This window comes from Rickettsia endosymbiont of Pantilius tunicatus, assembly GCF_964291875.1.
In the GTDB taxonomy this organism is placed as follows: Bacteria; Pseudomonadota; Alphaproteobacteria; order Rickettsiales; family Rickettsiaceae; genus Rickettsia.
In genome coordinates this window covers 1,035,653-1,150,684 of record NZ_OZ198175.1, presented here as the reverse complement: position 1 = coordinate 1,150,684, position 115,032 = coordinate 1,035,653, and the positions used below count along the sequence as shown (strand labels likewise).

Here is a 115,032-nt window from a genome sequence, read left to right as displayed (position 1 = left end):
ACACCAATAGAACATCTTGTATATATTGATGAAAGTGGTATTGAGATAAATATCTGCAAAGATAGAGGATGGGGCAAAAAAAGCGAAAAACTTATTGGTAAAAAAAGCGGTAAATATTACAACAGAACAAATATCATAGCTGGTTATGTTAATAAAGAGTGTATAGCACCGATGATATTTAATGGAACATGTAATAGACAATTATTTGAAAGTTGGGTTGGAGAATTTTTAATAAAAGAGCTAAAACCTGGACAAGTTGTAGTGATGGATAACGCTGCTTTCCATAAGTCTCAAAGGACCAAAGAACTAATAGAATCAGTAGGTTGTAGGATAATATTCTTACCACCTTACTCCCCTGATCTAAATCCAATAGAGAAATTTTGGGTCAATATGAAGCGATGGATTAAAGCTACAATTACTCAATTTGATCAATTATATAATGCTTTAATTCAATTCTTTAATACGCAAACTTCAACTTAATTTACCATAAATGAAAAACTTATGGCAAAGGCATATTCATACGATTTAAGAATACGAGTAATAAAAAGTTTAACAGATGGTAAAACAATAAAAGAGACTTCTGAGATATACTCTATTAGTAGGAAGACTATAATAGAATGGAAAAAATTAAAGAAACAAACCGGCGATATCAAAGCAAAAAGTGGTTATCATACAGGACATCGTAGAATAATAAGAGACATAGAAGGATTTAAAAAATTTATAGAATTAAATTTTGATAAAACCACCATGGAACTAGCTAACAACTGGAGTCAAAAAGTATCTGCAAGTACGATATCAAGATTGCTTAATAAATTAGGTTATAGTTATAAAAAAACTTTTCTTCATCCCAAAAGAGATGTTGGTCTAAGGAATGAGTTTATATTGAAACTAAAAACTATAGACAAACAAGATTTAGTATTTATCGATGAATCTGGGATAGAAGATAATAGCTGTAGAGAACACGGGTGGAGCATTATCGGTCAAAGATGTTATGGTGAAAGGGTCTATCAACATAAATCACGGATTAGTATGATTGCTGGGGTGTCTGCCAAAGATATTATTGCCCCAATAATATTTGATGGGACATGTAATAAGGACATTTTTGAAACTTATGTACAAGAGATATTGATCAAAGAGTTAAAGCCTGGTCAGATAGTAGTAATGGATAATATTAATTTTCATAAAAGTACAAAAGTGAAAACGTTAATTGAATCTGTTGGTTGCAGTATTTTATTTTTACCAACTTACTCTCCTGATTTAAATCCTATTGAGCATTACTGGTTTAAAATCAAGAACGAAATAAGAAAAACTGTTTCTAATTTTGAGCACTTTTTTGATGCGGTTTACTATGCTCTTGAAAAAGTCACTACCTTATCGCATTAAGCTATACCTTACGATTTCATAGAATTAGAAGAAGAAAAATTTGGAAATAGAGGTATAAAACGAAAATATGAAGAAGATATAGATAAGAATAACAATGATAATGATGAGTATCCCAACAAAAAATTAGTTAAAGATAAAAAAATATATTGTCCTACTAAAATATTACCATTTAATTTAGAGTGTATGGGTGAATCAATATCCAGTTCAGATTCTGAATAAAATCTGAGTTATTTAATATATTGCTATATTCTATTTTAGTTGTGCGAATTTTAATAATGTCCTTTACAGCTTTCGATTATTATAATTTTAGTTTCTTTATTAAAAGAATAAACTAATCTATGCTCTTGATCTATTCTTCGAGACCAAAAACCACTTAACTCATACTTTAAAGGTTCAGGCTTTCCTATACCAATACAAGGTGTCGACATGATACTATCTATTAAAAGATGTATTCGTTTAGTCATTTTTTTATTAGTGTGCTTCCAAAATTCTAACTGTGTTAAAGCTTCATCATACTAAACAACTTTCAAAATTTTTACCTTCTTGTTTTTGTTTTGCTTTTAAAAGTTGTTCTGTAATATCTTCAGCAGGTACACCGCTATCATAATTCATCCACCATTGATCTTCTGCGTTTTCTATTTGTTCAAGATCTTCCTTATTAATCAGTAAAATATAATCTCTAATATTATTGATTATATTAACTTTAAAAAATTCCTGTATTTTTTCTTTGGTCATAGTATGATCTATATTTCCTATAGCTTCAAGCCAAATAGAATGCTGGTGTGTTAAATTACGTAAATAGCCTGCCGTATGTTCTCCATATATAGAATATATTTTATAAATTAAGTTTTTTTGTTGTTGTGTGTAAATATCAAAGTCCATTTCACCAGGAGCAGCAATTGGACCATCTTGTAAATTACCGAACGGTATACGTAATTTCGGTGCTACTGGTCCATGTTTCCATGCTTCAATCTCTTCTTCAAAAAAAGGTTTATTAAATAAAGCGAGATGAATACCTTGAGCAAAATATATTAGCTTTTGAAGTTTTAACTGAGTTATAGTATCTCCTGCTTCTCTATCTACTAGAACTAAGAAATAATTAGCTACATCAAAACAACTAATGGTTTTGTTTATTTGTTTGTTATTCATAATTATAAATAATTATACTTATCTTTTAAGTTTATAACATAACTGTATAATAAATACTACAAATCAAAACAGTTTCTTTAATCCTTTTTGCAGCAGTTTATTAACAGGATCGGTAGGTTGGTTTTGCGGTTGCTCTGTATTATTTTGCTCGTTATTACTACTATCTTCCTTTTTGTTTCTTAAACCCAAAGCATCTTTTATAATATTTTCAGGTTTCTTTTCACCGCTTTTTAGATCTTTGATGACGCTGCTAAATACATTTTTTATTAAATATGTTTGAAGAGCTTCTATATCTAATTTATGTTGTGGATTATTTATAGAACCATAAAATTTAACCCCTAGAGGAGGAAAATTATTTATAGTGACACTTGCACCAACATCCATCATATATTGTGGTAGGTTGATTTGACCATGAGCATTGGCTTTAGCAGGGCTAGCATCTAAATGACATTCAGTTAGTCGTACTGTGCCACGCTCTATATTACCGGTTGCTACTAAATTAGAAAAGGATGTAGTACCGCCACTAAAAGAGCCATTAATAAGGCGTAGCACTCCTTCAGTATTTTTAGCATTATTTATTGCATCCACAATGCGGTTTAAATCAAATCCGCTAATTTGTCCATTACTACTATTTACGTTAAATTGTCCATTTAAATTATTAACATATGTGTAAACACTATTACCAGTAGAATTAAGTTCGGTGGTAAAATTTAATCGTCCATCGGTTATTTTTATTTTACCACTTTGCGGAGTTAAGCTTTTAACATAAGCATTTTTTAAATCAATTTTAATCGCTGCATTTTGATCTTTTCCTGAGCTTACATAACCAGTTGCGTTAAGATCACCACCATAAATATTTGCACTAACTGAAGTAATATTTAACTTACCTCCGGTAATAGCTAATTTTGCTTTAAAATTATTTATTACCAATGAATCATTGGTTAGTTTATCTATATTTGCGGATAGCTGTCCCTCAATTTTATCTAAAAAAGCTAAATCTATAGGATTATTTGACCAAGGGGTGCTACTTTTAGGAGCAGACGCCTGACCTATATTAGTTGCAGCAGGATTAGAACTAGAGGTAGGAGTAGGACTGCCTGAGGTAATTTTTTCTAGGCTAATTAATGGGCTGTATATATTAAGGTTAAAATTAGTTTTTTGAGAAGCTAAATTAACATCGCCTTTAATTGCTATATTAGTATTAAAAGCTGATATTTTATCATTTATATGTAATATATCCTTGGTTTTTTGTACTTCTCCATTTAACTGTAATGTTCCAACACGATTTAGATTATTAACACCAAGCAAAGCCATAAATGACTCAAAATTATTAATTTTTAAATTATGAATAGCAGATATGTCTTGTTTTAGATTCTTCAGCGTTACATCACCAGATAAATTACTATTTCCAGAAATTAAATTGATATTATGTAAAATTAAAGCTTGTGAATTATAAACTACATTGGAAATAAGAGAAATTTTTTGGTTAATAATAGGAGGTAATTTATCAGTTTTTATTTTTAAAGCATTAAGTAAAGGTTTTAGATTATCTACTACTATTTTAATATTACCATTGAAAATATTTGTCTTATCTAAATTAGAGTTAATATCACCAACGATATTACCCGGATTTGCAATAATATTTGCCTTTAAACTACTATGTTCTATATCATAATTTGCGTTTACCAGTAATTCTATATTAGTATAGTTGAGCCTTGCATCTTTTAAATTTAGATTTTTGCTATCCGCAATTATGGATGCTGTTAACTCATAATCATTTTGTAAATCATTTGGCAGCCCTAAAGTTTTAGTATTACCCTTAATATTCGCAAGACCTATAAAAGAATTATTTTCACTATCGATTTTTCCCTCAATTTTAATTTTTTCGTCCGCAATATTGATATTTGCAGTTAATGGAATTACTTTTCCAATTTCTTCAATATTACCATCTACATAAATTTTTTGCTCTAGAGCCTCTAACGCTAAAGTAAAATCTATTGGACCTTTGATGCTTTTAATTTTAGTATCTAAATTAATATTGTTAAATATTTTTTCATTACCATTCTCTCTATATATAATTTTACCATCTGAAATTTTAAAATGATTGATAAGAATAGGAAGTTCTAGCTCGGTTTTGGCATTAGAAACTGTAGGTATAGGAGTATCTTGATTTATTTCAGCTTTATTTTTAGGCGTGGAAAACTCCCAATTTTTTTGTCCATTATTTAAAACTTCAAGATTTATCACTGGCTTTTGTAACTCTACAGATGCTACTTCAATTGCTCCTCTAAAAAGTGGTAGAAGCTTAAGTGAAGCTTTAGCGTTTTCAACAGATACTAAATAAGGATCTTTTGTTTTATCTATTGAGGATAGCTTAACTTCTGGTAAGGATATTGCAGGATTTGGCAATAAAGATAATTTTATATCGCCATTAATAGTTAAATCTCTATTTATCGTTTCTTTGACTTTACTTATTATTATCCCTTTATAATTGTTCAAAGGAATAAAGAAAGGAATAATAATTAACAATAATATTATACTGATAAATATAATAAGTGAGTATTTCAAAGTTTTATTCATATGATTTAACCTTTCTTAAAGCTATATTTAATTAATCGGTATTTCTTTTGCGTCCTGCTCTTTAACCTCTATGCGTGGCAAGGTAATAGTAAGTATACCGTTTTTTAGACTTGAAGAAATATTTTTTTGATCTACATCCTCATATAAAGATATTATATAATTAAAATTCTTATTCATATAATTATTTGAATCATCGGCTTTATTTTCATCTTCAATGTTTCCTTTAACAAACAATTTATTACTATTTATTTTAATTTTGATATGATTTTTATCAAAGCCTGGTACTTCCATAATAATAATATATTGTGTGTCTTTAGTAATAAATTTACTCTTAATACTACTAGATTCATAAAAAGGTAACTTATTTTTAAATAGATTATCAATATTTGTAATCTGATTGTCTAGTAATTCTATTGCTTGATGTAAGGAAGTTGTATGATTAGAGTTATGTTCTTGATTTTGATTTGCTAATGTAGCACTACTAGATAAAATAACAGCTGCTATAGCTGGGATGTAAGCTTTAATTTTCATGATACTAGCCCTCTTATATATTTATTATTCTAAATATATAAATTCATTTTATTAAAATTCAAGTCTTATATTTCCAAAGCTTGTTGAAAGTACGTTGACCAAAATAAAAGCTAATAATACCTGCAAAGATGGTTTGATCGTCAATAGTCCATAATATAGTAAATTAAGTTGAGGTTTGAGTATAGGGATGATATATATAAAGGAAAATGCCAAGATCATATAGTCAAGATTTTAGAAAAAGAGTTATAGGATATGTAGAAAGAGGTAATAGCTGCAATAGCACTGCGATAAGATTTGAAATAGCAGCAAACACAGTAAGGAATTGGTATAAGAGATATAAGTCCGAAGGACATTATTTAGCAAGAAGAATAGGAGGCAAAAAAGGACGGGTAACAAGTCAAGATGTTGAGTTGTACGTGAGTTCTAATCCTAATTTCACATTATTAGAAATGGGTACGTATTTTAATATGAGTTCTGTGGGTGCGTATTATTGGTTAAAGCAACTAGGTTTTAGCTATAAAAAAAAGACTTTTCCTACTTGGAAGCAAGTCAAGAAAAGCGAGATAAGTACCAAGAGGTCATAAAAGATACACCAATAGAACATCTTGTATATATTGATGAAAGTGGTATTGAGATAAATATCTGCAAAGATAGAGGATGGGGCAAAAAAAGCGAAAAACTTATTGGTAAAAAAAGCGGTAAATATTACAACAGAACAAATATCATAGCTGGTTATGTTAATAAAGAGTGTATAGCACCGATGATATTTAATGGAACATGTAATAGACAATTATTTGAAAGTTGGGTTGGAGAATTTTTAATAAAAGAGCTAAAACCTGGACAAGTTGTAGTGATGGATAACGCTGCTTTCCATAAGTCTCAAAGGACCAAAGAACTAATAGAATCAGTAGGTTGTAGGATAATATTCTTACCACCTTACTCCCCTGATCTAAATCCAATAGAGAAATTTTGGGCCAATATGAAGCGATGGATTAAAGCTACAATTACTCAATTTGATCAATTATATAATGCTTTAATTCAATTCTTTAATACGCAAACTTCAACTTAATTTACCATATATCTAAATATTGAACTAATAGAGCAGAGCTTTTTAATGATTTATATTGAACATATTTAACTATTCCGTACATGGCAAAAAAACTATAAGCAGTACCGGTCTTACCGAGCCGTTTAAAGCATCAACCCAACTAACTCCAGATTTATAAGTAGAATAAAGGGCATGCTGTTCTGCCATTTCTTGTGATATTGTAAGTTCGGTAAAAGTTTTAGATTGGTTAAGTTTGTTGTTAGCAATTTGGCGATCTAGAATATCTATCTCATGTCTTTTGTCATTGATATCTTTATATATTTTCAAAATTTCAGGAATTATAGAACTAATAAAACCTGTTATTGCTGCAAGTAAAGTAATCATAAATATACCTCGAATAAACGAAGATTAAGTAAAAGAAAAGGGTGTATGTTAAAATTAATATAGCAGGGTATATATTTTGCACTAAGTGTTCATAATAATTAGTAAAATATTGTTAAATAATAATAAACTTTAATTATTAACTTAAAGTAAGAATATTATGCCTGATTCACCAAGCGAAATAACAAAGGGTTATGTTAATGAAGATGTGTTAGAACGAATAGTTAAAGGAGAACCAACGAAAGAAGATGTGGCTACTTTAAGCAGTAGTTTTGAGAGCAATCCAAAAGAGAGAACAGAGTTTGTTAAGAATTTAGGAGATAATTTAACTCCCAATGCATTACATAAGCTAAACTCTATGGTAATGCAGCAAGCTGATAAATTATCACAAGAAACTGATCCAAATTTTCAATGCCGAATTGCTGAAACTAAAATTTTTCAAGAATTATTGCAGTTAGAAGCAGAAAAAACAGGCATGAAAGCGGAATTTGATAAAGAGGGCAATTTCATACCCCCTAAATTATCTCCTGCTATCGAAGATCATTATGCTACTTTGGCAGATAAAGGAGGATTCTATGATAAGCGTTCCGGTTTATCTTCAGATCCTAAAGAAACTAGGATAGCTAAATCAGTAGGTTTTATGCTTATTGCTCCACTTGCAAGAAATACTGAACATTACAAAAATTTACCTCCTCAAGAACAATATGGCTTAGAAGATAAATTAAGAGATATAAGAGTAAATAAATTAAACGATAAAACTCCTGCCCCGCCTCAACATAAAACTGATAAAGAGATGGGAATTAATGAAACAAAACTTACTGATAAAGAAGCTCAAGAAAAAATCTCTAAAATCAGCAAACCATTTTCTAAACTTTTAACAAATAATATAGTTGATGCTACATTAAAAAATCTAGAAAATGAAAATTTTAAACTAGACGAAGAGCATAAAACTAAGATTACTGGAGCACTTTCTGAGTCTTTACAAAATATTTCTGCTTCGAAATTAGCAGAAAATAAAGAAGAAATAATAAATAATATAACTAAAGACTTGAAAGAAAAGCAGACTATGCTTTCAAAAGCTGCACTTGCTTTGCCTGGCAAATCCTCTTATCATATTTCCACCGAAAATGTTAAAAAGATTGCTAATAATATTGGTGAAAAATATCAAGAAAATAAACCATCTGAAAGTGCTATTACCAAATCTACACCTCCTATTACTTCTAAAAATGAAGAGCAGAGCAATAGTAAAAAGAAAAGTTTTATCAAAGAAAAAGTAGCACATATGAAAGATACTTTTGGTAAAGCAGTAATTGCAACAAAAAATATTAATCAACTTCGTACTACTTTGTCTAAATCTGTAAAGGTGAATAAAGATCAAGATAGAGGAAGATAGTTATATACCTTTAATACTTCAAGATTTGGTAAGCCAAATTGTGAGATTCGTCTTTGCTCACTTAGTTTATCTACGTTCCGCAGACTCACCGCTTATTTGACTTACCAACTTTTGAAGTATTTGCGGTATATATACTGCTAATAAATGAAGAGTTGATAGACGATAGTATCAATTTGAAAAATTGGCTATGGCGTCTTTGTAACAATAGTACCGGACATTTTTAAAAAAATGTTATATTTTTTCAGGTATGGGTAACATTATCCACTATTTTAAATTCGACCAGATGCGGTTTTTGGCAATATAGAAAAAGATAGTAAACGCTACTAAAAACATCATAACTTTAAGTCCCATAGATTTACGATGTTCCATTTCCGGTTCAGCTGCCCATTGTAAAAATACTGCGACATCATGACTCATCTGTTCAATAGTTGCGTTAGTGCCATCCATATAAGTCACCTGTCCATTCATTAGAGGTGGAGGCATTGCTATCTGCCCGCCTGGAAAATACGGATTATAGTGAGCACCATTCATTAGCTTGAAACCTATAGGCGGCTCAGCATAACCGGTAAGTAGCGAATATACATAATTAGCTCCATCATGACGAGCTTTTATTATCAATGATAAATCAGGTGGATGAGCACCGTTATTAGCTGCTCTTGCTGCTTGTTCGTTTGGATAAGGCGATACAAAACGATCAGAGGGAATAGCAGGGCGGTCAAACATCTCACCATCATCATTCGGACCATCTTTTACTGTATAATTTTTAGCAATTTCTTTGATCTCTTCTTCAGAAAAGCCGATATCCTTAAGATTACGATAATATAGATTGCTTAAGCTATGGCAGACGCTACATACTTCTTTATAAACCTGAAAACCTCTTTGTGCGGCTTCACGATCAACACTACCACGCAATCCTTCAAAGTGCCATTTCATCTTTTTGGGATGTAACGCTTCCTCATTGGCTAGACTTAAAGCAGAAATTAATAGTATGATTATAGAGATAAATAATTTAGTTTTCATAGTGTTTTTTTGACCGTCATTGCGAGGAAAAATTGAAAATTTTGACGAAGCAATCTCAGGAGTTTATTATTGTTTTATGAGATTGTTGTATCAAGGTTTTATCTTTTATTCCAACAATATTTTTATTTATAGAATAATTTCATTATATAAATCATCCCAGTTTGTATTTATTTGTTCTATTAATTTAATCTTTTTATTTCTTGAACCAGCCTTAATTTGTTTTTCTTTATTTATTGCTGAATCCATAGTTTGATGAAGCTCATAAAATATTAATATTTTACAATTATATTTTTACTAAAACCTTTAATGTTTTCGTTTTTATGTTGGTATATTCTTTTTATAAGATTAGAGGTTACACCGGTATAAAGTATATCATTTTTTTTATTAGTAGTTATATATACAGCTGGTTGTTTCACAAATTTGTATAATACAAAAACGTCATGAGCTATACTTTCTGAGATTGCCACGCCACTTTCAGTGGCTCGTAATGACTTTTATATTTCAATAACGGTTCTAAAACTCCTCCGGTAGTGGTAGTGGCTTTTCGTATTTACCTATTAATGGCAAGGCTACTAAAAAATGGAAGAAGTAATAGCATGCAGCAAATCTACTTATAGTAATATAAGGCTCTTCTGCCGGCTGTCCGCCTAGATAACCGAGCAATAAGCAATCTGCCATAAATATCCAAAAAGCAATGCGATATATTGGTCTATAGTTGGCACTTCTTACCTTTGAAGTATCTAGCCAAGGTAATAAAAACAACACGAATATGCTGCCAAACATTAGTAGTACACCACCAAGCTTGGACGGCACAGCACGTAATATTGCATAAAATGGTAGAAAATACCATTCAGGAACAATATGAGCAGGTGTAACTAATGGATTTGCAGGAATGTAATTGTCCGGATGACCTAAATAATTCGGCTCATAAAAAATAAAATAGGCAAATATTATGAAATAAACTCCGAAACCAACAAAATCCTTAATCGTATAATAAGGATGAAATGGAATCGTATCTTTAGGACCTTTAACATCAATACCTTTCGGATTATTTGAACCATGTTGATGCAATGCTACTAAATGAAGCATCACAAGAGCAACGATAATAAACGGCAATAAATAATGTAGTGAAAAGAATCTGTTTAACGTTGGGTTATCTACCGAAAAACCACCCCATAACCATGTAACTATAGACTTGCCTACAAGCGGAATAGCTGAGAATAGATTAGTAATAACTGTTGCACCCCAGTAGCTCATTTGTCCCCAAGGTAGTACGTAACCCATAAAAGCCGTTGCCATCATAGTTAGGAAAATGATTATACCGATATGCCACAGTAATTCCCTCGGTGCTTTGTACGAGCCATAATATAGTCCTCTTGCTATGTGTAAATATACGGCTGCAAAAAACATTGAGGCACCAACAGCATGAGTATAACGCAGTAACCAGCCATAATTAACGTTACGCATGATTTTTTCAACGCTATCAAAAGCATGATCAACGTGCGGCGTATAATGCATTGCAAGTATAATACCAGTAATTATTTGAATTACTAACGCAATACCGGCAATAGAGCCTAAATTCCATAAATAGCTAAGGTTTTTTGGAGTTTGATAATGGCTAAAATGCTTTAGAAAAGAGAAGACCGGAAGACGGTAGTCTATCCACTCTATAATAGCATTAGTCTTTCCAGTTTTTGGGGTAATGTTGTCGCTCATAGATAATTACCCGATTCTAATTTTTTTGTCGCTAATAAAAGTGTAGGGCGGTACTGCTAAATTTAAAGGTGCAGGACCTCTTCTTACTCTACCTGATGAATCATATTGTGAACCATGGCACGGGCAGAACCAGCCATCATAATCACCTTGATTTGCAAGGGGTACGCAACCTAAATGCGTGCAGATACCAATTGTTACTAACCAATTATCGTGCCCAGCTTTTACACGTGCTTGATCTTCTTCAGGGTCGATTAGCTCTGACATTTTTACAGCCCTTGCTTCAGCAATTTTATCCGGAGTGCGATTGGTAATGAATACCGGCTTTCCTTGCCATTTAACTGTAACTGTTTGACCTATCGCAATATTTGATAGATCAACTTCGATTGATGATAAAGCAAGAACATCGGCTGAAGGGTTTAGAGAATCAATAAGAGACCAAAGCGTACATGCAGCTCCAACCGCTGCAACGCTACTAGCCGTTAGGACCATAAAATCACGACGAGAGGTTTGTTTTGTATTGTTAGTAGTATCTTCAGTATCTGACATATTTAGTTTGTATTCGTATTATTACTGTTGTCATAAGGATTTACTATTGGAGTATGCGGTTCGGGAACAGTGCCATCACCTTCGCCACCATCTTCAGGCTTTTTAATAAGCTTTTCTACACCTTGCTGTAATTCTTTTTCTCCTGTACCTTCTTTAACCTCATATTTTCCTGGATCACCTAAGCAATTCCAAAAGTTAACTAAATGATCCCAGTCAGGACCAAGTTTTACAGTACAATTTTGAGCAATAGCTTTACTAGTGTCTAATATCTCAACTGTTGTTCTGCTAAAATAGTCTATAAAGCCGATTTTCTCAAGCCCTTTTACTACATAAAATAATACTATTAATGATGCAACAGCTATCATTATATACCATTTAGTAATAATGCCCCATAAAAAAACGCCCATAGGGTTAGCTGCAACTAACCTTCGTAAAGCTTGCCACATATTATTTTCTCAAAAAAATTTATTATCTTATCTTATACTATTATACTATTAAAAATAAAGAAAATAATCATATTATGCTGTAAATATTTCTGATTAAATATGAACTTAAGACAAATGAAATAGGTAAGATTAATAAATTAATACCTGTCATAATGAAAATTAATTGTAAATTATTATCTTGTAGCACTAACCCTGTCATTATAATACTGGGAATTAGCAAAGGCATAATAAATATGCCGATAAAATTAGCATTAACCCTAAAATAGCTTTGCATACTACCCGATAACACTACTAAGCTACTTGATAAAATTAATACAAGCCAGACGCTGATAAAGAAAAATATTATTTCTAGTAAGGTTTGGCTGAAAAAAACATAAATAATAGGTAATGTTAAAATTATCCCTATCGTACTACTTATAAATATCGCAAAAAATTTAGCCAGTACTATTTTAGTTGGATTAACTACAGATAACATTAATTCTAAGCTTCCATCTTCTAAATCTGACTTAAATATAATAGAAGAAAAACCAATCAATGAAATTAACAAACAAATTACAGAAAAAATTAAGCCAAATTTCTTGATATCTTCATGGCTGTTGATTAAAGTAGTGCTAATAATACAAAATAGAAAAAATATCATCAGATATTTAATCATATTATTAATACGATTCTGCACGATAAATTCACGTTTGATTAGTAAAAACAAGCTATTCACAATTGTTAAATGAGTTGTAAATTGAGTACATAATAGCAGAAACTGTTAAACCTATGCCTATCTCTACAGCAAATATTCCTATATGTTGAGCAGTTAGCCTATCGTTAATAAAGTTTGCTAGAGAATAATAGTTTAAGTAATTGTCATTAAAAAATATTGATATTACACCGGTAAATCCGTATATCATAACACCTAAAGCAGCAATGGTTATTAATGTATTTACTGAAAAATATCGATTTAACTTTTGACTACCATATACTAAATCATAAGCAATAAGAGAAGAGGCAAATATAACGCCCGCTTGAAATCCGCCACCAGGTGATGCTTCCCCATTAAGCTGAATATACAAGCTATATAAAATTATATAAGGTACTATAAAAATAGAGATGTTTTTTATTATTTTGTATTCTTTAAGTAAAACTGTCATCCCGTGAGCCCGCCACGGGATCTTGTGTTGTATATTATGTTCTATAGCATCTTCTTTTTTTTCCGATGAAAATACTAATAACACAGAAATTCCAGCAATTAAAATTACGCTAGTTTCGCCTAAGGTATCATACCCTCGATAACTAGCTAAAATAGCTGCTACAAAAGATGGTATTCCAATATCCTTACTAGTGTTTTCTACATAATATTTAGTTAGATGTGTGTGAAGTAGGGCATGTTCATCACCATAATTTGTTAGTTCAATCCCCATGTAAGTAAGAGTTACTACAAATAATAAACATACAAAGCTTGCTGGAATAATTCTAGTTCTTTGGATTATTTGTAAGTTAGAGGGTAATTTGCGTAATAAATTTAAATATACGCAGGTTGATAGGCACGCTCCAAGGGCTGCTTCAGTCATCGCAACATCTGGTGCATCCATAAGTAAATAAGATACACCAATTAATAAGCTAAATGCTGAGCTAGGCATTACTGCTTCCAATAAATCTTTAGCTAAAATGATTTTAATCGAAATGATAACAAGTAAAAAAACAATAAGATTAAGTAAGTAATTGCTTAGATCAAAATTTAAATGCATAAACATTGTTTTACTTTTTCCTAAATTCCTGCTTTCGCAAGGATAGCATTGAAAGTAGTGATCCTTTACCAAGAGCGTGAGTTGCTACCGGATTTAATAAGAAAATTAATAGAGCAGCTAGAAGCAGCTTAAGGCAATTAAAAAAGTTTCCTGTAAAGCATGCAAAACCTATTAAGCAAATTGGTACTCCAAAGCTTTCAATAACACTTGCGGCGTGTAGTTTTGTATAAAAATCAGGAAAACGAAAAAAACCGATAATACCTGAAAATATGGCAAACAGCCCAATAATTACTAATAATATACCGATGTAAGATAATATCATATTTTTATTTTAAGCAGGAGAACATAGCGTTGTTATATGAGTTGAAAAATATATTATGTCATTCCTGTGTAGGTATTGTTGCGTGGTTCTGATGTTATTCCGTTGATCGCAGGAATCCAGCATAAAGCAAGATAACCTACGCTTTTAATTTTAAAAATTTGCTGTATTTATGCTTTTTTTCTGGATTCCTGCGATCAACGGAATAACATATAAGACATTTTTCGATCCACGAGGGCAAACTTCTAAATGTGGATTATATCATCAATAAAAATCGGTATATATATCAAGTACTTCACCTACCTTTATTAATACGTGTTCTGTAGCTTGATCATAACGTCCCTCATCTATTAGCCATTGATTATATGCAAGGACAGTATCTTTCCAGTTTGCACCTTTTCCTCCGCATTCGTTTTTAGATATACTCTACAATGTGTCGCCTTGTTTGACTGTATATAATTTATGACCTTTAGCAAGTATATGATCTTTTTGTCCTGGTTTTGGCATAATATTTTACCTCCAACTTATTAATTATTATAATACAGTAAAATCATTATAAATTAGTGTCAAGCTGTAATATTTATTGTTTTGGTAATATAATTATTGCATCAGATACGGGACGCTGAATATGTTCTCCTAACCCTTCGTCTTCATCGCCTGTCACCTTATTAACAACTTTTCCGTTCATGAATAAAGTTGAAGAGCCGCCACCATCTAAGTTGATGGCGGATTCACAACCAAGGCTTATCATATAATCTGCAAGTTCTGCTTTAGTTAGACCTACTGTTTGATCATTAACAAACTGTTTTTCTAAAATTTTTAAAGCATCATCAAGTGTTAGTTTTTCAATATTTATACCTTTTTCTTTCCTAAGAATTGATCTAACCTGTACTAATTTAAGTCCTTTATATGTTGCTTATAAATATGTTCGGCAACAACTATAACTATGACACCATCGGTCCGTATTCCAATAGCAGTACGAGCATGGGAACCTTCCTTATTATCAATTTTATCCACCACAGATTTGCTAGCTTGAACCAACATAGGAATACCAGTTACCATAGAAGCAGTTTTGCTAAAAGTCATAGGTTTTTCGTCTTTGTCCAAAAATTCTAGATTTAGTTTTACGCTATCACCTGTTTTTATTGATGGTAATGCTATGCTGCTTGGAAAAGATAGCACAAAACCTTTTGAGGGTATGAGATTGTCACCATGTTTGCTTATTCCTGTTACTACAAAATTTTCATCAATCAATATTTCTTTATTAGTGTAAGGAGTAAGAGTAGTAGAAGCCCAAACATCATTATACAAAGTAACATCTTTAGGATTAGAAAAATAATTAACTTGATTTGGAATAATAAGCTTATCACCTATCTTAACTGAAATTTTTGCTGAGTTTTTAGTAATTTGAATATTGTCTTGATCTAAAATTAACAAACTTTGCATTTGCTTTCTAAGGCTAAACAACTTGCCGTCAACCATTAAAGTAAGACTTGGTCTGCCATCATCACTCCCTGCAATCTCAAAAAAGCCTGCGTTAATAGCAGCAATAGCATTCGTACGCAGGGCTATTTCTTCTACTGTTTCTCTACCTATAACCTGATTGTGAGCTTTAACTAACTTTAAATCAAAACGTTTAGGATCAATAGTTAATATATGAATAACATGTTTATCTTGTTCAGAAAATCTATAATTAAACCCTGAATCTTGATTAGCATAAGTTTGAAAATTGAGTAACATTAGAGCTAGTAGGGAGAGTAATGATTTATTCATATAATTTTGTTTTATTGTTATATCGTGGCTTGTACCTAGTTTGTTACATGGCTTTGATGTCATTCCCGTGCGGGCATTGCCCGCGTAGGCGGGAATCCAGAAAAAATTAAATAAATACAATAAATATTTTAAAACTAAAAGCTTAGGTTATCTTGCTTTATGCTGGATTCCTGCTTTTAGCTAGGAATGACATACAGGACATTTTTCGAACCATGCAATACCACCAGTTTTTTTTCCGCAATAACGTTGAAATTAAATTACTTCTCTCTGAATGCCTTAAATGCTGTGTCAATTACAGGATCAAGGAGATATCTAAGCAATGTTCTAGTTCCAGTAACGATCTGTACTTCGGCTTGCATACCTGGATGTAATTCCAAATTTTTTATTTTAGCAATTCTATTAAATTCATCCATATCAATCTCTACTCTAGCAATATAGTAGTTATCTTGCTGACCAGGATGTTGTCTTTCATCTTGAACAATATCCGGTGATATACTGACTACTTTACCGGTAAATGTTGGGGTAGTACGTGATTTAAAAGCACTAAAGCGTATTTTTGCAACCAGTCCTTCATGTACTGAATCTATATTTTTTTGTGATACTTTTGCTTCTATAATTAATGGATCGTTAGTAGGTGAAATTTCCATAATAGTCTGTCCATGACCTATATAACCACCAATTGTATGATGTTTTAGATTATTAATTATACCATCAACAGGCGATTTGATTACTATCCGATTAAGTGAATCAGTTAAAGAGTTATATTTTTCTCTTAAGCTTGCTGCCTGTACTTGGGCTTCACGAAGTTCGGTTAAAGTTCTTTCAGTATATTTATTTTGTTGAGTTATAATACTAATTTGAGCTTCAGTAATAGAATGGTGCGTTCCTGCTATTTCCGTGTCAGTCGTCGCAACGTCACTTTTTGCACTAGCAACTTTTGCTTCTTGTTCTAATAAAGCAGCTTTCTGTACAAAACCCTTTTCTTTTAAAGTTTTTAAAGCTTTTAAGCGATCTTGATAAACCTCGGCTGTTTTAGTTGCAGCAACTTTTTTTGCTTCTAAGCCTTCAACTCTCTTTTCAAGTTGAGAAATACGTTGTTGCAATGCATCTTTTTCTGAATTAAATACTTCTTTTCTTGATCTAAATAAATTTTCCTGGGTGTGCATTATTTTAGCGACTTCCGGTAAATTAATATCTTGCATTAAAAAATCAGAAAATTCTATTTGTTCTAAATTATCACGCTCAGCAATTAAACGATTTTCAGTAGCTAAAGCAGTGCGATATTGACTTAAAGTGCTCTCATGGTCACTTTTTATTCTGGTTTCTTCAAGTTCTATTAGCTTATCACCTGCTTTAACTTTATCGCCTTGTTTCACGTAAATAGCTTTGATTATTCCGCCCTCATGATGTTGAATTGTCTTCTTATTTGTGCTTGGCATTAATATTCCAACTGCAACAGCTCCACTATCAAGTGGTGCGACAGCCATCCAAACACCACCGATTAATACTAAGAAAATAATAACATAAATACCAAAAAGGATAGGTGATCTTGCTGTTTGTGCAACATCATTACGATCTTTATCGGCTTTTTTGGTGACAAAATTAACAAACCTATCAAGCTTTAAAAGTAAAAATTCTATTGCGTGTGAGGTCTTTTTTAGCGCCCCATTGATTAAAGCTTTACGTTTAGAGCTTTGACCTTTAAGGCTTAGTGAATTTTCTCTCAAGGACAGTAATTGCTTTAACTGTTCCGGCGTAATTTGAGGTTTATTGTTTTTTAAGTCCTGCATAATATTCAATCATTATTATTTTTTGTCATTGTGAAGAGCTTAGGGCATTGCCCGCATGGTTCGATAAACATCCTCGATGTCATTCCCGCATAGGCGGGAATCCAGAAAAAATATCATAAATACAATAAATTTTTAAAACTAAAACTCGATTTTATCTTGCTTTATGCTAGGATTCCCGACTATGCGGGAATGACATCAGAGCCATACTTTAATTTTCACTATACGCTCCTTTTAGTCGTGTAGCTCACGACGATTTTGCACTATTTATTATTAATATGAATTGTGCCGCCTTTTAAAGTTTTAAAGTGGTTTTGAATTTCATCTGGTGTTCCATGAACTGCAACAGCTCCATCCTGTAATATTAATATTTTATCAACAACTGATAATACAGAAGGTCTATGTGAAATTACAACGACTGATATTCCTTTTAGTTTTGCTTGCTTTAAAGCACTCGCAAGTGCTACTTCTCCTGCTTCATCTAAATTAGCATTAGGCTCATCTAAAATTACTAGTTTTGGATCACCATAAAACGCTCTAGCAAGTCCTATACGTTGTTTTTGTCCGCCTGATAAATTAGAGCCAGCAGGACCTATATCTGAATCATAACCGTCAGGAAATCTTAATATCATTTCATGAGCACCGGCTAGCTTAGCTGCTTCGATAACTTTTTGTGGATTAGCATTTTCTTCCATTCTAGCAATATTTTGCTTGATGCTACCACTGAAAAGCTCTATTCCTTGAGGCAAATAACCGACATGTCTGCCAAAATCTTCTCTATTCCAACGATAAATTTCAGCCTCATCTAAACGTACTGAGCCTGAGGATTCTCGCCATACACCAACTATGATTTTAGCTAAAGTTGACTTTCCGGTTGCTGATGGTCCAATAATTGCTAAAATTTCACCTGGTTGTACCGCAAAACTTACACCTTTTAAAATATATTTTGGTGTAGGTGGTTGTGGCATATATTTTGGAATAGGGTGAGCATAATAAATATTTTCTACAGTTAAATGTCCCTCAACATTTGGAATCGGCATTGCTTCGTCACGAGAAGCATAAGTATTAAATAGGTTGTTAATATTTTTGAATGATTTAATAGCTCCGCTCATGCTTTTCCATAACTCAATAGCATTATCAAAAGGAGCAAGTGCTCTACCAACTATAATAGAGCTCATAATCATATTACCAGGAGTCATTGACGCACCATGAGTTTCTACAACAAGATAAGCACCAACGCCAGTAACTGCCATTTGCATTATGTTACGGATAAATCTTGAAAAGTTAGAAATAACGCCATTACGATAGCTAGCAGTTGATTGCTTATCAAGTGCTGCTAAGTTAAATTTATGCCAGTTTTTTGTGACATTTTTCATCATCCCCATTGCTTCGACTACTTCGGCATTTCTATTAGCAATGTCGGCTTGCGTCATACCTTTAATTGAGAATTCTGTAGCTTCACCTAAGGTTTTGTTAGTAGCCGCCGCATTAAAAAAAGCAGTTGAAACTATCACAATTGCACCAAAGACCGTAATAAAACCGATATATGGATGAATCGAGAAAATAACAGCAATATAGATCAAACTCCAAGGTGCATCAAATAAGGTATTAATTCCGGTACTTGTTAGAAATGTTTTAACGGATTGAAAATCACGTAATAGCTGGCTAGATCCCATATTTGCACGTGTTGCTGCTGCTGAAATCGAGGAAGCAAAAATCACCGGTGCTACTGTTCTATCAAGCCATTCCCCCACTTTTATAAGAGTAAAAGAACGAGCAATTTGCAGTAAGCCGTAAACAAAGTAAATGTAAGCAATTATTATCGACAGATATAATAAGGTGTATAAATTACCACTACCAAGTACTCTATCTAAAACTTGCAAAGAATAAAGGGGGGTAATTAGCATTAGTAAATTAATTACAAAGGCAAACCAAAAAACTATCCAGAAAGCTGTTCGGCACTCTCCAAGTGCTATCATCAAAGGATTTTTTTTATTTAAGGCAGTGTTTTTATTATCCATATTAATTATTTTATAAATAATTTAATTAATTCTTCAGCAATTTGAACGCTATTTAAAGCAGCTCCTTTACGTAAATTATCACATGTAATCCATAAATTTATGGCATTTTCTTTACTCGCATCATCTCTAATACGTGAGACATATACAGCGTCTTCGCCCACTACTTCAATAGGTGAAATATAAGCAGCATCTTTAGTTTGTGAAATTGTAATAACCCCGTCTGCATCTTCTAGTATTTCCTCAACTTCTTTAGCATCCACTTTACTACTAAATTCTATATTAACGGATATAGAATGACCAACAAATACAGGTACTCGTACAGAAGTTACGCTAACTTTAAGATGATCACCAATGATTTTTTGTAGTTCTAAAGCAATTTTTGACTCTTCGCTTGTATAACCATCTTTATTTAAATCGCCTATGTGAGGAAATAGATTGAATGCAATTTGTTTTGGAAATATATTGGGATCTTTCTCTTCATAGATATATTTAGATTTTGTTTGATCGTAAAGTTCATCCATTCCTGCTTTACCTGCTCCGGATACTGATTGATAAGTAGATATTACAACTCTTTTTATCCTTATTTCATTATCTAATGGTTTAAGTACAACTGCAAGAGGAATTGCAATGCAGTTGGGATTCGATATAATATTTTTAACAGCAAAGTCTTTAAGTGTTGATAAATTAGCCTCAGGTACAATTAAAGGAATATCTTCGCTTAGCCTAAAAAAAGAAGATTTATCGATAACAACACAATTTTTAGCTATAGCACTTGGTATAAATTTTTTTGATACTTCTGAACCTGCTGAAAAAAGTGCAATATCTATTTCTTCAAAATCTAAATCATCTAAGCTGCTTGTTTGTAATACTTGTTCGCCAAAACTAACTTTTTTTCCAATAGAATTATTTGAGGCAACAGCATAGATTTTACTAATAGGAAAATTACGTTCTGCTAAAATATTTAAGGTTTCACGACCGACATTTCCAGTAGCACCGATAACAGCAATATTATATTTCTTAGTCATTTTTACTTAATTAATCCAATAAGTTTTTCACCACCAATAATATGAAAATGGAAATGAAAAATAGTTTGTCCGGACTTCTCGCCTTTATTAGTGATTAAGCGATACCCATCTTTATCTAGACCTGCTTTATTTGCTATATCAGAAATCTTAGCAAAAAAATGCTTTATTTCTTCCACTGAAGCTTTAGAAATAAAATCGGCGTAATCAATATATTCATTTTTAGGTATAACAATAATATGTACTGGTGCGACAGGTGCTATATCTTTAAATGCTAAAACCTGCTCGTCTTCATAAATTACTTCTGCCGGTAAATTTTTATTGATAATCTTTGCAAAAATATTTTCTTTATTGTACATAACTATTACGCTCCAAAAATTTTAATTCAGCTTCTACTTGTGAACCAGCAATTACTATATCTTTAAGCGTATAATCATTTCTTTTTAAATGATTTTCTCTAATATCAGCAGCAAAAAAACCAAATATTAACATAACAATTAGCTTTAATGCAAGCGTTAACTCCGATATGTTAATTGTCATTGCTACTATGTTTATTGCTATAGCTATAATAACAGGTAACCACATTTTATGGTATAGTGCCCAGAATACACTTAAAAGAGCTGCTGTCCATGAAAAACTTTCTTTAATGACAATAAAATTATTATTTTTTTGTGTAGGGTTAATGTATATTGCGTATATATTCATTATTTAAATCTTGAAAATTCACAGGAAAATGAATAATTATAACTATACTCGATGAACTTGAAAAATTGGCTACGTCGTCTCAATAAGATCTGCGGTGCTCACGTATTAAGTATATGCTCCGCTCCTTGACTTATAAACTCCTTGCTCTTTTCCAAGTTGATCTTCGTATACTAGTCTAAGTAATAATGAATATATTACTTAATCAGCAAATTAATATCAATAAATTTTACATTATGTCAGATAATTTAGCCTTACATGGCACTACAATACTTTGTTTAAAAAAGAACGAAGAAATAATTATAGCAGCAGATGGACAAGTTTCACACGGCAATACAGTATTAAAATCTACTGCTCGAAAATTACGAACTATAGCAAATAATAAAATTATTGCAGGTTTTGCTGGTTCTACTGCTGACGGGCTTGCTTTATTTGAAAAGCTAGAAGTAAAAATAGAGCAACATAAGCATAATTTGCTTAGAAGTGCAGTTGAGCTTGCAAAAGATTGGCGTAGCGACAAATATTTACGTCGTTTAGAAGCAATGATGATTGTTGCTGATCGTAATCATATATTAATTTTAACTGGTAACGGTGATGTTGTTGAACCAGAAAATAATGTTGCCGCAATAGGCTCAGGTGGTCTGTTTGCCTTATCGGCAGCACGTGCTTTAATGTCTTACGATAATCCTCTAACTGCTGAAGAAATTGCTTTAAAATCTATGAATATAGCAGCAGATCTTTGTGTATTTTCTAACCATAATATTATAACGGAAAAAGTTGTATGAAATCTACTAAAACTACTAATAATAAAAAAGACCCTATGGGGCTTACCCCATCCCAAATAGTTAACGAGCTTAACAGATTTATCGTAGGTCAAGAAAAGGCTAAAAAAGCCGTTGCTATTGCTCTTAGAAATCGTGGTCGTCGTAAAAGAGTAGAGGGAAACTTACGTAATGAAATAGTACCAAAAAATATCTTAATGATAGGTTCAACAGGAGTCGGTAAAACAGAAATTGCAAGAAGACTTGCTAAACTTACTAATTCTCCTTTTTATAAAATAGAAGCAACAAAATTTACCGAAGTTGGCTATGTAGGGCGTGATGTAGAATCAATAATTCGTGATTTAGTAGAAATAGCTGTCAATACTCAAAAAACGATAGCTAAAACAGAAGTAGATATTAATGCACGTGAGAAAGCAATCGAGAGAGTACTAGATAGTCTAGTAGGTAAGACTTCAAGTAACGAGACGAGAGAAAAGTTTCAAGAAAAAATCTTAAGTGGCGAGCTTGATGATACAGAAATCGAAATTAATGTAGCTGATACAGCACCTGTAGGCGGAGGTAGCTTTGAAATACCTGGCATGCCTGGAGCATCTATGGGAGTGCTTAATCTTGGTGATATGATAGGAAGAGCTTTTGGGACGACTAAAACTAAGACAAAAAAAATGTTAGTTAAAGAAGCGATGAGTATAATTTTATCAGAAGAGTCTGAAAAATTAATCGATCAGGAAAAAATTATCCAGCAGGCAATTAATCTAGTTGAAAATGATGGGATAGTATTCATTGATGAAATTGATAAGATTGCCTCAGTAGCTAATTCTGGAGCAAAAAATTCTGAAATAAGTAGAGAGGGCGTGCAGAGGGATTTACTACCTTTGATTGAGGGAACAACAGTTAACACAAAATATGGTCCTGTTAAAACCGATCACATATTATTTATTGCTTCAGGAGCTTTTCACATTGCAAAACCATCAGATTTATTACCTGAATTGCAAGGAAGATTACCTATTAGGGTAGAGCTGAATTCATTAACTAAAGAAGATATGATCAAGATATTACTTGAGCCTGAAACTAGTTTAATAAAGCAATATTCGGCTTTAATAGGTACTGAAAAGGTAGAACTTGAATTTACGAATTCCGCTATAGAGAAAATTGCAGATTACGCTACTACAGTTAATTTAGAAATCGAGGATATAGGAGCAAGAAGATTGCATACTATACTTGAAAATTTACTTGAAGATATAAGCTTTAGAGCTAGTGAAATGCAAGGTGAAAAAATATCTATAGATGATAAATTTGTAGAAAATCAATTGTCAAAAATACTAACTAATCTTGACTTAGCAAAGTTTGTTCTGTAGTATGCTTTTCCAATTAAAAGTAGTACTCATAAAAAATGATAATTCATATAGCAAGTCTTACATTCAACGGGATTGATATCACTGATGTTGATGTGCAGGTACAAATATCTCCAGGTATACCTGCCTTTACCATAGTAGGGCTTGCTGACAAAAACTATTGCTGAGTCAAAAGAGCGAGTTAAAGCAGCTTTATCTTCTATAGGGCTTGCATTACCCACCAAAAAAATCTTAATAAATTTAGCTCCAGCAGATTTAGTAAAAGAAGGTAGCCATTTCGACCTTGCAATTGCTTGTGCAATACTTACTTCTATGAATATTCTACCGGAAACTGAAATAGCGGAATATTTAATAATAGGCGAATTATCATTAGACGGTTCAATATTGCCGGTAAACGGTGCATTACCTGCGGCAATTGGTGCTACCTCAAGAAGTAAAGGTCTAATCTGTTCAAATAAAAATGCTTCTGAAGTTGCTTGGTCAGGTAATGATAACATACTTGTAGCAGGTAATTTAATTGAACTAGTAAATCATTTTAAGGGCTCACAAGTTCTAACTCCTCCAGAAGCTATCATCCAAGATGAACCGGTAAATTATCCTGATTTTAAAGATGTAAGAGGACAGAATATAGCTAAAAGAGCTTTAGAAATTGCTGCATCAGGTGGTCATAATTTATTAATGTTTGGTCCTCCTGGTACGTAAATCAAGGCTTGCAAGCTGCCTGCCTGGGATATTGCCTAAAATGTCTGTGAAAGAGATTTTAGAATGTAGCATGGTAACAAGTATTGCTGGAAAGTTTTTGGATGGTAAGTTTACTAGGACAAGACCATTTAGAACTCCTCATCATTCATGCTCACTCGCTGCTATGGTTGGGGGAGGGGTTGGAAAAAAAGTAAAACCAGGGGAAATTACACTTGCTCATAACGGAGTATTATTTCTAGATGAACTGCCTGAATTCCCTGGGCATGTTATTGAATCTTTAAGGCAACCTATCGAAAATGGTGAGATACTAATTTCAAGATCAAATGCTCATATAAAATATCCAGCAAATTTTCAGCTAATAGCAGCCATGAACCCTTGTAAATGTGGTTATTTGGGTGATCCGTACAAAGAATGTGTTAAAGCTCCAAAATGTAGTGATGATTATAAAATGAAAATTTCTGGTCCTATTATGGATAGATTTGATCTGCATATAGAAGTACCTAATATTAATATTTATAGTTATGATTTAACAAATGAGAGTTCTGAAGAAAAATCAGAAGATATTGCTAAAAGAATAGAAAAAGTACGCATAATCCAAGAAAGAAGATATGATGGATATAATATTAAAACAAATAATAGATTGGATGGTCAGTTATTGATAGATTATGCAATGCCCGTAGATGAGGGTAAAGATTTACTAAATGAAGCTGCAAGTAAGTTTCGTTTATCAATGCGTGCTTACAACCGAATTCTTAGAGTAGCACGTACTATAGCTGATCTTGAAGATGAGGACAAGGTCTTAAAGCTGCATATTGCTGAAGCTTTAAGCTATCGTAAAATGGAGTATTGATAAATGCATAACTGGAATTTTTATGCAGTTTATGGTATGATAATAGATAATATGGAAGGTAATAATTAACATGTCTGAAATTAATCCTCGTGTAGATTTAGCATTTAAAAAAATCTTTGGAGTAGAAGAGAACAAAGATTTACTAATATCGCTTGTTAATTCAATAGTAGGCAAGGAAGATCAAATTGTAGAGGTAACACTACTTAATCCGTACAATCCGAAAAATTTTAAAGCAGATAAACTTTCTGTACTTGATATTAAAGCACAAAGTGAAAGCGGTAAAATGTTTAACGTTGAAATACAAGTAACGGATGAAGCGGATTATGATCAAAGAGCCTTATATTATTGGGCAAAAATGTATACGCAGCAATTAAAAGAGGGGGACGATTACGCAAAGTTAAATAAAACGATAGGTATTCATATTCTTAATTTTACAAGTATTAGGGATACAGATAAATATCATAATATTTTTAATTTACATGAAAAAGACACCGGCTTAAAATATTTTTATGATATAGAATTACACACGATAGAGCTCAATAAGTTTGCCAAGGGTGCTAAAGAAGACATATCGGATATAGTAGAAAAAGTTAAAAATGCTTTAGATATGTGGCTAGCTTTTTTAACACGTCATGATTTGCTTAATAAGGATAACCTTCCTAAAAAGTTAGATAATAAAGATTTAAAAAAAGCGTTAACAGTACTTGAGATAATAAACTTTACTAAAGAAAAAAGAGAAGAGTATGAAGACCGCTTAAAATGGCTTAGAATTGAAACTAATACTCTTAAAAAAGCTGAAGCTAGAGGTGAAGCTAGAAGAAATATTGAGATAGCAAAGAACTTAACTACTTGATGGTGTAAATATAAATACAATAATGAGAGCTACAGGGTTAATTATAGAGGAAATTGAAAAGCTAAAACAGAGATTGAGAAACTTAAGAAATAATTTAGAACTTTTAAATAAAATGAAAAAAATTTACTTCATAGCAGGTGAGGCATCGGGAGATTTTATCGGTGGTCGTATAATTCAGAATCTAAAAAATGATCAAGAATTAAAGATTATTGGAATAGGAGGACGAAATATGGAAGAAGCTGGCAATTTTGAAACCTTGTTTCCGATATCTGAAATAAATTTTATGGGTTTCTTTGAAGTAATACCGCATATTTTCAAGATAAAAAAATTAATTAATAAAACAGTTGAAGATATAATAAATAATAAACCTAATATATTAATTACTATTGACTCGCCTGGTTTTACTTACCGCGTGGCAGCTAAGGTAAGAGAGCGTTTGCCAGCACTTAAGATGATTCATATTGTTGCACCATCAGTTTGGGCTTATAAAGAGGGCAGGGCAGCAAAATATGCAAAAATCTATAATTGTTTATTTGCTCTACTACCTTTTGAGCCACCATATTTTACTAAAGTTGGGCTTGATTGTAGGTATATAGGTCACCCAATAATGGAGCAGGAGTTTTATAGTGATAAGGCAGCTTTGCAACAAGAGCTTGAAATAGATGAGGATACAAAAGTTTTATGCGTTACTCTTGGAAGTAGAAAAGTGGAAATCTTAAGGCATCTACCAATTTTTATCCCTGCTATTGAAAAAGTTTATGATAACCATAAAAACCTTATGGTGATATTTCCGCTTGCAAATCCTGATCATGAAAGAATAATAAAGCCTTTTTTAGAAAAGGTTAGGTTTGATTATATATTCTCATATGAAAGATTAAAAAGCTATGCTGTCTCTGACTTAGCATTAGCCAAATCAGGTACTAATACTTTAGAGATAGCAGCTTCCGGTACTCCTATGATTGTAGCGTACAAAGTTAATGTTTTTAGTTTTATTATTATTAGGTTATTAATAAAAATCAAATATGTTACTTTGATTAATATAATAGGGAATAGAGAAATAATTCCGGAATTTATTCAATTTAATTGTGAAGCTAATCTTATTAGTGGTAAATTAAAAGAGTTATTGTTAACTTCTCAGGAAGTTGATAAGCAAATAATGGAAAGTCACAAGATTTTACAAGAGTTAGGGTTTAAATCAAACATATATCCATCTTATTTAGCTACAAAAATTATTAGACAAGAATTCTTAAAATAAATTTGTTAAAAGAGAAAGGTTTTTGCTTGAACCGCTCCAAAGCATTTTTTGTGTCATAAAAAACATTAATACTAATATAACAATAAAATATATTTCTATACTTTTTTGCATAGTATTAATCTGTTTCATTAAAGCTTTTAAATCATGCGAAATTTTCTTTTGTTCTTCAATAGTGTCAGAACGCATTGTCATTAAGAAACCTGAAATGCTTCCTAATTTATTATGCAAAGATTTTAGCTTATCGCTTTCGTTATTTTTTGGATCGTTGTCTTGATCTTGTGTCATATTATATAATGCCTCTTATTAAGATCAGTATATATATAGCTTCAAGCAATAAAGTTGATACATCAAATTTAGCGGGTCTCGATTGTGCTCACGTATTTAGTATACGCTCTGCAATCTCGCTCGCAAATTTAATGTCTGAACTTCATTGCTTTTTGCTATACCTTTGATATTTCAAAGGTTGGTAAGTCAAATTTGGAGGTTCATAATTTCTAAAATAGAGTGATATCTACTATAATCTTTTAATATAATCCAAATATTTCAGTGCTAAATTTTTAAAACTCTTGATCTATTTTATAAGAAGCATATAATTATTAGCAAATATATGATCTTAACCAAACTTTAAGTTATTTCTACTACATGTTATTTTGAATGTCAAGAAAAAACCATATTTCATGGTAATATTATTATTTTCTAAGTTTTATAAAAAATGTTAAAAAATATATTAAAAATCAAATTTTTTTTAGCCATACTATCTTTAATTACATTTATTACCATATTAAATTTTGGTGTATTTTATATTTTTGTACCGGGTAATTTAGCTCAAACTAAGACAATAATTATCGAGCCTAAATTATCTATAAACCAAATAGTTACAAAACTTTACTCTAATAAAGTAATAAAATATCCGGAAGTTTTTAAAATAATTGCTAAAATTTACTCCATAAAAAATCCTCTTAAAAGTGGTGAGTATATTTTCACGCATAATATATCGCCGTTGCAAACTTTAAGAGTTTTAGCAAGCGGCAAGTCTGTAATACATAAAATAATAGTGCCTGAGGGTACTGTAGTTCAGGAAGTTGTAAAAAAAATTAATGAAGAAAAACGTTTAATGGGGGAAATAAAAGGAATAATACCTGAAGGATATCTAATGCCATCAACCTATTTCTTTTCATACGGAGATCAAAAAGAACGAATAATAGACCAAATGAGAAATCTAATGTCTAATAACTTAGATAAAGTGATGTTAAATCTTTCACCTGATTCTCCATTAAAAACTAGACTTGATATATTAACGCTTGCGTCTATAGTAGAAAAAGAAGCGGGTTCTGATGCAGAAAAACCTATCATTGCCACAGTGTTCATTAATCGTTTAAAAAAGAATATGAAGCTGCAAGCTGATCCTACTACTATATATGCTTTAACGGAAGGGAAGTTTAAGCTAGCAAGAGCTTTAACTAAAAAAGATTTATTGCAAGAATTGCCATATAATACTTATTATATTAAAGGTTTGCCGCCAGGACCAATTTCCTGTCCCTCATTAAAATCTCTAGAAGCAGTGGTAAAACCTGCTAAAACAGATGCATTATTTTTTGTAGTTGATGGAAAAGGTGGGCATAATTTTTCTAATAACCTTAATGATCATAATAGATTTGTTGAGATGTATAGGAAGAGTTTAGTAAAAACCCCTATAATTGACCCTGAAAAACCAAAAGAAAATTATGAATAATAGTGAATTTAGTAAAATAGCTGAGACAGTAATTGCACATATAGCAGATAGGATTGAAGAACAAAATCAAGACATAGATGTAGACCTACAAAGTGATATATTAAATATCGATACAGCTGACGGCACATATGTAATAAATAAACAAAGTGCAGCTAAGGAAATTTGGTTATCATCTCCTGTTAGCGGACCTTACCATTTTTTCTATGAGCAAGGGAAATGGAAGAATAAAACCGGACTAGAGTTGATGAGTATTTTAACTGACGAGCTTGGAATTAATTTTTAAAGAGTTAGCTAGATTTACATAAACTTAAATCCTTGTCAATAACATCAGAATCTATATTTAAACAATCAAGTATAGAGTGGAAAACGTAATCGTGGCTAATTTCATTATTGGCATAATTTTTAATTGATGTTACTGATTCAGGATGTTTTTGCTTGAATTCATCTGACATCCAGACTAGAAAGGGTACGGTTGTTTGTTCTGCAATTAGTGGTCCGCCATGACCATAATAGCCGTTTTCCCCTAATGATTCGCCATGATCAGAGACATATAATAGAAATGCATTTTTATCTTTTAGCAAATCTATTAAATTAGACAAAAAAAATCGGTGTATAAAATAGAATTATCGTAGCTATTAACAAGTGCTAGCTGCTCGCAGTTACTTGCATCAGACTTAATTTTACCACTGCAAATAGGAGTAAATTGCTCAAATTCTTTAGGGTATCTTGCGGTGTAATTCCAATGGCTACCGGATGTATGAACTACTATAAATTGTTTATTTGAATTTGAAATTATTTCTTGTACAAAAGGAAGCATTTTTCCATCATGATCATTTAGGGAAAATAAAGCAGAGCCCCCAGGTACTATGGTAAAATTAACGTCATTATAAATAGTGCCTAAGTCAAAATTTGCAAAATTTCTCATTAAAGTTTGTGTACCGATCCAAGTAGTATTAAATCCTAAACTAGTTAAAACTGCTAAAAAACTATTTTCAAATTTATTATTTTCAATTTGATTTGCCGGATAACGGGAAAGCAGAGACGGTACGGAAATATAAGTTAAGTTTGATGCGGATTTAGCTTTAAAGGAAGTAAGATTTTTAATATTTTTTAATCGGGGTGTTGTATCACGCATATAACCATTAATACCGAAACGATCAAATCTTGCTGATTCTCCTATAACTAAAACGCCAATAATATCTGCATCGGAATTATCCACGAAATTATACTGCTTACTAATGTCTATTTGAGCATGATTTTTACCTCCTAGGTTTCCAGCAAAATTAAGATAAGTATTATGTAAATATTGAACAGGAAAGTAGTTTTTTAATATTTTAAAGGATGGAGTAATAACATTATATAAAAAGATAAGTAAGCAAGCTGCTGATAATAGTTTTGTGATGAAAGATTTAGTATCAGAAGTGGCAAAAGATTTGAGAGTATAAAGACAAGCAAATAAGCTAAAAATTATCCATATTATTAATTTAATACTTATAAGTTCATAAACTTCGTTTAAATCTGTTGAAAAAAAACTACCAATTACTTGTTTAGTAGGAGTTACCTTAAAGAAATAAATATAATAGCTAGCTATTGCAGAAGTGATAAATAAAAAGCATGAACCAAATTTTAACGCTAATCTATGTACGCTAAGACCAAAAAATGCTATAAAAGAAAATATATAAATATAGCAAAAATCTTTTGATAGTTCTAATATTCCTCTAAAGATTGTTGCTTTATAATAATCAAATTTATAAATTAATATTGCGCTATTGAATAATAAGCAGTAAATAAAGGCTAAAATTGCCGATAATTTAATTAATTTGATATCTAAATGTTTTTGAATATTTTTTAGCATATAATAAAATAATTATATAAATTTTGTACACACAACCTATCATGATCATAAATAATCTTCAAGAATTTTATCGGCTTTTATTACCAAATGCACCTCTTATCTCTATTGATTACGGCAGCAAAAAAATAGGCATTGCTATATCTAATCAAGAACGTAATATAGCCATGCCATTGAATATTATCACTGAAGCAAATAAAAAAGCAATCATAGCTTCTTTACTTGAGAAAATTGAACAATATAAAGCTTGTGGTATTGTAATAGGCTTGCCAATTGACATGAGCGGAATACAGACGGAGCAAACAGCTATAGTGATAAAATTTGCTGAAGAATTGACAAAATCTATAAATTTACCTATATATCTACAAGACGAACGACTCACTACAAAAGCCGCAAACAATTTTCTAAAATCATTTGGTATTAAACGAAAAGAACGTAATAATAATGATGATGCAGTAGCAGCTAGTATGATCTTAGAGACAGTCCTTAATTCTATTAACAAACTTTAGGTTCGAGTCCTCTAGGGCTTGCCATAGAGGACTATTTTTGAATTGGAACAAGAAAACCCTACCAGATCAAGGAATAAGTGGGTGTGAAAAACGTTTTTATATTAAATTTAAAAAATGTTTCCAAGTCGAACCTTTAAATAGCTTATTATATTAGGGTTTTAAGTATAGCTTATTCCGTAAATGTAAGAATGGTATAAAGCAGAGGACTATTTGCTAACCTAGAAAATGTGAATTTATTTTTGGAACAATTAATATTAATATGTAAATAATTTTTATGGAAGATTTAAACAGCTGGAAAGAAAAATATGAAGTTTGTGAATATGCTAAAAAACTTCTTGATAAAATTGAGGATTTAAACGCCAAAGTAAAAAACCCTATAGATATTGATGAAATTAAAAAAGGTATTTATTACGCTCGTAAATATCATGGTCTTCAAATGCGTCAATCAGGTGATCCGTACTATTCCCACCCTATTGAGGTAACTATAATGCTTGCAGAGTTTGTAGCGTATAATGCTCCAAAGCTTTACAACGCTATCATGTTACAAGCAGCATTGCTTCATGATACTATTGAAGATATGGAACTTACTGAAGAAATAATTACTGACAGCCTGTCTTGAAAAGATATAAGAAATAATTTATATTGTCAAAAAATAATAAAGTAGGAATATGTATCCCAGTGATATAGTGGAAGAAGAAAGGATACATTTAGCTCCATTTGTTGGTCCTTGCAAGATAGGACGGTCACGTAAACATAATATAAGAGATATAATTAATGGCATTCGTTACGTAATGAGGAGTAGTTGTCAGTGACGATTATTACCTAAAGATTTTCCCCCATGGCAAACAGTATATGACTATTATTTACGTTGGCGTAAGAATGGTAGATGGTAAGAAATACATGATAGATTAGTCCAAAAAGTAAGGGAGAAAGAAAGTAAGAAATCCACTCCTACTGTAGGGATTATAGATAGTCAGTCTGTTAAGACTACCCAAAAAGGGGAGCTAGAGGATATGATGCAGGCAAGAAGATTAAGGGTAGGAAACGCCATATAGTTACAGATACACTTGGTTTAGTATTATCATGTGAAGTACATTCAGCAGGTATACAAGACAGAGATGGTACTAAAAATGTAATAATCAAGGCAAAAGCAAAATATCCTAGTATTATCAAATTTTTTGCAGATAGTGGTTATGCTGGAGCATTACAAATTTGGTGTTTTTTAACTGTAAGAGCATTACTGACAATTTCTCGTAAAATTGTTGATCAAGTGGGGTTTAAAGTGATTCCCAAGCGTTGGATAGTTGAACGTACTTTTGGCTGGCTCAATAATTTTCGTCGTATGAGTAAAGACTATGAGCATAACTATAAAACTTCTGAACATATTATTTATATCAATATGATTACACTTATGCTTAAAAAATTGACTAAACCTTAATTTCAAGACAGGCTCTGAGATTTTTGGTGCAGAAGTTGCAAAGCATGTAGAAGGTCTAACCAGAGTTAAACCTAGTGGAAAAATAAGTACCGAAGAAAGTCTTAATTTACTAATTAAACAAAAAAGATATGATACTGTACTTATAAAACTATTTGATCGTATTCATAATATACAAACCTTAGAATCTAAGACCCCTGAAAAAGCCTATAAGATAATTAACGAAACGCTAAGAAAATTTTTAGTTTCTGCTATACATTTAGAATGTTACGAGATTGAAGAAAAGTTTAGTAACATATGTTATAAATTTCTAAATGATAGTAAACTTTATGATGAAAATCATAATTTATAAATAACCAGCTTTCTTTTCCAATTCCTGAAAATGATTAAGACCAAACATACAAGTCACAAGTAATGGTACCATAACAATAAATAACCCATACTGACCAAAATATTTAGTTAGATATATAATTCCAAATGAAGTAATTACATACATTAAAGCTCTAGAAATAGCATATATCATGCTGCTATAGGTAAAACGTTTAAAAACTGGAAAATGTCTAAAGAATATAGAAACAGCGGGAACAGTATCAAAAGAGCATGATATTATGCATATTTGAATTAAAAGAAGTTGTATAGGTGTGGTTATATTTCCTAAAAGATATGGGGAAGATAAAATAAATATAAATAATAATACTAATTTTACTCTAAGAATTTTTAAAGGATATATTTTATAACTTAAGAAACATATTAAAGATAAAGTAGCCAAATGAAACATTGAGATAATAAAATTATGATGAATTACCTGAGAAGCACTATATCCAAATGAATTCTTTAATACTTCACCGCAGGTAATATAAGTGTAATAGAAACATATAGACCAAGCACAACTCATTATAAAGAAATATATTGTTGTCTTTCTACTAGGTTTTTGATTAAAAATTTCATCATGTTTTAGTTCTTTTGTGTCTAATTGATCTTTTCATATCTTCGTAAAAGTCTAGCACTTGCATTTACAAAGTCGGGTGTTTCTCTAAGCTTGGTTCTAGCATAACCACCTATGACTGCGATAGCTGCACCTATCCAAAAAGCAATACGCCAATTTAATCCATGTGTAGTAACTAAAGAAGCTACAGCAAGTGCTGCTGTGGTTCCGATTACTGATGCTACAGCAATAAAAGAAACTAAAGGATATTGAACAGGTGGCTTTGTAATTTCAGTTAAATATAACTCTGCACCTACTATTTCACCTACGGATGCCATACCTTGAACTGCACGGCAAACTGTGATTAACACAGCAGCAAAATAACCTATTTGCTCGTAGGTAGGAGCGTTAGCCATCACTACACATGATAAAGCCATTAAGGTAGTTGTCATAATAACTGTGGACTTCCTACCTAATTTATCACCAATTCTTCCGAAGATATATGCTCCTAATGGTCTGAATATAAAAGTAGAGCAAAAGGTAAAAGCAGAGAGAAGAGAAGTAACGCTAGTCTCATATTTAGGGAAAAATAGTTCATTTAATAATACTGCTAAATGAACATATAACATTAAGTCAAAATATTCTAAAAAGGTGGCAGTAGATAAAATACCAGCAGCTTCTTTTGCTCTCTGGTTAAAGTTGTTTGTTCTTTTGCGTAACCTAGCATAATTTTCCTACAAAATAAATTGTAAAAAAGCTATACTTGTTTTACATAAAAGTCAATAAAGAATGTTAGTTAAGTGTTAAAAAAGTTAAATATGAATTTAAAGCTCTTTTATCTAAATCTATATCTTCTATTTCGCCGCTTTTGCGGTTTTTAAGTTCGACAATATTATTTGCAGCTTTTTTAGGACCAATTATTATTTGGTAAGGTGAGCCGATAAGATCATGTGTTGCAAACTTACTACCAGCTCTTGCGTCAGTATCATCGTATAACACGTCAATATTTTGAGCAAGTAGCTCATTATATATTCTTTCTGCAAGTTCTATACATTTGCTATCATGGATATTTAAGTTGATTAATGAAATTTTAAAAGGTGCAACAGCGATAGACCATATAATACCTTTTGCATCGCTATTTGCTTCTATGATAGCTGCAACTAGCCTTGAGATACCTATGCCGTATGAACTCATCTCTACAGGTGTTAATTTGCCATGCTCATCATTAATAAGAGCATTCATATTAACAGAATATTTTGTGCCAATATAGAAAATATGCCCAACTTCTATACCTTTGCTGCTAGTTATTTCTTCATCAGAAGATAATTTACTTGCATCGTGCTTCTCTTCAGCAGCTGCATACCAGCTTTTTATTTCTTCAATATCAATATCAGTATTATCCCTTAAAGTTTTAAATCTTTTGTCATAATAAATAGTGCTTTCACCGGTTTCGGCAATAATATGAAACTCATGGCTTAAATTTCCGCCTATCGGACCATTATCAGCAATAACTGGAATAGCAAATACACCTAAATCTCTGAAAGTGTTAATATAAGCTTTATACATTTGGTTATAGGTCTTAACCGCACTTTCTTCATCGATATCAAAAGAATAGGCATCTTTCATGAGAAATTCTCGACCTCTCATAACACCGAAGCGTGGTCTAATTTCATCACGAAACTTCCATTGAATATGGTAAAGATTTTTTGGCAAATCCTTATATGATTTAATATTATTACGGAAAATATCCGTAACCATATCTTCGTTAGTTGGACCAAATAACAAAGTATTATCGTGACGATCCTGAAATTTTAGCATTTCTTTGCCGTAATTATCAAAGCGTCCGGATTCTACCCATAAATGAGCCGGTTGAATGCAAGGCATTAGGACTTCTAGGCAATCTGCTTTATCCATATTTAAGCGTACAATATTCTCAATATTTTTAAGCACTTTTAAGCCGAGTGGTAACCAGCTATAAATACCAGCAGCTTGTTGCCTAATCATTCCACTTCTAAGCATTAGCTTATGAGAAGTTATTTGGGCTTCACTTGGGTCTTCTTTTAAAACAGGTAGGAAATATTTGGATAGTAACATATTATTTTTTCGAAGTAAGGTTTAAGAATTCATGACGATATTTTTGCTGTTCGGCAAATATTCCTGTATAGTGCATAGTGTTCATGATGCTGTTATCTTGCATTACACCACGCATTGACATACAGCTATGTAAAGCTGATATTTTAACTGCAACACCAAGTGTTTTTAAATTTTCCTGCACGCTTTCAGCTATTTGTACTGTCATTTTTTCTTGAATTTGTAATCTCTTAGCAAAAGCGTTTACTATTCGTGCAAGCTTACTTATACCAACAATACAATTATCCGGAATATAAGCTATATGTACTGTACCGCTAAAAGGTAACATATGATGTTCACAAAAAGAGGTAAATTTTATGCCCTCTAATGAGATAAAATCTTGAAAATTACCGGTATCACTAAATTTTGTTTCTAATATTTCCTCAATATTTTTGCTATATCCTGAAAATATTTCTTCATAACTTTTGATTACTCTATCCGGAGTTTTAAATAATCCTTCACGATTGGGATCCTCACCGATAAATCTTAGTAATGTTCTTACTGCCTCTTTTGCTTCTTCTTTTGTCGGTTTTTTAATCGTCATAATTTTGTTTATTTTTCAAAAAGATTGTTTTACCACAAATATAAACAAACATCAAGCCACCTACTATAGCAATAAGCCCGCCGCCGCCCATCATACCCATTAATAGCTTAGCAGATAGCGGCATTACAGTATTGGGGTCTTTACGCATAACGCCGTAACCGCCAGCAAAAGCAAGCCCTAATATATGCAAAATCTGCCCGAATGTTAGGAGGTAGAGTGTGGTTGTCATTGTCACCCCGTGTGCGGTTATTAATGTCATCCCGCGGCTTGACCGCGGGATCTTGTACCGCAGATTGTGTTCTAAGATACCGCGATCAAGTCGCAAGATGACAGATTGATAACAATACCCCATACAAGCAATACTTATTCCTACGATAGAACCATGATAATGTGCAGGGATCACTACATTTATGCCTGATATATTCATGGCTATCAAACCGCCGAGTAGGAATAGACTAATAGAGCAGAGGAGGGTGGATTTGATGATATCGTCATTGCGAGGAAATTGCATAGCAATTGACGAAGCAATCTCAGCAAACATTCTGAGATTGCCACGCTCCTTATAGTCGCTCGCAATGACGCTACAGTGACATAACGATTCAACTACTATACCACCCACACATAATCCAGGTGCTATGCCGCCTAGATATTTCATATGGTTTGTATAAAATTCTTTAAAGTTACCATCAATAATATCGTAAGAGATATGCCCCCAGATAATAAGAGTGCTGAAAACAAAATTTAAATACAGCAAAAACAGATAGAATTTTTGGAATTTTGATTCTTTGCCTATTAGCTTTTCAAATAACATAATCCAGATAAACATTGCTATTTGAGTATAAATAAATTGCAATAAATGACCGCCACTCCAAAAAAGTAATTCATAATAAAATTCTATCTCAATAGGTATGATTTGGATAACATTTTGTAAATCATTATAAGAACACCAAAAACAAACCCAAGTTAATATGAACATTATTATAGTCGATAGAATAGTAAAATTAACTAAACCACTCCAATTTGCCCAATCAAATAAATATAGAATATTTAAAGCGTATAATAGCAAAGTAATACCGAATAAGCTAAGACCTAAGACAAATATTATATTCTCAAGCATCGGTATATAATTATTCATAACCGGATTATGTCCAGCTATAGGGGAAATGGCTATAAGGATGGTAGCAAAGAAAGTGAGTTTAGGGTAGAGGTGGAACGTGTCATTGCGAGCGACTAAAAGGAGCGTGGCAATCTCAGGATGTTTTACAAGATTGCCACGTCGCTTTGCTCCTCGCAATGACGATTCGCTACCCCAAACACTAGCCGTAATAGATAGTAGCCAAATTAATACCGATAAATCAACATGGATAATTAACGCAGATTTGAAAATATGAGGATTTGGGGAAAAGCTAGCAAGTTGCGGTGTACGAAGAACTACCAAAACAATCGAATATAAACCAGCAAAACCTAACGATATTATACTAAGCTTAAGCCAAGCTAAGGTTAAATTATTGCTTTGTAAACTAGTATAATTGGAATTCATGATAGAATAATAATTAATTAAAATTTATTGCTTGTAAAAGATGAAAATTATACTTTATAAGTTATAAGATAAACAACTTTCCTAATCAAAAAAGTATATCTATGTTCAATTTTTTACAATCGAATTAAGAGTTATTTTTAATATCAATCTATACATTTTTAATCATATTAACAATAAGACATTTTATTAAAAATAAATATCTAATAATTTTGTATCATGCGGTCACATTTTTAACATTTTTTGTTATGTCTATTGGTTGAGGAAGTGTAGAAAATGACGCATATAAGCGATATGAACAGTTTGTTTTGTTAGAGCAGAATAAGCAATTAGAAGATGCTAAAAAATCCTGATCAATTTGATTCAATGTTTCAAATTGATCTTATGCAGTTCAAAGATTCAGTTGAATTTAAAAAATATCTACTAGATATAGATAATTCCGTAGATAAAAGTGAAGCTATGATGGTAGGATGGATTTTCGCATTTTTATATGAAATTTCTAAAATTTTTGCTTTCTTATTTGTTTTGATTCGCCAGAAAATTATACGAATTAAACAACTTTTTAAGTAGATATGTTAGGTGGCACGGTTAAATATTCTTCTTTCCATAACTCATTATAAAGGATAGGATCAATATTGCCGCCTGATATTAGTACAAGCAGTTTTTTAGGAGTTGTTTGTGTTTTTAACCAGTTTACTACCGAAATCATATTTATACTACTTGATGGTTCGCATATTACTTTCAGCAAATGAGTAAGCCAAGCCGTCCAATAATATATCTCGTATTCTTCAGCTAAATAGAAATGATCGAGCTTTTTTAAATATTCAAAAGTACGTGCCGAAACACTAAGAGTTTTAAGACCATCAGCGATGGTATTAGGCGAATCCTTAAACCTAAATATTTCATTATTTTTAACAGATAAATAAGCATCATTAGCCGATAGCGGTTCTGAGCCTATCAATAAACTTGTCGGTGATATTAGTTCCTTGGCAAGGTAAGATCCTGAAATTAATCCACCACCGCCGCAAGAGGCAAAAATAGCATCAGGGCTAAATCCTAATTGCTGTAATGCTTCATAGCATAGGGTACCTGCTCCTGCTATTGTAGAATCGCTATCTGATGGGTGCATATAATAAAAGTCTTGCATTTCATCTAGCTTTGCTTTTTTTTCTGCCTCTTGCCGAGTATCGGTATATATAACTTCCCCACCATAATGAATTACTGCTTGTTGCTTTACATGAGAAGTATTTAATGGCAAATAAATTCTTGCTTTAATACCAAGCAACTTACCTGCATAAGCAAGCCCGATTCCATGATTACCTGTGCTATAGCCAACTATTTTTTCAGGTAGTTTTCCTTGTTCTTTTAATTCTAATAAATGATTTAATACACCTCTAACTTTAAATGCTCCGGTTTTTTGCAGTGATTCAACCTTAAAAAAAACCTCATGTCCCAGCATTTCGTTTAAGCTTTCAGAATGAACCATTGGAGTTAAATGCAGATATTGTTTAATCCTATTATGTGCAGTTGCTACATTTTTGGGATTTTGAAGTAATAAATTCATAAATAATAATTAATAATGGTAGCTTGAAATCGTCTTAATACTATATTATATAGTTAATAACCGTCAAATTTCAAAGGTTTTAATTGATGAATAAAAAATCACTGCCATTAATGGCACTGCGAGATATAGTAGTATTTCCTGGTGTAATTGCTCCTGTATTTGTAGGCAGGCAAAAATCCCTGCATGCTCTCTCTAATACTACACTTTCTGAAGAAGATAATAGCAAGTACATTTTAGTAACATTACAGAAAAAATTTGATCAAGAAAATCCAAATAAAAACGAGCTTTACGATGTTGGCATACTTGCTAAGGTTATTCAGATAGTAAAATTACCTAACACTACTGCAAAAATATTAGTAGAAGCAATAGCAAGAGTAAAGATAAGCAATATTAAAGGTGATGAAGCATTTGAAGCAAATTATGAAATTATTCCTGATGAAGAGATATTTGATGCTAATAATATGCGGTCATTAGTTGATAATGCTGTGCAGTTATTTGCTAAATATGCAGGTAATGATAAAAAAATCAATGCAGAAATTATTGAAACTATAAATAAAGAAATAAGTGAGACTACTAATTTTATAAATATTATAAATATTTTAGCTTCACATTTGATTACCTCACTTGAAGAAAAACAACGATTACTTGAGGAAACAAGTCCTTTTAAGCGTATTAGTACAATCATTAACATTCTTACATCCAATATAGTTAATTCAGAAACCGAACAAGCTTTGCAGCAAAGGGTGAAGAAGCAAATAGAGAAGACCCAGCGTGATTATTATTTGCATGAGCAGATGAAAGCAATTCAGAAAGAACTTGATGAAGATAAATCAGATCTTGCTGAATTTGACAAAAAAATTAAAGCTGCAAAACTATCGAAAGAAGCTAGAGAAAAAGCCGAAGCTGAGCTTAAAAAACTCCGCACTATGAACCAGATGTCAGCAGAATCCGGAGTAACACGTAATTATCTTGAGACGTTGCTTAGTTTGCCTTGGGGTAAATATGATAATAGTAAAATCGATATTAACCAAGCTGAGAAAATTCTAAATCGTGATCATTTTGGCTTAGAAAAAGTTAAAGAGCGAATAATAGAATATTTAGCAGTATTACAGCGTTCCAATAAAATTAGAGGTCCTATATTATGTTTAATCGGTCCTCCTGGCGTTGGTAAAACATCTTTAATAAAATCTATTGCCGAGGGAATGGGTAGAAAGTATACCAAATTTGCCCTAGGTGGTGTTCGAGATGAGGCTGAAATTAGAGGGCATAGAAAAACTTATCTTGGCTCAATGCCTGGTAAAATCCTTACTCAGCTTAAGAAAGTTAAAACAAGTAACCCTGTTATGTTACTTGATGAAATAGATAAAATGGGTTCAGATTTTAGAGGTGATCCTGCATCAGCATTGCTTGAGGTGTTAGATCCTGAACAGAATAGCCATTTTGTCGATCACTATCTAGAAGTAGAATATGATTTATCAGATGTAATATTTATAGCAACTGCTAACTCTATTGATAATCTACCTCGACCATTGTTTGATAGGATGGAAATTATAAATATTTCTGGTTATGTAGAAGAAGAAAAAATCCAAATAGCCAAGGAGTACTTAGTTCCCAAGCAATTCAAAATGCACAAAATCAAAAAAGATGAAATTAGCATATTCGATGATGCTATTTTAGATTTAATTAGATATTATACTAAAGAGTCAGGTGTAAGGTCATTAGAGCGTGAAATAGGAGCATTAACCAGAAAGGCTTTAAAGCAAATTTTGGCCGATAAAAAAGTTAAGCATATTTCTGTAGATAGCAATAATTTAGAAGAGTTTTTAGGGGCTAGAAAATATAATTTTGGTCTTGCAGAAAAAAACGATCAAATAGGTAGCACTACAGGGCTTGCTTATACGGAGGTAGGAGGAGAGCTTTTAACTATTGAAGCTTTATCATTCCCAGGAAAAGGTGAAATCAAAACTACCGGAAAACTTGGCGATGTAATGAAAGAATCAGCAATGGCTGCATATAGTTGCTTTAGAAGAAGAGCGGCTGATTTTGGCTTAAAATATGAAGATTATAAAGATTTTGATATTCATATCCATGTTCCTGCTGGTGCTATTCCAAAAGATGGACCTTCTGCTGGTTGTGCTTTGTTTACCACCATTGTTTCGTTGATGACTAAAATACCGGTACGCCGCACTGTCGCTATGACTGGTGAGGTAACTTTACGAGGGAATGTATTGCCGATTGGCGGTCTTAAAGAAAAGCTGCTAGCCGCAAGTAGGGGAGGGATTAAAACCGTATTAATTCCGGAAGAAAACGTCAAGGATTTAAAAGACATACCACCAAATATAAAAAGTAGTCTAGAAATTATCCCTGTCTCAAATATTGATCAGGTACTAGAGCATGCTTTAACAAAAAAAACCTAGTAAACGCAAATAGCGGGTTATGCAATAATTCGCTATCCGCATTACTATAATTTTTGAGCTTCTAATAATAAAAATATATTAGATTTTTTTATTATATCTAGCTCTCTATTTGTAAAAGCTTGTAGACTAATTTCATCTAAAAATAAATTATGTTTTCTAATATTATTAAAACCCACTTGTTTCATTAATTGTTTTATGGTTTCAAAATTTCTTTGATAGGAGGTTACGATGCAATTTTTTGTAATTTCTATTTGTATTGAGGAACCATCGCTATACTTATTATTGCTAACTAAAGTTTTTACAGGAAGCTTCAATATATCAAAGACTTCTGGGTAAAATGAAGCACTTAAAATATCTAAAGTACATATTATAATTCTTCCTTGTTGCTTTAGACATTTATAACAATTATCAATAAATATTTTTAGCTTATCGAGAGTTTTCACGTATAATATTACAAATACAGTATAAACAATATCATATTTATTTTCTCCTATAATTAAAGGAGCGGTGGTGTCAGAAAAATCTATGATAAAATATTCTATATTATCGTTGTTGATAGTATTTTTACATAATTGTATTTGATGCTTGGAAATATCACACCCTATTAATTTTGAAGGATTATCTTTTAAAAGGATTTTTAAATATCTACCAAATCCACAACCTACATCTAATACGGTTTTGTTTTTTATATTTCCTATAAGATTTATAATATGAGGATTGATAATATAATTGTTATTCCTAAACTTAGCAGTTTTTTTTAAGATTCATTAATATTTTTTAATTTCCAACTTTCCATTATAAATAATTTTGAGTTTAGCTAAATATGTTATTAATAATATTATTATCGATATATTGACCTCTAGAATTTTCTTTTAAAAATTCTTCATTGAGAAAATTTTTTATTGAATTTACATAAGGTAATAATATGTTGTTAATATCAATAGTTTCTTTTAAGTTGTTAAGTAATGTTTGTACTACTAACTGCTGTATTTTAGGGTGTAACATCTCTATTTGAGGAGCGAAAGTATAATTTTTCATTAATTGAGTTGTTGCTTGAATAACTCCACCAAGTAATAATCCACGAGTAAGCTGAATATATTTAAATGGCACAGACTTACCAGAATTATCAAAATTTATAGGGTATCCCCCTTTTAATATTTTAATATATCCTTCTTTTATTGGACACTCAATTTCTCTTAAAGTATTTAAGTTCTTATAAGGATAATTCTTTTGTATATATTTTAATAAAGAATTAAATTCGGTATCTTGTGATGAGCAGCTTATCAAATATTTAATACCAGATAGTTTATGCAAATCAAGCGATGTAGTAATGTCTGTACCTGTACAACCAAAAATAAAATTTGCTTTTTGAAACAATAGTTGTATATCATTAGTAGTTTCAATAAAATCAAGAGGTGGTATTTTATGTATGTTTTTATCGTATACTACTATGCGTTGATTAGTTGATAATAGTTCCTGAATAATACTACTTCCTATTACTCCACAACCTACTATTCCGTATATAATATTTTTAGAATTTAATGGAATAATTTTTTTTAATTTTTCTATAACTATTTTAGTAATCATTGGTGATTCTAAAAATTGTTTTGCACAAGAATAAGCGACGTTAATAAGGTTAAAAATATTGTTTTTAACTTGAGAAATACCTGATGATGTTTGCTCTATAGTATAAATTTTATAATTATTACTTAAATATTTAGGGATATTCGTTATACAATGTCCTCCATCATCAAGAACAATTATATACGGAGTCCTCAAATTAGTACTAATTTTATCCCACATATTTTTTATATCATAATTAAAATGATCTTTAAAACATCCGAGTTGTTGTGGGTATGAACTAGCGTGATATACTACACCCATTTGAATAATTCGTTCTTCTACTTTAGAACATGTATAGTAAATTAAGTTGAGGTTTGAGTATAGGGATGATATATATAAAGGAAAATGCCAAGATCATATAGTCAAGATTTTAGAAAAAGAGTTATAGGATATGTAGAAAGAGGTAATAGCTGCAATAGCACTGCGATAAGATTTGAAATAGCAGCAAACACAGTAAGGAATTGGTATAAGAGATATAAGTCCGAAGGACATTATTTAGCAAGAAGAATAGGAGGCAAAAAAGGACGGGTAACAAGTCAAGATGTTGAGTTGTACGTGAGTTCTAATCCTAATTTCACATTATTAGAAATGGGTACGTATTTTAATATGAGTTCTGTGGGTGCGTATTATTGGTTAAAGCAACTAGGTTTTAGCTATAAAAAAAAGACTTTTCCTACTTGGAAGCAAGTCAAGAAAAGCGAGATAAGTACCAAGAGGTCATAAAAGATACACCAATAGAACATCTTGTATATATTGATGAAAGTGGTATTGAGATAAATATCTGCAAAGATAGAGGATGGGGCAAAAAAAGCGAAAAACTTATTGGTAAAAAAAGCGGTAAATATTACAACAGAACAAATATCATAGCTGGTTATGTTAATAAAGAGTGTATAGCACCGATGATATTTAATGGAACATGTAATAGACAATTATTTGAAAGTTGGGTTGGAGAATTTTTAATAAAAGAGCTAAAACCTGGACAAGTTGTAGTGATGGATAACGCTGCTTTCCATAAGTCTCAAAGGACCAAAGAACTAATAGAATCAGTAGGTTGTAGGATAATATTCTTACCACCTTACTCCCCTGATCTAAATCCAATAGAGAAATTTTGGGCCAATATGAAGCGATGGATTAAAGCTACAATTACTCAATTTGATCAATTATATAATGCTTTAATTCAATTCTTTAATACGCAAACTTCAACTTAATTTACCATATCTATATAAAAATTATTTGCCATATTTATAGCTTTATTAAAAAATGCTAGTGCTTTTTTAGGTTGTTCATTTTCAAAAATAAGCCCTAATCCTAAGTAAGGAATAGGATAATATAGCTTAATGCGATAAGATAGTGACTTAGAGTATGAGTTAGATTATACTAAATGAAAAACTTATGGCAAAGGCATATTCATACGATTTAAGAATACGAGTAATAAAAAGTTTAACAGATGGTAAAACAATAAAAGAGACTTCTGAGATATACTCTATTAGTAGGAAGACTATAATAGAATGGAAAAAATTAAAGAAACAAACCGGCGATATCAAAGCAAAAAGTGGTTATCATACAGGACATCGTAGAATAATAAGAGACATAGAGGGATTTAAAAAATTTATAGAATTAAATTTTGATAAAACCACCATGGAACTAGCTAACAACTGGAGTCAAAAAGTATCTGCAAGTACGATATCAAGATTGCTTAATAAATTAGGTTATAGTTATAAAAAAAACTTTTCTTCATCCCAAAAGAGATGTTGGTCTAAGGAATGAGTTTATATTGAAACTAAAAACTATAGACAAACAAGATTTAGTATTTATCGATGAATCTGGGATAGAAGATAATAGCTGTAGAGAACACGGGTGGAGCATTATCGGTCAAAGATGTTATGGTGAAAGGGTCTATCAATATAAATCACGGATTAGTATGATTGCTGGGGTGTCTGCCAAAGATATTATTGCCCCAATAATATTTGATGGGACATGTAATAAGGACATTTTTGAAACTTATGTACAAGAGATATTGATCAAAGAGTTAAAGCCTGGTCAGATAGTAGTAATGGATAATATTAATTTTCATAAAAGTACAAAAGTGAAAACGTTAATTGAATCTGTTGGTTGCAGTATTTTATTTTTACCAACTTACTCTCCTGATTTAAATCCTATTGAGCATTACTGGTTTAAAATCAAGAACGAAATAAGAAAAACTGTTTCTAATTTTGAGCACTTTTTTGATGCGGTTTACTATGCTCTTAAAAAAGTCACTACCTTATCGCATTAAGCTATACGCAAACAAATGTTATTTTTTCTAAATTAAAGTTATGATAGGCACGAACTTTTTCTATTATAGCTTGTAATGTAGGTAAAACATATTTATTCATGATATCCTAATACATCCTTTAAAAAAACTAGATGAAGCACAAAATACCCTATTATCTGTATAATCATTATTACACTTTAAAAATCTAGGATCAGTTTCTGGTATTATACTACTAGAAACAATTTGCTGGAACTCGTCATTTTGAGAATGAAAATACTCAAATTGTATATTTTCTAAATCAGCATTTAATCTATTTTTTCGATCATAAATTACCTCCATTAAAATATTTAATAAACTTTTAATATTTCTTTGATCTTCTATTATACTAGGAGGATTATTACAATGGGAGGAGCTATTAGATATAGTAGGAACGCTAAGGGAGTAATATAGTTTACCACCTTTGATAAACTTCGCTGGTTGCATTATATTGGGAATATAATTTTTTAAATTATAATCTTTTATATATACTTGCTGAATTAAGTTTTTTGGTAGAGCCGTATCATCTATTGAAGGTACAAATGCTACTCCCAGCCCTTGAGTAATTGAAATTAAATGTTTAACAGTATCAATTATATATGTTCTAGGTTTGATATTACGTTTATTAATTGCACGTGTAAATAATAACCATAATTTACTATATCCACTAAACTCTTTTAATAATTGTAATTGTTCCCAGCACTTGTTAACTAAATACTTATAAAGTTCAATATACGCTATGTTATTTTGGTGTTCAAACCATTCTTTTGAAAATACTAAAATTGTAGTTTCCCAAGTATTTTGTTTATTGCTATTATTAATATTGCAAAATATTGACCAATGTTGATCATTAAATTCTTTGGGTACACAGTCATTTATATTAAATTTTTTATAAATCCTGCGATAACTTATTACATTAGAAACACTTGGTAGCATAAATACGGAACGTGCACCAGCTGATACATTCCAAATAGTCTTATGTACTATAGAAGTTTGTGTAAGTGAACACATTAACTCAAATAAACCAAATAATTCACCTGTTTCAAGAAAATTAAGTGGTATTATTCTTTGTTCTTCTTGGACAAAAACTTCACAAGAGTTATTAATAATACAAGCTAAAGGAAGAGAAGAATAGGCTAAACTTTGTTTTAAAGATTCAGGAACTCTTGTATCATTTATAGAAATCGTTTTGCTATCCAAAGTTGGGAGATAAAATTCTCCTTCGTGAATAATTGATAACCCATATGCATATTTTAATTTATATACAGGATATTTATTAAACTTATTAATATGATCACATTTTTTAGTTAATTCTGGGTTAACCTTATACAACTCTTCTCTGACGTCAGCCCAAGTTAATTTCTCTAAATTTAATCTAATATTTTCATTACTTGCACAGGAACTTGTAATCATTATTAATTATTTTTAAATTTTAAATAACTAATTTGTTACTTATAGTTAAATATTAGTATAAAAGTCAATAGAAATATTATATTTTTAAACTATTATAGCGTCACTAAGTTAAATTAATGACGCTAAAAATATTCATCTATAAATTAGACAAAAACGATTTTATACCATTTCAATAACGGTACTATCATAACCTAATAAAGCCGATTCATTATTTAGAACTGTATGATCATTAGATGAAATTACTATATTTGTAAGTTCAAGCTCATCCACTAAATCATTAAGCCTATTGCAAACTTCCCGAGCTGCATCTGGTATATTAGAAGTTTCAATTTTTTGACCAATTTCTTCATAAATACCAGTAACAGGTCTATTAGATGTAGGTATGTCATAATGCAATTCTGTAGACGTATTACTTTCTTCTAACGTTGGTAGTAAAAGAGAAGTGCTTTCTTTATCTTCTTGTCTGTTAAAGGCACTAATCCTAATTCCCGCTGCTTGAAAATCTTCACGCATACTAAATGTTGGGTTTAGTAAATTAGAAGCACTTTCTATATCTTCTTCGTGGGAGCTAAGCTCTAATTCTGTATTAGCAGTGTTCTTTGGAGTGCTTTTTGAGCTTTTAAAATATCTATACCCTGTATAAATAGCAATAGTAGCGGCTGCGGCTGCTCCTACTCCTATTAATTTAATTATATCATTATTAGGATCTTCTGCTGGAGTAGTGCTATCCCAAACAGGTGTTTCTGTTGTAGTAGGTATGGTGGTATTACCCCAAACAGGTGTTTCTGTTGTAAGAGTAGTAGTATTAAAAGATCCAATATTATTACCAACGGTAGAACAAAATTTGTTCACTAAGGCAGTAGGATTCCATCGTATTGGATTACATGGCATTTCTTTAAATGAACTAATTATGGCACCGTCAAGTTAAGAGAGATGTAAATTAAGTATTGAGCAAATGCATGGAATAATTTATAGAATAGCAGTAACCATTTATCTCTAAATTTCACCATTATGCGTATTACTCAAGCTCCGAAGAGACATCGTTTTCCAGCAAGCATCATTAGCCATGCAGTATGGTTATATCATCGTTTTAATAGTAGCTACCGAGATGTTCAAGAACAGATGGCATATCGAGGTATTATTTTGAGTCATGAGACAGTAAGATTTTGGTGCAATAAATTTGCAGTTTATTTTCAAGATGTTATCAGAAGGAGAGAGCGGAAGCCAACTGATAAATGGCATTTAGATAAAATGAACATTAAGATTAAAGGTGAAGTATTCATACTATGGAGGGCTGTTGACTCTGAGGGACATGAATTAGAAGTATTGCTACAGAAGCGACGCAACAAGAAATCAGCTATTCGCTTTTTATTAAGATTATTGGGCAATTACCCAGCTCCAAGAGTAATTGTTACTGATAAGCTCAAGAGTTACATTAAACTGATTAAGCTTATGTGTCCTAGGACTAAACATCGAACTAATAAGAGATTAAATAATCGCGTTGAGAATGCACATCAACCAACTAGGCGAAAAGAGAAGATATTGATTAAATTTAAGCATCCTAATGCAGCACAATGTACATTATCACTGATGGGAAAAGTTAGAAATATATTTGCCGTAAATGTTGGAAGATATACTAAAACAGCACCTTACCAAAGAATTGCATTTGCATCCGCTAAATCCATTTGGGATGAAGCTACTCAAAGACTTCTTGCTGCCTGAAATCTAAAAATATTACTCTTTTTGACACTATGTTACTTAACTTGACGATGCCATCAAATATTCAAATTTTGCCGGATCGCAAAGTTGTATTAGTTTATCTTTCATATTGATTTAATTCTCTTTTTAAATATTAATTGAAGTAATTTTGATAGTTAAATTAGAAAAATAATTGAACTATCTTTACAAAATTCGTTTAAAGATATAAATCATATCTCTTACTTAGCTTTGCTAATAGCACCTGTGTGCTTTGGTTGTAGTTGTAAGATACAGCTTCAATCAATAAGGTTAATACTAGCATCTCTTGGAAGGCTTTTTCTGTAACTTCAAAATGTAAAATATGTAACATTCATAAAATGGATAAGATTAAAAATTAGGGGGAAAAATAGGGAGGAAAAATAAGGGGATATTTTAGATGATAAAAAATCTTATAATTTGCAGTCAAAAAGAATAAACTCTACTCACTATACATTAAAACCATGTAAAGCAATCCTTGAAAGAAATAAATTATATCTCTATAATCAATATAATCATTAAATTTAAGGCTATATAATCGTGACTGATAACAATTCTTCTAATTTAGTACCGGTAAATATCGAAGATGAGATGAAAGTATCTTATCTTGACTATGCTATGAGCGTCATAGTAAGTAGGGCAATACCGGATGTCCGAGATGGTTTAAAGCCGGTACATCGTCGTATCATCTACTCAATGCATGAAGCTGGCAACCACGCAAACAGAGCTTACAGAAAATCCGCTAGAATAGTTGGTGATGTGATGGGTAAATACCATCCACACGGTGATAGTGCTATTTACGATTCGTTAGTGCGTATGGCTCAAGATTTTTCGTTGCGTTTACCGCTTGTTGATGGACAGGGTAATTTTGGCTCATTGGATGGTGATGCTGCGGCGGCAATGAGGTATACCGAATCACGTATGGCTAAAGTAGCCCATAAACTGATTGAGGATATTGATAAAGAAACTGTCAGCTTCAACCCAAACTATGATGGTTCTGAGGAAGAGCCTTCAGTGCTACCTTCTATGTTCCCGAACTTACTAGTAAATGGAAGTGGTGGTATTGCGGTTGGTATGGCAACTAATATTCCGCCTCATAATCTTGGCGAGGTTATTGATGCTTGTTGTTTATATGTAGATAATAACGATATAGAAATTTTAGATCTGTTAGAAATTGTTAAAGGTCCTGATTTCCCTACAAGCGGCATCATTTTAGGTGTTAATGGTATTAAATCAGCATATTTAACAGGTAGGGGGAGCATCGCTATAAGAGGGCGTGCTGAAATCGAGAATTTAGGCAACGGGCGTCAGGCAATCATAATTACCGAAATACCTTATATGGTAAATAAAGCAAGGCTTGTTGAAAAGATTGCTGAAATGGTTAAGGAAAAGCGTATTGAGGATATAAGCGATTTACGTGATGAGTCGAATAAAAACGGCATAAGAATTTATATTGAGCTAAAGAAAGATATTGTCGCTGAAGTTGTATTAAACCAGATATATGCTTGTACGCAGCTTCAAACTAGCTTTGGTGTAATTATGCTAGCCCTAAAAGATGGCTTGCCTAAGGTAATGAATCTGAAAGAAGTAATAGCCGCTTTCGTTAGCTTCAGGGAAGTAGTTATCACTAACCGCACTATATATTTACTTAATAAAGCAAGAGATAAGGCTCATCTTTTATTAGGTTTAACTATTGCCGTTAGCAATATTGACGAAATAATCCGTATTATAAAAGCTGCAAGTGATCCAAATGCTGCTAAACAAGAATTAATGGCACGCGAGTGGGATGCGTTAAATATTTTGCCGCTTGTGAAGTTAGTTGATGATAAGGCAATGTTGAATGAAGAGGGTAAATGTAGCTTTACCGAAGCCCAAGCAAAAGCAATTTTAGAGATGAGATTGCAACGCTTAACCGCCATGGAAAAGAATAAGTTAGAAGAAGATTTAAAGAGCCTTGCCACTGAGATTACGGAGTATTTAAATATTTTAGGTTCACGTGAGCGATTACTTGAAATTTTAAAAGAAGAGCTAATTAAAGTTAAAGAAGAATTTGCAACCCCTCGTCTTACCTCGATTGAATTTGGGGAGTTTGATCAAGATATCGAAGATTTAATCCAGCGTGAAGAAATGGTAGTAACTGTAACGCTTGGTGGTTATATAAAGCGTGTACCTCTAAGTAGTTATAGAGCTCAAAAACGAGGCGGTAAGGGTAGGTCAGGGCTTTCAATGCGTGATGAGGATATTACCACGCAAGTTTTTGTTGGTAGCACTCATACTCCAATGTTATTTTTCTCAAATATTGGGCAGGTTTATAGCTTAAAACTATATAAATTGCCGCTAAGTAATCCGCAAGGAAAAGGTAGACCGATGGTTAATATATTACCGCTTAAAGGTGATGAGTATATAACCAATATCATGCCGTTACCTGAAAACCAAGATGAATGGGATAATCTAAATATCATGTTCGCAACTGCTAAAGGTAATATTAGAAGAAGCGATTTATTAGATTTCAAAAAGATTCAGTCAAATGGTAAGATAGCAATTAGGCTTGATGAAGATGATAAGTTAATTGATGTAAAACCTTGTAAAGAAGACGAGCATATTTTACTAGCAACTAAATCTGGTAAAGCTTTAAGATTCCCTGTTGAGTCGCTGCGTGTGATTAAGAGCCGTACTTCCGATGGGGTACGTGGTATGAGACTTGCACAAGACGATTCGGTGATTTCCATGACTGTCTTAAGAGGTATTAAAGCTACCCGTGAAGAGCGAGACACTTATTTATCGGTATCATGGGAAAAGAGACTCGAGATTGCTAAAGGCGAGGAGTTTAATTCTGAAGAGTTAGGCGTAGATTTAACTGCTGAATCTGTTTTAGAGATGGCAAATTCCGAAGAGTTTATTTTAACAGTAACCGAAAATGGCTTTGGTAAAAGAAGCTCAGCTTATGGATATAGGATTACTGACCGTGGTGGTAGTGGTATTATCAATATGGATATTAATGACAAAACCGGTTTAGTAGTTGGTGTTATGCCTGTTAAAATGGATGACGAGTTAATGCTTATCACTAATAGCGGTAAATTAATCCGCTGTAAACTTGAAACAGTACGTATTACAGGGCGTAACACTAGCGGTGTTACTTTATTTAGGTTAGATGACGGGGAAAAAGTCGTATCAGTATCTCTAATTGCCGAAAGTTCTGATGATAATGAAGAAGAGGATAGTGAGATTGAAGAAGAAATTCTAGAGGCAACAGAAGAGGTATAATTAATTAAAGAGCTTATCCTAAAATATATATAAATTTTAGGATAGAGCTTTAGAACACATAATGATTGTGTTCGAGAAGTCAAGAGAATATTTTATATTGGTTTTGCCAAGGTCGTTTGTTTTTAACAATGTTATTGACAATTATTACTATTTTTCTCATTACTGCAGTAAGAGCTAATTTTTTAGCTTTTCCCTTTTCTACAAGTCTTTTATAAAAAGGTTTAACTGCGGGATTACATCTTACAGATGTAACAGCAGCCATATATAATGCCGCCCGTACCGTTTTCCTACCACCTTTAGTTTTTGCTTTAAATCTTGTTTTACCGCTTTCCTTACAGTGAGGTGCTACTCCTACTAAAGAAGCAATTTGTTTACAATTTAAATTACCAAGCTCTGGCAACTCTGTAATTAAGGTTATTGCTATAATCGAGCCAATATCCGGGATAGTAATAAGTAAATTATATATTTCTTTATAACTTTCTATATTTAAAATATGATATAATATAAGCTTTTCCACTTCTTCTTTTTGATCATTAAGTAAATTAATAACACTATTTATACTATTAATTATTTTTTGATTAGTAACTCTACGTAAGCGATTGCGTTCAGATACTATCATAGTAATTAGTTGGTTACGTCTAGCTGTAAGCTCTTTTAATTCTTTTTCTATTTCATTCGCCACTTTTCTAGATTCAGGATTCATTTTTTCTGCAAATAATGCTAACATTTGTGCATCAATAGTATCGGTTTTGGTAAACTTACCTCTCATAGTTCTAAACGCTGATGTAAAATAAGGATTAACTACTGAGACTAAATATCCAACTTTTTGTAAAGTATTTGCTGCTTCATATTCAAGTCTTCCGGTAGCTTCAATTACAATTTTAGCAATATTATAATCCGCTATATATTCGACTAGCTCATTAATTCCTTTTTGGTTGTTATCAAAAACTTTATATTTATTCAACGGGTGTAACCATATATCTAAAGTATCCTCAGATACATCTATACCTATAAAAATATTCTTTGTCATGTTTTCTCTCCTGTTCTATGTACGAGCTAAGGGGTTATTCACGATCAACCATTAAGATCAAGTGAATAACCCCTTGCTCTATTGATTGTTCGGAACCAAAGGAAGTAAGGAGTAACATATCGGGGCACGGTTCATTAATTATAATTATATTAATAACCTGACCACCATCGTTACCTCCTTACAATATCTAAAACTATGCATCATTTTAGATACTTATTAAATACATAAACCACCAACGTTATGCTCTTTGGTGGTTAATTTGAGTAATTTAAACTTTGTACACAGAACCATTAACCGGTATGGTACGGCATATTTTATAAAGTTTGATATAAGTAAATTTAGGCTGTGGATATTTATCTTGAAATTTATCTTGTCTGAAATTTTATAAAATATGCTTTAATTTTATTTGGAATTAAATAACCTTATCTAAGGTGAAGCCTGCTTTTTACCTTAGATGTTCATTATTACCTAAAGCTTTTTGAAAAAGAAGCACATATACAGCGAATACTTCAAAAGTTGGTAAGTCAAATAAGCGGTGAGTCTGCGGAACGTAGATGAACTACGTGAGCAAAGACGAATCCCGAAATTTGGCTTGCCAAATCTTGAAGTATTAAAGGTATACATCAATAAAACTAATTATTTTCTCATCTTAAACAGTTCATATTAGAAATTTTCGCAAAGCCTAGAAGTATAATCCTTAAATATTGGATTTATTCGGAATATACTTATGATAAGCTGAAATATCGTTGCTTATTTGCGACTCACTATTATGGATATTTAGTTCAGAAAATGATATAATAAAAAAAATTAAATAGAATAATAAAAGAGATATGTACAAGGTTAACCCTAGAGTAGATTTAGCGTTTAAAAAAAATCTTCGGAGTGGAAGAGAATAAGGATTTATTGATATCGCTTATTAATTCGATAGTTAGTGAAAAAGATCAAATTGTAGAAGTAACGCTACTTAATCCATATAATCCAAAGAATTTTGCAGCAGATAAGTTATCTATTCTTGATGTCAAAGCTAAAAGTGAAAGCGGTAAAATGTTTAATATCGAAATACAGGTGACCGACGAAGCTGACTATGATAAAAGAGCCTTATATTATTGGTCTAAATTATATGCAGAACAATTAAAAGCCGGTGATGACTATTCGAAGCTAAATAAAACAATAGGTATTCATATACTAAATTTTACTAGTATTCCGAATACTGAAAACTATCATAGTGCCTTTGAGTTAAGAGATAGAGTACCCGGTTTAGTATATTTTGAAGATATAGAGTTGCATACAATAGAGCTAAATAAATTTACTAATGCTTCTGAAGAGTTAGCAGATATAGTAAAAAAAGTAAAAGACTCTCTTGATATATGGCTAGCTTTTTTAACTCGCCATGATTTATTAAACAAAGATAAGCTACCAAAAAAAACTAGATAATAAAGTTTTAAAGAAAGCCTTAATGGTACTTGAGGTTATGAATTTTAATGAGGAAGAGCAAAAAGCTTATGAGGATAGCTTAAAATGGCTTATGATCGAAGCTAATACTATTAAAAAAGCTAAAGAGGAAAGTAAGGCTGAAAGAAGTATAGAAATAGCAAAGAAAATGCTTATCGCTAATGAATCGACAGACAAAATTTTAGAATATACCGAGTTATCTTTGGAAGAAATAGAAAAACTGAAAAAAGAAATAGAAGAGTCCAACAAATAAGTGGTATTTAAAAGTATGAATTTTAACGAGGAGGAAGAGCGAAACACTTATGAAGATCGCTTAAAGTGGCTTATGATCGAGGCTAATACCTTAAAAAAAAAGCAGAAATGAAAAAAGCTGCTGAGATAGCAAAAGAAATGCTAATATATAATGAACCTATAGAAAAAATAATTAAGTATACTAAACTTTCAACAGAAGAAATAGAAAAACTGAAAAGAGAAATAGAGGAGTCCAACAAATAAAAAAGTTCTAATAAAGAACAAATCATTTATGAAGATTGTTTTAGACCAGAAATTTAGAACGGATTATTTAAACCAAGTTTTCCATATGTTTCTGAATTATCTATAACTTTTATTCCTTGTTTGATTAGGCGTAATATGTAATACATTCCTGCACCAAAAACAATAGCATATACTACTACAAAAGCCATTAAGGAAATAAATACATATTTGCCTAGCACCGGCGATGCCATATCGGCAGTTCTTAGAATATTATAGACAATATAAGGTTGTCTGCCTACTTCAGTAACAAACCAACCGGCTAGTACTGCAATAAAGCCTGATGGTGACATTAACATATACCAATATTGAAACCATTTAGCATTATATAATCTTTTCTTTAAATAAAGATATAATCCAGCGATTCCTGTAAATACCATTAAGAAACCAATCCCAACCATAATACGGAAGCTATAAAATACTGTAGCAACCGGTGGACGTTCATCTTTTGACCACTCTTTTAGTCCCTTTATTTCACCGTTCAAACTATGAGTTAAGATTAAGCTACTAGCATATGGTATTTGCACAGCATATTTTGTTTTTTCCTCTTCTTTATCCGGAAAGCCAATAATATTTAAAGCTGCTCCTTTTTCTGTATCCCAAATTCCTTCCATAGCTGAAACTTTAACAGGCTGATATTTAAGAGTATTTAAGCCATGCTGATCCCCAATAAATACTTGAACAGGAGCAACAAATAATGCCATTAATACTGCCATAAAAAGCATAATTTTAGCATGTTCTTTATATCGGTTATTTAACAAATAAAAGCTCCCTACGCCGCCAATAACAAACGAAGTGGTTAGATAAGCTGCCGTAAGCATGTGAAAAAAACGATACGGGAAAGAGGGATTAAAGATAATTTCAAGCCAATTTAAAGGATAAAAAAGCCCGTCACTCTTAATTTCAAAGCCGGTAGGTGTGTGCATCCAGCTAATAGCTGAAAGTATCCAAAAAGCTGAGATAACAGTACCGATAGCAACTATTAAAGTAGAAATAAAATGTACTTTTTTGCTGACTTTATTAAAGCCAAATAACATGATGCCAAGAAAGGAGGATTCTAAAAAGAAAGCGGTAAAAACTTCAAAGCCGAGTAATGGACCAAGTACGTTGCCTACCTTATAAGAAAAATTCGACCAATTAGTACCAAATTGATACGACATTACAACGCCAGAAACTACCCCCATACCGAAAGTAACTGCAAAAATCTTTACCCAGAATTTATATATTTCCTGATAAACAGTTTTTCCTGTTTTTAACCATAAACCTTCAATGACTGCCAAAAAGCTTGCAAGACCTATAGTAAATGCCGGAAATATGATATGAAAGCTTATGGTAAAAGCAAACTGAATTCTTGATAATAATACTTGATCAAATTCCATATATTACAAAACCATAATTAAAAATTTCTGTATTTGATTTAATTATCCACCTTTGCTATTATCAAATTCTATCTGATTAGTTTTAACAAATTTTCCTTTTTCGGAGTTCCAATTATAATGAACATTTACTATTCTTACTTCTGTAACATTAACATCACCGTTTGGCAATTGCGTAACATCATATCCTTTACGGATAGAATCAGTAATTAACAGACTTGCTTGGCAAATATATTTTACATCGAAGAATGGAGAATTATCATCTTTCATGTCTTCTTGTTCTTCTAAAAAATTATTAGATAATTCTTTCTCTTGCATTTCTAATGATTTTGAGTTTATTTTCTGATTTTTGTAACACTATTTAAAGCAAGAAGCAAGACTTTTCAATATATTTAATAGTTTTAGGTATATTTTTACAAAAAAATTAAGTTAAATACACTGATTTTTTAAAATATGAGGTAACATTATAGTGATAAAATATCCTTGTATCTTAATATTGTCTTTAATTAAAAACTATAAGACTCTGAAGTAGAAGGCTAGTATACTGAGAATATCCTGAGGACTTATGATCCTGTAGCGTAGATAAGTAACTAGCCTTTAATACTCACAAAAGATCGGACGGTGTCCTAGGTCTTAAAAGTTATTTTAATGAACCTGTATATACAAGGTTGATCTTTGAGTATTCTATTTAATTTTTACTATAAAGGGTATTTTATGAATAGTATAATTTTAGGCATAGATATTTCTAAAGAAACATTTGATGTAGCTTTACTAATTAATAACAAAGTTAAGAATAAAAAATTTAATAATAATTTACAAGGATTTTACGGAGTAAGTGAGTGGCTAAAAACTAAACAGGTTTATACCGCACACGCTTGTATGGAGGCTACAAATACTTATGGATTAAAGCTTGCTGAGTATCTTTATAAAAATAATTTTAAAGTTAGTGTTGTAAATCCAGCTCGTGTAAAAGGCTTCTCTATCAGTAAACTTTACCGTGTTAAAACTGATAAAGCAGACAGTGAACTGATTGCATATTTTTGTCAAACGATACAGCCTGAACTTTGGCAACCTACAGCTTTTCATATACAAGAACTACAACAATTAGTAAATCGTTTAGATGCTTTAATTTCTATCAAAAACCAAGAAACTAATAGGCTAGAAGGGTTATTTGATATAGTTACAACTAATATTAAATCTCATATAAAATTTTTGAATAAACAGATAAAAGAAATAGAAAAGCTTATATCTAACCATATAAAGAAACATACAGACTTATCTGATAAAGGTAAGCTTCTTGTTTCAATTCCAGGAATAGGAGAAAAAACAGTAGCTGTAATACTTGCTTTTTTATCAGATATTGAAAATTTTAAATCAGTAAAACAAGTAGTAGCTTTTGTCGGTCTTAATCCACAACAACGCCAATCAGGTACTTCTGTACATGGAACTAGCAGGATCTCAAAAACAGGAAACGCAGATTTGCGTAAAGCTTTTTATATGCCTGCTATAGTGTCTCTTAAATTTAATCCAATTGTTACAGAATTTGCCAAGCGTTTAGGTAGTTTAGGAAAACCCAAGATGGTTATTGTTATAGCCGCTATGCGTAAGTTAATTCATATTATTTATGGAGTACTCAAAAATAAAACTCTTTTCAATGAAATTAATTAAAATACAGATAAAAAGATGTTGACACTTAAGACGGTATCTACTTTATCCAAATCGACGCTTAGTTTAGGTATTTATTTTTTAAAATTCGATAAAGTTAAAATTCTCTTATTAACTGCTAGTTGTATCATATTTGGTATGATTCCGGCAGTTGATAGTATATTACTGCAAAAGATTATCGATTTAATTGAGTCATTCAGTGACGATAATGCACATAATCTTTTATCTTCAATGATTTATTGGGCAGTGTTTTATGCTCTTTGGTGGGAGGGGATTAATATCGCTTACCGCTCATACGATTATTTATATCTAAAAACCATGCCTGTTATTAAAGGAAAAATATTAAACGAACTTTATAATTATACTCAATATCACAGCCATAAATTCTTTCAAGACAATCTAGCAGGGCATATTAGCAATAGAATTACCGAAACTGCTAGATCATTTGAAATGATCATTTCAATATTTGGTGAAAAAATTCTCCGTAAACTAGCAATTATTGCTTTTGCATTAGTTGCTTTATATTCAGTACATTATATTTTTGCCACCATATTTATTATATGGATTACAGTTTTCTTAGGGCTTAGCGTTTTATTTTCAGGTAACATTAATAGATATTCGCTAAATTATGCACGAAGCCAATCGCTTGTTGCTGGTAGTATTGTTGATGCAATTAGCAATATTAATGCGGTCAGGATGTTTACCTCTCATAAATTCGAGCGTCAACATTTAGAAACAAGGGTAGAGAATGCTGTAGCTGATGAGCAAACTATGCAATTTTTTATGTTCAAACTACGTTACGCTCTTGGCACTTCTTGCTCTATAATGATTTTTGTCATGATTTATTACCTGTCAACCCTACGTAGCGAGCTAGCTATAACCATAGGTGATTGTGTGCTAGTATTAACATTATGCATAAACGTATCGGATAATATTTGGGATTTAACCCAAGAAATCGGTGATATGTTTGAGCAAGTAGGAGCTTTTAACCAAGGTCTATCGTTGATGGGACCGCATATTATAACTGACATAGAAAATGCATCTCCTTTAGATATAAAAGACGGCATCATTGAATTTAGAAATGTTACCTTTAATTATCATCACAATAATAATTTGTTTCATAATAAATCAGTATTAATTCCAAGTAAGCAAAAAGTAGGATTAGTTGGTTTTTCTGGCTCAGGTAAAACTACATTTATCAGCTTAATTACTAGATTACATGATATAGAAGAAGGAATGATTTTAATTGATGGTCAAAATATTAAAAATGTGACGCAAGATTCTTTAAGAAAAGCTATTAGCCTTATCCCACAAGAGCCGATACTTTTCCATCGTACCATTTTGGAAAATATTAGATATGGTCGTAAAGAAGCGTCACTTGTAGAAGTAATTGAAGCAGCAAAAGCTGCCCACATACATGATGTGATCAGTAAGTTGCCAGAAGAGTACGATACTATGTGTGGTGAGCGAGGAAATAATCTTTCGGGTGGTCAGCGTCAGAGAATTATTATAGCAAGAGCTATTTTAAAAAACGCACCTATCCTAATTCTTGATGAAGCAACAAGTAGCCTAGATAGCGAAACAGAAAGCTTAATCCAAGAATCAATGGAATATTTAATGCAAAATAAAACTGTGATAGTTATCGCTCATAGGTTATCAACTCTGCTTAATATGGATAGGATTTTAGTTTTTGATAAAGGTAGTATTACTGAAGATGGTAGCCACGCAGAGCTGCTAAAAAATAGTAAGCTTTACCAAAAATTATGGAATTCACAAGTGAAAGGCTTAATAGCCTAAATTTATGGGTAATGAATTTTTATTTGATATTAAAGAGATTTGTAATACTAAAAATGTACTTTCACAAAATAATATAAAAAAGTTTAGAAAAGATTTTCTGAAGTTTAGTCCAAATGAAATAAGTGAGAAATTTTCATCTATACCACTTGTAAGTGCGGCTATAGAAACAATAGCATGTTTATTTAAACAGCTAGATAATAAAAAAGCTATAGAAGTTAAACAATTTCTAATACAGCAATTAATTTATAGTTATCCATATAAAAATTATAAAGATCATAAATTATTAGCTCCTTATAAAATAATAGAAAAACCTAATTTTATTGAATATACGTTAAATGGTGAACCTGTAGCAGGAACACAGAATAAAGTAATTAGTAAAAAAACTGAAACACTAATAACTAAGATTCAACTAATGAGTTTTTGCTTTTCAATGCAGTATATTAAATAGAAGCGATGAAGAAGTAACAAAAGAGATATTTAAATATATAATTACAGCAATAAGCTTATATTTTAGGAATCCTAATGAAAATTATTTAAAATGTGCTAAATATCTATTACCTGTCATAAAACTTATTGAACCGAAACCCCAACTTTTAATTATACAAGGATTAATACCGTATATAAAATCTAGCTTGGATTTATCAGATGAATTTGCTGATTTGTTAACAGAGAATAAAAATCTTGAAGCTGCAAAGACTTTACTTGAAGCATCTATTTGGTCATTAGATACTAAAACTGATGATAAAACTTTAGCTCAATGGTATAATAGAGTAGGTCGTATTTATAAAGAAACTGAAGACTATAAAATATCAACAAAATTTCATAAATGTGCTTTCAAGCTTATACCGAATCATGAATCAATAATCTTTAGTTTATGGTCTAATTATAGAATACAGGGTAAATTTAGCAAAGCCCAGAATTTAGTAGCAAAAGTTCAACAGATAAATATAAAATACTTAATGGAGATGCTAACTAATCCGTATGAGATTACTTATAAAAGTGAAAAATTCATCTCAATTAAGCTAGATAATTTATCTTCTTTCTGTAAAACACTTTACGATGGCTGTGAGTACATGGCTTGTTATAATAAAATTCCAAATAAACAGGTAATTACTAAGAAGCAACAATTAAAATTAACAGAAAAACTTGAACATATTATTGATTCTTCAAATGATACATTGTTAGCGTTCTCGCTTGCTGTATGTACTAAGCAATATAAAATATCTTCTAATCTTTTACCCACTATACCTCAGCATATAATAAATTTATATTTAAAGCTTCGTAGTTATATAGAGCCAAATTATACATTACCTGAGAATAATAGTCTTAATCCAGCCGAAAAGGTAGAAATCTTTAATGGAATTAATACTAGATTAATAGCCGATAACAGAGAGCTAGTTCCTGAAAAAGCTGAAAAGATTTTCCAAAATATTGATAATGCTTTGCAAAATGATCCTGATAATGAAAGCACTTTAGAGATAGGAGTAGTTACTGCCTTATTAAATACTAATAAAGAAAAATTACAAAAATATGCAGATAAATTAAGCCAGGAAAAACGAGAAGAAATTATTACAAATTATTCTAGAGATGGTAAACAAACAGAAAATTTAGAACAATTATTTAATGGGCATGATGCAAAGAAAATTCATGAATATTATCAAATAAAAAAGAAATATGAACTTAATTTAATTGTTCAAAAAATTACCAGTTTTAATAAAAATTCTTGGAATATACCCATAGAAGGTAAAATTGAAATTGATAATGAAGTAGGGGAGGGTAAAGCTGTATTATTGGGTAAGTATCGAGGATTAGATTGCTATGGTACAATTTCCAAAAAAATTCATACCATATTTAAAAATGAAATTACTTATTTTGTTGCTGCTTTAAAAAAAGGGATAATACATCATAAATTTGGAGTAAACGGAGTTAAGATTATTTGTAGAAGTCAAGATTTGATCTTACAGACACTATAAAAATTATATCTGAATATCTGATAAATTATGACTGTCAGATGAGTATTCAAGATATAAGATTTCATTGTTCTTTTCAATAGCTAATTTCTTACTATCCTTAAAAGTTTGCATAGGCGTTTTACCATAACAATATTTTCCTGAATGTGGTCGCTCATTATTGAAATGCTCTAACCAAATATCAAGATCTAATTGTAAATCATCAAGATCAGTGTAGATCCTTTTCCGCATAGCTGTATCAAAGAATTCTTGTGTCATAGTTTTATTAAAACGTTCACACATACCATTTGTTTGAGGAGAATATGCTTTAGTAATAGTATGTTCTATACCTTCGATACTTAGAAATAATTCAAAAGCATGATGCTCTATATTTCCCTTATATTCTGACCCGCGATCTGTCAGAATACGAAGTATTGGTATGCCTTGAGTTTCATACCATGGTAACACGCGGTCATTAAGCATATCAGCAGCAGTTAAAGCTGTTTTATCAGTATATAGTTTAGCATCAGCTACTCTGCTATAGCTATCAATAAATACCTGAGAATAAACCTTACCTATACCCTTAAAATTTCCTACATAATATGTATCTTGGCATCCTAGATAACCTGGATGCTGTGTCTCAATCTCGCCATGGGCTTCTTTTTCGCTACGTCGTTTCTCTAGTACTTGTAACTGAGATTCAGTAAGTACAATACCATCCTGAGCCATCCTTGCTTCTAATGCTTTAAGCCTTTTATTGATATTGTTTAAATCATTACGTAACCAAATTGATCTCACTCCTCCAGGTGATACAAGTATACCGCTCTTCTTAAGCTCATTTGATACTCTTAGCTGACCATATGCTGGATATTCTATTGCCATATCCATTACTGCCTTCTCTATCACTGGATCAACTCTATTGGCTATTATTGGCTTTCTTCGACTAATTTCATACAACGCTTCTTCACCACCAGTTTCATACAGTTCTTTAAATCTGTAATAACTATCTCTGCTATAGCCCATCGCTTTACATGCTGATGATATGTTACCAAGACTCTTAGTGAGTTCTAGTAATCCTAATTTTGGCTTTATTATTTTTTGATTTAAGTTCATTTCTTATCTCCATTTAATAATTAATTTATTTTACTAAATGTAAGATAAAATCTCAACTATTACAGATTATTGGTAAAAATATTTTTGAAGCTAAATGGAGCTGTGAAAAGCGTTTGTTTACTAATAAATTATATTTTAGTGACCAAGGAATTTTAATAATTTTTGATGAATATTGTAATCATGAGGAAGTAAAAAAATTTATTCTTGGTCATCAATTAGAATTTTGTAATGTGGATTGATGATCTATTGGTGTCATTCTTACTTAAGGCTTGCTCCGTATAGATCAGTTTTAATTTGGTATCTACGTAACAAAATCACTAAAACCCGCTTAGGCTATTAGGACCAATAATAGCAGATGTAGAGTTAGTACTAAATATTCGGTCTGCTGTTTGTATAATATCTTCGGCTTTTATATTCATAATAATTTCCATTATCTCTTCAGGTGAAATATATTTACCGAAAACAGCATAATTTTTGCCTATTTCTTCCGATTTATAGGCTACTTTTTCCTGAGCCATTTGTAAATTACTACGGATTTGGGTTCTAGCTCTTTCTATCTCTTCTTGCTTTACCTGCTCTGTCATTCTCTTTATTTCGTCCTTCAGCTCTGCGGCTAATAGCTCTAATTTGTCATGTGCGGTACTCGCATAAATAGTAAATACTCCGCTATCAAAATATGGACTATTATAACTACCTACTGCATATGCAAGCCCTAATTTTTCACGAATATGCTGGAATAATCTTGAAGACATCCCACCACCAAATATTATAGCAAGTAGCTGTGTTTGGTAAAGCTTTGCTAAATCAATGTAAGATGTTCCTTCAAAACCTACTATTAAAGTGGTTTGCTCTAAATCTTTATTTATAAAGCTATGACCACCTATATATTTTGCAGGCGAAAAATTACTTTTCTCTCCTTGTTTTAAAGAAGAAAATAACTTCTCAGCTTCTTTTACTATTTTATCGTGATCAACATTACCTGCAATCGATAAATAAAAATTCTCAGCATTATAATGCTTACCTGTAAAGTTTAAGAAATGATCCCTATTAAAAGTCTCAAGCGTTTTGCTTGTTCCAAGTATCGGTTTACCAAGTGGTTGGTCTTTAAACACACTATTATAAAACTTCTCATATACTAAATCATCAGGATTATCTTGAGCATGTGCTATTTCTTGCAAAATTACCTGATACTCTTTTGCTATTTCTTCTTCAGCAAAAGCAGAATTTTGCACTATGTCAGCAATTATTGCTAATGCTTTATTACAATTTTCAGATAACACTCTTGAATAATATACTGTCTTTTCATGACCAGTATAAGCATTAAAATGCCCCCCTATAGAGTCAAACTCTTCAGCTATTTGTTTTGCTGTTCTGGTTTTAGTGCCTTTAAAAGCCATATGTTCAAGAAAATGAGATATTCCTTCTTCTTCTAGATTTTCATAACGGCTACCAACTTTGGCTATCAAATTTATTGCTACCGAATTAACATAAGGCATATTATATGTTAAAATCGTTAAGCCGTTTTTTAATTTACTAACGTTAAAATTTTCTTTCATAATTACTTTTTTATTTTCCAAATCGTCATTGTGAGGAGAAACTGCAAGTTTTGTACGTGCACAATCTCGGGATGATTAACGAGATTGCTTTGTCGCTTTGCTCCTCGCAATGACATTTTTTGACTCTCTCAACTTCGCAAGTCGCAAAAATCTTGCAAAAGCAAAAATCATTGAATCTACAAAACCATCAAAGCCAAATACAAAATATCTTCTAATAAAAAATGCTTTGAAAAACCACCATATCATTTCGGTTGCTATCCGAATATTTGATGGATTTTTACCTTGTTTAATCAAATCCTTTGCTTGCTCACCGGAATAAAAATTTGCTTTAGCTACTAACTGCTCAATTGAAGTACCTGAATAGTGATAAGCAGCTTCATTTAATGTATAGATTTTATTTGCAAAATCAACATCCTTGTTAAATACTACCGAATCATGAGTGGTACTATTCATAGTATTTGCAAAACTAGCAAAATTTTTATTATACAATCTGGTGCATTTATTATAAGGAGCAAAAATTCTAGGGCGTATATCATTACGATGCATTATTAAAAGCTTTATTTGATAAGCCAAATAACGATCTTGATTTTGAGAGGCAAAAATATATTCTATTTCGTCTTGCAGCTCTTTAGAAAGTTCTTCATCAGCATCAATATTAAGAATCCAATCATTTTTACATATAGTTTCAGCAAAAGATTTCTGCCCTACATAACCAAGCCATGGCTTGACTACTACCTTAGCTCCTAAATTTTCAGCGATTGCTACAGTCTCATCAGTACTTTCACTATCTACTACTATTACCTCATCAGCAATATTTTTTACGCTATTTATAGCCCGCTCTATCCTTGCAGCTTCATTTTTAGTAATGATAAAAGCTGAGATTTTAGTCATAATACTTACACCATCATTGTGAGGAAATTACGTCAGTAATTGACGAAGCAAAGAAGTATAAATAATCTTTTCATATAAATCTATCCATTCTTGATTTATTTCTTCAATAAGTTCCAACTTTCTTTTTCTTGAACCGCCTTTTATACTTGTTTTATTTGAAAATTGGCTACGTCGTCCTATAAGTACTGTGGTGCTCACGTATTAAGTATATGCTCCGCTCCTCGTCTTATGAACTCCTTGCTCTTTTCCAAATAAAACTTCGTCTATCCAATTCTTCATTTATTAGTAGTATATTTGCTTTTCCCTTGTGATTGCTGATATCATAGTGTCATGTAACTAAAACACCAGCATTTTACAATCATACTTTTTAGAGAATCCTTTTAAAAGTTCATTTTTATGCTCATATATACGTTTAGTAAGATTAGAAGTTACTCCAACATACCAAAGTACCATTTCTTTTGTTAGTAATAATGTATACTACTGGTTGTTTCATAATAATGTCATTGTGAGCAAAAAGGAGTGTAGAAACAGAAAAATAATAAAAAAAAATGCTAAAAATTAGCATTTTTTATACTTCCTTGCTTTGTCAATTACTGGCGTAATTTCCTCGCGATGACGAACATATTTAAACCAGCTCGTGCTATTTTTTTAGCATCTTTCTGTGCTTGTTTAGTGTAACGAATTATATACATTTATAAAAAATTACCAATCTAGTTTATCGCTACACTTTTCTATTGGTTCTTTTCGCCCTTCAACTATAGACTTATGCATATTTGGAATAGAATAGTAAGTACAAAGTTTCTTCCATATTACGATAATCTTCTTCTGAAATTAATACTTCCATTATGTTTTCCTATTAAAAATCTAGTTAGCTTTAATAGCATCACTACTCAAAATAAATTTCTTTATCTTTTCAAAAGCGGTGTTTTCTATTTGTCTAATACGTTCTTTAGAAATATTATATTCACTACTCAAAACATCTAGGGTTTTAGGGGTATCTTGTAATTTACGTTCTGTTAAAATACGTAATTCTCTGGCGTTTAAAACTTTCATAGCACTAGACAATAAAGCTCTCTTATGAGTCATATCTTCTTTGTTAATGGCTATAGTTTCAGGGCTTGGACGTGTTTCAGGCAATAGTTCTATCAATTCGCCTGAGCTTGCATCGTCATTATTTATAGTATTATTTAACGATAAATCAGAACCAGAAAGTCTTATATTCATATCAGAAACTTCGCTAACTGAAACGCCTAGCTCATCAGCGATTTGAACAAAATCATCACTTGTAATAGCTCTTGAATATAAATTAGTGATTTTATTTTTAATTTTACTAAGGCTGAAAAATAATTTTTTCTGTGCAGTAGTCGTACCCATCTTTACTAATGACCAAGATTTTAATATATATTCTTGGATAGCGGCTTTAATCCACCACATAGCATATGTTGATAAACGAAAACCAAGTTCAGGGTTAAATTTTTTCACTGCCTGCATTAGCCCTATATTACCTTCTGATACTAGTTCAGTAACAGGAAGACCGTAAGTTCTATAACCAGTTGCAATTTTTGCAACTAACTTAAGATGGCTAGTTACTAGCTTATGTGCAGCTTGCAGATCATTCTGCTCTAAATAAGATTTAGCCAGTAAAAATTCTTCTTCTTGTGTTAGCGAAGGGATTTTGTTAATTTTCTGTAAGTAGCTGTAAAAGCCTGATTCACTAGAGATTGCTAATGCATTACTAATATTGGTCATTATTAACCTCGCATATTTTTTTATTTATAATATCATATATATGTTCTAAAATAAACTATTTCTAGAGTATTTTTAAATAAAATCAAATAATGTCTAAAAAATCTAATAAAAGCTTAGCGTTTTCCTTGTTAGGACTAATAGTTAGTATGGTACTACTTAGCTTTGCTGCCGTACCGCTTTATAACTTATTTTGTAAAGTTACGGGATATGGCGGTACTACTAACAGAGAAACAGCAACTATTTACTCTAAAGTCAAAGGAACCAGACCTATAATTATTGAGTTTGATGCTAATGTCGATAAAAATCTCCCTTGGCGTTTTATTCCAAGACAGCAGCGAGTCCAGATTGTTCCAGGACAAAACACCTTAGTTTTTTATGAAACAGAAAATTTAAGTAATAACGATATTATAGGAACTTCAATTTATAATGTTACTCCTAATAAAGCAGGAAAATATTTTGTAAAAATTCATTGTTTTTGTTTCGAAGAACAATTATTAAAAGCCGGTGAAAAAGTTTTAATGCCAGTCACGTTTTATATAGATAAGGATTTCGAAAACGATCCTGAAATAAGAGATGTAAAAGTACTTACTTTATCTTATAGCTTTTTCAAAGTACGTGATGTGAAAAAATGAGAAACTATCGAAATATAAAATTTATTAATTGATTAATTTTAATTAAAAATGATAAAATCTAAGAAAATTTGATAATTTAATAAAGCAATTATTTTTATGATAGTACAAAAAAGTTATATTGATAATAGTGGTAGACTTGCAATTCCTATAAAAGTCAGGAAAAAGTTAAAACTCAAAATAGGTGATGAAGTAACAATAAAATATAATGATTCAGAATTAATAGTATCAACTTTTTATTCAAATATAGAAAAAGCACGAAATATATTAGATAAATATAAACATGTTGACTTAAACAAAGAATTAAAACTTATGAGAAAAGAAGATGCAGCAAAAGAATAAAATATTGTTAAAATCAGAACATATTTTACTTGATACTTCCGCAGTAGTTGCACTTTTAAAAAAAGAGAAAAGTTATAAATATCATTCCGTCGATTATTCCTTTTTCAAAAGAGATTGCAGTAGAAGCGGATAAATTAATGAGTTATACTAAGCAATATGGTTTATCTTTAGGTGATAGAGCTTGCATTGCTACCGGTATATACCATAACATTGCTATATATACTACTGATAAAATATGGGCAGAATTAAAAATTAAAAATGCTAATATTAGATTGATTCGTTAATAAAAGTTTTCAATAATCCATTTACGTAATTTAACTATTGGTGAAGTATTTACAAGAGCAGTAGACGGTAATGCTTTACCATTAGTATTAAAGTTAATTATTGGATCTATACCATATATACTATACCAGGCTTTTAATGGCGAACTATTTGAGTTTTTACGATGAAACCAACTTAAAAATGGCGCAGTCTCTTCATATTCTATTACTTTAACCGATTGCGGATTTTGGTTATATACAAGGCTAAGTACTGACTGATCTGAGTGATGCCATTTATATTCATCATAATTAGGATGAATATTATAATCTTTACCTGAAAGGACTCTAATATCCTCACAACTTTTTAGCCATTTTCCAATAAAAGAGCGAGCAAGCTCAGTATTCCGCACTACAATAACCGCACTCCAAATATGATCATCATTTCTACATTCTTCAGTAAGGCAATTCATCAAAGCAAAACTTTCACCTTTTACAAAACTGCCATTCTTACGATCACGATCATGCACTAGTAATACATCATTAGTACCTAGCAGATTAGTCAGATTGCTAATATGTTGTTTAATAACAAAAGCTGAATCCAAATATACTATAATAGCTCCCTCCGGAGCATTTTTCATTGTTTCAAGTATGATATAAGGCTTCCATAACCATAAACCTGCCCCTGCTTTTTCACTAAAAATTTCTTGATGTTTTTCTATAAATGTCTCATCAATATGTTTTTTCTTATAATTAAATATAAAATCTATGCCCTTATTAATAGCATAATGACTTGTTGCATTCTGATTACGATAAATATGTTCTGTACCATCAGCATAAGAAACTAAATAAATAGGTTCTTTTATAGAATTTTGAATTGATAGATCTACTTTCTACATCGATAAATCATTTATAAAACCTTGACGGGCATATTCTAAAATAACCAGCACCAAATAAATAAATATTAATATAGCAACTGTTTTACATAAAGTTTTAAGGGGTTTTTTATATTGCAACGACATATTATTAGCTTTTAATTTGAATTAAAGTTTAGTATAATGGTTTTCTAGTTTTTATGCTAATCATTGCTTATTTTCCAATCAGATTCGAAAGAACAATTTACTATATCATCATTTATTCTAACTGTTCCTTTTAAGAAACCAAAATAACTTCTTTTAATTCTTTTAAAATATTTTTTAAACATCTGCACATTAGTATTTATTCAGTCATGTATAATAATAGCAGAAAAAAAGTAACATTAAAATTTAAAATTTTTTATAAATAATTGGTTGTAATTTACCGTAAATCGAGTATAATTTGCTGTTTGTTTAGAAGTTTTTATGATTAACTCAAACGATAGACAATCTACTTTAGTCGTTGCGATGTCCGGAGGCGTTGATAGTTCAGTGGTTGCTGGAGTGTTGTGCGAGCAAGGCTATAAAGTAATAGGTATTACCCTGCAATTATATGATCATGGTATGGCTACGGCTAAGAAAAATGCTTGCTGTGCAGGTCAGGATATTTATGATGCTAAAATGGTAGCAAATAAGCTTGGCATACCTCATTATGTGCTTGATTATGAAAGTAAATTTAAAGAATCGGTAATAGATAATTTTGTTGATAGCTATTTGAGAGGTGAGACGCCACTGCCATGCGTACAATGCAACAAATCAGTAAAATTTAGAGACCTAATCAAAACTGCTAAAGAACTTGGAGCTGATAAACTTGTTACAGGTCATTACGTACGAAAAATAAATGGTGATAATGGTCCAGAACTTCATATGGGACTTGACCCTTTAAAAGATCAAAGTTATTTTTTATTTGCAACTACCAAAGAGCAGCTTGAATATTTAGATTTCCCGCTTGGAGACCTTACTAAAGATGAAACAAGAAAACTTGCTAGTAAATTTGGGCTTGAGGTGGCAGATAAGCCTGACAGTCAAGATATTTGCTTTGTACCTGATGGAAATTATAAGAACGTAATAAATAAAATACGTCCGAATAGCAGCGAAAGCGGTAAAATTCTGCATATAAATGGTTTTGAGTTAGGAACTCACAGCGGCATAATTAACTATACTATAGGACAACGTCGTGGTCTTGGAATATCTTACCACGAGCCCTTATATGTGATAAAAATTGATCCTAGTAGTAATATAGTATATGTAGGTCCAGAATCTGCGTTAAATGTGCAGGAATTTGTAATTAAAGACTTGAATTGGCTAGCCGATAGTCTAAAGGATGGCGAGAAGCTGGAAGTAAGCGTAAAAGTCCGCTCAACAAGACCCCCTCGTTTAGCTGAAATAAGTAAGCTTGAGGGTGATAGAATGAAAGTAAAGTTTCTGTCCGAGGAAAAAGCCGTTGCCCCTGGGCAAGCATGTGTTATTTATGACGGCACGAGAGTACTTGGCGGCGGCTGGATTACTAGGGATATAAATTGTCATCCCGTGGCTTGTCCACGGGGTGACATTAAGTATGATACATAATTCATAAAAAATAAGCTCACTAAAAACAGGAGAAATAAATGAGTTTTTTAAGAAAAAAAAGCTTTGAATCAGTCAAAGAAATAGGTAGCTCGAGTGGTCTTAGTAAGACTCTTGGAGCATTTGACTTAATACTACTTGGACTCGGTGCAATGATCGGTACAGGTGTATTTGTTGTTACCGGAATAATTGCTGCTAAATTTTCCGGTCCGGCTGTTATGGTATCTTATGCGATTGCAGGTATTACCTGTATTTTTGTAGCTCTTGTATACACTGAACTTGCGGCAATGCTTCCAACATCCGGAAGTATTTATACTTATTCTTATGTTGCATTCGGTGAGGTATTTGCTTGGATGATAGGCAGTGTTATAATATTAGAGCTAGGTGTTGCTGCTGGAATAGTTGCAGCCGGTTGGTCTGGTTACGTACAAGGGATATTAGAAGCCGGCGGAATCCACTTGCCAAAAGTTTTAACCACAGTGCCGACAAATGGCGGTATAGTAAATTTACCTGCATTCTTAATTTCGGTATTTATTGGGTTTATTTTATTTTTAGGTACTAAAGACAGTAAAAAATTAAATGCTATTTTAGTATTTGTTAAAATGGCTGCGATATTCGTCTTTATAGTTGCTGCTGCTCCACATTTTGATGCAACTAACTGGAGCAATTTTATGCCGTTCGGTTTTAGTAACGTCTTAGTCGGTGCATCTATTTTATTCTTAGCCTTTACAGGATTTGGAACAATTGCAACTGCTGCTGAAGAGTGTAAAAACCCAAAGCGTGATATAATGATTGGTATTATCGGCTCGCTTGTTCTAACTACTATAGTGTATGTTGCAATGGCAGGGCTTGTTACCGGTATTGCACCTTTTGATCAGTTAAACAACGATCAACCGCTTGCTTATGCTTTAACTATCAATAACAGTAAGATCGGTTCAGCTATAGTTGCAACTGGTGCTGTATGCGGTATGATGACGGTGCTGATGATGAATATTTATGGTACTTCTCGTATTTTTTATGCTATTGCACGTGACGGATTACTACCGAAAAGTTTTGCAAAATTGCATCCTAAATATGATAGCCCATATATTACAATTATAATATTTGCATCTTTAGCTGCTATTCTTGGAGGATTTTGTTCGACAGAGTTATTAACTCAATTAACTTCAATGGGAGCAATTATTGATTATATAACAGTTGCAATAATAGTATTATTATTTAGAACAAGGTTGCCTAATGCTCAAAGACCATTTAAATGTCCTTTAGTATATATTATTGCTCCGTTTATTTTAATAGTATGCTTTTATTTATTGTTCATTCAAATGTATGATGGTGAGTTTAATTTACTTACAGCAGGACGTGCTTTATTAATTTGGTTTGTTACGATATTTGCTTTATATATAGTCAGATCATTTTTTATGAAGAAAGAAATATAGCTTCAATTATTAGGATATATACATCAAATTTTAAGAGACTCGCTTATGCTCTCGTACTAAATGTACGCTCCGCAAGCTCGCTCTAAAATTTAAAGTCTATATCCTAATACTTTTCGCTATATAATATAATTAATAAAATAGCATTAAATAAATCAAAATGACCGAAAAACTCCAGCCACTTCGAGGAATGAAAGATCTTTTGCCGGATGATTATAAAGTTCATGATTATATAATCAATAAAGCAAAAGAGGTTGGAGCATTATACGGCTACAAGCAAATGAGTGTGCCAATACTCGAATATACCAAAGTTTTCAACCGCTCGATGGGTGAAAGCTCTGACGTAATTAGCAAAGAAATCTACAGCTTTTTAGACAAAAGCGATGAATCTGTAGCTTTACGTCCTGAATTTACAGCAGGGGTTGTAAGAGCTTTTATCTCAAACGGCTTACAACATAAACTACCCCTCAAATTATTTTCTACTGGTCCTGTTTTTCGTTATGATAGACCGCAAGCAGGGCGTCAAAGACAATTTCACCAGCTAAATTATGAATATTTAGGAGCTAAAGGGGCTATTTCTGATGCTGAAACTTTAAAGCTAGCGGCAGATATACTTGAAAGTTTAGAGGTTTTAGCCGATACTACTTTAGAGTTAAACTCTCTTGGTTGCAGTCAGTCCCGCACTACTTATCAGCAAAAATTAGTAGAATATCTAAACAACTTTAAGGATGAGTTATCAGAAGATAGCAAAATAAGGCTAACTAAAAACCCGATGCGGATTCTTGATTCTAAAAGTGAAATCGATCAAAAAATAGTAGCTAACGCCCCTGTTTTATCAGAGTATTATACTGATGAGTCAAAAGAATATTTTGAAGAGTTATTAAAATATCTTGATATTTTAGGCGTGAAATACGCCATAAATGCACGCCTAGTTAGGGGGCTTGATTATTATTGCCATACTGCTTTTGAATTCACAACTACAAAGCTAGGAAGCCAATCCACTATTCTTGCCGGCGGGCGTTATGATGGGCTTAGCCGCATTATGGGCAATAACGATGAAGTACCGGCAATAGGTTTTGCAGCAGGAATTGAGAGAATAGCCTTGATGCGGGAATATAATATAAACTCGGTAACTCCAATATTTGTATTGCCAATAGGCGAGAATAATATTTCGTATTCTTTAAAAATAGCCGATCAATTACGTTTACATAATATACCTGCGTTGATAGAAATAAGCGGTAAAATGGCAAAAAGAATGCAAAGAGCCTTAAATGATAATACCAAATTTATTGTCTTTATCGGTGACGAAGAACAAGCAAGTAAAAATCTCAAAATCAAAGATTTAGAAAAACAAGAAGAGTATATATTGGACTTTTCGAAAGCAATTGAGTTGCTAAAAAAGTCTTAGACTTCTTTTATATATTATTGTACAAAGGGGTTTTGTTGTATGGTTCGAAAAATATCCACAATGTCATTCTTAGCATAGGCGGGGATTCAGAAGCCTTTAAATGTCATACCGTGGCTTGGGAACTAGATCCAGAAAAATAATAAAAAATACTAATTTATAGCAATTTTTAACTAGATTGTTTTATCAAAACTTGTAGTTTTTCCTCGCAATGACGCTAAATAAATTTTAAAAAATAATATATGAAAAAAAAACTATATGAAGGTTCAAGTAAAACCCTATATACTTCTGAAGAAGAGTTTTTGCTTGTAATGGCTTTTTCTGATAAAGCTACTTTAGAAAATGGTGAAATTATTGATGTATCAGGCAAAGGAGTGCTTAATAATAATATATCTTCTTTTGTAATGAATAAGCTTGAAATGATTGGTATTGAAAATCATTTTATTGAAAAGCTAAATATGAGAGAGCAGTTAATTCAATATGTTGAGATGTTTCCTCTGCAAGTAGTCGTATCTTCTGTTGCGTGCGGTAGGTTTGTAAAAGAATTTGGTATGGATGAAGGCTTTGTATTTGATAAGCCAATAATTGACTTTAAAGTAAAAAGTCGTGAATTTAAATATCCGATAGTTAATGAACATCAAATATTAAATTTTGGTTGGTTAACTAAAGATGAAATTAATACAGTTAAGAAGCAAGCTTTGCGTATATATGATTTTCTAAGCGGTTTGTTCATCGGCATTGGTATTCGGCTTGTTGAATGTAGCCTTGAATTCGGGCGAGTATTTACCGGTGAGGAATCTTTGGTAATGTTAACTGATGAAATTAGTCCTGATACTTGTAAATTATGGCATATTAATAGTAATGAAAGACTAGGATTTGAATTGCTAGAAAAAGACCCAGCTAAAGCTTATGAATCATATAAATTAATAGCTGATCGTTTAAAAGAAAAATAAGTTAGAATAAAAAATGATAAATATTTCTTTCCCTGATGGGAGTGCAAAGCAGTTTGAAAAAAATATTACAGCGTTTGAGATAGCTGAGTCTATTTCAACATCGCTTGCTAAAGCAGCAATGATTGCTGAAGTAAATGGCGATCTTAAGGATTTAAGTACTCAAATCGATAATGATTGCCGCTTACGTATTTTAACTGCTAAAGATCCTGAATGTCTTGAAGTTATAAGGCACGATGCTGCACATTTAACAGCGGAAGCAGTAAAGGAGTTATTCCCTGAAACGCAAGTAACAATCGGTCCTGCTATCGAGAATGGTTATTATTATGATTTTGCAAGAAGTAAACCTTTTACCACTGATGATTTAGCAGTTATAGAAGCTAAAATGCATGAGCTTGCTAAAAAAAATGAAAAAGTAACAAGAGAGTTATGGGATAGAGAAAAGGCTGTAGAATTTTTTAAATTGATAGGTGAGCATTATAAAGCTGAAATTACCGCCTCAATTCCGTCAAATGAGCCTATAAGCTTATATAGGCAAGGTAATTTTATTGATTTATGCCGAGGTCCGCACGCTCCATCTACCGGCTTTGTTAAACATTTCAAACTAATGAAAGTTGCGGGAGCTTATTGGCGTGGTGATAGCCGAAATGAAGTATTGCAGCGTATATATGGTACGGCTTGGGCTACTAAAGAGCAGCTAGATAGCTATTTATTCATGCTTGAAGAAGCTGAAAAGCGTGACCATAGAAAATTAGGAAAAGAACTTGATTTGTTCCATTTTCAGGAAGAAGCTCAAGGAATGGTATTTTGGCATGATAAGGGTTGGAGTATATATAATACTATTGAGCAATATATCAGAAGAAAGATTCGTAAAAACGGTTATATTGAAGTTAAGACTCCTGTTTTAGTTGATAAAAGTCTTTGGGAGCTTTCTGGACATTGGGAAAAGTTCCGTGATGATATGTTCGCTTTAGAAACGGACGACAAGACGCTTGCTTTAAAGCCGATGAACTGCCCTTGTCACGTACAGATTTTCAAGCAAGGTATCAAAAGTTATCGTGATTTGCCGCTTCGTATGTCTGAGTTCGGCTTGTGCCATCGTAATGAGGCATCCGGTGCTTTACATGGTTTGATGAGAGTACGGAGTTTAGTGCAAGATGATGCACATATATTTTGTGCTGAGGAACAAATTACCGAGGAAACAGTTAGCTTTTGTAAATTACTAACAGAGGTTTATAAGGATTTCGGTTTTACTGATATAAAGGTAAAATTCTCTGATCGTCCTGACGTTAGAGCTGGTAGCGATGAGACTTGGGATAAGGCTGAAAATGCTTTAAAAGAGGCAGTAGAGAAAGCAGGTTATAGCTATACATTAAACCCGGGTGAGGGGGCATTTTATGGTCCTAAGCTTGAATTTGTGTTAACAGATGCAATAGGGCGTCAATGGCAATGCGGAACTCTGCAAATGGATTTTGTTTTGCCTGAGCGTTTAGATGCTAGCTATGTTGCAGCAAGCGGTGAGAAAAAAAGACCTGTAATGTTACATAGAGCAATACTTGGCTCGCTTGAACGTTTTATTGGGATATTAATCGAAGAATATGCAGGACGTTTTCCTTTGTGGCTTGCTCCTGTGCAGGTTGCAATTGCTACCATTACAAGCGATTTAAACGATTATGCTTTAGAGGTGCAGAAAGCTTTAATTGAAAGTGGAGTGCGAGTCGATATTAATATATCACCGGATAAAATTAATTATAAAATCCGTGAGTTTTCTAACCAAAAAGTACCGATGATTGCAGTAATCGGAAAACAAGAAAAAGAGAATAAACAAGTAACTATTCGAAAACTTGGAGCTACCGAGCAGGAAGTATTATCGGTTGAGCAGTTGATAGCACTCGTTAAGGAAGAAAATGAAAAATATCTTTAGAGGATTAATGATATGAAGATAAAAATAATAATTTTTTTAACTATTATAAGTATAATTTCCTTACCTGTTATTGCAAAAAATAATCAAGAAAATAATAATTTAATTCTGGGTAAAAAATATTTTCATGGGTTTGAAGTTTCCAAAGATTATAAAAAAGCATATGAACTATTTGATGCTGCTGGAAAAGAAAGAGAGCCTTTAGGTTATTTATATATGGGTTACATGCATCTTGTAGGATTAGACGTAGAGCATACTCATGAAAAATCAAATTATTATTTTGAATTAGCAGCAAAACAAGGATTAGTTGAAGGAGAGTATCAATTAGCAATTAATAAAAAAAGCAGAATTAATATTATTGTCGTTATCAGGTGGGGAAGAATATTCTAAAATATTAAAAGAGATGAATAAATTTTTTTAGATGCAGCCAATAAAGGACATTTATATGCTCAGATTGAAGTAGCTAATTTATATTTTTATGGTGAGATAACAGACAAAAATCCTGTAAAAAAATAGTATTATATCTAAAGTCAGCTATAGCTCAAAGTAAGAAAGTGGGATACGCAATTGCTGGAGCTATAGCGAGTGATGAGGGTAATAGTGAGGAAATGAAATATTATTTAGATACAGCAGCTAATGAAGGATCGGTAGTTGCATCAACTATTTTATCAAAAAATTATATTTGTGGAACGAATGTTGAAAAAGACAATAATATTGCTATCAAATATAAAGAATTAGCAATAAAAAATGGTGCTGATGAAAGAGATTTAAAAGAAATTATTAAAATGCTAGAAGAAGGGTGTACTAAACCTTATGAAGATAAATTATTTGGTTATTCGGCTAAAAGTGAAGTAGTTGACTATTTTAGTCGTCATCGTTTTGATTTTGGAATAATATACGATTCTTTAATAAATTATAAATTTAAAAATTAATTATAAATTAAGAGCAATTATTCAATTCAATAAATGCAATATATATTTCCTTTTAATAATTCTTCAAAGTATCACCCTGAGGAATTTATTGTTTCTGAGTCTAATGCTCTAGCTTATAATGCTGTACAAAACTGGCAAAATAGTTTTGGAGTTAATCCTTATAAATTTACTTTACTAATAAAAGGTCCTGCCTCTTCAGGTAAAACTTATCTAACCAAAATATGGCAAAATTTAAGCAATGCTTACATCATTAAAGATATTTTTTTTGATGACAAAATTTTAGCAAATCATAATGCTTTCATTATTGAGGATATAGAAAATTGGCAGGAAACGGCACTGCTTCATCTATTTAACCTTATTAACGAAAAACAAAAATATCTTTTACTTACATCTAATAATAAAGGCAAAAACTTTATTTTACCTGATCTATCATCACGTATTAATTCTGTATTAAACGTTATACTTTATCCTCCTGATGATGAATTAATTAAAATTTTAATATTTAAACATTTTGCTATATCTTCTGTGACAATATCACAAATAGTAATAGATTTTTTATTAGTGAATTTGCCTAGAGAATATAACAAAATTTTAGAAATATTGGAGTATATCAATAACTTTGCACTAACTTCTAAGAGAAAAATAACTATTCCATTAGTTAAAGAAGCTTTAAGCTTTGTAAATATTTCTTATTAATTCTTTAACTTTTCTGTTGACTTACATATAAAAAATATAACCCTTTTTGCAGTTTATTTTTTATAAGGAAGTTATGTTGGGATATCAAAAAGAGCAAAGAACTTTAACTAAAAATCAAAAACAAGCAATAAGTTTACTATCCATAGGAACTTTCTTAGAATATTTTGATTTGATGCTATAGTAAATTAAGTTGAGGTTTGAGTATAGGGATGATATATATAAAGGAAAATGCCAAGATCATATAGTCAAGATTTTAGAAAAAGAGTTATAGGATATGTAGAAAGAGGTAATAGCTGCAATAGCACTGCGATAAGATTTGAAATAGCAGCAAACACAGTAAGGAATTGGTATAAGAGATATAAGTCCGAAGGACATTATTTAGCAAGAAGAATAGGAGGCAAAAAAGGACGGGTAACAAGTCAAGATGTTGAGTTGTACGTGAGTTCTAATCCTAATTTCACATTATTAGAAATGGGTACGTATTTTAATATGAGTTCTGTGGGTGCGTATTATTGGTTAAAGCAACTAGGTTTTAGCTATAAAAAAAAGACTTTTCCTACTTGGAAGCAAGTCAAGAAAAGCGAGATAAGTACCAAGAGGTCATAATAAGATACACCAATAGAACATCTTGTATATATTGATGAAAGTGGTATTGAGATAAATATCTGCAAAGATAGAGGATGGGGCAAAAAAAGCGAAAAACTTATTGGTAAAAAAAGCGGTAAATATTACAACAGAACAAATATCATAGCTGGTTATGTTAATAAAGAGTGTATAGCACCGATGATATTTAATGGAACATGTAATAGACAATTATTTGAAAGTTGGGTTGGAGAATTTTTAATAAAAGAGCTAAAACCTGGACAAGTTGTAGTGATGGATAACGCTGCTTTCCATAAGTCTCAAAGGACCAAAGAACTAATAGAATCAGTAGGTTGTAGGATAATATTCTTACCACCTTACTCCCCTGATCTAAATCCAATAGAGAAATTTTGGGTCAATATGAAGCGATGGATTAAAGCTACAATTACTCAATTTGATCAATTATATAATGCTTTAATTCAATTCTTTAATACGCAAACTTCAACTTAATTTACCATATATGTTCATATGGCTGTGCTACTTAATACAATATTTTTCTCTCCTAATAATCCTTATTCAGTAAAAGTATTGACTAACGAATATTAGAATTCCCTATGACGAATATTAAAATTACCTATTTTTGAGTAAAAAATATTGTCTAGTGTATTATATTATTATCCTCCAATTTTATAGTTAATTTTTTTTCTTTTGCTGTAGCGATTCTATAACTTTCAGTATTCAGTTCAAGAATTGAAGAATGGTGAACCAATCTGTCAATGGCTGCTGATGTAGTCATTTCGTCTTTAAAAATGGAATTCCATTTTGCAAAAACTAAATTGCTAGTAATTAATACACTACGCATCTCATAACGTTCAGCTAATAAGGTAAATAAAACATCAGTTTCCTCACGATTATATGGTACATATGATATATCATCAATTATCAATATTTCAAAATAATCGAATTTTTTAATAATTTGCTTAAGTTTTAAACTAAGCTTTGCTTCTAGTAATTGTTGAACCAAATTAGCTGCTGTTGTATATAATACACGCCTACCGGCAAGACACCACTCACGTGCTAAACCTATACTAAGATGACTTTTGCCAGTACCAGGATTACCAAAAATAAGTATATTTTCATAGCGATCCATAAATTCTCCTTGTGCAAGATATTGGATCTTAGTTGACGATAATCCTGGGATACGCTTAATATCAAAGTTGCTTAATAACTTATCTCGAGAGAGTTTTGCTTGCTTTAGCAATCTGGCGATACGTTGCTGATGTCTATGTTCTAACTCACGTATGGCTAACTCTTGTAGATAATCTATATATGTTTTCTTTTCTTGCTCAAAGCTTTCTGCAACTGATTTATAGCATGATGCAAAAGTAGGTAAACAAAGGTTCTTGAGTAAATTATTTAGCGGTTGCGGAGTTATTATCTTTTTACTCATGCGACCTCCATTGTTTTAAAGCAATGTAATTGATCATATTCGGACAGTACTGGTTGATTAATTTTTACTGAACAAACAGTTTTAGTCTGACTATTTAGTAAATCTGTAATATGATCAATTATTGGTTCAATCTTCTCTTCTACTAGCATTTCTAATGCAGCAACTACATTCAATTCTCCATACATTTTTGCTAATTGTAATATTTTAAGATATATTTTATGCCCCTTATATGGATATATAGATATCAGCTGGTCATATACCTGACGAAATATAGCACGTGGAAATAAAGCTTCATAATATTGATATTGGGCAAATGCTCCAGGTTTACGTACTAAACTATCAATGATATGTCTATAATCAATAACATAGCCATTGCTGATTCTAAACATTTTTTGTAAACATTTGTTACCATAGTAAAGCTCTATTTCTTCAGAATAAATATAAGCTTTTAAAGTATAACCTATTAAGCGACTAGGCACAGAATAAGCTACAGATAAAATACTAACTGTACTGCTTGGGTTAACACGTACTGATAATATTGTAGGTGCATTCCATTTCCTGATTGGTAACTCTTTTAAATAAACTAATTCTTCAGCTAATTTTTCTTTTCTACAGCTATTGCGCTTTTCTTTAATTTGTGTAAGGAATAATTCATAAGCTTTTAAATCAACAAAATTACGTGATCCACGTAATAGCAAATGTTGATTCACTGCTTGCTTAAATGTATCATGACTTTTTTCAACAGAACCATTTTCATGACTGACACCGGGATTATTTCGCGATGGTGCAACATCGTAATAACCAAGCAATTCTTGCCATTTTTCTGTAAATTGTCTACTATTACCACATTGCTTGGTAGCTGCACTTAAATTATCTGTACGATGCTCTGGTAAAACTCCACCTAACTCCCATACAGCTTTTTCAAACCCTGATGCTAATGTATCAAAACTTTCACTATGGCATATGCTGAAAGTTTCCCAACATGAATAAGGCAATATAAAATGAAATAGTAAATGAGAATATGGTTTCCCATCAATACAAATACCTAATTGATTCATATTGGTCCAATCAGACTGGCTTTGTTTGCCAGGAAGAATATTTTGTAAAAAGATGACTGGCTTATCCTTACCATGTTCAGCTCTCCATTGTTTCAACCTTTTCTGCAAACAGCGTAATTGCTTTCCATTATAATTTCCATGATACTTTTCTGTCAAATATGCTAATATGGTAGTTGCTTGCAACTCCGGTGCTGATCCTAGCATTGATTCTATTTCATCCCAGTGCTTAACAAATGGATCCTTACGTGTCCTATATTTACGTACTGTTCGTAATTCGCTTGGATACTTATTAACACCTAAATATTTACGTGCTGTTTTTACACTCATACCTGCTTTTGCAGCAGAAATTATCTGATTATATTTTTTGATCTTTTGCATTAAAATACCTACTTGTTTATTTGTACATGTCATCAGTAATTCTCGAATAATAAATAAATCTTAAAAAGAAATTTTTATTCGATATTACTGTCCATAGTTACTTCTTTTTTATAGGTAATTTTAATGTTCGTTGAGGGTATTTCTAATATTCGTTAGTCAAGATTATCCGCTTTTGCTTATTGTTCAACATTTGTATTTAGACCGTTTGGAGCTTTATTATTCGGCTGGATTGGGGATAATATCGGACGTAAACCGACAATTATAATTACAACCATAATGATGGCATGTACTTGTATAGGTATGGTTATCCTACCTTCTTATGAGGAAATAGGTTTTACTGCAACAGTGTTTATTACGCTTCTTAGAGGGTTGCAAGGTATATCTTCTGCTACGGAAGTTACAGGGGCTGAACTTTATATTACAGAGATGGTAAAGCCTCCAGTGCAGTATCCTGCTGTAGCGTTAATTACCCTCTTTGGAACTCTAGGGGTATTATGGTAAATTAAGTTGAAGTTTGCGTATTAAAGAATTGAATTAAAGCATTATATAATTGATCAAATTGAGTAATTTTAGCTTTAATCCATCGCTTCATATTGGCCCAAAATTTCTCTATTGGATTTAGATCAGGGGAGTAAGGTGGTAAGAATATTATCCTACAACCTACTGATTCTATTAGTTCTTTGGTCCTTTGAGACTTATGGAAAGCAGCGTTATCCATCACTACAACTTGTCCAGGTTTTAGCTCTTTTATTAAAAATTCTCCAACCCAACTTTCAAATAATTGTCTATTACATGTTCCATTAAATATCATCGGTGCTATACACTCTTTATTAACATAACCAGCTATGATATTTGTTCTGTTGTAATATTTACCGCTTTTTTTACCAATAAGTTTTTCGCTTTTTTTGCCCCATCCTCTATCTTTGCAGATATTTATCTCAATACCACTTTCATCAATATATACAAGATGTTCTATTGGTGTATCTTATTATGACCTCTTGGTACTTATCTCGCTTTTCTTGACTTGCTTCCAAGTAGGAAAAGTCTTTTTTTTATAGCTAAAACCTAGTTGCTTTAACCAATAATACGCACCCACAGAACTCATATTAAAATACGTACCCATTTCTAATAATGTGAAATTAGGATTAGAACTCACGTACAACTCAACATCTTGACTTGTTACCCGTCCTTTTTTGCCTCCTATTCTTCTTGCTAAATAATGTCCTTCGGACTTATATCTCTTATACCAATTCCTTACTGTGTTTGCTGCTATTTCAAATCTTATCGCAGTGCTATTGCAGCTATTACCTCTTTCTACATATCCTATAACTCTTTTTCTAAAATCTTGACTATATGATCTTGGCATTTTCCTTTATATATATCATCCCTATACTCAAACCTCAACTTAATTTACTATAGTTGCACTTGGAGTTGCTACTATTGTGACTTCCGGAAATTTAAATTGGCGTTATGCTTTCTTGTTCGAAGCATTAGTTGCAATTACCGGTACTATGGCACGTACAACACTTAAAGAAACGCCTGATTTTATTGATGCTAAGCGAAGAATAAAATTAAGCTTAGAAAAAACCGGTTTAGATTTAAAGCAAATTAATAATAATGATATTATAAAACAAAAAACAAATTTAAAAACTTTCTTTTCATATTTCGCAATACAATGTACTTGGTCCGTATGGTCATATTTTGGATATATTGGAATATTAATTATTATGGTATAGCTTAATGCGATAAGGTAGTGACTTTTTTAAGAGCATAGTAAACCGCATCAAAAAAGTGCTCAAAATTAGAAACAGTTTTTCTTATTTCGTTCTTGATTTTAAACCAGTAATGCTCAATAGGATTTAAATCAGGAGAGTAAGTTGGTAAAAATAAAATACTGCAACCAACAGATTCAATTAACGTTTTCACTTTTGTACTTTTATGAAAATTAATATTATCCATTACTACTATCTGACCAGGCTTTAACTCTTTGATCAATATCTCTTGTACATAAGTTTCAAAAATGTCCTTATTACATGTCCCATCAAATATTATTGGGGCAATAATATCTTTGGCAGACACCCCAGCAATCATACTAATCCGTGATTTATGTTGATAGACCCTTTCACCATAACATCTTTGACCGATAATGCTCCACCCGTGTTCTCTACAGCTATTATCTTCTATCCCAGATTCATCGATAAATACTAAATCTTGTTTGTCTATAGTTTTTAGTTTCAATATAAACTCATTCCTTAGACCAACATCTCTTTTGGGATGAAGAAAAGTTTTTTTTATAACTATAACCTAATTTATTAAGCAATCTTGATATCGTACTTGCAGATACTTTTTGACTCCAGTTGTTAGCTAGTTCCATGGTGGTTTTATCAAAATTTAATTCTATAAATTTTTTAAATCCCTCTATGTCTCTTATTATTCTACGATGTCCTGTATGATAACCACTTTTTGCTTTGATATCGCCGGTTTGTTTCTTTAATTTTTTCCATTCTATTATAGTCTTCCTACTAATAGAGTATATCTCAGAAGTCTCTTTTATTGTTTTACCATCTGTTAAACTTTTTATTACTCGTATTCTTAAATCGTATGAATATGCCTTTGCCATAAGTTTTTCATTTAGTATAATCTAACTCATACTCTAAGTCACTATCTTATCGCATTAAGCTATACCTGTGACGATATTCTATTATTTAGGATTACGCCATTTCGAAAAATTAGAAAAACAGGTTAATCAATTTATTTAAATTACTATAGTTTCGCCAACTAAACCTAACTCTGCAAGTTTATCTTCTAAATCTGATGATAAAATATTTGGTTTTATAGGATCGGTTAAAGTTTAAATCCTGTTAAGATCAATAATTTTATCATCATTATTTTCATAGTTTTCAGTAAATAAAGAATCGCCAAACATAAAATGCCTATAACTAATTATTAACCAAAAGCTAATATATTAAATAACCTAAAATTTCAAGAAAATAAAAATTGTTTTTTTTAATTATATTCTCACTTTAAAAACTATTAATATTTCTTAATTATTTTTATTTAATTTATTTTATATTTCAAGTCAATTAATTAAAATCCCTTGACTTAGGTTAATTCCTATAATATCCTATAATTTACCATTAAATCCCAAGATAACCCAAATAATACCAATGAATATATTTTTATCGAAATTTATCAATAATAATATTGATAAAAAGGGTAGGGTATCAGTGCCGGCAAATTACCGAGCGGTATTAGGGAAAGAAGCATTTAATGGGATAATTGCTTATCCATCTATCAGAAATAATTGTATAGAAGCTTGTGGTATCTCGCATATTGAGAAGCTAAGACAGATGATTGAGTCGCTTGATCCGTACTCTGAAGAGCGAGACGCTTTTGAAACTATAATATTTGGTGAAGCTGTACAGCTTTCATTTGATGGAGAGGGTAGAGTGATATTGCCTGCATCTTTAATGCAGCATGCGGGGATTGAAGAACAAGTATGTTTTGTAGGTAAAGGAGTAATTTTTGAGATTTGGCAACCACAGAATTTCAAAGATTATTTAGCTTCTGCTCAAAAACTTGCTCATGAGAAACGTTTAACTTTAAGGAATACGAATTGATGCAACAGCCTCATATACCCGTAATGTTAAACGAGATGCTAAGGTTTTTAGCACCAAAAGCTGGTGAATCCTATTTAGATTGTACGTTTGGAGCGGGTGGATATAGTAAAGCAATATTAGAAAATTGTGACTGTTATGTTACAGCTTTGGATCGTGACCCAAATGTCATTAAGAAAGCAGAAGAGATAAAACATAATTATAAAGATAGATTTGATTTTGTAGAAACAAATTTTGGTAATTGTTTTGCAAAGCTTGAATCAAAAAAATTTGATGGCATAGTGCTTGATTTAGGCGTTTCTTCTATGCAACTTGATATGCCAGATCGTGGATTTTCGTTTTTACATGAAGGACCTTTAGATATGCGTATGAGCGGGCAGGGGCTTAGTGCTGAAGAATTTATAAATACCGCAGAAGAGAAAGAGATTGCAGATATAATTTATAAATATGGCGATGAGACTTTTTCTAGAAGAATTGCTAAGAAAATTGTAGAAGCAAGAAAAACAACAAGAATTGATAGTACTGGAAAATTAGCTGATATAGTGCGTAGCTGTATAGGTTTTAGAAAAGGTAAAATTGATCCTGCAACTAAGTCTTTTCAAGCCATCAGGATTTACATAAATAACGAACTTGGAGAGCTTGAGCAGTTCTTAGCGAATGTAAAAAATATACTAAAAAAAGATGGTCATTTAGTTGTTGTTTCGTTTCATTCGTTAGAAGACAGAATAGTTAAGAATTTTTTTAAAGAAAATTCAGAAAAGCCGGTAGCAAGGTCAAAATATGCTAAAGAGGATGTTATATTGAACCCAGATAAATGGCTTAAAATTATTACTAATAAAGCAGAAATACCATCAGATAAAGAGATATCTTTAAATGTAAGGGCAAGATCAGCAAAGCTAAGAGCAGCAAAGAAAATATAATTATGAGTATTAAGAAATTTCATTATTTAGTATTGCCAGTGATAATTGTAGTAGTTTGCAGCTTGTTTACTATTAAGGAACGAGTCTCAACTCTTGATTACCAATTAAGTAGTGTTTTAAAACAAATAAATAGCGAAAATAATAATATTCATATTTTGAAAGCAGAAAAAGCTTATCTCATCTCGCCAGCAAGGTTAAAAAATCTTGCAACTGCTTATTTACAATTACAAACGGTAAAACCTTGTCAAATGGTAAGAGATCCGTTATCACCGATTACTGCCTCAAATATTAAATTTGATCATGATATTAATATTTTTAAAAGCAATAGTAAGTGGAGACATAAAAAAATTACAAATAATAAATATATACAGACAGTTTCAAGTAGAGAGAAGTAAGTGTCATATGTCATTCCCGCGTAGGCGGGAATCCAGAAAAAAGCTTAAATACAGTAAGTTTTTAATACTAAAAGTTCGATTTATCTCGCTTTATGCTGGATTCCCGCCTACGCGGGAATGACATTAATCTGCTTGAAACAAAACAAATTAATATGAAACAGATTTTAGAAAAGTGGAAACCTGATATTAAGAGTTTAATATTCTGGAATGTTTGTAGTAAAAATACAAGAATCCGATTATTTATAGTTATTGGTGCTTTTTCTTTTCTTTTCTGTACTTTATCTTACAGACTCGTAATAGTTGCTACTAATGTTTATGATAAAAATCTCCACGCTCTAAAAAAGAATAGCCAGTTTAGAAAAGAAATAGTCGATCGTAACGATAATTTGCTTGCTGTAAACTTACCATCTGCGTCATTATTCGCCAATCCGCAAATAGTAATTGATCCCGAAACTTCCGTAAAAAAAATAGCTGACATTCTGCCTGATATCTACAAGGCTAAGCTACTTGCTGATCTTAAATCCAATAAAAGTTTTGTATGGGTTAAAAGAGATTTATTGCCTAGTCAGCAAGAGAGAATAATGAGTCTTGGTTTGCTGGGTTTTGATTTTGAAGAAGAACAAAAGCGTATTTACACATTTTCTAATTTATCATCTCATATCGTGGGTTATGTTGGTAGGGATATGGGGGGGCTTAGTGGACTCGAACTTGCTTATGATAAATATTTAACTAATTCCGATCTTGATTTAAACAAGCCAGGAAAACAGAAAGAGCCACTTAAATTATCGATTGATATTAGGTTGCAAAGTATCTTAAGCGAAGAAATCGACAAGACTTTAAAGCAATTTAGTGCTATAGGAGCGGTGGGTATTATTGCAAATCCTAATAATGGTGAGATTCTAGCGTTAGTTAGTAAGCCGGATTTTGATCCTCATTATCCAAGCATTGCAAAGCCTCAGCAGCTTTTTAATATGGCAAGCCTTGGAATTTATGAAATAGGTTCGGTGTTTAAGTCTTTGACTATGGCGGTCGGTTTTGATACTGGTGCGATAAATATGAATGATGCTTATGATATAAGCTATATGAAAGTCGGCGGGTTTCAGATTAAGGATTATACTCCAAAGCAAGGGTGGCATAGTGTACCGGATATTTTTCTGTATTCTTCAAATATTGGTGTAAGTCAGATTATGCTTGAAATAGGTAAAAATAATTTTAGGAAATATTTAAAGAAATTAGGTTTGCTAGATCAAGTGCAAATAGAATTACCGGAACGTGGTACTCCTCTTTTCCCTTCAGAAAAAAGATGGAACGAACTAACTAGTGCTACTATGTCTTATGGTTATGGCATTTCAATTAGTCCTTTACATTTTGTCAGGGCAATGCTACCTGTTGTAAATGGTGGTATTTTATATGATCTTACTTTGTTAAAAAGAAATGATGAAAAGGTTGAAGGGACAAGAGTATTTAGCGAAAATACTTCAAAGCAAATGAGGCAGTTATTTAGAACTGTGGTAAAAGACGGGACAGGTAAAAGGGCAGAGGTAAAAGGATATTTGATTGGTGGAAAAACCGGTACTGCTGAAAAATTATCAAGCAATGCTGGTAAAAAGAAATATCTTAAAAATAGCCGTACTACTTCATTTTTGGGATTACTACCAGCCTCAAAGCCTGAATATGTTATCTATATTATGATTGATGAGCCAAAACCGACTAAAGAAACATTTGGCTTTGCAACAGCTGGTTGGACTGCTGCACCTACTGCCGGAAGAGTACTTGAACGCATGATATCACTGTACGGCTTAGAGCCAATAGAGCAAATAGGGGAGGTGGTGGAGTAAGTTTTTGTTATCGTCATTGCAAGGGGGTATTGCCCGCATGGATCGAAAAACACCCTTAATGTCATTCCCGCGTAGGCATTGTTTATTACTGGATTCCTGCGATCAACGGAATGACATAATGACGGGAAAACTGAAATCGAGTCTAATAAACATTTTTTTAGAGGTTTATATTTATGCAAAATCAAAATCCCGATTATAGCCCTGTTATTGAAGAACTTAAAAAATCTTATAAGAACTATATATAGCCAAAGATGCGTTAATAGAGGTCGGCACACTTACTGTAACTGTTGGGGCTCTGGGGTTATTGCTATTTTTTGGACCTGCGGTATCAGGATCATTAATGTTTTGTTCCGTTTTGGCTGTAGGGAAAGCTAAAGAGGCGTATAAAAAAGAATTATTAAATGCTCTTTCTATAGGTGAGCTAGGCGATGTTACGGAAATCGAGAAATATTATAAGCAGCTTCCTAAAAAATTACGAGAAGATTGGGTGGATGATAATATTTTCCCTAAGTTAGCTAACCATCTGAAAGAGAAGTTTTTCGTGGATAAAATATTTCGTATTGATGAGAACCCTAATCCGATTTGTCAAGTAGAATTACAAGATTTTAATCAGGAAATAGATAATGAGTGGGTTGATATATCAGGAGATAGCAAAAATGTAGCATTTTTACAATGATTTTTAAAATTACTCTAGTAAAATAGTTGAAAAAAGTTTTTTAGTTGTTAACTTTTTAAATTTAAATTGCTAATATCAGTTAAATATTTTAGACATAGCATTATTTTAAGGTAAGACAATGGCAGATGATGAGGATAATAAGAAAGATGTATAGCTTAATGCGATAAGATAGTGACTTAGAGTATGAGTTAGATTATACTAAATGAAAAACTTATGGCAAAGGCATATTCATACGATTTAAGAATACGAGTAATAAAAAGTTTAACAGATGGTAAAACAATAAAAGAGACTTCTGAGATATACTCTATTAGTAGGAAGACTATAATAGAATGGAAAAAATTAAAGAAACAAACCGGCGATATCAAAGCAAAAAGTGGTTATCATACAGGACATCGTAGAATAATAAGAGACATAGAGGGATTTAAAAAATTTATAGAATTAAATTTTGATAAAACCACCATGGAACTAGCTAACAACTGGAGTCAAAAAGTATCTGCAAGTACGATATCAAGATTGCTTAATAAATTAGGTTATAGTTATAAAAAAAACTTTTCTTCATCCCAAAAGAGATGTTGGTCTAAGGAATGAGTTTATATTGAAACTAAAAACTATAGACAAACAAGATTTAGTATTTATCGATGAATCTGGGATAGAAGATAATAGCTGTAGAGAACACGGGTGGAGCATTATCGGTCAAAGATGTTATGGTGAAAGGGTCTATCAATATAAATCACGGATTAGTATGATTGCTGGGGTGTCTGCCAAAGATATTATTGCCCCAATAATATTTGATGGGACATGTAATAAGGACATTTTTGAAACTTATGTACAAGAGATATTGATCAAAGAGTTAAAGCCTGGTCAGATAGTAGTAATGGATAATATTAATTTTCATAAAAGTACAAAAGTGAAAACGTTAATTGAATCTGTTGGTTGCAGTATTTTATTTTTACCAACTTACTCTCCTGATTTAAATCCTATTGAGCATTACTGGTTTAAAATCAAGAACGAAATAAGAAAAACTGTTTCTAATTTTGAGCACTTTTTTGATGCGGTTTACTATGCTCTTAAAAAAGTCACTACCTTATCGCATTAAGCTATACCAATTAATGATCAAAGTGGTACTAATATTTACTTATCAAATAAATACGCTAGAAAAGCTAATTTAAAAGAAATTTTAGCAGATTATGAGGAACGTAGAAAGTGCGAAGTGCATGAATTATATAAAACAAATGCAATTTTAAAACAAGTGTCAGATGATGGAAATAAAGACGTAGCTTGGGATTTATTTTTAAATCTTACCATAGGAGTGAAAGAAACAGCTTTTTATTTAGCCCAAAGTTTAATATATGGTTATGGGATAAAGCAAGATGAGTTTTTAATTTACTTAACCATGGCTATTGGAGTCAAACTAGGCGATAAAGAAACAATAAAACTTATCGGTCAAGAAGTTATATCACCTGAGATACAGAAATTAGCAGCTAAATGTATTGAAAGAATAAAATTCCACGAAGCAGAAGTAAAAAATAGAGAATTGAAGTGGGATGAGATAATGGCTCGTGGTAAAGATTTTGATAATTTAATTAAAAAAGAGTCTGGGCATTCTTATTATGATTCGATCCCAAATGAAGGGACAGAAATGAAGAAATGGTCAGTTTTTGTTGAGCCAGTAAGTGATAGCACGCCAGACCTAAATATAGCAGAGCCTTATAAAGCCTCAGATGCGAATAATTTTTTTGTTGAGAGTTATAGTAACAACCCACCATCTGCTCCTAAAAGAGCAGAGAGTAAACAAGAAGCTACAGGGTTAAAATCTTTTTTTAAGGGTATGTTTAGTAAAGCCCCTGAAGCCTCCACTGCTCCCAAAGCTACTTTTGTTCCGGTTGTTGCTCCTAAAGTTACATCCTCAAATATTTCGTATAGAGATATTTTACTTAGAGATCAAGAACATCCTGAAATTGCGTTAAAATTACAAGAAGCAACAATAAATACTAATTTAACAATTAGGGTGAATGGTCAACATATATTCGAAGTTAAGCAATATAGAGCTGTTAAAATTCCTGATGCTTTAGAAAATATTAAAACACCTACCATAAAATTTGTTTTTTCTTATTTAAACGGTATAAAATTAAATGATGAGTTTGCAACACATCCAAAGGGCACAGCACATCTAAAGCTTGATTATAATGCTAATGGTAGATTAGAAAAATTAACCTTACCAAATCCACCAATTTATTTTAAGGATAAGCCTGGTTATCCTGCATTTTGTATCTTTAAAAAGATTATGTGCAGTTTACCGGTAGATAGTGGACAACTTGGTCATTTAATGCAAATAGCACCTAAAGTAGAATTATTAGGCTAAAATAAAATATTATTCTGTATCTGTGTTATTTTTGCATAGGCGTTGCCTGCGTGGATCATTCTCCCCTGTAATCCCGTGAATAAATCACGGGATTACAGGGGAGAATGATCCACGCAGGGATGACAATAAAGCGTGGTTCAACCCATGCAAAAAGACCTAAAAATACATATTTGATAATTTTTTATATTTTTTTGAAAAAATAGCTTGCAATCTTTTTTATTATAGTGCAGTATAATAACATATCTTGTCATAGCTCCCAAAGTGCATTAAGCTCACACTTTGCTATATAAATTTTAACCTCCGGTAAAATTTTCTATTGACTTTTATATAAAAAGGTATAAGTTTTTTACAATCCAATTTTTTGTAAAGGATTTATGCTAGGTTATAAAAAAGAGCAAGTTAGTTTAACTCGCAATCAAAAAGAAGCCATAGGCTTATTATCTATAGGCACATTTCTCGAATATTTCGACCTCATGCTATATGTTCATATGGCAGTACTTCTTAATGATTTATTTTTTCCTGAGCTGATACACGAGTAGCAACTTTTTATTCTGCTACTGCATTCTGCTCAACATATGTATTTAGACCTATCGGGGCTTTAATATTTGGCTGGATAGGAGATACTATAGGGCGTAAAGCCACGGTTATTATTACGACTTTTTTAATGTCGCTGTGTTGTCTTGTAATGGCTAATTTAAAAACTTATGCTGAAATTGGCATTACTGCAACCGTTGTGATTACGATTTGCCGAATTGCTCAAGGTATGTCTTCTATGGGAGAATTAGTAGGTGCACAACTCTACTTAACTGAGTTAGTTAAAATTCCTCAACGTTATTGGGTGGTAGCCTCACTTACTATTTTTACAACTTTAGGGGCAACTGCTGCATTAGGAATCGGAACACTTGTTACTTCTTTTGGTTTTGATTGGCGTATTGCGTTTTGGTTTGGTGCAGCTATTGCTGTAGTAGGAGCTGTTGCAAGAACTAATCTTAGAGCCTGTCTTGAAAAGATATAAGAAATAATTTATATTGTCAAAAAATAATAAAGTAGGAATATGTATCCCAGTGATATAGTGGAAGAAGAAAGGATACATTTAGCTCCATTTGTTGGTCCTTGCAAGATAGGACGGTCACGTAAACATAATATAAGAGATATAATTAATGGCATTCGTTACGTAATGAGGAGTGGTTGTCAGTGGTGATTATTACCTAAAGATTTTCCCCCATGGCAAACAGTATATGACTATTATTTACGTTGGCGTAAGAATGGTAGATGGCAAGAAATACATGATAGATTAGTCCAAAAAGTAAGGGAGAAAGAAAGTAAGAAATCCACTCCTACTGTAGGGATTATAGATAGTCAGTCTGTTAAGACTACCCAAAAAGGGGAGCTAGAGGATATGATGCAGGCAAGAAGATTAAGGGTAGGAAACGCCATATAGTTACAGATACACTTGGTTTAGTATTATCATGTGAAGTGCATTCAGCAGGTATACAAGACAGAGATGGTGCTAAAAATGTAATAATCAAGGCAAAAGCAAAATATCCTAGTATTATCAAATTTTTTGCAGATAGTGGTTATGCTGGAGCATTACAAATTTGGTGTTTTTTAACTGTAAGAGCATTACTGACAATTTCTCGTAAAATTGTTGATCAAGTGGGGTTTAAAGTGATTCCCAAGCGTTGGATAGTTGAACGTACTTTTGGCTGGCTCAATAATTTTCGTCGTATGAGTAAAGACTATGAGCATAACTATAAAACTTCAGAACATATTATTTATATCAATATGATTACACTTATGCTTAAAAAATTGACTAAACCTTAATTTCAAGACAGGCTCTTAGAGAAACGCCCGATTTTGTTAATGCAAAAAAACGAATAAAAGAAACTGTAGAGCGAGCAGGTATAGATAGTGATCGTCTAAAATCAAGTCCTATTTGGAAAGAAAAAGTTAATAAAACTACAGCCTTTACTTTATTTTTTCTACAATGTGGAGCACCTTTATGGTTTTATGTCGCTTATGTTTATTGCGGTAATTTATTAAAAAGCTCCTTTGGCTATAGTGCTGCTCAAGTAATTCATCAAAATTTTATTGTTTGTGCTACGGAATTAGTAAGTATATTCATTGTTACTTATTTAACTTATAAAGTTCATCCTTTAAAAATTCTTAAAGTAAGATTAATAATATTTTCTGTAGTAGCTCTTGCTTCTCCTATTATATTAAATAATATCTCTAACGCTACTGAATTACTTTTATTCCAACTGTTTATTGTGGTATTTGCTCCTACAACTTTTCCGGCAAGTGGAGTATTTTACTCAAGATTCCCAGTATTAAAACGCTTTACATATAATATTTATATATGCTATATCCAGAGCATTAATGTTTGCTGCTTCGTCTTTTGGAACAATCTATTTGATAGATTATTTTAATCATTGGGGATTATTATTCTTTATAGTTCCAATTCTAATCGGTTATGCATTTGGAGTAAGACATTTTAAAAAGTTAGAGATGGAAGCTGGAAGCTATCATTAGAAAATGTTACTTTTTTTTCAAATTCAATATCAGAAACTCGTAGACATAATGCTGTAAATTCTTGTTCTAGTTTGTAATCTATGTTAGCTGCAACAAGTAAAAAACTAACTAGGCTCTCCTCTATAATTTTTTTAGCTTTCTCGGGTGATTTAGCTCCTAAGGTTTGTACATTATGGATACGATCGAATAATTTTATTAAAGCTGTATCATATCGTTTTTGTTTAACTAATATGTTCAGACTTTCTTCAGCGGTAATTTTTCCATAAGGTTTAATACGGGTTAAGCCTTCAACGTGGCTTGCTACTTCTTCCCCGAAGATTTCAGTAATCATTTCTTCGGTTAATTTTGTATCTTCAATAGTATCGTGAAGTAGTGCTGCTTGCATAATTACAGCTGTATAAAGCTTAGGTGCTTCAGCGGCTGTAAACTCTGCCACCATAATAGCTACTTCAATCGGATGAGAATAATACGGATCGCCTGACTTACGCATTTGTGAGCCATGATATTTACGGGCGTAATATATTGCTTTCCTCACTTCTTCAAGATTTATCTGGTTTGCTACTTTTGCGTTTAAATATTTGAGTTTATCGAGAAGTTTTTTAGCATAAATGCATTCTTCAAACTTTTCTTTCCAACGGCTTAAATCTTCCATAAAGTTACTTATAAATTTATATAAATACATTCTTGTACCAGCTTATAATCAAAGTGAAAAGTAAAAAATTACAATAATGAATATTTTTTAAACTTTATGTTGCAAAATTTAGCCATTATTAAACTTTAACCCCCAGTAAAATTTCTTATTGACTTTTGGTAAAAAAAGTATAAAAGTTTCAACACTTAAAATTACTTTTTTATAAACAAATAAGATTTACGTTAACGTTTGTTAAAGTCATATAATTAGTAAGGAAATTAAGCTCTTTCTTGATTGGTTGATTAAAATTATTTGACATTAAATATAAGTTACATTGACAACTAAAATAAAGGAAAAGCAATAAAAAAATTATTATTATTTATAATATCTATTATCCCTTATAAATAATATAGTTGCACCAGTCAGCTATTTTATAAATCATGTACAGCAATTAAATCAAATAAAAACTAATCTAGAAAAATACAGGCAAACAAGTATTGTAGGCATCAGCGGGATGGGTAAAACCCAGCTAGCTAGAATGTATGCTTACGGAAATAAAGATAATTATAATTTAATCTGGTTTATTGATTGCAATTTAAATATTAACGATGAACTTTTAAAACTAGCAAAAGCTATTAACAAAGCCGAAGAAAAAACTGTAATTGCAGAAGAGGTGGCTAATGTAAAAAAAGAGTTGATGGAATATCTAGGGCAGAATGATAAATGGTTGTTAGTATTTGATAATTTAAAAGTAGGTGAGAATAAAAAAATACAAGATTTTATTAACTGGGAGCATAACGGCAATATTATATTTTGCTCACAAGATAGCGATATGATGCCTTATATAGTAAAAGCTGTACCATTTAAAAAGCAAGAAACTGTTGAACTTGCGAATAATATTTTATTGGACAAAGATAATAATTTAGTAGAGTTTTTGGTACAAGAATTTAAAGGTTATCCGGTATTGATAGTACAGGGAGCACAAATATTAAATAATGTTCCAGGATTAGATAAAGAAAAGTATAAACATCAAATACAAAAATCTAACGATAAAATAGATTATAATATATAACTGGTAATTAATTGTCATTGCTAAAATAAAAGGGACCAGTAAATTGCACGAAAAAGGGACCAGAGAAGTTGGTGTGACCTAATAAGGTTAATGTGCAATATTCACTAGATAATTAAGCAAGTAAATATCTAGTGATACAATGATAAGAATAAATATGTATACAACAATTATCACCCTTTATAAACAAGGCAATAGTCAAAGGAATATTGCCAAACTAACAAGAACAGACCGCAAAACAGTACGAAAAATAATAAACCGCTATGTAGAGGCTGGTACAGAATCCCCAGCAATCTATGAACGATCTTCAGTTTTGGATTTTTGGCACGAAAAAATAATTGAGTTATTAGAAAAAAATCTAAGTTACATAAGAATTTTTGAGGAGTTAAAAAATCAAGGTTATACAAGCAGTTATACTTCTTTGACCCGTTATATCAAAAAATATAAAATTAAGGATAACAGTTGCATTCGTTTTCATACTTTAGCAGGAGAGGAAGCACAAGTAGATTTTGGTGACATAGGCTTACAGTATAATTCTAAGGGGCGTAGAGTTAAAGCATATGTATTTAATATGCGTTTAAGCTATAGTCGCCTTGATTATTATGAAGTAGTGTTTGATCAAAGTTGTCAAACATGGATTCAATGTCATATCAATGCATTTAATTATTTTGCTGGTAGTCCAAAAGTAATAAAACTTGATAATCTTAAAGCTGGAGTGGTAGATGCCAATTTTTATGAGCCAGTATATCAGAAGGAATATAAGTGCTTAGCCGATCATTATGGAATTTTACTTTCTCCTTGTCGAGTTTATCAACCGCAAGAAAAAGGCAAAGTTGAGTCGGGAATAAAATACGTTAAAAATAATTTTTTTGCTGGTCGTAAATTTGATAGATATGAAGAATTAACACATGGTCTTGCAAATTGGTTAAATAAGGTCAATAGCCGAATACATGGTACTACTAAGAGAATACCTAGAGAACTGTTTGAGCAAGAGGAAAGAAGTAGTTTAATTCCTTTACCATTAGAAACTTTTGATTTGTCATCTTGGCATAATCGAAAAGTAGCAAAAGATTGTCATATTACCATAGATAATAATTATTACTCTGTACCAGCAAAATATATATACAGTGATGTAATGGTACAATTGTCCCCAAAACTTGTTCAAATATTTTCTATACAAAATGATTTAATAGCAAGACATGTTAGAACAGAGGGCAAGGGGATATTTACCACTAATCCGTCTCATTATGCCAAACACAAACGTCTATGCCCAGGTTTTATAGAATATAGTGAACATTATCAACAACAAATGCAGCAGATAGGGAATAATTGCAGTTTATTATTAGAATCATTACAACAAACAAGAGTGAATGATTGGCAACGTTGTGCCAGAGGCATCATTTCTTTACGTAAGGTTTACAATGATGACTTAATAGATAAAGCCTGTCATAGAGCACTACATTATGGTATAAGTTCTTACTCTAAAATTAAGAATATTTTAAATAGTAATGCAGTAAACTTACCATTACCAGAGTTTGGAGGTAATAATGCAGAACTTATTTAATGACCTACGAAGCTTTAGATTATCAGGTATAGTCAATAGTTTAAATGAAAGGATTATTTATGCTCAAAATAATAAACTAGGATTTAAAGAATTTCTATCACTATTATGTGAAGATGAAAAATCTAACCGTAAGGATAATAATTACCGTCGCCGTAAAAGTGCTGCTAAATTACCGGTAACTAAAAATTTAGAAGACTTTGATTTTAATTTCCAACCAAGTGTTGATGCCAAAGTAATAAGTGATTTATCAACTTGTGATTATATTAATACTAAGGGAAATGTAATATTCATAGGTGATTCAGGAACTGGGAAAACTCATCTTGCCATTGGGCTAGCATTAAAAGCTTTAACACGAGAATACTCTGTATATTTTACTACGGTATCGGATATGCTTTATAATTTACATATTGCAAGAGCAGATAATAGTTATCACAAAAAGGTTAAATTACTCCTATCGTTTGATTTATTAATTCTTGATGAGCTCGGGTTTAAGCAATTGCCAAAACATTCAGTAGAAGACTTTTTTAATATTATTGCTAAACGATATGAAAATAAATCTACCATTATTACCACAAACAAGGATTTTGAAAAATGGAATGAAATATTTGCTGATGAAGTATTAACTCATGCAATTATTGATCGAGTGGTACATCATGCTCATATACTAAACATAAAAGGTAAAAGTTATCGTATTAATAACTATAAATCTGGAGGTAATATGGCATAAAAATTTTTAAATATAGTGGTCCCTTTTTGACGTAATTTACTGGTCCCTTTCTAATTGACAATGACATTAATCAATTAAGCCCTAGTGCTAAACAGCTTCTGAGTAAAATAGCATTACTCAATAATCAAAGTTTTTCCAAAGGTTTTCTTTGGTATTATTACTAATAATGCAAATAATTTAGATGATGATATTTTTGAGCTATCAAAATTTGCTTTAATATCAAATATAGATGCTAGTGAGGATAATCCTGTTTTCGAAATGCATGATGTTATTACACAGAAAATATTAGAAAAAAATAGTGCAAATAATAGTAAATATTTAGAAGAGGCAGTTACAAAATTTATTTGTAGAAGTCAAGATTTGATCTTACAGACACTATAAAAATTATATCTGAATATCTGATAAATTATGACTGTCAGATGAGTATTCAAGATATAAGATTTCATTGTTCTTTTCAATAGCTAATTTCTTACTATCCTTAAAAGTTTGCATAGGCGTTTTACCATAACAATATTTTCCTGAATGTGGTCGCTCATTATTGAAATGCTCTAACCAAATATCAAGATCTAATTGTAAATCATCAAGATCAGTGTAGATCTTTTTCCGCATAGTTGTATCAAAGAATTCTTGTGTCATAGTTTTATTAAAACGTTCACACATACCATTTGTTTGAGGAGAATATGCTTTAGTAATAGTATGTTCTATACCTTCGATACTTAGAAATAATTCAAAAGCATGATGCTCTATATTTCCCTTATATTCTGACCCGCGATCTGTCAGAATACGAAGTATTGTATGCCTTGAGTTTCATACCATGGTAACACGCGGTCATTAAGCATATCAGCAGCAGTTAAAGCTGTTTTATCAGTATATAGTTTAGCATCAGCTACTCTGCTATAGCTATCAATAAATACCTGAGAATAAACCTTACCTATACCCTTAAAATTTCCTACATAATATGTATCTTGGCATCCTAGATAACCTGGATGCTGTGTCTCAATCTCGCCATGGGCTTCTTTTTCGCTACGTCGTTTCTCTAGTACTTGTAACTGAGATTCAGTAAGTACAATACCATCCTGAGCCATCCTTGCTTCTAATGCTTTAAGCCTTTTATTGATATTGTTTAAATCATTACGTAACCAAATTGATCTCACTCCTCCAGGTGATACAAGTATACCGCTCTTCTTAAGCTCATTTGATACTCTTAGCTGACCATATGCTGGATATTCTATTGCCATATCCATTACTGCCTTCTCTATCGCTGGATCAACTCTATTGGCTATTATTGGCTTTCTTCGACTAATTTCATACAACGCTTCTTCACCACCAGTTTCATACAGTTCTTTAAATCTGTAATAACTATCTCTGCTATAGCCCATCGCTTTACATGCTGATGATATGCTACCAAGACTCTTAGCGAGTTCTAGTAATCCTAATTTTGGCTTTATTATTTTTTGATTTAAGTTCATTTCTTATCTCCATTTAATAATTAATTTATTTTACTAAATGTAAGATAAAATCTCAACTATTACAATTTATTAATGGTACACCACAAGGTGGAGTAAAAGCGTTTATGTATAGAAACGCTAAAACAGTGCCAGAAAATATTGAGATAATGACTCAAAATGCTGAAAAATATAATATAGGTACTTATAAATTATTAGAGTTGAAACTAAAACAAATAGTGCAGTGTGATAATTCTTATGATCTAGTAGGTGGAAAAATATTAGTCGATTGGTTTGATAAAAACGATATAGATGGAAAATATAAATTATGGTTAATGAATAATGAATAAAAGCGAGTATATGCCGAATATTTAAACTTAATAGGAGCATATTACTTAAAATATCCTAATTATCAGAGATCTATAGAATATTTGACCAAAGCTAATAAAGTATTTGAAGACGTTAAAGGATAAGAAGAAATGAAAGCTAATGTAGTATTTGGTTTAACACTTGTATATGTTTCAATAGGAAATATTGAGGAAGCACAAAAAAACATACAAATTTTAAAACAGCAGCTAGATAAAAAGTTGGAAGATAATTCTGATAAAACAATGTTATATGGTGCTAAAGCAAAATTACTTTTTATAGAAGGAAAATATCTTGAAGCATTAGAGCAGATTAATTTATCTATTCAGACTGCTATCTCCGGGGGATTATCTCCAGATGCTTTATTTCTCACTGGTAATTATTTAACTAAAGCTGAAGTATTAAGTAAACTAGGGCAATATCAAGAGGCTCTTAATCAAGTAGAGCAGGTATATAACATGCAAAAGCGTGTAGGAAAAGAAACGAATGTAATATTTGGTAGAATATTTACTCAAAAAGCAATAGCATTATTCGGTTTAGGTGAAAAAGACAAAGCTTTAGAATATGCAAATAAGGCACTAGAGATTTTTAAGAACAATGATAAAAACTTTATGAGTAGAAGAATGCCCGATGTATTCAACCCTATAATAGCTATTACATGCACAATAAGAGGGGATATATTATTTGCGGATGGTAAACTTGAGGAAGCTTTAGATAGCTATATGGATGCACGAGGTATATATTTTAATGTTTATAGAAGAAATTATAAGAATGTAGCACAAGTAAGCGAAGTAAATCTTAAAGGAGCAAAGGTTGCGTGTAAAAGAAAAGACACGCTTAACTATAAATTTTTTGCTAAACCACAAATTATAGATTTTGGAGCGGAGCATCCCGACTCAATAGAAATGCTTGAATATTGTAAAACTTACGGTATGGGTTTAATTAGTAATAAAGCTTATATAGATAAATCTAGAAAATAGGGAGATTAAAAAGAGGGGATATTTTGTTCCCCTTATACTTTGTAGAAAATTTAAATTGTTTCAGCTGTAACTTCAGCTGTTTTACCAGTCAGCTCAAGTTCTGGTATTTCGATTTCATCAATTAACTGTTCAGTTAATTTCTCAACTGTAGAATTATTATTATAATTTTTAGCAGCCTGTAAAATAAGTTTTGTTAAATCAGTGCTATCTTTTGTTTCTGGGTGTGCTCTTATGATAGACAAAGGCGTAATCTGATCATATACAGTATTTCTAATATTAGGATCAGCTCCATTTTCTAAAAGAAATTGAGCTATCTCATACAATTTCAGTGTACAGGAATAATATAGAAGAGTGCAATGATCTCCATCTTTCATATTAATATCAAACCCTTTATTAAGAGCTTGTTTAATAAGAGCTTTAAACTCATTTGTTTGCTCTAAAGTTTTAACATTAAAAAGTGCTTCACACAAATTTTTTAAATATCCAGAATCAGGTGTACGAAATTTTATATAAGTTGGATGCATATAATTTTTAATTTTATTATTAATGAGTTTATTAATAGTTGAGTTAATATTAATTGTCAAATTAATATTTTAAAGGTTTTTTAATAAAATCAATCTGCAATTAATTGTTATGAGTTGGTTGTTTTAATACTAATACAAAATAGCAAGGTATTATATTTTGCTTTCTATCACTATGCATACTTGTTTTATTTGAAAAATTGGCTACGTCGACTTTGTAAATCCTCAGATGCTCACGTACTTTTGTACGCTCCGCTCCTCGGCTTACAGCCTTCTTGCTCTTTTCCAAATAAAACTTCGTCTACCAACTCTTCGTTTATACGAGATATATTAGGTAAACAAAACTTTACAAAAAATTAAAAATAGTTCTTAACTCATTAAAAAATTAATTAGAGTTAATAAATTATGATAAATCAAGAAAGTTCTAGGACTATACCAAATAACCCTAAAATTATTACTTTTCCTGATAATAAACCTATTCTTCTTAATAGTAATAATTTAAAGCTGCACGAACAAAGGCTAAAGAAAGCAGAATTTGATCCTGATAATTTACATGATTCTATTAACTTCATAAAAAATATTAAAGGTTCGGTAGAAATTATTGATTACTTAATTAATTATGCATCTAAAAAAAATGCTATAACATTTATACAAGATGTTATAATAACATTATTTAATAATTATAAGTATGAAGAATTTAAAGATAATAGATTACTTAATAAGTATGAAATTACAAAATTATCTGAAAAAGTCTTTGAATATAAAATAGGCAAAAAACTATACAGATGTTCACTTAAGGCTAAAGAAAATAATAATTTAGAGTTTAAGGAAAGCACATTTTTTAAAATAAAAGCTATGTGTCTTGCTATAAATGTTGCTATAAAAAGTAATCATAAACAGACAGCTGAAGAATTAATAAAAGAACTGTTAAAAACTGCTGATGTAACCTTAACCTTATTTTCAAGAAGTAACTATGATAAATATGAAAATTCTGCAGCGACTATTTTAGGGTTTATATCTTTGCTAGAGCCAGAAGCACAAATTCATGCTTCTAGAATATTAGAAAAGCACATTCAACAAAATTTTTGTGGATTATCAAACTTTTCTAACAGTTTACTATCACAAGGATGTTTTGATGAAGCAATAGAATTATTGGAAAGTAAGTTAGTAAATATAGATAATGAAGATTTAGCAAATAAAAATGTAGATATAGGTAATTGTTATTATAACCTTGGATTAGCATATTACAAAAAAGCGGATTATCAATCTGCAAAAAAATATTATTTACACACTTTAAAATATTTACCAAATGATCTAGATACAACACTAGATCTTTATAAGATTCATACAAAACTTAATGAAATAGAAAATGCAAAAAATTATATAAATAATTTGGAATCTAAAGACATAAAAATCTTATTAGAGATAGCCCTTGATCTTCCTAATATTTCCGCCTCAAAGTTAAAATTAATTAATAAAGCAGTAGTACCTCCGGTTTTACATTTTCTAATTCAAAATCTAGAATATATAGCTAAATTTAATGAAAATAAGTTTTCTAGTGCTGATAAAATCAAAGTGTTTAAAAAACTTCTTAGTAATTGTAGCGATGATATATTATTGCTTTCAACGGCACTTTATACTCGACAATATAATTTTGCAAAAGAGATTATACCAAAAATTCCTAAGGAAGAATCATTACAAAATAAATCTTTATGCCGATTAAAAGCTTTATTAGGATTATGGGGAAATAGTGAAGATATACAAATTGTTATTGATAAAAATAATCTAGCAGGAAGCGAAGCTACGGATATTATTAATATCTCTAATACTGTTTTAATTGCTAGCGGGGATTCTGCCTCTGTACCGCAAAAGGTAGAAAACGCTTTAAAATATGACTATAAAAACGAAAATACTTTAGAAATTGGTATAGCAGCTGCCTTATTAAATAATAATCAAGACAAAGCTAAAGAATATGCTAATCAATTAAATGAAGAAAAGCAGCAAGAAATTTTTGCAAATTATTCTCAAGACAATAAAGCTGAAAATATAGAAGAGCTTATTGAGCAATATGATGCAAAAGAAATACATGCGTATTATCAACGCATAAAGCAGCAAAAAATTCTTGAAATTAGTCAAAAAATTACTAATGACAAAATTATTGGTAGTTGGAATATCGAAGGACAAAGAATTACAACTAATGATGTTACTTTTGTAGGTAAATATAAAGGGCTTAATTGCTTTGCAAAAATTAAAGAGGAAATTTTAAATAAATTAGATAATAACCTTATTGATTCTTTTACTAACGCCATATCAAAAGGTATTACATATTGTCAAACAAGCATTAATGGTATTAAGTTCTTACAAAATAAAGTTGTGGAAAACGGTGATATGCGTTTATTTACAAATATAATTTATAAAAATTCTCAAGAAGAACTATTAATAGATTTTGACAATTATGGTAATCATAGCGAGGTGGAAAGATTTGCTAATGATTATAAATTAGAAATAATTGGAAACGTAGAAACATTGTAATTTTGACTGTACTTAAATTAATTGACTTTTTTGGGGAGTTAAGTATAAATTTTAACTGAAGCAGTTAGAAACTGCTTTGGGGTGTCGAAACTTCTTGTTACATGGTGGGTATCTACCATTAAATGATACCATCCTCGGCTTTATTAAGGTCGGGGGGGGGCAATAGTTATGTCCAGGGTTTAAGGTGCATACCTTAAACCTAAAGGCTATTGTAAACTGTTGTAACGGTTTTCTTACCTCCCGATGATTGTGTTCGAGAAGTCAAGAGAATATTTTATATTGGTTTTGCCAAGGTCGTTTGTTTTTAACAATGTTATTGACAATTATTACTATTTTTCTCATTACTGCAGTAAGAGCTAATTTTTTAGCTTTTCCCTTTTCTACAAGTCTTTTATAAAAAGGTTTAACTGCGGGATTACATCTTACAGATGTAACAGCAGCCATATATAATGCCGCCCGTACCGTTTTCCTACCACCTTTAGTTTTTGCTTTAAATCTTGTTTTACCGCTTTCCTTACAGTGAGGTGCTACTCCTACTAAAGAAGCAATTTGTTTACAATTTAAATTACCAAGCTCTGGCAACTCTGTAATTAAGGTTATTGCTATAATCGAGCCAATATCCGGGATAGTAATAAGTAAATTATATATTTCTTTATAACTTTCTATATTTAAAATATGATATAATATAAGCTTTTCCACTTCTTCTTTTTGATCATTAAGTAAATTAATAACACTATTTATACTATTAATTATTTTTTGATTAGTAACTCTACGTAAGCGATTGCGTTCAGATACTATCATAGTAATTAGTTGGTTACGTCTAGCTGTAAGCTCTTTTAATTCTTTTTCTATTTCATTCGCCACTTTTCTAGATTCAGGATTCATTTTTTCTGCAAATAATGCTAACATTTGTGCATCAATAGTATCGGTTTTGGTAAACTTACCTCTCATAGTTCTAAACGCTGATGTAAAATAAGGATTAACTACTGAGACTAAATATCCAACTTTTTGTAAAGTATTTGCTGCTTCATATTCAAGTCTTCCGGTAGCTTCAATTACAATTTTAGCAATATTATAATCCGCTATATATTCGACTAGCTCATTAATTCCTTTTTGGTTGTTATCAAAAACTTTATATTTATTCAACGGGTGTAACCATATATCTAAAGTATCCTCAGATACATCTATACCTATAAAAATATTCTTTGTCATGTTTTCTCTCCTGTTCTATGTACGAGCTAAGGGGTTATTCACGATCAACCATTAAGATCAAGTGAATAACCCCTTGCTCTATTGATTGTTCGGAACCAAAGGAAGTAAGGAGTAACATATCGGGGCACGGTTCATTAATTATAATTATATTAATAACCTGACCACCATCGTTACCTCCTTACAATATCTAAAACTATGCATCATTTTAGATACTTATTAAATACATAAACCACCAACGTTATGCTCTTTGGTGGTTTTAATTAATCGGGAGGCATCAAATGTCAAATCAAAATAAAAAAACCATTCACAATATTAATTTAGACTTCATTGAAAGAGAAGTAAATATTCTAAAAGATGAAGTTGCACATTTATTAGAAAGCCCCATAACAGATAAAGATATTGAAAGAATAGAACAACGCTTAGAGGAATTAGAAAAAATGTTTTACAATTTGAACTGACGCTAGTTAGTAAGACATAAGGGTTTTGCTTGCGTGGATCAATTTTTCCTTTGTCATTCCGCGAGCTTGTAGCAGGATGAAAGAGGAAAAATCGATCCACGCAATGAATTCTTAAAAAAAACAGTTTAAATTTTGTTTGCAGAGTCTATATGCATATCCATTAAATATTCTGCTAAGTGCTTTTGTACTTCTTCCGACTTACCTTTTAAAGCACATTGATATACTTCTTGTATAATAGAAGTAATTTTATGCATAGAAAAATCAATATTTTTATCGGAAATAACATTTGTAGTAAGGCTTACAACTTCACCAAATAATTTTATTTGTTTGGGCTTTAAAATATCAATTTGAACCTCTTTATCATCAGAAATTAAAGATTCTACCTTTACATTTAAAGCATTTGCTAATTGTTTAATAGTATAAATGCCAGGATTTTTAGAGCTACCAAATATTATACTATTAACAGTGTTTCTACTTAATCCTGTTAAATTTTCAATATCTTTAGCACTCATTTTTCTTTGAGTCATTAACTCATTAATTTTAGTTTTTAAATTTGACATAAAATAAAATTACTGCTTGTTTTTAATATTAAGTATGTTGTTTATATTTAAAGTAAAAATATAAACAAATTTCTTTACATTTCTACAAAATAATATAATCTAAGCTGTATAAATTTAATAACTATAAAAAAACCAGTAAATATTTCACTTATTAAAATAGATATATTTATTGGTTTAATATAAATCATAATATTGTTACGAGCATACTAAAATGCTTTAAAAAAAGCAAGAATATACCTAGATATACCTTAGGTATAGAGATATCTAGTTTCAAAACAATTCAGATTTTACTCACATATCTTATAGCTTTTATTTGAACAATATTCTTAACAATTTATGCCTTGGGTTAATTTAAGTTCTTAACCCAGGGTACCAAATAAAATCAGGAGAATATTTTATGAATAGCATAGAAACAAGAATATTAGATTATGGAAGAAAAATAGATATGAATCTACAAAATATTTCTGAGCAAATAAATCAAATACAGAAATTAATAGGTGAGATTCCTTTAGATGCAAGGTTAGTTAAAGAATATGACGATGAAGATGAGTTTGATGATGGAGTATGGATAGAATTTCCTTTTAGAGAAACAACATAAAATTTATAATTTCCAGCTCAATATAGATAGACTGGTTGCTTTAAAAGTGGTAAAGTATAAATTCCTATAAGTAAATAAGATATAAATTATGATGTGGTTGTTAATAGCTCTTTGTTTAACCGGCTTAGTTTTGATTGTAGGAGTAGTATCGATGGCTATTGGTGGAAAATTTGATAGAAAATTTAGCTCAAAGCTTATGACTATGAGAGTTTTTTTTCAGGCAGTTGCTGTATTATTATTATTTGTAATATATTTTTATAAAGTTAATTTATAAACTGCCTGAAAAATTCTATAATTATTACTCGTTTTCTTCCATCTCTTCCCTTATTTCTCTCCATTTTTCTAGAATTTCTTCCAGCGTTTCCCCTTTAACCTCTACTTCATGATCTTCAAAATCTGTTAAAGATGTAACCATTTCTTTTAGTACGGCTAGTTTCATATTTGGGCTATAGTCATCGCTGTAATTATCTTCAAGATGTTCGGCAATTTCTTCAATATCACGCCAATGCATTAGTGTGTTCCTCTTTAGTTGTCATGTAAGCTTATTTATTTAACATGTTATCTGATATTTGCCATTATTTTTTAATAAATATTATTAACTTAATAAATTATTGTAGGCAAGTGAGTTTATTATGCAACTATATACTCTTCTGCTTTGAAGAATTGGCTCTGCAAAACTTCAGAGAACTCGCATGCTCACCTATTGAGTACAGGATGTGCGTGCTCGTCCCTTGTTTTACATTCCAATTCTCCAAATCATTTAAGTATACTATACTTAAATACATTACAAAGCTTATGTTAGTTTGCATTCTTTACATTTTAGGGGTTTTATGGTATAATAGTTAAAAAGAAAAAACTCAAAAATATGTCAATACTGCCTATCGTTACAGCACCTGATGAAAGGTTAAAACAAAAATCTCAAGCCGTTCCAGAGGTCAACGACCACATTCGAAAATTCATGGATGATATGGTTGAAACTATGTATCACGAAGATGGTGGAGGGCTTGCTGCCGTACAGGTTGGAGTGCTAAAACGTATCATGGTAATTGATATAAAAGATCATGATCCGATTAAGAGACCAAAAGATTTCTATCCGTTATTTATAGTAAATCCTGAAATAATAGAAAAATCAGAAGAGCTTGTTATAGCTAACGAAGGATGTATTTCAGTACCGCAGCAGCGTTATGAGATAGCAAGATCAGAGTCTATAAAAATCAGATATTTAGATTATCATAATAAGCTGCAAGAGCTTGAAGCTAATGATTGGCTTGCAAGAGTAATTCAACATGAGTATGATCATTTAGAAGGAAAGCTAATGATCGATTATTTAAGTAGCATGAAACGCGATATAGCTCTTCGTAAGCTTAAGAAACTCAAAAAAAATATAGTGTGAAGATAATAGACTTCTTGAATAACGCAGCTAATAAAGAGGAATTTGCAGGAAACACGGCACGCAGCACCGCAGCGTACACTTTAGTACGTGAGGATGCGAGTACCGGATTGACGCCCAAATTACCTTTAAAAGCAAGTTATGCAAAACGTCTGATTTTTATGGGGACACCAGAGTTTGCCGTCCCTGCTCTTACGAAACTTATAGATTCTAATCATCAAGTAACAGCTGTTTTTACGCAATCACCTAAAGCTAAGGGTAGGGGGCTTAGTGAAACTAAATCTCCCATACATCAATTAGCTGATGAAGCTCAAATTCCTGTATACACTCCTGCAACGCTTCGAAATGAAGAAGCTACAAATCTAATTAATAGTATTGATGCTGATATAATAGTTGTTATTGCATATGGTTTTATTATACCGCAAAATATTTTAGATGCTAAGAAATATGGTTGCCTTAATATTCATCCGTCTGATTTACCTCGTCATAGAGGAGCGGCTCCTTTGCAGCGTACTATTATAGAGGGTGATAAAACAAGCAGCGTATGTATTATACAGATGGATGCAGGGCTTGATACGGGTGATATATTGATGAAAGAGGATTTTGACTTACCTGAGAAAATCACGCTGCAAGAGCTTCATGATAAATGTGCTAATTTGGGTGCAGAACTCTTAATTAAAACGCTTGCAAATATCGATAAGATGGTGCCGAAACCTCAGTCTAATGAGGGTGTTACTTACGCTCGTAAATTAAATAAAGAAGAGGGTAAAGTTAATTGGCAAGATTCTGCCTATGCTATTAATTGCAAAGTCAGGGGGATGAATCCATGGCCAGGAGTATATTTCAAATATAATGATAAAATGATCAAAATTCTTGAGGCAGAATATTCAAATGAATATCATAATTTTATTCCTGGAACAATTATTAACAAAAATTTAGAAATAGCTTGCGGGAAAGGAATATTAATGATAAAAAAACTTCAACAAGAGGGTAAAAAAGTCTTGAACACTGAAGAATTTTTAAGAGGAATTAAACCCCCTGTCATTAATAAAGTACAATAACAAAAATGTTAAATTTTACAAAATATTTTATACCCATAGTTTTTTATTTTTTCTATGCTAGCAATATTTATGCAATAAATAATAACCATCAATTCATTGCAGTCGAATCATTAGAATCTTCTAATATAAAAATCAAAAAATTACTCGAAGAAAAGAATACTAGTCAGTTTATTTTAGAGTTACCAAACGGCGTAGTAATTAATGAAGGTGGAATTTTAACTGAAGAAGGTTATATTCTGCAAGATACTCAAACAAGCACAGGTGATCAACATCGTTTAGTAAATAAGAAACGAGATATTAACGAAGAAAATCCATTATATTTTAAAGGAAAGCTAGCAGTAATTTCATCTCCTGGCTCTGAAAATTGGTATCATTGGCTACTGCAAGTTTTGCCTAGATTAATTATATTAAAAGAATCAAACTTTGAGTATGATCGTATTTATGTTAATAATTTAAAATATCAGTGGCAAATTAAATCACTAGAAGATTGGTTTTAAAGTAATATATTTAGAGCTACTTTCCCCTCATGAGCAAGCTCAAATTTTTAACAAAGCGAAAATAATAATCGGAATACACGGCTCAGGGTTTGCCAATCTTATTTTTGCAACTCCTAAATGTAAAATCGTGGAAATTGATCACGGCACAAATCCTCCGAGAAGCTTTTATAAAAGAATGGCAAATTATATGTCATGCGATTATTATCCTTATTACGTAGATCGAACAACTGAAGAACATTTAGAAGATGATATAAAAATAGATATCAATAAATTTATGAAATTTTTTAATGATTTAAATAAATAAAAAATTGAAATCTAATTCCTAAAATCGTTGTTTAATAAGTAAGACTCACTGTAAGTTTTGACATTTTCTTAAAAAGCTATTATAATCAACTAGTTAATTATATGACCAGTTCAATTACGGCTTTTGATGCCAAAACTCATTTTTCTAAGCTATTAAATAGAGTAATTAAAGGTGAAGAGGTTTTAATTACTAAAAGAGGAAAAATTACTGCAAAGATTGTTCCGGTAAATGCTACACATGACGTAGAAGCTGCAATTATAGCTGCTAATAGAATTAAAAACTTGCTCAAGAGATTAATTTACAGCCTTCAGAGTTTGAAGAATGGAATTTTTATAGAAAGATAGGTAGAAAATAGCATGGCTTCGTTTGTTTTGGATGCTTCCGTAACTCTTTCGTGGTTCATGCCTAATGAGACAAAGCAATATAAATTATTGGATAAAGCGACAACTGAAGGTGCTATTGTACCGATTATTTGGGGACTCGAAATAAGTAATTCCTTACTATATGCAGAAAGAAGAGGCGTATTGATGTATCTCAACGTCAAAGTACAATTTATTTATTAAAAGAGATAGGTATTAAAGTTGATCGAACAAGTTTAGAACATATTTGGTCTGAAACAATGGATTTAGCAGAGCGACATTGCTTAACTATTTATGATGCTAGTTATTTAGAGTTAGCATTACGTTATGATTTACCTCTAGCAACTCTTGATAAAGCCTTAAAATTAGCAAGTCAACAGGAAAAAAATTATTACACTTTAAATCAGTTTCTAAAATCGTTGTTTAATAAGTAAGCCTCGCTATTCATTTCGTTTAGCCTTGAGATAGTACGTTTGAATTCTTCAGCTCTAGCTGATCCCTGATATATTTTATTGGGGTTATCTTCTAAACTCATAAAGAGTAGAATTTTATAAAAATAGGCATTATCAATAAAGTTGATAAACCTAACTGCTAAATTAGTATTATCAGGTGCTATAATTTGGATATTCTGCACAATAATAATATTAAATTTCTGGCAAATATTGACGTAATCAATATAGCTAAGATTTCTTGTAAATAGTTCATTAAAATCAGTGATTAATATTCTTTTATGAACTTTTTGAAAGGATATTTCTCTCCCTAAAACTTCAATAGTTTGCGGAATGAAATTATTATCACTAATATCTGCAATAATTTTTTGGAACCTACCTTGATTTTTAGATGTTAGGGGATAAATGATCCTATCGCCTTTGACATTCAAAGCTTTATCAAATCTGTAATCATGATTATTATCAAGATATTTAACATAAAATTCGTTATTTATTTTATCGATAAACGGCAAAAATGAATTTCTTTGCAGTCCATCTTTGTATAAATTATTAGGCTGCGAGTTAGAAGTTATAAAAATAAAAACATTTTGCTTTATTAGCTCATCAAATAATCTACCGATTATCATTGCATCGGTGATGTCTTTAATCTCAAATTCATCTATCCCAAGTACTCTAGTTTTTTTAGCATAATCTTTAGCAATTTTGGGTACGATATCTTTTTGATTTTCCAGTTGTAATTTATGCATTGTTTTATGAATATCCTGCATAAAATTTTGATAATGAATAATTATTTTTGGCACGTTAAGCTTTTCGAAAAAAGAATTCATTAGCATAGTTTTACCTGTGCCAACCGGACCAAACAAATAAATTCCGCTTTTAAGGTTATTTTTGTTAAAGAATTTAAATAAGCTCTTAGGTTTATTAAGCTCTATTGCTATTTGGCTTAATTCTTCTAATAAAATAGATTGTTTTATGTCTAATGTTATGGTCACTTATATAAAAAAAATTTAAGTAGCTAATGGTCTTGATTAATGAGGATAATGGTACGTAATGCGTTGCTCACATGGATTGCTTTTTCCCGTCATTGCAAGAAGAAACTGAAAGTTTCGACAAAGCAATCCAGTAAAATGTATAGCATTTTTTATTATTTTCTGGATACGTAATATGAATTTCCCATGATATAAATTAGACTCAAGCAAGGCTTTTGTCAAGTTTTGTTATATTAGTTTTAAGTGAAGTGTATTTTTTTAATTCTTTTCTATAAGTAAGTTATGACTGAATTTTGCAACATAAAGTTTAAAAAATATTTATTATTATAACTTTTAACTTTGAATATAAGCTGCTACAAAAATTGTTTCAACTAACTAAAAATAAACTTTTATGGAAGATTTAAGCTCTTGGAAAGAAAGGTTTGAAGAATGCATTTATGCTAAAAAACTTCTCGATAAACTTCACTATTTAAATACTAAAGTGGTAAATCCAATAAATTTAGAAGAAATCAAAAAAGGAATATATTACGCCCGTAAATACCATGGTATCCAAATGCGTAAATCAGGTGACTAACGAATATTAGAATTCCCTATGACGAATATTAAAATTACCTATTTTTGAGTAAAAAATATTGTCTAGTGTATTATATTATTATCCTCCAATTTTATAGTTAATTTTTTTTCTTTTGCTGTAGCGATTCTATAACTTTCAGTATTCAGTTCAAGAATTGAAGAATGGTGAACCAATCTGTCAATGGCTGCTGATGTAGTCATTTCGTCTTTAAAAATGGAATTCCATTTTGCAAAAACTAAATTGCTAGTAATTAATACACTACGCATCTCATAACGTTCAGCTAATAAGGTAAATAAAACATCAGTTTCCTCACGATTATATGGTACATATGATATATCATCAATTATCAATATTTCAAAATAATCGAATTTTTTAATAATTTGCTTAAGTTTTAAACTAAGCTTTGCTTCTAGTAATTGTTGAACCAAATTAGCTGCTGTTGTATATAATACACGCCTACCGGCAAGACACCACTCACGTGCTAAACCTATACTAAGATGACTTTTGCCAGTACCAGGATTACCAAAAATAAGTATATTTTCATAGCGATCCATAAATTCTCCTTGTGCAAGATATTGGATCTTAGTTGACGATAATCCTGGGATACGCTTAATATCAAAGTTGCTTAATAACTTATCTCGAGAGAGTTTTGCTTGCTTTAGCAATCTGGCGATACGTTGCTGATGTCTATGTTCTAACTCACGTATGGCTAACTCTTGTAGATAATCTATATATGTTTTCTTTTCTTGCTCAAAGCTTTCTGCAACTGATTTATAGCATGATGCAAAAGTAGGTAAACAAAGGTTCTTGAGTAAATTATTTAGCGGTTGCGGAGTTATTATCTTTTTACTCATGCGACCTCCATTGTTTTAAAGCAATGTAATTGATCATATTCGGACAGTACTGGTTGATTAATTTTTACTGAACAAACAGTTTTAGTCTGACTATTTAGTAAATCTGTAATATGATCAATTATTGGTTCAATCTTCTCTTCTACTAGCATTTCTAATGCAGCAACTACATTCAATTCTCCATACATTTTTGCTAATTGTAATATTTTAAGATATATTTTATGCCCCTTATATGGATATATAGATATCAGCTGGTCATATACCTGACGAAATATAGCACGTGGAAATAAAGCTTCATAATATTGATATTGGGCAAATGCTCCAGGTTTACGTACTAAACTATCAATGATATGTCTATAATCAATAACATAGCCATTGCTGATTCTAAACATTTTTTGTAAACATTTGTTACCATAGTAAAGCTCTATTTCTTCAGAATAAATATAAGCTTTTAAAGTATAACCTATTAAGCGACTAGGCACAGAATAAGCTACAGATAAAATACTAACTGTACTGCTTGGGTTAACACGTACTGATAATATTGTAGGTGCATTCCATTTCCTGATTGGTAACTCTTTTAAATAAACTAATTCTTCAGCTAATTTTTCTTTTCTACAGCTATTGCGCTTTTCTTTAATTTGTGTAAGGAATAATTCATAAGCTTTTAAATCAACAAAATTACGTGATCCACGTAATAGCAAATGTTGATTCACTGCTTGCTTAAATGTATCATGACTTTTTTCAACAGAACCATTTTCATGACTGACACCGGGATTATTTCGCGATGGTGCAACATCGTAATAACCAAGCAATTCTTGCCATTTTTCTGTAAATTGTCTACTATTACCACATTGCTTGGTAGCTGCACTTAAATTATCTGTACGATGCTCTGGTAAAACTCCACCTAACTCCCATACAGCTTTTTCAAACCCTGATGCTAATGTATCAAAACTTTCACTATGGCATATGCTGAAAGTTTCCCAACATGAATAAGGCAATATAAAATGAAATAGTAAATGAGAATATGGTTTCCCATCAATACAAATACCTAATTGATTCATATTGGTCCAATCAGACTGGCTTTGTTTGCCAGGAAGAATATTTTGTAAAAAGATGACTGGCTTATCCTTACCATGTTCAGCTCTCCATTGTTTCAACCTTTTCTGCAAACAGCGTAATTGCTTTCCATTATAATTTCCATGATACTTTTCTGTCAAATATGCTAATATGGTAGTTGCTTGCAACTCCGGTGCTGATCCTAGCATTGATTCTATTTCATCCCAGTGCTTAACAAATGGATCCTTACGTGTCCTATATTTACGTACTGTTCGTAATTCGCTTGGATACTTATTAACACCTAAATATTTACGTGCTGTTTTTACACTCATACCTGCTTTTGCAGCAGAAATTATCTGATTATATTTTTTGATCTTTTGCATTAAAATACCTACTTGTTTATTTGTACATGTCATCAGTAATTCTCGAATAATAAATAAATCTTAAAAAGAAATTTTTATTCGATATTACTGTCCATAGTTACTTCTTTTTTATAGGTAATTTTAATGTTCGTTGAGGGTATTTCTAATATTCGTTAGTCATCAGGCGATCCGTACT

General features: G+C 31.4%; 122 protein-coding genes and 13 pseudogenes (1 of these 135 running past the window's edge). 79 read left to right on the top strand and 56 right to left on the bottom strand.

The features are described 5' to 3' along the window. Both ACICQC_RS06705 and ACICQC_RS06700 read left to right on the top strand, forming a co-directional pair. Nucleotides 1–480 carry the 3' portion of an IS630 family transposase gene (locus ACICQC_RS06705; protein WP_395476458.1) on the top strand. Its footprint begins 51 nt before the window's first position, so 480 of the gene's 531 nt are visible here — the last part of the coding sequence; its start codon lies beyond the left edge, outside the window; it ends in the stop codon at nt 478–480. A gap of 21 nt (nt 481–501) precedes the next feature. After that, nucleotides 502–1,383 carry an IS630 family transposase gene (locus ACICQC_RS06700; RefSeq protein WP_395476242.1) on the top strand — a complete coding sequence of 294 codons (882 nt, stop codon included), beginning with the start codon at nt 502–504 and terminating at the stop codon, nt 1,381–1,383. 269 nt (nt 1,384–1,652) lie between these two features. On the opposite strand, the pseudogene ACICQC_RS06695 reads toward ACICQC_RS06700, so the two are convergent. The 4 genes and pseudogenes from ACICQC_RS06695 to ACICQC_RS06680 form a co-directional block, all read right to left on the bottom strand. Beyond that, nucleotides 1,653–1,895 (bottom strand): annotated as a pseudogene (locus ACICQC_RS06695) (Txe/YoeB family addiction module toxin); the annotation flags it as partial. Further along, a complete protein-coding gene (locus tag ACICQC_RS06690; RefSeq protein ID WP_395476457.1) occupies nt 1,894–2,532 on the bottom strand; it encodes a Panacea domain-containing protein in 639 nt (212 codons plus the stop codon). The pseudogene ACICQC_RS06695 and the gene ACICQC_RS06690, both read right to left, overlap by 2 nt. Before the next feature lie 63 nt (nt 2,533–2,595). After that, the gene (locus ACICQC_RS06685; RefSeq protein ID WP_395476456.1) at nt 2,596–5,112 is read right to left on the bottom strand and encodes an AsmA family protein; all 2,517 of its coding nucleotides are present in this window, start codon (nt 5,110–5,112) and stop codon (nt 2,596–2,598) included. Nucleotides 5,113–5,139: 27 nt separating this feature from the next. Beyond that, nucleotides 5,140–5,643: an Hsp20/alpha crystallin family protein gene (locus ACICQC_RS06680; protein WP_395476455.1), complete on the bottom strand. Its 504-nt coding sequence runs from the start codon at nt 5,641–5,643 to the stop codon at nt 5,140–5,142. Between the two features lie 206 nt (nt 5,644–5,849). Here ACICQC_RS06680 and ACICQC_RS06675 point away from each other — a divergent pair, with 206 nt between their 5' ends. Both ACICQC_RS06675 and ACICQC_RS06670 read left to right on the top strand, forming a co-directional pair. Further along, on the top strand, nt 5,850–6,227 hold the full coding sequence (locus ACICQC_RS06675) for an IS630 transposase-related protein (RefSeq protein WP_395476240.1): 378 nt from the start codon (nt 5,850–5,852) through the stop codon (nt 6,225–6,227). Next, the gene (locus ACICQC_RS06670) at nt 6,182–6,712 is read left to right on the top strand and encodes an IS630 family transposase (RefSeq protein ID WP_395476342.1); all 531 of its coding nucleotides are present in this window, start codon (nt 6,182–6,184) and stop codon (nt 6,710–6,712) included. The genes ACICQC_RS06675 and ACICQC_RS06670 overlap by 46 nt, the downstream gene beginning before the upstream one ends. A 69-nt stretch (nt 6,713–6,781) precedes the next feature. Here ACICQC_RS06670 and ACICQC_RS06665 read toward each other — a convergent pair whose 3' ends face one another. After that, nucleotides 6,782–7,075, bottom strand: a complete 294-nt coding sequence (locus tag ACICQC_RS06665; RefSeq protein ID WP_395476454.1) for a hypothetical protein — start codon at nt 7,073–7,075, stop codon at nt 6,782–6,784. A gap of 157 nt (nt 7,076–7,232) precedes the next feature. Here ACICQC_RS06665 and ACICQC_RS06660 point away from each other — a divergent pair, with 157 nt between their 5' ends. After that, a complete protein-coding gene (locus ACICQC_RS06660) occupies nt 7,233–8,465 on the top strand; it encodes a DUF5410 family protein (RefSeq protein WP_395476453.1) in 1,233 nt (410 codons plus the stop codon). A 264-nt stretch (nt 8,466–8,729) separates the two neighbouring features. Here ACICQC_RS06660 and ACICQC_RS06655 read toward each other — a convergent pair whose 3' ends face one another. From ACICQC_RS06655 to ACICQC_RS06585, 15 genes are all read right to left on the bottom strand, one after another. Beyond that, nucleotides 8,730–9,485, bottom strand: a complete 756-nt coding sequence (locus ACICQC_RS06655) for a cytochrome c1 (protein WP_395476452.1) — start codon at nt 9,483–9,485, stop codon at nt 8,730–8,732. Nucleotides 9,486–9,754: 269 nt separating this feature from the next. Next, nucleotides 9,755–9,952 carry a GIY-YIG nuclease family protein gene (locus ACICQC_RS06650; RefSeq protein ID WP_395476451.1) on the bottom strand — a complete coding sequence of 66 codons (198 nt, stop codon included), beginning with the start codon at nt 9,950–9,952 and terminating at the stop codon, nt 9,755–9,757. 46 nt (nt 9,953–9,998) lie between these two features. Continuing rightward, nucleotides 9,999–11,201 carry a cytochrome bc complex cytochrome b subunit gene (locus ACICQC_RS06645; RefSeq protein ID WP_395476450.1) on the bottom strand — a complete coding sequence of 401 codons (1,203 nt, stop codon included), beginning with the start codon at nt 11,199–11,201 and terminating at the stop codon, nt 9,999–10,001. Between the two features lie 6 nt (nt 11,202–11,207). Then, nucleotides 11,208–11,747 (bottom strand): ubiquinol-cytochrome c reductase iron-sulfur subunit, encoded by a 540-nt coding sequence (gene petA / locus ACICQC_RS06640; RefSeq protein WP_395476449.1) that lies wholly within the window; start codon nt 11,745–11,747, stop codon nt 11,208–11,210. A gap of 2 nt (nt 11,748–11,749) precedes the next feature. Continuing rightward, entirely contained in the window at nt 11,750–12,193 is a 444-nt protein-coding gene (locus ACICQC_RS06635) for a DUF2670 domain-containing protein (protein ID WP_395476448.1), read from the bottom strand. Between the two features lie 67 nt (nt 12,194–12,260). After that, nucleotides 12,261–12,908 (bottom strand): heme exporter protein CcmB, encoded by a 648-nt coding sequence (locus tag ACICQC_RS06630; protein WP_395476447.1) that lies wholly within the window; start codon nt 12,906–12,908, stop codon nt 12,261–12,263. After that, nucleotides 12,901–13,938, bottom strand: coding sequence for a DUF4040 domain-containing protein (locus ACICQC_RS06625; protein ID WP_395476446.1), 1,038 nt, complete (start codon nt 13,936–13,938; stop codon nt 12,901–12,903). The genes ACICQC_RS06630 and ACICQC_RS06625 overlap by 8 nt, the downstream gene beginning before the upstream one ends. A gap of 4 nt (nt 13,939–13,942) precedes the next feature. Next, a complete protein-coding gene (locus ACICQC_RS06620) occupies nt 13,943–14,254 on the bottom strand; it encodes a Na+/H+ antiporter subunit G (protein ID WP_395476445.1) in 312 nt (103 codons plus the stop codon). Between the two features lie 577 nt (nt 14,255–14,831). Continuing rightward, nucleotides 14,832–15,002 (bottom strand): phosphodiester glycosidase family protein, encoded by a 171-nt coding sequence (locus ACICQC_RS06615; RefSeq protein WP_395476444.1) that lies wholly within the window; start codon nt 15,000–15,002, stop codon nt 14,832–14,834. Between the two features lie 140 nt (nt 15,003–15,142). Further along, nucleotides 15,143–16,087 (bottom strand): phosphodiester glycosidase family protein, encoded by a 945-nt coding sequence (locus ACICQC_RS06610; protein ID WP_395476443.1) that lies wholly within the window; start codon nt 16,085–16,087, stop codon nt 15,143–15,145. A 194-nt stretch (nt 16,088–16,281) separates the two neighbouring features. After that, nucleotides 16,282–17,814 (bottom strand): HlyD family type I secretion periplasmic adaptor subunit, encoded by a 1,533-nt coding sequence (locus ACICQC_RS06605; protein ID WP_395476442.1) that lies wholly within the window; start codon nt 17,812–17,814, stop codon nt 16,282–16,284. A gap of 260 nt (nt 17,815–18,074) precedes the next feature. After that, entirely contained in the window at nt 18,075–19,832 is a 1,758-nt protein-coding gene (locus ACICQC_RS06600; protein ID WP_395476441.1) for a type I secretion system permease/ATPase, read from the bottom strand. Nucleotides 19,833–19,837: 5 nt separating this feature from the next. Then, nucleotides 19,838–20,857, bottom strand: coding sequence for an aspartate-semialdehyde dehydrogenase (gene asd / locus ACICQC_RS06595; RefSeq protein ID WP_395476440.1), 1,020 nt, complete (start codon nt 20,855–20,857; stop codon nt 19,838–19,840). 2 nt (nt 20,858–20,859) lie between these two features. Then, nucleotides 20,860–21,213: an HIT domain-containing protein gene (locus ACICQC_RS06590; protein ID WP_012152003.1), complete on the bottom strand. Its 354-nt coding sequence runs from the start codon at nt 21,211–21,213 to the stop codon at nt 20,860–20,862. After that, entirely contained in the window at nt 21,203–21,559 is a 357-nt protein-coding gene (locus tag ACICQC_RS06585; RefSeq protein ID WP_395476439.1) for a DUF2628 domain-containing protein, read from the bottom strand. Before ACICQC_RS06585 ends, ACICQC_RS06590 begins: the two co-directional genes overlap by 11 nt. 233 nt (nt 21,560–21,792) lie before the next feature. Between ACICQC_RS06585 and hslV the strand changes: the two genes are divergently transcribed. The 7 genes from hslV (at nt 21,793) to lpxB (ending at nt 27,350) form a co-directional block, all read left to right on the top strand. After that, nucleotides 21,793–22,341, top strand: coding sequence for an ATP-dependent protease subunit HslV (gene hslV / locus ACICQC_RS06575; RefSeq protein WP_011477485.1), 549 nt, complete (start codon nt 21,793–21,795; stop codon nt 22,339–22,341). Beyond that, entirely contained in the window at nt 22,338–23,693 is a 1,356-nt protein-coding gene (gene hslU, locus ACICQC_RS06570; RefSeq protein ID WP_395476438.1) for an ATP-dependent protease ATPase subunit HslU, read from the top strand. The genes hslV and hslU overlap by 4 nt, the downstream gene beginning before the upstream one ends. 35 nt (nt 23,694–23,728) lie before the next feature. After that, entirely contained in the window at nt 23,729–23,857 is a 129-nt protein-coding gene (locus ACICQC_RS06565) for an ATPase (RefSeq protein WP_395476437.1), read from the top strand. Next, nucleotides 23,835–24,392: a magnesium chelatase domain-containing protein gene (locus ACICQC_RS06560; RefSeq protein ID WP_395476436.1), complete on the top strand. Its 558-nt coding sequence runs from the start codon at nt 23,835–23,837 to the stop codon at nt 24,390–24,392. The genes ACICQC_RS06565 and ACICQC_RS06560 overlap by 23 nt, the downstream gene beginning before the upstream one ends. A gap of 40 nt (nt 24,393–24,432) precedes the next feature. After that, entirely contained in the window at nt 24,433–25,242 is an 810-nt protein-coding gene (locus tag ACICQC_RS06555) for an ATP-binding protein (RefSeq protein ID WP_395476435.1), read from the top strand. A 70-nt stretch (nt 25,243–25,312) separates the two neighbouring features. After that, a complete protein-coding gene (locus ACICQC_RS06550) occupies nt 25,313–26,095 on the top strand; it encodes an Rpn family recombination-promoting nuclease/putative transposase (RefSeq protein ID WP_395476434.1) in 783 nt (260 codons plus the stop codon). 112 nt (nt 26,096–26,207) lie between these two features. Beyond that, nucleotides 26,208–27,350 (top strand): lipid-A-disaccharide synthase, encoded by a 1,143-nt coding sequence (lpxB, locus tag ACICQC_RS06545; protein ID WP_395477672.1) that lies wholly within the window; start codon nt 26,208–26,210, stop codon nt 27,348–27,350. Here lpxB and ACICQC_RS06540 read toward each other — a convergent pair. Next, on the bottom strand, nt 27,342–27,635 hold the full coding sequence (locus ACICQC_RS06540) for a hypothetical protein (RefSeq protein ID WP_011477479.1): 294 nt from the start codon (nt 27,633–27,635) through the stop codon (nt 27,342–27,344). The two genes, lpxB and ACICQC_RS06540, sit on opposite strands and share 9 nt — an antisense overlap. A 427-nt stretch (nt 27,636–28,062) precedes the next feature. Between ACICQC_RS06540 and mltG the strand changes: the two genes are divergently transcribed. Together mltG and cyaY are read left to right on the top strand one after the other, a co-directional pair. Then, on the top strand, nt 28,063–29,082 hold the full coding sequence (mltG, locus tag ACICQC_RS06535) for an endolytic transglycosylase MltG (protein WP_395476433.1): 1,020 nt from the start codon (nt 28,063–28,065) through the stop codon (nt 29,080–29,082). Further along, on the top strand, nt 29,075–29,365 hold the full coding sequence (cyaY, locus tag ACICQC_RS06530; RefSeq protein WP_395476432.1) for an iron donor protein CyaY: 291 nt from the start codon (nt 29,075–29,077) through the stop codon (nt 29,363–29,365). The genes mltG and cyaY overlap by 8 nt, the downstream gene beginning before the upstream one ends. Before the next feature lie 4 nt (nt 29,366–29,369). Here the strand turns inward: cyaY and ACICQC_RS06525 are convergent. Beyond that, nucleotides 29,370–30,937 (bottom strand): annotated as a pseudogene (locus tag ACICQC_RS06525) (phosphoethanolamine transferase). Nucleotides 30,938–30,978: 41 nt separating this feature from the next. On the opposite strand from ACICQC_RS06525, the gene ruvX reads away from it, so the two are divergent. The 4 genes and pseudogenes from ruvX to ACICQC_RS06505 all read left to right on the top strand — a co-directional run bounded on the left by ruvX (nt 30,979) and on the right by ACICQC_RS06505 (nt 32,881). Beyond that, nucleotides 30,979–31,443 carry a Holliday junction resolvase RuvX gene (gene ruvX / locus ACICQC_RS06520; RefSeq protein ID WP_395476431.1) on the top strand — a complete coding sequence of 155 codons (465 nt, stop codon included), beginning with the start codon at nt 30,979–30,981 and terminating at the stop codon, nt 31,441–31,443. A gap of 274 nt (nt 31,444–31,717) precedes the next feature. Next, nucleotides 31,718–32,050, top strand: a pseudogene (locus ACICQC_RS06515) (guanosine polyphosphate pyrophosphohydrolase); the annotation flags it as partial. A 61-nt stretch (nt 32,051–32,111) separates the two neighbouring features. Continuing rightward, nucleotides 32,112–32,255, top strand: coding sequence for a hypothetical protein (locus ACICQC_RS06510; RefSeq protein ID WP_395476275.1), 144 nt, complete (start codon nt 32,112–32,114; stop codon nt 32,253–32,255). A gap of 218 nt (nt 32,256–32,473) precedes the next feature. Then, nucleotides 32,474–32,881 carry a transposase gene (locus tag ACICQC_RS06505; protein WP_395477632.1) on the top strand — a complete coding sequence of 136 codons (408 nt, stop codon included), beginning with the start codon at nt 32,474–32,476 and terminating at the stop codon, nt 32,879–32,881. Between the two features lie 343 nt (nt 32,882–33,224). Here the strand turns inward: ACICQC_RS06505 and ACICQC_RS06500 are convergent. From ACICQC_RS06500 to ACICQC_RS06485, 4 genes and pseudogenes are all read right to left on the bottom strand, one after another. Next, nucleotides 33,225–34,530, bottom strand: a pseudogene (locus tag ACICQC_RS06500) (MFS transporter). Between the two features lie 65 nt (nt 34,531–34,595). Then, complete coding sequence (proS, locus tag ACICQC_RS06495; protein WP_395476430.1) at nt 34,596–35,897, bottom strand: proline--tRNA ligase; 1,302 nt, start codon at nt 35,895–35,897, stop codon at nt 34,596–34,598. Between the two features lies 1 nt (nt 35,898). Next, nucleotides 35,899–36,477 carry a GTP cyclohydrolase I FolE gene (folE, locus tag ACICQC_RS06490; RefSeq protein ID WP_395476429.1) on the bottom strand — a complete coding sequence of 193 codons (579 nt, stop codon included), beginning with the start codon at nt 36,475–36,477 and terminating at the stop codon, nt 35,899–35,901. Continuing rightward, nucleotides 36,467–38,017, bottom strand: a complete 1,551-nt coding sequence (locus ACICQC_RS06485; RefSeq protein ID WP_395476428.1) for a hypothetical protein — start codon at nt 38,015–38,017, stop codon at nt 36,467–36,469. The genes folE and ACICQC_RS06485 overlap by 11 nt, the downstream gene beginning before the upstream one ends. Nucleotides 38,018–38,350: 333 nt before the next feature. Between ACICQC_RS06485 and ACICQC_RS06480 the strand changes: the two genes are divergently transcribed. Further along, a complete protein-coding gene (locus ACICQC_RS06480; protein ID WP_395476427.1) occupies nt 38,351–38,584 on the top strand; it encodes a hypothetical protein in 234 nt (77 codons plus the stop codon). On the opposite strand, the gene ACICQC_RS06475 is transcribed toward ACICQC_RS06480, so the two are convergent. Continuing rightward, nucleotides 38,577–39,578: a serine/threonine dehydratase gene (locus ACICQC_RS06475; RefSeq protein ID WP_395476426.1), complete on the bottom strand. Its 1,002-nt coding sequence runs from the start codon at nt 39,576–39,578 to the stop codon at nt 38,577–38,579. The genes ACICQC_RS06480 and ACICQC_RS06475 overlap by 8 nt on opposite strands. A gap of 86 nt (nt 39,579–39,664) precedes the next feature. Here ACICQC_RS06475 and lon point away from each other — a divergent pair, with 86 nt between their 5' ends. After that, on the top strand, nt 39,665–41,995 hold the full coding sequence (gene lon / locus ACICQC_RS06470) for an endopeptidase La (protein WP_395477671.1): 2,331 nt from the start codon (nt 39,665–39,667) through the stop codon (nt 41,993–41,995). Between the two features lie 44 nt (nt 41,996–42,039). Here lon and ACICQC_RS06465 read toward each other — a convergent pair whose 3' ends face one another. Next, on the bottom strand, nt 42,040–42,684 hold the full coding sequence (locus ACICQC_RS06465) for a class I SAM-dependent methyltransferase (protein ID WP_395477669.1): 645 nt from the start codon (nt 42,682–42,684) through the stop codon (nt 42,040–42,042). Between the two features lie 124 nt (nt 42,685–42,808). After that, on the bottom strand, nt 42,809–43,879 hold the full coding sequence (locus tag ACICQC_RS06460) for a hypothetical protein (protein WP_395476425.1): 1,071 nt from the start codon (nt 43,877–43,879) through the stop codon (nt 42,809–42,811). A gap of 84 nt (nt 43,880–43,963) precedes the next feature. On the opposite strand from ACICQC_RS06460, the gene ACICQC_RS06455 reads away from it, so the two are divergent. From ACICQC_RS06455 to ACICQC_RS06445, 3 genes are all read left to right on the top strand, one after another. Then, nucleotides 43,964–44,341 (top strand): IS630 transposase-related protein, encoded by a 378-nt coding sequence (locus ACICQC_RS06455; protein ID WP_395476240.1) that lies wholly within the window; start codon nt 43,964–43,966, stop codon nt 44,339–44,341. Then, complete coding sequence (locus ACICQC_RS06450; protein WP_395476342.1) at nt 44,296–44,826, top strand: IS630 family transposase; 531 nt, start codon at nt 44,296–44,298, stop codon at nt 44,824–44,826. The genes ACICQC_RS06455 and ACICQC_RS06450 overlap by 46 nt, the downstream gene beginning before the upstream one ends. 184 nt (nt 44,827–45,010) lie before the next feature. Further along, nucleotides 45,011–45,893, top strand: a protein-coding gene (locus tag ACICQC_RS06445) for an IS630 family transposase (RefSeq protein WP_395476390.1) whose coding sequence is annotated in 2 segments (ribosomal slippage) — nt 45,011–45,337 and nt 45,339–45,893 — 882 coding nt in all. Because the reading frame shifts where the segments join, the coding sequence is not laid out codon by codon here. Between the two features lie 96 nt (nt 45,894–45,989). Here ACICQC_RS06445 and ACICQC_RS06440 read toward each other — a convergent pair. Both ACICQC_RS06440 and ACICQC_RS06435 read right to left on the bottom strand, forming a co-directional pair. Beyond that, a complete protein-coding gene (locus ACICQC_RS06440; RefSeq protein WP_395476424.1) occupies nt 45,990–47,321 on the bottom strand; it encodes a hypothetical protein in 1,332 nt (443 codons plus the stop codon). 159 nt (nt 47,322–47,480) lie between these two features. Then, entirely contained in the window at nt 47,481–48,212 is a 732-nt protein-coding gene (locus ACICQC_RS06435) for a hypothetical protein (RefSeq protein WP_395476423.1), read from the bottom strand. 120 nt (nt 48,213–48,332) lie between these two features. Between ACICQC_RS06435 and ACICQC_RS06430 the strand changes: the two genes are divergently transcribed. Next, a complete protein-coding gene (locus ACICQC_RS06430) occupies nt 48,333–49,043 on the top strand; it encodes an IS6 family transposase (RefSeq protein ID WP_395476422.1) in 711 nt (236 codons plus the stop codon). A 552-nt stretch (nt 49,044–49,595) separates the two neighbouring features. After that, on the top strand, nt 49,596–52,319 hold the full coding sequence (gene gyrA, locus ACICQC_RS06425) for a DNA topoisomerase (ATP-hydrolyzing) subunit A (protein WP_395476421.1): 2,724 nt from the start codon (nt 49,596–49,598) through the stop codon (nt 52,317–52,319). Between the two features lie 79 nt (nt 52,320–52,398). Here gyrA and ACICQC_RS06420 read toward each other — a convergent pair whose 3' ends face one another. Further along, nucleotides 52,399–53,349, bottom strand: coding sequence for an IS110 family transposase (locus ACICQC_RS06420; RefSeq protein ID WP_395476380.1), 951 nt, complete (start codon nt 53,347–53,349; stop codon nt 52,399–52,401). 491 nt (nt 53,350–53,840) lie between these two features. Here ACICQC_RS06420 and ACICQC_RS06415 point away from each other — a divergent pair. The 4 genes and pseudogenes from ACICQC_RS06415 to ACICQC_RS06400 all read left to right on the top strand — a co-directional run. Further along, nucleotides 53,841–53,971: pseudogene (locus ACICQC_RS06415) on the top strand (palindromic element RPE5 domain-containing protein); the annotation flags it as partial. A 260-nt stretch (nt 53,972–54,231) separates the two neighbouring features. Then, nucleotides 54,232–54,783, top strand: a complete 552-nt coding sequence (locus tag ACICQC_RS06410) for an Rpn family recombination-promoting nuclease/putative transposase (protein ID WP_395476420.1) — start codon at nt 54,232–54,234, stop codon at nt 54,781–54,783. Nucleotides 54,784–54,820: 37 nt separating this feature from the next. Then, entirely contained in the window at nt 54,821–55,054 is a 234-nt protein-coding gene (locus ACICQC_RS06405) for a hypothetical protein (RefSeq protein WP_395476419.1), read from the top strand. A 107-nt stretch (nt 55,055–55,161) separates the two neighbouring features. After that, nucleotides 55,162–55,296 (top strand): hypothetical protein, encoded by a 135-nt coding sequence (locus ACICQC_RS06400; RefSeq protein ID WP_395476418.1) that lies wholly within the window; start codon nt 55,162–55,164, stop codon nt 55,294–55,296. A 53-nt stretch (nt 55,297–55,349) separates the two neighbouring features. Here the strand turns inward: ACICQC_RS06400 and ACICQC_RS06395 are convergent, their stop codons facing one another. Both ACICQC_RS06395 and ACICQC_RS06390 read right to left on the bottom strand, forming a co-directional pair. After that, a complete protein-coding gene (locus ACICQC_RS06395) occupies nt 55,350–56,711 on the bottom strand; it encodes a cytochrome ubiquinol oxidase subunit I (RefSeq protein WP_395476417.1) in 1,362 nt (453 codons plus the stop codon). 42 nt (nt 56,712–56,753) lie between these two features. Further along, nucleotides 56,754–57,026 (bottom strand): DUF2671 domain-containing protein, encoded by a 273-nt coding sequence (locus tag ACICQC_RS06390; RefSeq protein WP_341789046.1) that lies wholly within the window; start codon nt 57,024–57,026, stop codon nt 56,754–56,756. Between the two features lie 396 nt (nt 57,027–57,422). Between ACICQC_RS06390 and ACICQC_RS06385 the strand changes: the two genes are divergently transcribed. The 4 genes from ACICQC_RS06385 to ACICQC_RS06370 all read left to right on the top strand — a co-directional run bounded on the left by ACICQC_RS06385 (nt 57,423) and on the right by ACICQC_RS06370 (nt 62,143). Next, complete coding sequence (locus tag ACICQC_RS06385; RefSeq protein WP_395476416.1) at nt 57,423–58,376, top strand: IS110 family transposase; 954 nt, start codon at nt 57,423–57,425, stop codon at nt 58,374–58,376. Nucleotides 58,377–58,391: 15 nt separating this feature from the next. Then, a complete protein-coding gene (locus ACICQC_RS06380) occupies nt 58,392–60,170 on the top strand; it encodes an ABC transporter ATP-binding protein (protein ID WP_395476415.1) in 1,779 nt (592 codons plus the stop codon). A 4-nt stretch (nt 60,171–60,174) separates the two neighbouring features. Next, complete coding sequence (locus ACICQC_RS06375; protein WP_395476414.1) at nt 60,175–60,618, top strand: hypothetical protein; 444 nt, start codon at nt 60,175–60,177, stop codon at nt 60,616–60,618. A 184-nt stretch (nt 60,619–60,802) separates the two neighbouring features. After that, nucleotides 60,803–62,143 carry a type IV pilus biogenesis/stability protein PilW gene (locus ACICQC_RS06370; protein ID WP_395476413.1) on the top strand — a complete coding sequence of 447 codons (1,341 nt, stop codon included), beginning with the start codon at nt 60,803–60,805 and terminating at the stop codon, nt 62,141–62,143. A gap of 3 nt (nt 62,144–62,146) precedes the next feature. Here ACICQC_RS06370 and ACICQC_RS06365 read toward each other — a convergent pair whose 3' ends face one another. The 7 genes and pseudogenes from ACICQC_RS06365 to rpoH all read right to left on the bottom strand — a co-directional run bounded on the left by ACICQC_RS06365 (nt 62,147) and on the right by rpoH (nt 67,428). Then, entirely contained in the window at nt 62,147–63,232 is a 1,086-nt protein-coding gene (locus ACICQC_RS06365) for an IS481 family transposase (protein ID WP_395476412.1), read from the bottom strand. A 317-nt stretch (nt 63,233–63,549) separates the two neighbouring features. Beyond that, on the bottom strand, nt 63,550–64,788 hold the full coding sequence (locus ACICQC_RS06360) for a M16 family metallopeptidase (protein WP_395476411.1): 1,239 nt from the start codon (nt 64,786–64,788) through the stop codon (nt 63,550–63,552). A gap of 75 nt (nt 64,789–64,863) precedes the next feature. Continuing rightward, nucleotides 64,864–65,679, bottom strand: a complete 816-nt coding sequence (locus tag ACICQC_RS06355) for a glycosyltransferase family 2 protein (protein WP_395476410.1) — start codon at nt 65,677–65,679, stop codon at nt 64,864–64,866. Between the two features lie 27 nt (nt 65,680–65,706). Next, nucleotides 65,707–65,877 carry a hypothetical protein gene (locus tag ACICQC_RS06350; RefSeq protein ID WP_395476409.1) on the bottom strand — a complete coding sequence of 57 codons (171 nt, stop codon included), beginning with the start codon at nt 65,875–65,877 and terminating at the stop codon, nt 65,707–65,709. A 138-nt stretch (nt 65,878–66,015) separates the two neighbouring features. Further along, nucleotides 66,016–66,132, bottom strand: a complete 117-nt coding sequence (locus tag ACICQC_RS06345; RefSeq protein ID WP_395476408.1) for a GIY-YIG nuclease family protein — start codon at nt 66,130–66,132, stop codon at nt 66,016–66,018. A 249-nt stretch (nt 66,133–66,381) separates the two neighbouring features. After that, nucleotides 66,382–66,517 (bottom strand): annotated as a pseudogene (locus ACICQC_RS06340) (type II toxin-antitoxin system Phd/YefM family antitoxin); the annotation flags it as partial. A 26-nt stretch (nt 66,518–66,543) separates the two neighbouring features. Next, on the bottom strand, nt 66,544–67,428 hold the full coding sequence (gene rpoH, locus ACICQC_RS06335) for an RNA polymerase sigma factor RpoH (protein ID WP_395476407.1): 885 nt from the start codon (nt 67,426–67,428) through the stop codon (nt 66,544–66,546). Nucleotides 67,429–67,517: 89 nt separating this feature from the next. Between rpoH and ACICQC_RS06330 the strand changes: the two genes are divergently transcribed. From ACICQC_RS06330 to ACICQC_RS06320, 3 genes are all read left to right on the top strand, one after another. Next, entirely contained in the window at nt 67,518–68,060 is a 543-nt protein-coding gene (locus ACICQC_RS06330) for a cytochrome c oxidase assembly protein (RefSeq protein WP_395476406.1), read from the top strand. Between the two features lie 96 nt (nt 68,061–68,156). Further along, entirely contained in the window at nt 68,157–68,399 is a 243-nt protein-coding gene (locus tag ACICQC_RS06325) for an AbrB/MazE/SpoVT family DNA-binding domain-containing protein (protein WP_395476405.1), read from the top strand. Nucleotides 68,400–68,536: 137 nt separating this feature from the next. Continuing rightward, the gene (locus tag ACICQC_RS06320; RefSeq protein ID WP_395476404.1) at nt 68,537–68,683 is read left to right on the top strand and encodes a hypothetical protein; all 147 of its coding nucleotides are present in this window, start codon (nt 68,537–68,539) and stop codon (nt 68,681–68,683) included. On the opposite strand, the pseudogene ACICQC_RS06315 reads toward ACICQC_RS06320, so the two are convergent. After that, nucleotides 68,680–69,678, bottom strand: a pseudogene (locus tag ACICQC_RS06315) (hypothetical protein). The gene ACICQC_RS06320 and the pseudogene ACICQC_RS06315 sit on opposite strands and share 4 nt — an antisense overlap. A 318-nt stretch (nt 69,679–69,996) precedes the next feature. Here ACICQC_RS06315 and mnmA point away from each other — a divergent pair. The 11 genes and pseudogenes from mnmA to ACICQC_RS06260 all read left to right on the top strand — a co-directional run bounded on the left by mnmA (nt 69,997) and on the right by ACICQC_RS06260 (nt 79,565). After that, nucleotides 69,997–71,139, top strand: a complete 1,143-nt coding sequence (gene mnmA / locus ACICQC_RS06310) for a tRNA 2-thiouridine(34) synthase MnmA (RefSeq protein ID WP_395476403.1) — start codon at nt 69,997–69,999, stop codon at nt 71,137–71,139. Between the two features lie 38 nt (nt 71,140–71,177). Continuing rightward, nucleotides 71,178–72,572 carry an amino acid permease gene (locus tag ACICQC_RS06305; RefSeq protein WP_395476402.1) on the top strand — a complete coding sequence of 465 codons (1,395 nt, stop codon included), beginning with the start codon at nt 71,178–71,180 and terminating at the stop codon, nt 72,570–72,572. A gap of 157 nt (nt 72,573–72,729) precedes the next feature. Next, nucleotides 72,730–73,977 (top strand): histidine--tRNA ligase, encoded by a 1,248-nt coding sequence (hisS, locus tag ACICQC_RS06300; protein WP_395476401.1) that lies wholly within the window; start codon nt 72,730–72,732, stop codon nt 73,975–73,977. Nucleotides 73,978–74,216: 239 nt separating this feature from the next. Then, entirely contained in the window at nt 74,217–74,927 is a 711-nt protein-coding gene (locus ACICQC_RS06295; RefSeq protein WP_395476400.1) for a phosphoribosylaminoimidazolesuccinocarboxamide synthase, read from the top strand. 13 nt (nt 74,928–74,940) lie between these two features. Further along, a complete protein-coding gene (gene thrS / locus ACICQC_RS06290) occupies nt 74,941–76,848 on the top strand; it encodes a threonine--tRNA ligase (protein ID WP_395476399.1) in 1,908 nt (635 codons plus the stop codon). A gap of 12 nt (nt 76,849–76,860) precedes the next feature. Further along, a complete protein-coding gene (locus ACICQC_RS06285) occupies nt 76,861–77,235 on the top strand; it encodes a tetratricopeptide repeat protein (protein ID WP_395476398.1) in 375 nt (124 codons plus the stop codon). Nucleotides 77,236–77,399: 164 nt separating this feature from the next. Further along, nucleotides 77,400–77,777 carry a hypothetical protein gene (locus ACICQC_RS06280; protein WP_395476397.1) on the top strand — a complete coding sequence of 126 codons (378 nt, stop codon included), beginning with the start codon at nt 77,400–77,402 and terminating at the stop codon, nt 77,775–77,777. Between the two features lie 33 nt (nt 77,778–77,810). Continuing rightward, nucleotides 77,811–78,473 carry an HdaA/DnaA family protein gene (locus ACICQC_RS06275; protein WP_395476396.1) on the top strand — a complete coding sequence of 221 codons (663 nt, stop codon included), beginning with the start codon at nt 77,811–77,813 and terminating at the stop codon, nt 78,471–78,473. A 73-nt stretch (nt 78,474–78,546) separates the two neighbouring features. Continuing rightward, nucleotides 78,547–78,651, top strand: a pseudogene (locus ACICQC_RS06270) (MFS transporter); the annotation flags it as partial. A 50-nt stretch (nt 78,652–78,701) separates the two neighbouring features. Further along, the gene (locus ACICQC_RS06265; RefSeq protein ID WP_395476240.1) at nt 78,702–79,079 is read left to right on the top strand and encodes an IS630 transposase-related protein; all 378 of its coding nucleotides are present in this window, start codon (nt 78,702–78,704) and stop codon (nt 79,077–79,079) included. 12 nt (nt 79,080–79,091) lie between these two features. Beyond that, a complete protein-coding gene (locus tag ACICQC_RS06260; protein ID WP_395477668.1) occupies nt 79,092–79,565 on the top strand; it encodes an IS630 family transposase in 474 nt (157 codons plus the stop codon). A gap of 148 nt (nt 79,566–79,713) precedes the next feature. Here ACICQC_RS06260 and istB (ACICQC_RS06255) read toward each other — a convergent pair whose 3' ends face one another. Beyond that, entirely contained in the window at nt 79,714–80,505 is a 792-nt protein-coding gene (istB, locus tag ACICQC_RS06255; RefSeq protein ID WP_395476338.1) for an IS21-like element helper ATPase IstB, read from the bottom strand. Continuing rightward, nucleotides 80,502–81,974 carry an IS21 family transposase gene (gene istA, locus ACICQC_RS06250; RefSeq protein WP_395476339.1) on the bottom strand — a complete coding sequence of 491 codons (1,473 nt, stop codon included), beginning with the start codon at nt 81,972–81,974 and terminating at the stop codon, nt 80,502–80,504. Before istA (ACICQC_RS06250) ends, istB (ACICQC_RS06255) begins: the two co-directional genes overlap by 4 nt. Nucleotides 81,975–82,169: 195 nt before the next feature. Here istA (ACICQC_RS06250) and ACICQC_RS06245 point away from each other — a divergent pair, with 195 nt between their 5' ends. Beyond that, on the top strand, nt 82,170–82,442 hold the full coding sequence (locus ACICQC_RS06245) for a hypothetical protein (protein WP_395477667.1): 273 nt from the start codon (nt 82,170–82,172) through the stop codon (nt 82,440–82,442). A 1-nt stretch (nt 82,443) separates the two neighbouring features. Here ACICQC_RS06245 and ACICQC_RS06240 read toward each other — a convergent pair whose 3' ends face one another. Together ACICQC_RS06240 and ACICQC_RS06235 are read right to left on the bottom strand one after the other, a co-directional pair. Then, the gene (locus tag ACICQC_RS06240) at nt 82,444–82,872 is read right to left on the bottom strand and encodes an IS630 family transposase (protein WP_395477666.1); all 429 of its coding nucleotides are present in this window, start codon (nt 82,870–82,872) and stop codon (nt 82,444–82,446) included. Nucleotides 82,873–82,929: 57 nt separating this feature from the next. Then, nucleotides 82,930–83,307 (bottom strand): IS630 transposase-related protein, encoded by a 378-nt coding sequence (locus tag ACICQC_RS06235; RefSeq protein ID WP_395476240.1) that lies wholly within the window; start codon nt 83,305–83,307, stop codon nt 82,930–82,932. 76 nt (nt 83,308–83,383) lie between these two features. On the opposite strand from ACICQC_RS06235, the gene ACICQC_RS06230 reads away from it, so the two are divergent. After that, entirely contained in the window at nt 83,384–83,677 is a 294-nt protein-coding gene (locus tag ACICQC_RS06230; protein ID WP_395476395.1) for a proline/betaine transporter, read from the top strand. Nucleotide 83,678: 1 nt separating this feature from the next. Here the strand turns inward: ACICQC_RS06230 and ACICQC_RS06225 are convergent. Next, nucleotides 83,679–84,561 (bottom strand): IS630 family transposase gene (locus tag ACICQC_RS06225; RefSeq protein ID WP_395476246.1). Its coding sequence is split into 2 segments (ribosomal slippage): nt 83,679–84,233 and nt 84,235–84,561, totalling 882 coding nucleotides; the frame shifts between segments, so codons are not numbered across the junction. Nucleotides 84,562–85,108: 547 nt separating this feature from the next. Here ACICQC_RS06225 and mraZ point away from each other — a divergent pair. The 13 genes and pseudogenes from mraZ to ACICQC_RS06160 all read left to right on the top strand — a co-directional run bounded on the left by mraZ (nt 85,109) and on the right by ACICQC_RS06160 (nt 94,281). Then, nucleotides 85,109–85,561, top strand: a complete 453-nt coding sequence (gene mraZ, locus ACICQC_RS06220) for a division/cell wall cluster transcriptional repressor MraZ (protein WP_395476394.1) — start codon at nt 85,109–85,111, stop codon at nt 85,559–85,561. Beyond that, nucleotides 85,561–86,478 carry a 16S rRNA (cytosine(1402)-N(4))-methyltransferase RsmH gene (gene rsmH, locus ACICQC_RS06215; RefSeq protein WP_395477665.1) on the top strand — a complete coding sequence of 306 codons (918 nt, stop codon included), beginning with the start codon at nt 85,561–85,563 and terminating at the stop codon, nt 86,476–86,478. Before mraZ ends, rsmH begins: the two co-directional genes overlap by 1 nt. Before the next feature lie 2 nt (nt 86,479–86,480). Further along, nucleotides 86,481–86,873: a hypothetical protein gene (locus ACICQC_RS06210; protein WP_395476393.1), complete on the top strand. Its 393-nt coding sequence runs from the start codon at nt 86,481–86,483 to the stop codon at nt 86,871–86,873. Nucleotides 86,874–87,025: 152 nt separating this feature from the next. Continuing rightward, nucleotides 87,026–88,711, top strand: a complete 1,686-nt coding sequence (locus ACICQC_RS06205; protein ID WP_395476392.1) for a peptidoglycan D,D-transpeptidase FtsI family protein — start codon at nt 87,026–87,028, stop codon at nt 88,709–88,711. Between the two features lie 340 nt (nt 88,712–89,051). Beyond that, nucleotides 89,052–89,387: a hypothetical protein gene (locus tag ACICQC_RS06200; protein ID WP_395476391.1), complete on the top strand. Its 336-nt coding sequence runs from the start codon at nt 89,052–89,054 to the stop codon at nt 89,385–89,387. A 213-nt stretch (nt 89,388–89,600) separates the two neighbouring features. Then, a protein-coding gene (locus ACICQC_RS06195; protein ID WP_395476390.1) for an IS630 family transposase occupies nt 89,601–90,483 on the top strand; the annotation gives its coding sequence in 2 pieces (ribosomal slippage) (nt 89,601–89,927 and nt 89,929–90,483; 882 coding nt in all). A gap of 114 nt (nt 90,484–90,597) precedes the next feature. Then, nucleotides 90,598–91,749, top strand: a complete 1,152-nt coding sequence (locus ACICQC_RS06190) for a hypothetical protein (RefSeq protein WP_395476389.1) — start codon at nt 90,598–90,600, stop codon at nt 91,747–91,749. A gap of 374 nt (nt 91,750–92,123) precedes the next feature. Beyond that, the gene (locus tag ACICQC_RS06185) at nt 92,124–92,288 is read left to right on the top strand and encodes an MFS transporter (RefSeq protein WP_395476388.1); all 165 of its coding nucleotides are present in this window, start codon (nt 92,124–92,126) and stop codon (nt 92,286–92,288) included. 50 nt (nt 92,289–92,338) lie between these two features. After that, entirely contained in the window at nt 92,339–92,764 is a 426-nt protein-coding gene (locus ACICQC_RS06180; protein WP_395477664.1) for an MFS transporter, read from the top strand. Nucleotides 92,765–92,803: 39 nt separating this feature from the next. Beyond that, a complete protein-coding gene (locus tag ACICQC_RS06175; RefSeq protein WP_395476387.1) occupies nt 92,804–92,950 on the top strand; it encodes a transposase in 147 nt (48 codons plus the stop codon). Between the two features lie 42 nt (nt 92,951–92,992). Then, a pseudogene (locus ACICQC_RS06170) lies at nt 92,993–93,190 on the top strand (transposase); the annotation flags it as partial. Beyond that, the gene (locus ACICQC_RS06165; RefSeq protein ID WP_395477663.1) at nt 93,166–93,573 is read left to right on the top strand and encodes a transposase; all 408 of its coding nucleotides are present in this window, start codon (nt 93,166–93,168) and stop codon (nt 93,571–93,573) included. The pseudogene ACICQC_RS06170 and the gene ACICQC_RS06165, both read left to right, overlap by 25 nt. Nucleotides 93,574–93,932: 359 nt before the next feature. Beyond that, nucleotides 93,933–94,281, top strand: a pseudogene (locus ACICQC_RS06160) (proline/betaine transporter). Here ACICQC_RS06160 and ACICQC_RS06155 read toward each other — a convergent pair. Beyond that, nucleotides 94,244–94,933: an HD domain-containing protein gene (locus ACICQC_RS06155; protein ID WP_395476386.1), complete on the bottom strand. Its 690-nt coding sequence runs from the start codon at nt 94,931–94,933 to the stop codon at nt 94,244–94,246. The pseudogene ACICQC_RS06160 and the gene ACICQC_RS06155 overlap by 38 nt on opposite strands. Before the next feature lie 517 nt (nt 94,934–95,450). Here ACICQC_RS06155 and ACICQC_RS06150 point away from each other — a divergent pair. The 3 genes from ACICQC_RS06150 (at nt 95,451) to istB (ACICQC_RS06140) (ending at nt 98,272) form a co-directional block, all read left to right on the top strand. After that, entirely contained in the window at nt 95,451–95,984 is a 534-nt protein-coding gene (locus ACICQC_RS06150) for a hypothetical protein (protein WP_395476385.1), read from the top strand. A gap of 154 nt (nt 95,985–96,138) precedes the next feature. Beyond that, nucleotides 96,139–97,545 (top strand): IS21 family transposase, encoded by a 1,407-nt coding sequence (gene istA, locus ACICQC_RS06145; RefSeq protein ID WP_395476243.1) that lies wholly within the window; start codon nt 96,139–96,141, stop codon nt 97,543–97,545. Next, the gene (gene istB, locus ACICQC_RS06140) at nt 97,529–98,272 is read left to right on the top strand and encodes an IS21-like element helper ATPase IstB (protein WP_341790851.1); all 744 of its coding nucleotides are present in this window, start codon (nt 97,529–97,531) and stop codon (nt 98,270–98,272) included. The genes istA (ACICQC_RS06145) and istB (ACICQC_RS06140) overlap by 17 nt, the downstream gene beginning before the upstream one ends. Before the next feature lie 384 nt (nt 98,273–98,656). Here the strand turns inward: istB (ACICQC_RS06140) and ACICQC_RS06135 are convergent. Beyond that, nucleotides 98,657–99,741: pseudogene (locus ACICQC_RS06135) on the bottom strand (IS481 family transposase). Nucleotides 99,742–99,845: 104 nt separating this feature from the next. On the opposite strand from ACICQC_RS06135, the gene ACICQC_RS06130 reads away from it, so the two are divergent. Both ACICQC_RS06130 and ACICQC_RS06125 read left to right on the top strand, forming a co-directional pair. Then, a complete protein-coding gene (locus ACICQC_RS06130; protein WP_395476384.1) occupies nt 99,846–100,067 on the top strand; it encodes a hypothetical protein in 222 nt (73 codons plus the stop codon). Nucleotides 100,068–100,196: 129 nt separating this feature from the next. Further along, nucleotides 100,197–101,063, top strand: coding sequence for a tetratricopeptide repeat protein (locus ACICQC_RS06125; protein ID WP_395476383.1), 867 nt, complete (start codon nt 100,197–100,199; stop codon nt 101,061–101,063). 50 nt (nt 101,064–101,113) lie between these two features. Here ACICQC_RS06125 and ACICQC_RS06120 read toward each other — a convergent pair whose 3' ends face one another. Then, nucleotides 101,114–101,587: an ankyrin repeat domain-containing protein gene (locus ACICQC_RS06120; RefSeq protein WP_395477662.1), complete on the bottom strand. Its 474-nt coding sequence runs from the start codon at nt 101,585–101,587 to the stop codon at nt 101,114–101,116. 402 nt (nt 101,588–101,989) lie between these two features. Here ACICQC_RS06120 and ACICQC_RS06110 point away from each other — a divergent pair, with 402 nt between their 5' ends. After that, nucleotides 101,990–104,116: a tetratricopeptide repeat protein gene (locus ACICQC_RS06110; RefSeq protein ID WP_395476381.1), complete on the top strand. Its 2,127-nt coding sequence runs from the start codon at nt 101,990–101,992 to the stop codon at nt 104,114–104,116. Between the two features lie 261 nt (nt 104,117–104,377). Here the strand turns inward: ACICQC_RS06110 and ACICQC_RS06105 are convergent, their stop codons facing one another. Then, nucleotides 104,378–105,328, bottom strand: a complete 951-nt coding sequence (locus tag ACICQC_RS06105; RefSeq protein WP_395476380.1) for an IS110 family transposase — start codon at nt 105,326–105,328, stop codon at nt 104,378–104,380. A gap of 278 nt (nt 105,329–105,606) precedes the next feature. Here ACICQC_RS06105 and ACICQC_RS06100 point away from each other — a divergent pair, with 278 nt between their 5' ends. After that, nucleotides 105,607–105,786 (top strand): hypothetical protein, encoded by a 180-nt coding sequence (locus ACICQC_RS06100; RefSeq protein ID WP_395476379.1) that lies wholly within the window; start codon nt 105,607–105,609, stop codon nt 105,784–105,786. 125 nt (nt 105,787–105,911) lie between these two features. Here ACICQC_RS06100 and ACICQC_RS06095 read toward each other — a convergent pair whose 3' ends face one another. Then, a complete protein-coding gene (locus tag ACICQC_RS06095; protein WP_395476378.1) occupies nt 105,912–106,346 on the bottom strand; it encodes a helix-turn-helix domain-containing protein in 435 nt (144 codons plus the stop codon). Nucleotides 106,347–106,743: 397 nt separating this feature from the next. On the opposite strand from ACICQC_RS06095, the gene ACICQC_RS06090 reads away from it, so the two are divergent. Beyond that, nucleotides 106,744–106,944 carry a hypothetical protein gene (locus ACICQC_RS06090; RefSeq protein ID WP_395476377.1) on the top strand — a complete coding sequence of 67 codons (201 nt, stop codon included), beginning with the start codon at nt 106,744–106,746 and terminating at the stop codon, nt 106,942–106,944. 88 nt (nt 106,945–107,032) lie between these two features. Beyond that, complete coding sequence (locus ACICQC_RS06085) at nt 107,033–107,218, top strand: twin transmembrane helix small protein (RefSeq protein ID WP_395476376.1); 186 nt, start codon at nt 107,033–107,035, stop codon at nt 107,216–107,218. A 24-nt stretch (nt 107,219–107,242) separates the two neighbouring features. On the opposite strand, the gene iscX is transcribed toward ACICQC_RS06085, so the two are convergent. Then, nucleotides 107,243–107,455: a Fe-S cluster assembly protein IscX gene (gene iscX / locus ACICQC_RS06080; RefSeq protein ID WP_395476375.1), complete on the bottom strand. Its 213-nt coding sequence runs from the start codon at nt 107,453–107,455 to the stop codon at nt 107,243–107,245. Between the two features lie 354 nt (nt 107,456–107,809). On the opposite strand from iscX, the gene def reads away from it, so the two are divergent. From def to ACICQC_RS06045, 7 genes and pseudogenes are all read left to right on the top strand, one after another. After that, nucleotides 107,810–108,337 (top strand): peptide deformylase, encoded by a 528-nt coding sequence (def, locus tag ACICQC_RS06075; RefSeq protein WP_395476374.1) that lies wholly within the window; start codon nt 107,810–107,812, stop codon nt 108,335–108,337. A 158-nt stretch (nt 108,338–108,495) separates the two neighbouring features. Further along, complete coding sequence (gene fmt / locus ACICQC_RS06070; RefSeq protein WP_410526289.1) at nt 108,496–109,395, top strand: methionyl-tRNA formyltransferase; 900 nt, start codon at nt 108,496–108,498, stop codon at nt 109,393–109,395. Nucleotides 109,396–109,400: 5 nt separating this feature from the next. Beyond that, nucleotides 109,401–109,892, top strand: coding sequence for a hypothetical protein (locus tag ACICQC_RS06065; RefSeq protein WP_395476372.1), 492 nt, complete (start codon nt 109,401–109,403; stop codon nt 109,890–109,892). Beyond that, nucleotides 109,882–109,962 (top strand): annotated as a pseudogene (locus ACICQC_RS06060) (capsular biosynthesis protein); the annotation flags it as partial. The gene ACICQC_RS06065 and the pseudogene ACICQC_RS06060, both read left to right, overlap by 11 nt. A gap of 105 nt (nt 109,963–110,067) precedes the next feature. Then, nucleotides 110,068–110,196: a hypothetical protein gene (locus ACICQC_RS06055; protein ID WP_395476371.1), complete on the top strand. Its 129-nt coding sequence runs from the start codon at nt 110,068–110,070 to the stop codon at nt 110,194–110,196. A gap of 101 nt (nt 110,197–110,297) precedes the next feature. Beyond that, entirely contained in the window at nt 110,298–110,540 is a 243-nt protein-coding gene (locus tag ACICQC_RS06050; protein ID WP_395476370.1) for a type II toxin-antitoxin system Phd/YefM family antitoxin, read from the top strand. A gap of 12 nt (nt 110,541–110,552) precedes the next feature. Beyond that, on the top strand, nt 110,553–110,759 hold the full coding sequence (locus ACICQC_RS06045) for a type II toxin-antitoxin system VapC family toxin (RefSeq protein ID WP_395476369.1): 207 nt from the start codon (nt 110,553–110,555) through the stop codon (nt 110,757–110,759). Between the two features lie 199 nt (nt 110,760–110,958). On the opposite strand, the gene zapE is transcribed toward ACICQC_RS06045, so the two are convergent. Then, nucleotides 110,959–111,996 carry a cell division protein ZapE gene (gene zapE, locus ACICQC_RS06040; protein ID WP_395476368.1) on the bottom strand — a complete coding sequence of 346 codons (1,038 nt, stop codon included), beginning with the start codon at nt 111,994–111,996 and terminating at the stop codon, nt 110,959–110,961. A 388-nt stretch (nt 111,997–112,384) separates the two neighbouring features. Between zapE and ACICQC_RS06035 the strand changes: the two are divergent. Then, a pseudogene (locus tag ACICQC_RS06035) lies at nt 112,385–112,564 on the top strand (guanosine polyphosphate pyrophosphohydrolase); the annotation flags it as partial. Between the two features lie 65 nt (nt 112,565–112,629). Here ACICQC_RS06035 and istB (ACICQC_RS06030) read toward each other — a convergent pair. Together istB (ACICQC_RS06030) and istA (ACICQC_RS06025) are read right to left on the bottom strand one after the other, a co-directional pair. Continuing rightward, nucleotides 112,630–113,421, bottom strand: a complete 792-nt coding sequence (gene istB, locus ACICQC_RS06030; protein WP_395476338.1) for an IS21-like element helper ATPase IstB — start codon at nt 113,419–113,421, stop codon at nt 112,630–112,632. Then, entirely contained in the window at nt 113,418–114,890 is a 1,473-nt protein-coding gene (istA, locus tag ACICQC_RS06025; RefSeq protein ID WP_395476339.1) for an IS21 family transposase, read from the bottom strand. The genes istB (ACICQC_RS06030) and istA (ACICQC_RS06025) overlap by 4 nt, the downstream gene beginning before the upstream one ends. Nucleotides 114,891–115,032: the final 142 nt, after the last annotated feature.

Bases quoted from the DNA above. Each gene is read 5' to 3' on its own strand.
- ACICQC_RS06395 (WP_395476417.1), bottom strand. From the start codon at position 56,711: ATGGAATTTGATCAAGTATTATTATCAAGAATTCAGTTTGCTTTTACC.
- ACICQC_RS06455 (WP_395476240.1), top strand. From the start codon at position 43,964: ATGCCAAGATCATATAGTCAAGATTTTAGAAAAAGAGTTATAGGATAT.
- ACICQC_RS06590 (WP_012152003.1), bottom strand. From the start codon at position 21,213: ATGTACAATAAAGAAAATATTTTTGCAAAGATTATCAATAAAAATTTA.
- ACICQC_RS06325 (WP_395476405.1), top strand. From the start codon at position 68,157: ATGATAGTACAAAAAAGTTATATTGATAATAGTGGTAGACTTGCAATT.
- ACICQC_RS06155 (WP_395476386.1), bottom strand. From the start codon at position 94,933: ATGGAAGATTTAAGCCGTTGGAAAGAAAAGTTTGAAGAATGCATTTAT.
- ACICQC_RS06200 (WP_395476391.1), top strand. From the start codon at position 89,052: ATGTTTTGTTCCGTTTTGGCTGTAGGGAAAGCTAAAGAGGCGTATAAA.
- ACICQC_RS06440 (WP_395476424.1), bottom strand. From the start codon at position 47,321: ATGATTACAAGTTCCTGTGCAAGTAATGAAAATATTAGATTAAATTTA.
- lon (WP_395477671.1), top strand. From the start codon at position 39,665: ATGAATAAAAAATCACTGCCATTAATGGCACTGCGAGATATAGTAGTA.
- ACICQC_RS06435 (WP_395476423.1), bottom strand. From the start codon at position 48,212: ATGCCATGTAATCCAATACGATGGAATCCTACTGCCTTAGTGAACAAA.
- ACICQC_RS06635 (WP_395476448.1), bottom strand. From the start codon at position 12,193: ATGTGGCAAGCTTTACGAAGGTTAGTTGCAGCTAACCCTATGGGCGTT.
- ACICQC_RS06185 (WP_395476388.1), top strand. From the start codon at position 92,124: ATGCTAGGTTATAAAAAAGAGCAAGTTAGTTTAACTCGCAATCAAAAA.
- ACICQC_RS06555 (WP_395476435.1), top strand. From the start codon at position 24,433: ATGTCTGTGAAAGAGATTTTAGAATGTAGCATGGTAACAAGTATTGCT.
- ACICQC_RS06600 (WP_395476441.1), bottom strand. From the start codon at position 19,832: ATGGATAATAAAAACACTGCCTTAAATAAAAAAAATCCTTTGATGATA.
- ACICQC_RS06385 (WP_395476416.1), top strand. From the start codon at position 57,423: ATGAATAGTATAATTTTAGGCATAGATATTTCTAAAGAAACATTTGAT.
- fmt (WP_410526289.1), top strand. From the start codon at position 108,496: ATGGGGACACCAGAGTTTGCCGTCCCTGCTCTTACGAAACTTATAGAT.
- ACICQC_RS06305 (WP_395476402.1), top strand. From the start codon at position 71,178: ATGAGTTTTTTAAGAAAAAAAAGCTTTGAATCAGTCAAAGAAATAGGT.
- ACICQC_RS06095 (WP_395476378.1), bottom strand. From the start codon at position 106,346: ATGTCAAATTTAAAAACTAAAATTAATGAGTTAATGACTCAAAGAAAA.
- ACICQC_RS06175 (WP_395476387.1), top strand. From the start codon at position 92,804: ATGTATCCCAGTGATATAGTGGAAGAAGAAAGGATACATTTAGCTCCA.
- istA (WP_395476339.1), bottom strand. From the start codon at position 114,890: ATGACATGTACAAATAAACAAGTAGGTATTTTAATGCAAAAGATCAAA.
- ACICQC_RS06420 (WP_395476380.1), bottom strand. From the start codon at position 53,349: ATGACAAAGAATATTTTTATAGGTATAGATGTATCTGAGGATACTTTA.
- ACICQC_RS06295 (WP_395476400.1), top strand. From the start codon at position 74,217: ATGAAAAAAAAACTATATGAAGGTTCAAGTAAAACCCTATATACTTCT.
- ACICQC_RS06285 (WP_395476398.1), top strand. From the start codon at position 76,861: ATGAAGATAAAAATAATAATTTTTTTAACTATTATAAGTATAATTTCC.
- ACICQC_RS06045 (WP_395476369.1), top strand. From the start codon at position 110,553: ATGGCTTCGTTTGTTTTGGATGCTTCCGTAACTCTTTCGTGGTTCATG.
- ACICQC_RS06690 (WP_395476457.1), bottom strand. From the start codon at position 2,532: ATGAATAACAAACAAATAAACAAAACCATTAGTTGTTTTGATGTAGCT.
- lpxB (WP_395477672.1), top strand. From the start codon at position 26,208: ATGAAAAAAATTTACTTCATAGCAGGTGAGGCATCGGGAGATTTTATC.
- ACICQC_RS06210 (WP_395476393.1), top strand. From the start codon at position 86,481: ATGAGTATTAAGAAATTTCATTATTTAGTATTGCCAGTGATAATTGTA.
- ACICQC_RS06480 (WP_395476427.1), top strand. From the start codon at position 38,351: ATGCTAAAAAATCCTGATCAATTTGATTCAATGTTTCAAATTGATCTT.
- ACICQC_RS06380 (WP_395476415.1), top strand. From the start codon at position 58,392: ATGTTGACACTTAAGACGGTATCTACTTTATCCAAATCGACGCTTAGT.
- ACICQC_RS06485 (WP_395476428.1), bottom strand. From the start codon at position 38,017: ATGAATTCCAATTATACTAGTTTACAAAGCAATAATTTAACCTTAGCT.
- ACICQC_RS06150 (WP_395476385.1), top strand. From the start codon at position 95,451: ATGTATGCTTACGGAAATAAAGATAATTATAATTTAATCTGGTTTATT.
- ACICQC_RS06625 (WP_395476446.1), bottom strand. From the start codon at position 13,938: ATGTTTATGCATTTAAATTTTGATCTAAGCAATTACTTACTTAATCTT.
- ACICQC_RS06355 (WP_395476410.1), bottom strand. From the start codon at position 65,679: ATGACTAAAATCTCAGCTTTTATCATTACTAAAAATGAAGCTGCAAGG.
- ACICQC_RS06320 (WP_395476404.1), top strand. From the start codon at position 68,537: ATGAGTTATACTAAGCAATATGGTTTATCTTTAGGTGATAGAGCTTGC.
- ACICQC_RS06110 (WP_395476381.1), top strand. From the start codon at position 101,990: ATGATAAATCAAGAAAGTTCTAGGACTATACCAAATAACCCTAAAATT.
- ACICQC_RS06620 (WP_395476445.1), bottom strand. From the start codon at position 14,254: ATGATATTATCTTACATCGGTATATTATTAGTAATTATTGGGCTGTTT.
- ACICQC_RS06105 (WP_395476380.1), bottom strand. From the start codon at position 105,328: ATGACAAAGAATATTTTTATAGGTATAGATGTATCTGAGGATACTTTA.
- istB (WP_395476338.1), bottom strand. From the start codon at position 113,421: ATGAGTAAAAAGATAATAACTCCGCAACCGCTAAATAATTTACTCAAG.
- ACICQC_RS06700 (WP_395476242.1), top strand. From the start codon at position 502: ATGGCAAAGGCATATTCATACGATTTAAGAATACGAGTAATAAAAAGT.
- ACICQC_RS06205 (WP_395476392.1), top strand. From the start codon at position 87,026: ATGAAACAGATTTTAGAAAAGTGGAAACCTGATATTAAGAGTTTAATA.
- ACICQC_RS06235 (WP_395476240.1), bottom strand. From the start codon at position 83,307: ATGCCAAGATCATATAGTCAAGATTTTAGAAAAAGAGTTATAGGATAT.
- ACICQC_RS06680 (WP_395476455.1), bottom strand. From the start codon at position 5,643: ATGAAAATTAAAGCTTACATCCCAGCTATAGCAGCTGTTATTTTATCT.
- ACICQC_RS06660 (WP_395476453.1), top strand. From the start codon at position 7,233: ATGCCTGATTCACCAAGCGAAATAACAAAGGGTTATGTTAATGAAGAT.
- ACICQC_RS06605 (WP_395476442.1), bottom strand. From the start codon at position 17,814: ATGCAGGACTTAAAAAACAATAAACCTCAAATTACGCCGGAACAGTTA.
- petA (WP_395476449.1), bottom strand. From the start codon at position 11,747: ATGTCAGATACTGAAGATACTACTAACAATACAAAACAAACCTCTCGT.
- ACICQC_RS06430 (WP_395476422.1), top strand. From the start codon at position 48,333: ATGCGTATTACTCAAGCTCCGAAGAGACATCGTTTTCCAGCAAGCATC.
- thrS (WP_395476399.1), top strand. From the start codon at position 74,941: ATGATAAATATTTCTTTCCCTGATGGGAGTGCAAAGCAGTTTGAAAAA.
- ACICQC_RS06405 (WP_395476419.1), top strand. From the start codon at position 54,821: ATGAATTTTAATGAGGAAGAGCAAAAAGCTTATGAGGATAGCTTAAAA.
- rpoH (WP_395476407.1), bottom strand. From the start codon at position 67,428: ATGACCAATATTAGTAATGCATTAGCAATCTCTAGTGAATCAGGCTTT.
- ACICQC_RS06655 (WP_395476452.1), bottom strand. From the start codon at position 9,485: ATGAAAACTAAATTATTTATCTCTATAATCATACTATTAATTTCTGCT.
- istB (WP_395476338.1), bottom strand. From the start codon at position 80,505: ATGAGTAAAAAGATAATAACTCCGCAACCGCTAAATAATTTACTCAAG.
- hslU (WP_395476438.1), top strand. From the start codon at position 22,338: ATGAAATCTACTAAAACTACTAATAATAAAAAAGACCCTATGGGGCTT.
- proS (WP_395476430.1), bottom strand. From the start codon at position 35,897: ATGTTACTATCCAAATATTTCCTACCTGTTTTAAAAGAAGACCCAAGT.
- ACICQC_RS06265 (WP_395476240.1), top strand. From the start codon at position 78,702: ATGCCAAGATCATATAGTCAAGATTTTAGAAAAAGAGTTATAGGATAT.
- ACICQC_RS06120 (WP_395477662.1), bottom strand. From the start codon at position 101,587: ATGCATCCAACTTATATAAAATTTCGTACACCTGATTCTGGATATTTA.
- ACICQC_RS06675 (WP_395476240.1), top strand. From the start codon at position 5,850: ATGCCAAGATCATATAGTCAAGATTTTAGAAAAAGAGTTATAGGATAT.
- iscX (WP_395476375.1), bottom strand. From the start codon at position 107,455: ATGCATTGGCGTGATATTGAAGAAATTGCCGAACATCTTGAAGATAAT.
- istA (WP_395476339.1), bottom strand. From the start codon at position 81,974: ATGACATGTACAAATAAACAAGTAGGTATTTTAATGCAAAAGATCAAA.
- ACICQC_RS06610 (WP_395476443.1), bottom strand. From the start codon at position 16,087: ATGACATCAAAGCCATGTAACAAACTAGGTACAAGCCACGATATAACA.
- ACICQC_RS06085 (WP_395476376.1), top strand. From the start codon at position 107,033: ATGATGTGGTTGTTAATAGCTCTTTGTTTAACCGGCTTAGTTTTGATT.
- ACICQC_RS06540 (WP_011477479.1), bottom strand. From the start codon at position 27,635: ATGACACAAGATCAAGACAACGATCCAAAAAATAACGAAAGCGATAAG.
- ACICQC_RS06050 (WP_395476370.1), top strand. From the start codon at position 110,298: ATGACCAGTTCAATTACGGCTTTTGATGCCAAAACTCATTTTTCTAAG.
- ACICQC_RS06090 (WP_395476377.1), top strand. From the start codon at position 106,744: ATGAATAGCATAGAAACAAGAATATTAGATTATGGAAGAAAAATAGAT.
- folE (WP_395476429.1), bottom strand. From the start codon at position 36,477: ATGACGATTAAAAAACCGACAAAAGAAGAAGCAAAAGAGGCAGTAAGA.
- ACICQC_RS06510 (WP_395476275.1), top strand. From the start codon at position 32,112: ATGTATCCCAGTGATATAGTGGAAGAAGAAAGGATACATTTAGCTCCA.
- ACICQC_RS06400 (WP_395476418.1), top strand. From the start codon at position 55,162: ATGAAAAAAGCTGCTGAGATAGCAAAAGAAATGCTAATATATAATGAA.
- ACICQC_RS06130 (WP_395476384.1), top strand. From the start codon at position 99,846: ATGTATAGAAACGCTAAAACAGTGCCAGAAAATATTGAGATAATGACT.
- ACICQC_RS06460 (WP_395476425.1), bottom strand. From the start codon at position 43,879: ATGGGTGTAGTATATCACGCTAGTTCATACCCACAACAACTCGGATGT.
- ACICQC_RS06375 (WP_395476414.1), top strand. From the start codon at position 60,175: ATGGGTAATGAATTTTTATTTGATATTAAAGAGATTTGTAATACTAAA.
- ACICQC_RS06125 (WP_395476383.1), top strand. From the start codon at position 100,197: ATGAAAGCTAATGTAGTATTTGGTTTAACACTTGTATATGTTTCAATA.
- asd (WP_395476440.1), bottom strand. From the start codon at position 20,857: ATGACTAAGAAATATAATATTGCTGTTATCGGTGCTACTGGAAATGTC.
- ACICQC_RS06390 (WP_341789046.1), bottom strand. From the start codon at position 57,026: ATGCAAGAGAAAGAATTATCTAATAATTTTTTAGAAGAACAAGAAGAC.
- ACICQC_RS06330 (WP_395476406.1), top strand. From the start codon at position 67,518: ATGTCTAAAAAATCTAATAAAAGCTTAGCGTTTTCCTTGTTAGGACTA.
- def (WP_395476374.1), top strand. From the start codon at position 107,810: ATGTCAATACTGCCTATCGTTACAGCACCTGATGAAAGGTTAAAACAA.
- ACICQC_RS06645 (WP_395476450.1), bottom strand. From the start codon at position 11,201: ATGAGCGACAACATTACCCCAAAAACTGGAAAGACTAATGCTATTATA.
- ACICQC_RS06665 (WP_395476454.1), bottom strand. From the start codon at position 7,075: ATGATTACTTTACTTGCAGCAATAACAGGTTTTATTAGTTCTATAATT.
- ACICQC_RS06585 (WP_395476439.1), bottom strand. From the start codon at position 21,559: ATGAATATATACGCAATATACATTAACCCTACACAAAAAAATAATAAT.
- ruvX (WP_395476431.1), top strand. From the start codon at position 30,979: ATGATCATAAATAATCTTCAAGAATTTTATCGGCTTTTATTACCAAAT.
- ACICQC_RS06565 (WP_395476437.1), top strand. From the start codon at position 23,729: ATGATAATTCATATAGCAAGTCTTACATTCAACGGGATTGATATCACT.
- hisS (WP_395476401.1), top strand. From the start codon at position 72,730: ATGACCGAAAAACTCCAGCCACTTCGAGGAATGAAAGATCTTTTGCCG.
- mraZ (WP_395476394.1), top strand. From the start codon at position 85,109: ATGAATATATTTTTATCGAAATTTATCAATAATAATATTGATAAAAAG.
- ACICQC_RS06475 (WP_395476426.1), bottom strand. From the start codon at position 39,578: ATGAATTTATTACTTCAAAATCCCAAAAATGTAGCAACTGCACATAAT.
- ACICQC_RS06685 (WP_395476456.1), bottom strand. From the start codon at position 5,112: ATGAATAAAACTTTGAAATACTCACTTATTATATTTATCAGTATAATA.
- istB (WP_341790851.1), top strand. From the start codon at position 97,529: ATGCAGAACTTATTTAATGACCTACGAAGCTTTAGATTATCAGGTATA.
- mltG (WP_395476433.1), top strand. From the start codon at position 28,063: ATGTTAAAAAATATATTAAAAATCAAATTTTTTTTAGCCATACTATCT.
- ACICQC_RS06275 (WP_395476396.1), top strand. From the start codon at position 77,811: ATGCAATATATATTTCCTTTTAATAATTCTTCAAAGTATCACCCTGAG.
- ACICQC_RS06055 (WP_395476371.1), top strand. From the start codon at position 110,068: ATGGCAAATTATATGTCATGCGATTATTATCCTTATTACGTAGATCGA.
- ACICQC_RS06345 (WP_395476408.1), bottom strand. From the start codon at position 66,132: ATGGTACTTTGGTATGTTGGAGTAACTTCTAATCTTACTAAACGTATA.
- rsmH (WP_395477665.1), top strand. From the start codon at position 85,561: ATGCAACAGCCTCATATACCCGTAATGTTAAACGAGATGCTAAGGTTT.
- mnmA (WP_395476403.1), top strand. From the start codon at position 69,997: ATGATTAACTCAAACGATAGACAATCTACTTTAGTCGTTGCGATGTCC.
- ACICQC_RS06100 (WP_395476379.1), top strand. From the start codon at position 105,607: ATGTCAAATCAAAATAAAAAAACCATTCACAATATTAATTTAGACTTC.
- istA (WP_395476243.1), top strand. From the start codon at position 96,139: ATGTATACAACAATTATCACCCTTTATAAACAAGGCAATAGTCAAAGG.
- cyaY (WP_395476432.1), top strand. From the start codon at position 29,075: ATGAATAATAGTGAATTTAGTAAAATAGCTGAGACAGTAATTGCACAT.
- ACICQC_RS06360 (WP_395476411.1), bottom strand. From the start codon at position 64,788: ATGAAAGAAAATTTTAACGTTAGTAAATTAAAAAACGGCTTAACGATT.
- ACICQC_RS06550 (WP_395476434.1), top strand. From the start codon at position 25,313: ATGTCTGAAATTAATCCTCGTGTAGATTTAGCATTTAAAAAAATCTTT.
- ACICQC_RS06065 (WP_395476372.1), top strand. From the start codon at position 109,401: ATGTTAAATTTTACAAAATATTTTATACCCATAGTTTTTTATTTTTTC.
- hslV (WP_011477485.1), top strand. From the start codon at position 21,793: ATGTCAGATAATTTAGCCTTACATGGCACTACAATACTTTGTTTAAAA.
- ACICQC_RS06365 (WP_395476412.1), bottom strand. From the start codon at position 63,232: ATGAACTTAAATCAAAAAATAATAAAGCCAAAATTAGGATTACTAGAA.
- ACICQC_RS06615 (WP_395476444.1), bottom strand. From the start codon at position 15,002: ATGATAAGCCTTGGTTGTGAATCCGCCATCAACTTAGATGGTGGCGGC.